Annotated in this window: 111 protein-coding genes, 2 tRNA genes and 1 pseudogene (2 of these 114 cut by a window edge); 64 read left to right on the top strand and 50 right to left on the bottom strand. The window is 72.6% G+C overall.

Annotated elements, in window-relative coordinates:
- The 3 genes from OG218_RS07530 to OG218_RS07520 all read left to right on the top strand — a co-directional run.
- Positions 1-2864, top strand: the 3' portion of a protein-coding gene (locus tag OG218_RS07530) for a UvrD-helicase domain-containing protein (RefSeq protein WP_328292589.1). Its footprint begins 490 nt before the window's first position; only the last 2864 of its 3354 coding nucleotides appear in the window; its start codon lies off the left edge, out of view; its stop codon occupies positions 2862-2864.
- Positions 2861-4705 (top strand): exodeoxyribonuclease V subunit alpha, encoded by a 1845-nt coding sequence (gene recD / locus OG218_RS07525; protein WP_328292588.1) that lies wholly within the window; start codon positions 2861-2863, stop codon positions 4703-4705. Before OG218_RS07530 ends, recD begins: the two co-directional genes overlap by 4 nt.
- Before the next feature lie 176 nt (positions 4706-4881).
- Positions 4882-5853 carry an Ltp family lipoprotein gene (locus tag OG218_RS07520; RefSeq protein ID WP_328292587.1) on the top strand — a complete coding sequence of 324 codons (972 nt, stop codon included), beginning with the start codon at positions 4882-4884 and terminating at the stop codon, positions 5851-5853.
- Between the two features lie 45 nt (positions 5854-5898).
- On the opposite strand, the gene OG218_RS07515 is transcribed toward OG218_RS07520, so the two are convergent.
- The 5 genes from OG218_RS07515 to OG218_RS07495 all read right to left on the bottom strand — a co-directional run bounded on the left by OG218_RS07515 (position 5899) and on the right by OG218_RS07495 (position 9318).
- Complete coding sequence (locus tag OG218_RS07515) at positions 5899-6276, bottom strand: VOC family protein (RefSeq protein WP_328292586.1); 378 nt, start codon at positions 6274-6276, stop codon at positions 5899-5901.
- A 5-nt stretch (positions 6277-6281) separates the two neighbouring features.
- Complete coding sequence (locus tag OG218_RS07510) at positions 6282-6794, bottom strand: hypothetical protein (protein WP_328292585.1); 513 nt, start codon at positions 6792-6794, stop codon at positions 6282-6284.
- 11 nt (positions 6795-6805) lie between these two features.
- Positions 6806-8188: an NAD(P)/FAD-dependent oxidoreductase gene (locus OG218_RS07505; RefSeq protein WP_328292584.1), complete on the bottom strand. Its 1383-nt coding sequence runs from the start codon at positions 8186-8188 to the stop codon at positions 6806-6808.
- A gap of 81 nt (positions 8189-8269) precedes the next feature.
- Complete coding sequence (locus OG218_RS07500) at positions 8270-8734, bottom strand: VOC family protein (protein WP_328292583.1); 465 nt, start codon at positions 8732-8734, stop codon at positions 8270-8272.
- On the bottom strand, positions 8731-9318 hold the full coding sequence (locus OG218_RS07495; protein ID WP_328292582.1) for a DNA-3-methyladenine glycosylase I: 588 nt from the start codon (positions 9316-9318) through the stop codon (positions 8731-8733). Before OG218_RS07495 ends, OG218_RS07500 begins: the two co-directional genes overlap by 4 nt.
- 50 nt (positions 9319-9368) lie before the next feature.
- Between OG218_RS07495 and aroQ the strand changes: the two genes are divergently transcribed.
- Both aroQ and OG218_RS07485 read left to right on the top strand, forming a co-directional pair.
- Positions 9369-9809, top strand: coding sequence for a type II 3-dehydroquinate dehydratase (gene aroQ, locus OG218_RS07490; RefSeq protein WP_328292581.1), 441 nt, complete (start codon positions 9369-9371; stop codon positions 9807-9809).
- Between the two features lie 47 nt (positions 9810-9856).
- On the top strand, positions 9857-11521 hold the full coding sequence (locus tag OG218_RS07485) for an FAD-binding oxidoreductase (RefSeq protein ID WP_328292580.1): 1665 nt from the start codon (positions 9857-9859) through the stop codon (positions 11519-11521).
- Positions 11522-11587: 66 nt separating this feature from the next.
- On the opposite strand, the gene OG218_RS07480 is transcribed toward OG218_RS07485, so the two are convergent.
- Complete coding sequence (locus OG218_RS07480) at positions 11588-13168, bottom strand: S53 family peptidase (RefSeq protein WP_328292579.1); 1581 nt, start codon at positions 13166-13168, stop codon at positions 11588-11590.
- A 59-nt stretch (positions 13169-13227) separates the two neighbouring features.
- Between OG218_RS07480 and OG218_RS07475 the strand changes: the two genes are divergently transcribed.
- The 4 genes from OG218_RS07475 (at position 13228) to OG218_RS07460 (ending at position 16175) form a co-directional block, all read left to right on the top strand.
- Positions 13228-14040, top strand: coding sequence for an aminoglycoside 6-adenylyltransferase (locus OG218_RS07475; RefSeq protein ID WP_328292578.1), 813 nt, complete (start codon positions 13228-13230; stop codon positions 14038-14040).
- A gap of 109 nt (positions 14041-14149) precedes the next feature.
- Positions 14150-14689, top strand: coding sequence for a hypothetical protein (locus OG218_RS07470; RefSeq protein WP_328292577.1), 540 nt, complete (start codon positions 14150-14152; stop codon positions 14687-14689).
- Between the two features lie 220 nt (positions 14690-14909).
- Positions 14910-15596, top strand: coding sequence for a phosphotransferase (locus OG218_RS07465; RefSeq protein WP_328292576.1), 687 nt, complete (start codon positions 14910-14912; stop codon positions 15594-15596).
- A gap of 123 nt (positions 15597-15719) precedes the next feature.
- Positions 15720-16175, top strand: coding sequence for a GNAT family N-acetyltransferase (locus OG218_RS07460; RefSeq protein WP_328292575.1), 456 nt, complete (start codon positions 15720-15722; stop codon positions 16173-16175).
- 178 nt (positions 16176-16353) lie between these two features.
- Here the strand turns inward: OG218_RS07460 and OG218_RS07455 are convergent, their stop codons facing one another.
- Positions 16354-16728 (bottom strand): hypothetical protein, encoded by a 375-nt coding sequence (locus tag OG218_RS07455; protein WP_328292574.1) that lies wholly within the window; start codon positions 16726-16728, stop codon positions 16354-16356.
- Between the two features lie 229 nt (positions 16729-16957).
- Positions 16958-18376 (bottom strand): MFS transporter, encoded by a 1419-nt coding sequence (locus tag OG218_RS07450; RefSeq protein ID WP_328292573.1) that lies wholly within the window; start codon positions 18374-18376, stop codon positions 16958-16960.
- Positions 18377-18584: 208 nt separating this feature from the next.
- Here OG218_RS07450 and OG218_RS07445 point away from each other — a divergent pair, with 208 nt between their 5' ends.
- Positions 18585-18953, top strand: a complete 369-nt coding sequence (locus OG218_RS07445; RefSeq protein WP_328292572.1) for a hypothetical protein — start codon at positions 18585-18587, stop codon at positions 18951-18953.
- A gap of 250 nt (positions 18954-19203) precedes the next feature.
- On the top strand, positions 19204-19854 hold the full coding sequence (locus OG218_RS07440) for a hypothetical protein (protein ID WP_328292571.1): 651 nt from the start codon (positions 19204-19206) through the stop codon (positions 19852-19854).
- A 748-nt stretch (positions 19855-20602) separates the two neighbouring features.
- On the opposite strand, the gene OG218_RS07435 is transcribed toward OG218_RS07440, so the two are convergent.
- The 8 genes from OG218_RS07435 to OG218_RS07400 all read right to left on the bottom strand — a co-directional run bounded on the left by OG218_RS07435 (position 20603) and on the right by OG218_RS07400 (position 28822).
- The gene (locus tag OG218_RS07435) at positions 20603-21271 is read right to left on the bottom strand and encodes a hypothetical protein (protein ID WP_328292570.1); all 669 of its coding nucleotides are present in this window, start codon (positions 21269-21271) and stop codon (positions 20603-20605) included.
- Positions 21272-21370: 99 nt separating this feature from the next.
- Complete coding sequence (locus OG218_RS07430; RefSeq protein WP_328292569.1) at positions 21371-21745, bottom strand: type II toxin-antitoxin system VapC family toxin; 375 nt, start codon at positions 21743-21745, stop codon at positions 21371-21373.
- Positions 21742-21990, bottom strand: a complete 249-nt coding sequence (locus tag OG218_RS07425; protein WP_328292568.1) for a type II toxin-antitoxin system Phd/YefM family antitoxin — start codon at positions 21988-21990, stop codon at positions 21742-21744. Before OG218_RS07425 ends, OG218_RS07430 begins: the two co-directional genes overlap by 4 nt.
- Before the next feature lie 225 nt (positions 21991-22215).
- Positions 22216-22890, bottom strand: a complete 675-nt coding sequence (locus tag OG218_RS07420) for a hypothetical protein (protein ID WP_328292567.1) — start codon at positions 22888-22890, stop codon at positions 22216-22218.
- Between the two features lie 456 nt (positions 22891-23346).
- Positions 23347-24996 carry an ATP-binding SpoIIE family protein phosphatase gene (locus tag OG218_RS07415; RefSeq protein ID WP_328292566.1) on the bottom strand — a complete coding sequence of 550 codons (1650 nt, stop codon included), beginning with the start codon at positions 24994-24996 and terminating at the stop codon, positions 23347-23349.
- Positions 24997-25045: 49 nt separating this feature from the next.
- Entirely contained in the window at positions 25046-25876 is an 831-nt protein-coding gene (locus OG218_RS07410) for an SDR family NAD(P)-dependent oxidoreductase (protein ID WP_328292565.1), read from the bottom strand.
- A gap of 11 nt (positions 25877-25887) precedes the next feature.
- On the bottom strand, positions 25888-27114 hold the full coding sequence (locus OG218_RS07405) for an MFS transporter (RefSeq protein WP_328292564.1): 1227 nt from the start codon (positions 27112-27114) through the stop codon (positions 25888-25890).
- 64 nt (positions 27115-27178) lie between these two features.
- Positions 27179-28822: an EAL domain-containing protein gene (locus OG218_RS07400; protein WP_328292563.1), complete on the bottom strand. Its 1644-nt coding sequence runs from the start codon at positions 28820-28822 to the stop codon at positions 27179-27181.
- 161 nt (positions 28823-28983) lie between these two features.
- On the opposite strand from OG218_RS07400, the gene OG218_RS07395 reads away from it, so the two are divergent.
- The 4 genes from OG218_RS07395 (at position 28984) to OG218_RS07380 (ending at position 34036) form a co-directional block, all read left to right on the top strand.
- Complete coding sequence (locus tag OG218_RS07395; protein WP_328292562.1) at positions 28984-29826, top strand: MIP/aquaporin family protein; 843 nt, start codon at positions 28984-28986, stop codon at positions 29824-29826.
- A gap of 35 nt (positions 29827-29861) precedes the next feature.
- On the top strand, positions 29862-31394 hold the full coding sequence (glpK, locus tag OG218_RS07390) for a glycerol kinase GlpK (protein WP_328292561.1): 1533 nt from the start codon (positions 29862-29864) through the stop codon (positions 31392-31394).
- A gap of 88 nt (positions 31395-31482) precedes the next feature.
- The gene (locus OG218_RS07385; protein ID WP_328292560.1) at positions 31483-33189 is read left to right on the top strand and encodes a glycerol-3-phosphate dehydrogenase/oxidase; all 1707 of its coding nucleotides are present in this window, start codon (positions 31483-31485) and stop codon (positions 33187-33189) included.
- Positions 33190-33280: 91 nt separating this feature from the next.
- Entirely contained in the window at positions 33281-34036 is a 756-nt protein-coding gene (locus OG218_RS07380) for a glutamine amidotransferase (RefSeq protein WP_328292559.1), read from the top strand.
- Here OG218_RS07380 and OG218_RS07375 read toward each other — a convergent pair.
- Both OG218_RS07375 and OG218_RS07370 read right to left on the bottom strand, forming a co-directional pair.
- Positions 34000-34794, bottom strand: a complete 795-nt coding sequence (locus tag OG218_RS07375; protein ID WP_328292558.1) for an SWIM zinc finger family protein — start codon at positions 34792-34794, stop codon at positions 34000-34002. The genes OG218_RS07380 and OG218_RS07375 overlap by 37 nt on opposite strands.
- Positions 34794-37856 carry a DEAD/DEAH box helicase gene (locus tag OG218_RS07370; RefSeq protein WP_328292557.1) on the bottom strand — a complete coding sequence of 1021 codons (3063 nt, stop codon included), beginning with the start codon at positions 37854-37856 and terminating at the stop codon, positions 34794-34796. The genes OG218_RS07375 and OG218_RS07370 overlap by 1 nt, the downstream gene beginning before the upstream one ends.
- 158 nt (positions 37857-38014) lie before the next feature.
- Between OG218_RS07370 and OG218_RS07365 the strand changes: the two genes are divergently transcribed.
- From OG218_RS07365 to OG218_RS07355, 3 genes are read left to right on the top strand one after another with little or no spacing between them, the layout of a single operon-like run.
- Entirely contained in the window at positions 38015-38617 is a 603-nt protein-coding gene (locus OG218_RS07365) for a hypothetical protein (RefSeq protein ID WP_328292556.1), read from the top strand.
- A 43-nt stretch (positions 38618-38660) separates the two neighbouring features.
- On the top strand, positions 38661-41174 hold the full coding sequence (locus OG218_RS07360; protein ID WP_328292555.1) for a DUF4118 domain-containing protein: 2514 nt from the start codon (positions 38661-38663) through the stop codon (positions 41172-41174).
- Entirely contained in the window at positions 41171-41854 is a 684-nt protein-coding gene (locus tag OG218_RS07355; protein WP_328292554.1) for a response regulator transcription factor, read from the top strand. The genes OG218_RS07360 and OG218_RS07355 overlap by 4 nt, the downstream gene beginning before the upstream one ends.
- Here the strand turns inward: OG218_RS07355 and OG218_RS07350 are convergent.
- On the bottom strand, positions 41836-43038 hold the full coding sequence (locus OG218_RS07350) for an MFS transporter (protein WP_328292553.1): 1203 nt from the start codon (positions 43036-43038) through the stop codon (positions 41836-41838). The two genes, OG218_RS07355 and OG218_RS07350, sit on opposite strands and share 19 nt — an antisense overlap.
- Positions 43039-43105: 67 nt before the next feature.
- On the opposite strand from OG218_RS07350, the gene OG218_RS07345 reads away from it, so the two are divergent.
- Together OG218_RS07345 and OG218_RS07340 are read left to right on the top strand one after the other, a co-directional pair.
- Positions 43106-43870, top strand: coding sequence for a DeoR/GlpR family DNA-binding transcription regulator (locus tag OG218_RS07345; protein WP_380161270.1), 765 nt, complete (start codon positions 43106-43108; stop codon positions 43868-43870).
- Between the two features lie 106 nt (positions 43871-43976).
- The gene (locus OG218_RS07340) at positions 43977-45848 is read left to right on the top strand and encodes an amino acid transporter (RefSeq protein WP_328292551.1); all 1872 of its coding nucleotides are present in this window, start codon (positions 43977-43979) and stop codon (positions 45846-45848) included.
- Between the two features lie 28 nt (positions 45849-45876).
- Here OG218_RS07340 and glpK (OG218_RS07335) read toward each other — a convergent pair whose 3' ends face one another.
- Genes glpK (OG218_RS07335) through OG218_RS07325 form a run of 3 tightly spaced genes read right to left on the bottom strand, consistent with a single transcriptional unit; the run spans position 45877 to position 49346 of the window.
- Positions 45877-47406: a glycerol kinase GlpK gene (gene glpK, locus OG218_RS07335; RefSeq protein ID WP_328292550.1), complete on the bottom strand. Its 1530-nt coding sequence runs from the start codon at positions 47404-47406 to the stop codon at positions 45877-45879.
- A 19-nt stretch (positions 47407-47425) separates the two neighbouring features.
- Complete coding sequence (locus tag OG218_RS07330; protein ID WP_328292549.1) at positions 47426-48178, bottom strand: IclR family transcriptional regulator; 753 nt, start codon at positions 48176-48178, stop codon at positions 47426-47428.
- Positions 48179-48182: 4 nt separating this feature from the next.
- Positions 48183-49346 (bottom strand): ROK family protein, encoded by a 1164-nt coding sequence (locus OG218_RS07325; RefSeq protein ID WP_328292548.1) that lies wholly within the window; start codon positions 49344-49346, stop codon positions 48183-48185.
- A gap of 39 nt (positions 49347-49385) precedes the next feature.
- Between OG218_RS07325 and OG218_RS07320 the strand changes: the two genes are divergently transcribed.
- From OG218_RS07320 to OG218_RS07310, 3 genes are read left to right on the top strand one after another with little or no spacing between them, the layout of a single operon-like run.
- Positions 49386-50546: an MFS transporter gene (locus OG218_RS07320; protein ID WP_328292547.1), complete on the top strand. Its 1161-nt coding sequence runs from the start codon at positions 49386-49388 to the stop codon at positions 50544-50546.
- Positions 50543-51364, top strand: coding sequence for an SDR family oxidoreductase (locus OG218_RS07315; protein ID WP_328292546.1), 822 nt, complete (start codon positions 50543-50545; stop codon positions 51362-51364). Before OG218_RS07320 ends, OG218_RS07315 begins: the two co-directional genes overlap by 4 nt.
- Positions 51361-52188, top strand: a complete 828-nt coding sequence (locus OG218_RS07310) for a shikimate dehydrogenase (protein ID WP_328292545.1) — start codon at positions 51361-51363, stop codon at positions 52186-52188. The genes OG218_RS07315 and OG218_RS07310 overlap by 4 nt, the downstream gene beginning before the upstream one ends.
- A gap of 116 nt (positions 52189-52304) precedes the next feature.
- On the opposite strand, the gene OG218_RS07305 is transcribed toward OG218_RS07310, so the two are convergent.
- Positions 52305-54071 carry a hypothetical protein gene (locus tag OG218_RS07305; RefSeq protein ID WP_328292544.1) on the bottom strand — a complete coding sequence of 589 codons (1767 nt, stop codon included), beginning with the start codon at positions 54069-54071 and terminating at the stop codon, positions 52305-52307.
- An 83-nt stretch (positions 54072-54154) separates the two neighbouring features.
- On the opposite strand from OG218_RS07305, the gene OG218_RS07300 reads away from it, so the two are divergent.
- Positions 54155-54775: a hypothetical protein gene (locus tag OG218_RS07300; RefSeq protein WP_328292543.1), complete on the top strand. Its 621-nt coding sequence runs from the start codon at positions 54155-54157 to the stop codon at positions 54773-54775.
- A 4-nt stretch (positions 54776-54779) separates the two neighbouring features.
- Here the strand turns inward: OG218_RS07300 and OG218_RS07295 are convergent, their stop codons facing one another.
- Genes OG218_RS07295 through OG218_RS07280 form a run of 4 tightly spaced genes read right to left on the bottom strand, consistent with a single transcriptional unit; the run spans position 54780 to position 59345 of the window.
- The gene (locus tag OG218_RS07295) at positions 54780-55316 is read right to left on the bottom strand and encodes a beta-class carbonic anhydrase (RefSeq protein WP_328292542.1); all 537 of its coding nucleotides are present in this window, start codon (positions 55314-55316) and stop codon (positions 54780-54782) included.
- A gap of 1 nt (position 55317) precedes the next feature.
- Positions 55318-57213, bottom strand: coding sequence for a DUF2264 domain-containing protein (locus OG218_RS07290; RefSeq protein WP_328292541.1), 1896 nt, complete (start codon positions 57211-57213; stop codon positions 55318-55320).
- Positions 57214-57226: 13 nt separating this feature from the next.
- Positions 57227-58219 carry a hydroxyacid dehydrogenase gene (locus OG218_RS07285; RefSeq protein WP_442906470.1) on the bottom strand — a complete coding sequence of 331 codons (993 nt, stop codon included), beginning with the start codon at positions 58217-58219 and terminating at the stop codon, positions 57227-57229.
- Between the two features lie 58 nt (positions 58220-58277).
- Positions 58278-59345 carry a substrate-binding domain-containing protein gene (locus OG218_RS07280; protein ID WP_328292539.1) on the bottom strand — a complete coding sequence of 356 codons (1068 nt, stop codon included), beginning with the start codon at positions 59343-59345 and terminating at the stop codon, positions 58278-58280.
- A 76-nt stretch (positions 59346-59421) separates the two neighbouring features.
- Here OG218_RS07280 and OG218_RS07275 point away from each other — a divergent pair, with 76 nt between their 5' ends.
- Positions 59422-60009 (top strand): histidine phosphatase family protein, encoded by a 588-nt coding sequence (locus OG218_RS07275; protein ID WP_328292538.1) that lies wholly within the window; start codon positions 59422-59424, stop codon positions 60007-60009.
- 44 nt (positions 60010-60053) lie between these two features.
- Positions 60054-61454 carry a putative bifunctional diguanylate cyclase/phosphodiesterase gene (locus tag OG218_RS07270; protein WP_328292537.1) on the top strand — a complete coding sequence of 467 codons (1401 nt, stop codon included), beginning with the start codon at positions 60054-60056 and terminating at the stop codon, positions 61452-61454.
- Positions 61455-61487: 33 nt separating this feature from the next.
- On the opposite strand, the gene OG218_RS07265 is transcribed toward OG218_RS07270, so the two are convergent.
- From OG218_RS07265 to OG218_RS07225, 9 genes are all read right to left on the bottom strand, one after another.
- A complete protein-coding gene (locus OG218_RS07265) occupies positions 61488-61820 on the bottom strand; it encodes a HepT-like ribonuclease domain-containing protein (protein ID WP_328292536.1) in 333 nt (110 codons plus the stop codon).
- Positions 61821-61860: 40 nt separating this feature from the next.
- Entirely contained in the window at positions 61861-62385 is a 525-nt protein-coding gene (locus OG218_RS07260) for a nucleotidyltransferase domain-containing protein (RefSeq protein ID WP_328292535.1), read from the bottom strand.
- Between the two features lie 143 nt (positions 62386-62528).
- The gene (locus OG218_RS07255; RefSeq protein ID WP_328292534.1) at positions 62529-63365 is read right to left on the bottom strand and encodes an alpha/beta fold hydrolase; all 837 of its coding nucleotides are present in this window, start codon (positions 63363-63365) and stop codon (positions 62529-62531) included.
- 11 nt (positions 63366-63376) lie between these two features.
- Entirely contained in the window at positions 63377-64306 is a 930-nt protein-coding gene (locus OG218_RS07250; protein ID WP_380161279.1) for a cutinase family protein, read from the bottom strand.
- 121 nt (positions 64307-64427) lie between these two features.
- Positions 64428-65192, bottom strand: a complete 765-nt coding sequence (locus tag OG218_RS07245; protein WP_328292533.1) for a GAF domain-containing protein — start codon at positions 65190-65192, stop codon at positions 64428-64430.
- Between the two features lie 69 nt (positions 65193-65261).
- Complete coding sequence (locus tag OG218_RS07240; protein ID WP_328292532.1) at positions 65262-65678, bottom strand: STAS domain-containing protein; 417 nt, start codon at positions 65676-65678, stop codon at positions 65262-65264.
- A gap of 83 nt (positions 65679-65761) precedes the next feature.
- Complete coding sequence (locus OG218_RS07235; RefSeq protein ID WP_328292531.1) at positions 65762-66169, bottom strand: RidA family protein; 408 nt, start codon at positions 66167-66169, stop codon at positions 65762-65764.
- Positions 66169-66939: an IclR family transcriptional regulator gene (locus tag OG218_RS07230; protein ID WP_328292530.1), complete on the bottom strand. Its 771-nt coding sequence runs from the start codon at positions 66937-66939 to the stop codon at positions 66169-66171. The genes OG218_RS07235 and OG218_RS07230 overlap by 1 nt, the downstream gene beginning before the upstream one ends.
- Complete coding sequence (locus tag OG218_RS07225) at positions 66936-67871, bottom strand: sugar kinase (RefSeq protein ID WP_328292529.1); 936 nt, start codon at positions 67869-67871, stop codon at positions 66936-66938. Before OG218_RS07225 ends, OG218_RS07230 begins: the two co-directional genes overlap by 4 nt.
- Positions 67872-67955: 84 nt before the next feature.
- On the opposite strand from OG218_RS07225, the gene OG218_RS07220 reads away from it, so the two are divergent.
- Genes OG218_RS07220 through OG218_RS07210 form a run of 3 tightly spaced genes read left to right on the top strand, consistent with a single transcriptional unit; the run spans position 67956 to position 71430 of the window.
- Positions 67956-69239, top strand: coding sequence for an amino acid deaminase (locus OG218_RS07220; protein WP_328292528.1), 1284 nt, complete (start codon positions 67956-67958; stop codon positions 69237-69239).
- Positions 69236-70819, top strand: coding sequence for an N-acyl-D-amino-acid deacylase family protein (locus tag OG218_RS07215; protein ID WP_328292527.1), 1584 nt, complete (start codon positions 69236-69238; stop codon positions 70817-70819). The genes OG218_RS07220 and OG218_RS07215 overlap by 4 nt, the downstream gene beginning before the upstream one ends.
- Complete coding sequence (locus tag OG218_RS07210; protein ID WP_328292526.1) at positions 70816-71430, top strand: bifunctional 4-hydroxy-2-oxoglutarate aldolase/2-dehydro-3-deoxy-phosphogluconate aldolase; 615 nt, start codon at positions 70816-70818, stop codon at positions 71428-71430. The genes OG218_RS07215 and OG218_RS07210 overlap by 4 nt, the downstream gene beginning before the upstream one ends.
- 26 nt (positions 71431-71456) lie before the next feature.
- Here the strand turns inward: OG218_RS07210 and OG218_RS07205 are convergent, their stop codons facing one another.
- Together OG218_RS07205 and OG218_RS26600 are read right to left on the bottom strand one after the other, a co-directional pair.
- Positions 71457-71648 (bottom strand): hypothetical protein, encoded by a 192-nt coding sequence (locus OG218_RS07205; RefSeq protein ID WP_328292525.1) that lies wholly within the window; start codon positions 71646-71648, stop codon positions 71457-71459.
- A gap of 1173 nt (positions 71649-72821) precedes the next feature.
- Positions 72822-72980, bottom strand: a pseudogene (locus tag OG218_RS26600) (DapH/DapD/GlmU-related protein); the annotation flags it as partial.
- 459 nt (positions 72981-73439) lie between these two features.
- Between OG218_RS26600 and OG218_RS07195 the strand changes: the two are divergent.
- The 3 genes from OG218_RS07195 to OG218_RS07185 all read left to right on the top strand — a co-directional run bounded on the left by OG218_RS07195 (position 73440) and on the right by OG218_RS07185 (position 74871).
- Complete coding sequence (locus OG218_RS07195) at positions 73440-73733, top strand: ArsR/SmtB family transcription factor (RefSeq protein ID WP_328292523.1); 294 nt, start codon at positions 73440-73442, stop codon at positions 73731-73733.
- Positions 73730-74119, top strand: coding sequence for a VOC family protein (locus OG218_RS07190; RefSeq protein ID WP_328292522.1), 390 nt, complete (start codon positions 73730-73732; stop codon positions 74117-74119). Before OG218_RS07195 ends, OG218_RS07190 begins: the two co-directional genes overlap by 4 nt.
- An 89-nt stretch (positions 74120-74208) precedes the next feature.
- Positions 74209-74871 (top strand): PadR family transcriptional regulator, encoded by a 663-nt coding sequence (locus tag OG218_RS07185; protein WP_328292521.1) that lies wholly within the window; start codon positions 74209-74211, stop codon positions 74869-74871.
- Here the strand turns inward: OG218_RS07185 and OG218_RS07180 are convergent.
- A complete protein-coding gene (locus OG218_RS07180) occupies positions 74849-75433 on the bottom strand; it encodes a hypothetical protein (protein WP_328292520.1) in 585 nt (194 codons plus the stop codon). The two genes, OG218_RS07185 and OG218_RS07180, sit on opposite strands and share 23 nt — an antisense overlap.
- A 122-nt stretch (positions 75434-75555) precedes the next feature.
- Between OG218_RS07180 and OG218_RS07175 the strand changes: the two genes are divergently transcribed.
- From OG218_RS07175 to OG218_RS07160, 4 genes are read left to right on the top strand one after another with little or no spacing between them, the layout of a single operon-like run.
- On the top strand, positions 75556-76056 hold the full coding sequence (locus OG218_RS07175) for a MerR family transcriptional regulator (protein WP_328292519.1): 501 nt from the start codon (positions 75556-75558) through the stop codon (positions 76054-76056).
- 15 nt (positions 76057-76071) lie between these two features.
- Positions 76072-76317, top strand: coding sequence for a TipAS antibiotic-recognition domain-containing protein (locus OG218_RS07170; protein WP_328296222.1), 246 nt, complete (start codon positions 76072-76074; stop codon positions 76315-76317).
- A 59-nt stretch (positions 76318-76376) separates the two neighbouring features.
- Positions 76377-77270, top strand: a complete 894-nt coding sequence (locus OG218_RS07165) for a DNA/RNA non-specific endonuclease (protein WP_328292518.1) — start codon at positions 76377-76379, stop codon at positions 77268-77270.
- 7 nt (positions 77271-77277) lie between these two features.
- The gene (locus tag OG218_RS07160) at positions 77278-77640 is read left to right on the top strand and encodes a hypothetical protein (protein WP_328292517.1); all 363 of its coding nucleotides are present in this window, start codon (positions 77278-77280) and stop codon (positions 77638-77640) included.
- Between the two features lies 1 nt (position 77641).
- On the opposite strand, the gene arfA is transcribed toward OG218_RS07160, so the two are convergent.
- Entirely contained in the window at positions 77642-79153 is a 1512-nt protein-coding gene (gene arfA / locus OG218_RS07155; protein WP_328292516.1) for an arabinosylfuranosidase ArfA, read from the bottom strand.
- A 140-nt stretch (positions 79154-79293) separates the two neighbouring features.
- On the opposite strand from arfA, the gene OG218_RS07150 reads away from it, so the two are divergent.
- Together OG218_RS07150 and OG218_RS07145 are read left to right on the top strand one after the other, a co-directional pair.
- The gene (locus tag OG218_RS07150; RefSeq protein WP_328292515.1) at positions 79294-80325 is read left to right on the top strand and encodes a LacI family DNA-binding transcriptional regulator; all 1032 of its coding nucleotides are present in this window, start codon (positions 79294-79296) and stop codon (positions 80323-80325) included.
- Between the two features lie 43 nt (positions 80326-80368).
- The gene (locus OG218_RS07145; RefSeq protein WP_328292514.1) at positions 80369-81331 is read left to right on the top strand and encodes a quinone oxidoreductase family protein; all 963 of its coding nucleotides are present in this window, start codon (positions 80369-80371) and stop codon (positions 81329-81331) included.
- On the opposite strand, the gene OG218_RS07140 is transcribed toward OG218_RS07145, so the two are convergent.
- Together OG218_RS07140 and OG218_RS07135 are read right to left on the bottom strand one after the other, a co-directional pair.
- Positions 81328-82062: a VOC family protein gene (locus tag OG218_RS07140; protein ID WP_328292513.1), complete on the bottom strand. Its 735-nt coding sequence runs from the start codon at positions 82060-82062 to the stop codon at positions 81328-81330. The genes OG218_RS07145 and OG218_RS07140 overlap by 4 nt on opposite strands.
- 18 nt (positions 82063-82080) lie before the next feature.
- Positions 82081-82290: a DUF3072 domain-containing protein gene (locus tag OG218_RS07135; RefSeq protein ID WP_328292512.1), complete on the bottom strand. Its 210-nt coding sequence runs from the start codon at positions 82288-82290 to the stop codon at positions 82081-82083.
- A 113-nt stretch (positions 82291-82403) separates the two neighbouring features.
- Between OG218_RS07135 and OG218_RS07130 the strand changes: the two genes are divergently transcribed.
- The 8 genes from OG218_RS07130 (at position 82404) to OG218_RS07095 (ending at position 93034) form a co-directional block, all read left to right on the top strand.
- On the top strand, positions 82404-83525 hold the full coding sequence (locus tag OG218_RS07130; protein WP_328292511.1) for an acyltransferase: 1122 nt from the start codon (positions 82404-82406) through the stop codon (positions 83523-83525).
- 10 nt (positions 83526-83535) lie between these two features.
- A complete protein-coding gene (metG, locus tag OG218_RS07125; RefSeq protein WP_328292510.1) occupies positions 83536-85338 on the top strand; it encodes a methionine--tRNA ligase in 1803 nt (600 codons plus the stop codon).
- Positions 85335-86156, top strand: coding sequence for a TatD family hydrolase (locus OG218_RS07120; RefSeq protein WP_328292509.1), 822 nt, complete (start codon positions 85335-85337; stop codon positions 86154-86156). Before metG ends, OG218_RS07120 begins: the two co-directional genes overlap by 4 nt.
- 191 nt (positions 86157-86347) lie before the next feature.
- Positions 86348-87541 (top strand): ubiquitin-like domain-containing protein, encoded by a 1194-nt coding sequence (locus tag OG218_RS07115; RefSeq protein WP_328292508.1) that lies wholly within the window; start codon positions 86348-86350, stop codon positions 87539-87541.
- The gene (gene rsmA / locus OG218_RS07110; RefSeq protein ID WP_328292507.1) at positions 87514-88380 is read left to right on the top strand and encodes a 16S rRNA (adenine(1518)-N(6)/adenine(1519)-N(6))-dimethyltransferase RsmA; all 867 of its coding nucleotides are present in this window, start codon (positions 87514-87516) and stop codon (positions 88378-88380) included. Before OG218_RS07115 ends, rsmA begins: the two co-directional genes overlap by 28 nt.
- A 51-nt stretch (positions 88381-88431) precedes the next feature.
- A complete protein-coding gene (locus OG218_RS07105; RefSeq protein WP_328292506.1) occupies positions 88432-89406 on the top strand; it encodes a 4-(cytidine 5'-diphospho)-2-C-methyl-D-erythritol kinase in 975 nt (324 codons plus the stop codon).
- A complete protein-coding gene (locus tag OG218_RS07100) occupies positions 89406-91208 on the top strand; it encodes an ABC-F family ATP-binding cassette domain-containing protein (RefSeq protein ID WP_328292505.1) in 1803 nt (600 codons plus the stop codon). The genes OG218_RS07105 and OG218_RS07100 overlap by 1 nt, the downstream gene beginning before the upstream one ends.
- Before the next feature lie 287 nt (positions 91209-91495).
- Complete coding sequence (locus tag OG218_RS07095; RefSeq protein ID WP_328292504.1) at positions 91496-93034, top strand: sugar transferase; 1539 nt, start codon at positions 91496-91498, stop codon at positions 93032-93034.
- Between the two features lie 36 nt (positions 93035-93070).
- On the opposite strand, the gene OG218_RS07090 is transcribed toward OG218_RS07095, so the two are convergent.
- The gene (locus OG218_RS07090) at positions 93071-93565 is read right to left on the bottom strand and encodes a MarR family winged helix-turn-helix transcriptional regulator (RefSeq protein WP_380162419.1); all 495 of its coding nucleotides are present in this window, start codon (positions 93563-93565) and stop codon (positions 93071-93073) included.
- A gap of 25 nt (positions 93566-93590) precedes the next feature.
- Positions 93591-94229, bottom strand: coding sequence for a TetR family transcriptional regulator (locus OG218_RS07085; protein WP_380162421.1), 639 nt, complete (start codon positions 94227-94229; stop codon positions 93591-93593).
- 128 nt (positions 94230-94357) lie between these two features.
- Between OG218_RS07085 and OG218_RS07080 the strand changes: the two genes are divergently transcribed.
- From OG218_RS07080 to pth, 5 genes are all read left to right on the top strand, one after another.
- A tRNA-Gln gene (locus OG218_RS07080) sits at positions 94358-94429 on the top strand.
- 89 nt (positions 94430-94518) lie between these two features.
- A complete protein-coding gene (gene glmU, locus OG218_RS07075) occupies positions 94519-95970 on the top strand; it encodes a bifunctional UDP-N-acetylglucosamine diphosphorylase/glucosamine-1-phosphate N-acetyltransferase GlmU (RefSeq protein ID WP_328292501.1) in 1452 nt (483 codons plus the stop codon).
- Positions 95967-96944: a ribose-phosphate diphosphokinase gene (locus OG218_RS07070; RefSeq protein WP_328292500.1), complete on the top strand. Its 978-nt coding sequence runs from the start codon at positions 95967-95969 to the stop codon at positions 96942-96944. The genes glmU and OG218_RS07070 overlap by 4 nt, the downstream gene beginning before the upstream one ends.
- A 225-nt stretch (positions 96945-97169) precedes the next feature.
- Positions 97170-97799, top strand: coding sequence for a 50S ribosomal protein L25/general stress protein Ctc (locus OG218_RS07065; RefSeq protein WP_328292499.1), 630 nt, complete (start codon positions 97170-97172; stop codon positions 97797-97799).
- Positions 97800-97825: 26 nt separating this feature from the next.
- Positions 97826-98422 (top strand): aminoacyl-tRNA hydrolase, encoded by a 597-nt coding sequence (gene pth / locus OG218_RS07060; RefSeq protein WP_328292498.1) that lies wholly within the window; start codon positions 97826-97828, stop codon positions 98420-98422.
- Between the two features lie 10 nt (positions 98423-98432).
- Here pth and OG218_RS07055 read toward each other — a convergent pair whose 3' ends face one another.
- Together OG218_RS07055 and OG218_RS07050 are read right to left on the bottom strand one after the other, a co-directional pair.
- Positions 98433-99239, bottom strand: a complete 807-nt coding sequence (locus OG218_RS07055; RefSeq protein WP_328292497.1) for a glycosyltransferase — start codon at positions 99237-99239, stop codon at positions 98433-98435.
- A gap of 74 nt (positions 99240-99313) precedes the next feature.
- Positions 99314-99586, bottom strand: a complete 273-nt coding sequence (locus OG218_RS07050) for a hypothetical protein (protein WP_328292496.1) — start codon at positions 99584-99586, stop codon at positions 99314-99316.
- A gap of 37 nt (positions 99587-99623) precedes the next feature.
- Here OG218_RS07050 and OG218_RS07045 point away from each other — a divergent pair, with 37 nt between their 5' ends.
- Entirely contained in the window at positions 99624-99785 is a 162-nt protein-coding gene (locus OG218_RS07045; protein ID WP_328292495.1) for a hypothetical protein, read from the top strand.
- A gap of 68 nt (positions 99786-99853) precedes the next feature.
- Here OG218_RS07045 and OG218_RS07040 read toward each other — a convergent pair whose 3' ends face one another.
- Positions 99854-100204 carry a hypothetical protein gene (locus tag OG218_RS07040; protein WP_328292494.1) on the bottom strand — a complete coding sequence of 117 codons (351 nt, stop codon included), beginning with the start codon at positions 100202-100204 and terminating at the stop codon, positions 99854-99856.
- A gap of 153 nt (positions 100205-100357) precedes the next feature.
- Positions 100358-102166 (bottom strand): DUF4012 domain-containing protein, encoded by a 1809-nt coding sequence (locus OG218_RS07035; protein WP_328292493.1) that lies wholly within the window; start codon positions 102164-102166, stop codon positions 100358-100360.
- A gap of 162 nt (positions 102167-102328) precedes the next feature.
- On the opposite strand from OG218_RS07035, the gene mfd reads away from it, so the two are divergent.
- Positions 102329-105913, top strand: a complete 3585-nt coding sequence (gene mfd / locus OG218_RS07030; RefSeq protein ID WP_328292492.1) for a transcription-repair coupling factor — start codon at positions 102329-102331, stop codon at positions 105911-105913.
- Positions 105914-105918: 5 nt separating this feature from the next.
- Here the strand turns inward: mfd and OG218_RS07025 are convergent, their stop codons facing one another.
- Positions 105919-106461: a Uma2 family endonuclease gene (locus OG218_RS07025; RefSeq protein ID WP_328292491.1), complete on the bottom strand. Its 543-nt coding sequence runs from the start codon at positions 106459-106461 to the stop codon at positions 105919-105921.
- An 81-nt stretch (positions 106462-106542) separates the two neighbouring features.
- Between OG218_RS07025 and OG218_RS07020 the strand changes: the two genes are divergently transcribed.
- The 6 genes from OG218_RS07020 to OG218_RS06995 all read left to right on the top strand — a co-directional run bounded on the left by OG218_RS07020 (position 106543) and on the right by OG218_RS06995 (position 111651).
- Entirely contained in the window at positions 106543-107193 is a 651-nt protein-coding gene (locus OG218_RS07020; protein WP_328292490.1) for a MazG family protein, read from the top strand.
- A 10-nt stretch (positions 107194-107203) separates the two neighbouring features.
- A complete protein-coding gene (locus OG218_RS07015; protein ID WP_328292489.1) occupies positions 107204-108151 on the top strand; it encodes an ROK family protein in 948 nt (315 codons plus the stop codon).
- A 79-nt stretch (positions 108152-108230) separates the two neighbouring features.
- Entirely contained in the window at positions 108231-109526 is a 1296-nt protein-coding gene (gene eno, locus OG218_RS07010; protein ID WP_328292488.1) for a phosphopyruvate hydratase, read from the top strand.
- A 35-nt stretch (positions 109527-109561) separates the two neighbouring features.
- Positions 109562-110188, top strand: coding sequence for an FtsB family cell division protein (locus OG218_RS07005; protein WP_328292487.1), 627 nt, complete (start codon positions 109562-109564; stop codon positions 110186-110188).
- 18 nt (positions 110189-110206) lie between these two features.
- Positions 110207-110725, top strand: a complete 519-nt coding sequence (locus OG218_RS07000; protein WP_328292486.1) for a DUF501 domain-containing protein — start codon at positions 110207-110209, stop codon at positions 110723-110725.
- Complete coding sequence (locus tag OG218_RS06995; protein ID WP_328292485.1) at positions 110722-111651, top strand: Ppx/GppA phosphatase family protein; 930 nt, start codon at positions 110722-110724, stop codon at positions 111649-111651. The genes OG218_RS07000 and OG218_RS06995 overlap by 4 nt, the downstream gene beginning before the upstream one ends.
- A gap of 6 nt (positions 111652-111657) precedes the next feature.
- Here OG218_RS06995 and OG218_RS06990 read toward each other — a convergent pair whose 3' ends face one another.
- A complete protein-coding gene (locus tag OG218_RS06990; protein ID WP_328292484.1) occupies positions 111658-112026 on the bottom strand; it encodes an MmcQ/YjbR family DNA-binding protein in 369 nt (122 codons plus the stop codon).
- A 38-nt stretch (positions 112027-112064) separates the two neighbouring features.
- Here OG218_RS06990 and OG218_RS06985 point away from each other — a divergent pair, with 38 nt between their 5' ends.
- The 5 genes from OG218_RS06985 to OG218_RS06965 form a co-directional block, all read left to right on the top strand.
- Positions 112065-112508 (top strand): SRPBCC family protein, encoded by a 444-nt coding sequence (locus OG218_RS06985; protein ID WP_328292483.1) that lies wholly within the window; start codon positions 112065-112067, stop codon positions 112506-112508.
- A complete protein-coding gene (locus tag OG218_RS06980) occupies positions 112468-113343 on the top strand; it encodes a uracil-DNA glycosylase (RefSeq protein ID WP_328292482.1) in 876 nt (291 codons plus the stop codon). Before OG218_RS06985 ends, OG218_RS06980 begins: the two co-directional genes overlap by 41 nt.
- 1 nt (position 113344) lies before the next feature.
- Positions 113345-114670, top strand: coding sequence for an NAD(P)/FAD-dependent oxidoreductase (locus OG218_RS06975; RefSeq protein ID WP_442906374.1), 1326 nt, complete (start codon positions 113345-113347; stop codon positions 114668-114670).
- Positions 114671-114712: 42 nt separating this feature from the next.
- Positions 114713-114796, top strand: a tRNA-Leu gene (locus OG218_RS06970).
- Between the two features lie 91 nt (positions 114797-114887).
- Positions 114888-114969, top strand: the start of a protein-coding gene (locus OG218_RS06965) for a Bax inhibitor-1/YccA family protein (RefSeq protein WP_328292480.1). The gene runs 737 nt beyond the window's last position; 82 of the gene's 819 nt are visible here — the first part of the coding sequence; the start codon lies at positions 114888-114890; its stop codon lies beyond the right edge, outside the window.

Here is a 114969-nt window from a genome sequence, read left to right as displayed (position 1 = left end):
CCGTGCGGCCGGGGGCCACCCCGCCGCCGTTCCCGCGCGCCGTCGCCCTGCGGATCGCCCGCGAGGCCGTGCACCGTCCCGACGCGCGGATCGAACCGCAGGGCACCGTCCCCGAGACGCCCGAGAACCTCCGGGTCCGCTTCGCCGAGGGGGTGCGCCGTGAGGTCGCGCAGCGCAAGCGCTCGCGCCGGATCATGGGCTTCGACGACCTGCTGACCCGGTTGAGGGACGCGCTGACCGCCGACGTCGCCGGTCCCGTCGCCTGCGAGCGGTTGCGGCGCAGGTACTCCGTCGTCCTGGTCGACGAGTTCCAGGACACCGACCAGGTGCAGTGGGACATCCTCCGGACCGCCTTCCACGGGCACTGCCCGCTGGTGCTCATCGGCGACCCGAAGCAGGCGATCTACGCCTTCCGCGGCGCCGACGTCCGCAGCTACCTCGAGGCCGCCGGCGTCGCGGGACGGACGGCGACGCTGGGCACGAACTTCCGCAGCGACCCCGCCGTGCTGCGGGGAACGGCGGCGCTGCTGCGGGGTGCCGCCCTCGGCGACGGGCGGATCGTCGTCCGACCGGTGAGCCCGCGGTGGGCGTCGGCGGCGCTCGTCGGTGCGGACGGCGCCGACGATCCCGCCCCCGTCCGGTTGCGCGTCGTGGCGCGCGACGGACTGCCCACGACGGCCCGGACGGGGGTCCCCGCCGTCGCCGACGTGCGGAAGGTCGTGGCCCGCGACGTCGCGGAACAGGTCGTCGCGGTGCTCTCGGAGGGGCTCGAGGTCCGAGCGCGCACGGGTGGGGCACCGCGACCGCTGGCGGCCGGCGACGTCGCCGTCCTCGTCCGGACCGGGGCGCAGGCGGTGCTGGTCCAGGAGGAACTGCGGCGTCGCAACGTGCCCTGCGTGCTCTCCCGCGGTCCCAGCGTCTTCGCCACCCCCGCCGCCCGGGAATGGGTCTCGCTCCTCGAGGCCGTCGAGCAGCCGCACCGCGCGCTGCGGGTGCGGCGCGTCGCCCTGTCCGCCTTCGTCGGCCTCGGCGCCGCCGAGCTCGACGAACAGGGGGACCGCGCGACGGACCGGTTGTCCGTCGACCTGCGCGCCTGGGGCGGCGTGCTCACCGAGCGCGGGGTGTCGGGGATGTTCGCCGTCCTCGGCGAGCAGCACCAGCTGGCCGGTCGACTCCTCGGGATCGAGGGCGGCGAGCGCCGCCTCACCGACCTGCGCCACATCGCCGAGGTCCTGCACGCCGAGTCCGCGCGGAACCCCGGCGGTGGGGTGTCGAGCCTGCTGTCGTGGCTGCGCGGCCGCGTCGACGAGGCCGCGGGCGACGTCGACCAGGAACGGTCGCGGCGGTTGGACACTGACCGCGCCTCGGTCCAGATCGCGACCGTCCACACCAGCAAGGGCCTGGAGTTCGAGGTCGTCTGCGTGCCCTTCGGCTGGGACTCCACCGGAGGTGGTTCCAAGGACCGGCTCCCCGTCGCGCACGCCCCGGACGGGCCGCGCGCCCTGCACGTGGGGGGCGCCTCCGCACCCGGCTACGACGCGGCCTGCCGCGCCGCCGACACCGAGGACCTCGGCGAGGAACTGCGGTTGTTCTACGTCGCGGTGACCCGGGCGATCTCCCGCCTCCTCGTGTGGTGGGCGCCCAGCACGAACACCCAGCGCGGTGCGCTGCACCGGTTGCTGGTGGCCGACGACGTCCTCGACGTGCCCGAGAAGGTGTCGCTGCCCACCGATCCGGTGCTGCGCGACCGGCTCGGCGTGCTCTTCCCGCCCGGTTCCGGGGTGGCCGTCGAGGACGTGCCCGCCCGCGGGGCGCTGACGCGGCTGGCGGGCGCGACGACAGCCCACGCCGACCTCTCGGTCGCCACGTTCCGTGCGGACGTCGACCTCGGCTGGCGGCGCACGTCGTACTCCGGCCTGACCCGGGGCGTGCACGACGACAACGGCAGCGGGCGGTCGGTGCTCTCCGAACCCGAGGTCGGGGCCACCACCGACGAGGTCGACGCCGAGTCCGCCGAACCGGTCGACGCCGGTGACCCGCTGGGCTGGAAGGAGGTCGGATCGCCCATGGCCGACCTCCCGGCGGGGACGGGGTTCGGGACCCTGGTCCACTCGGTGCTGGAGGGTTTCGACCCCTCCTCCCCGGACCGCCCGGCGCACCTCGCGGCGCTGGCCCGCGAGCAGTTCGCGCCGCACCTGGCGGAACCGTTGGCCCTCGCCCTCGACCCGGTGCTGCGCACGGGGATGGGACCGCTGGCCGGTGGGCGCGCCCTGGACGGTTTCGGCGTGGCGGACCGTCTCGCCGAACTCGACTTCGAACTCCCGCTGGCCGGGGGCGACGAGTCCACCGGCGGGGGTTCCCGCCTCGGTGACGTCGCCGGGTTGCTGCGCCGCCACCTGCCGGTCGGCGACCCCGTGCACCGCTACGCGGACCTGCTGGAGGACCCCGTCCTCGCGGCCGAGGGGTTGCGCGGCTACCTCACCGGGTCCATCGACGCCGTCCTGCGCGCCGACGGTCGGTTCCTCGTCGTCGACTACAAGACGAACCGCCTCGCCGGGCCGGGGGAGGTCCTGACCGCCTGGCACTACCGGCGCGAGGCCCTCGACGAGGCCGTCCTCGCCGCGCACTACCCGCTGCAGGCGCTGCTGTACTGCGTCGCGCTGCACCGCTTCCTGCGCTGGCGCCAGCCGGGGTACGACCCGGCCGTCCACCTCGGCGGGGTCCTGTACCTGTTCCTGCGGGGGATGTGCGGGGCGGACGTCCCCGTGGGGCCGGACGGCGTGCCGCCCGGCGTCTGGTCGTGGCGGCCACCGGCGGAGCTCGTCGTCGCCCTGTCCGAACTGCTCGCCGGGAGGCACGCGTGACCAGCCCCGCCGCGACCGAGGTGGAACCCGACCGTTCGGTCACGCTCGCCCGCAGCGCCACCGGCCTGCTGCGGGAGTTCAACGACCTCGGGCTCCTGCGCGCCGCCGACGTCCACGTCGCGCGCCGGCTCGGGGCGGTGACGGGGGAGGAGGACGAACGGGTCCTGCTCGCCGTCGCCCTCGCCGTCCGCGCCGTCCGGCACGGTTCCGTCGTCCTGCACCTGCGGACGGCCCCGGAGACCGTCGTCCCCGAGGACGTCGACGACTCCGGTGCCGTCGCCGCGGTCCCCGTGCAGTGGCCCGAACCGCAGGCGTGGCTGGAGGCGGTGCGGCGCAGCGTGTTGACCGTCGAGCACGCCGCCGGTGCCGACGAGGACACGGCCGCACCGCTGCACCTGGTCGGGGACGGGATCTGGCTGGACCGGTACTGGCGCCAGGAACTCACCGTCGCCCGCGACCTGCGCGACCGCAGCACCGCCGTCGCCCACTACGACCCGGCGCTGGTCGTCGAGGTGCTCGACCGGTTGTGGCCGGGGGACCCGGGCGACGACCAGCGGGTCGCGGCGGCGCTGTGCCTCTCGCACGGGGTCTCCGTGCTCGGCGGGGGGCCGGGGACGGGCAAGACGACGACCGTCGCCCGGTTGCTGGCCGCCGTCCACGCGCTCTCGCCCGGAACCCCGCGGGTCGCGCTGGCCGCGCCCACGGGCAAGGCCGCGGCACGCTTGACCGAGGCCGTCGTGCAGGCGGCCGGCACCGAGGTGTTCACCGCCGCCGAGCGGGAGTTCCTGCAGGGGTCCAGCGCCTCGACCCTGCACCGGCTGCTGGGGATCCGCCCCGGATCGGTGCGGGCCCGCTTCGACGCCGAGCACCGGTTGCCGCACGACGTGGTCATCGTCGACGAGGCGTCCATGGTCGGACTGGGGGTCATGGCGCGCCTGCTCGCGGCGTTGCGCCCCGGGGCCCGGCTGGTGCTCGTGGGGGACCCGCAGCAACTGGCCTCCGTCGAGGTCGGCGCCGTCCTCGCCGACCTCGTCGCCCCCGCGGGGTCCGGCGGCGCCCCGCACGGGGTCGCGATGCTGACCCGGACCCACCGCTTCGCCGACCGCGGCGGGATCGCGAACATCGCCGCGGCCGTCCGGGCCGGGGCCGCCGACGAGGTCGTCGACCTGCTGCGGGCCGGCGGGCCGGACGTGGAGTTCCTCGAGGTGCCCGACGAGGAACTCGTCTCCGGGGCCGCGCTGGAGACGATCCGCGCCGACGTGCTCCTGCGTTCCCGCGCCGTCGTCGAGGCTGCCCGGGCGGGCGACGCCCGGGCCGCGCTGATCGCCCTGGACACCCACCGGATGCTCTGCGCCCACCGGCGGGGAACCCGTGGGGTCTCGCACTGGAGTTGGCTGGCCCAGCGCTGGGCGGTCGAGGAACTCGGGGTGCAGCCCCGCACCGACGGCCGCTACGTCGGCCTCCCCGTCATCGTCACCGCCAACGACGCGGGCGTCGGCGTCTACAACGGCGACACCGGGGTGGTCCTGGAACGCGAGGAGACCCTCGTCGCCGCGATCGCCCGCGGCGAGGGACCGCTGATCGTCCCGCTCGCCCGGCTCGCGGCCGTCGAACCCGTCCACGCCATGACCGTCCACCGCAGCCAGGGCTCGCAGTTCGACACCGTCACCGTACTGGCAGCCCCGGAGCGTTCACCGCTGGCGACGCGGGAGATGTTCTACACCGCCCTGACCCGTGCGAAGGTCCGGGTCCGGGTGGTGGGGTCCGCGGAGGCTGTGGCCGCGGCCGTCAGTCGTCCGCTGGCGCGGGCGACGGGGTTGGCGGACCGGTTGCGGGGCTGAGAGTTTGCGTTTGTCGTTCTCATCCCCGAAACGCGAGTTGCGCGTTAGCATCCGGTATGAGATCTCTGTGCGGCGCTGCCGCTGTCGTCGGTGCTGCTGTGGCACTGACCGTCGCTGTGTCCGCTCCGGCGAACGCCGTTGAATTCCCGCAAGCTACCGCCATCTCCTCGGCAGCGATGGACATCCCTGTGACGGGTTCGTTCGCTGAACTCTGGTCCAGCCAGGGTGGCCAGTCCGGCTTCCTCGGGCAGCCCACGTCGGGTGAGGTGCCGATCAAGAACGGCGGAGTGTTCCAGAACTTCCAGGGCGGGACCCTCTACTGGTCGCCGTCGACGGGCCCGCACTCGGTGTCCGGCGACTTCTTCCGCTTCTACGGTGGCCAGGGCTACGAGAACGGTTTCCTCGGGTACCCGACCTCGCAGGAGGTGCTGATCCGAGCTGGTGGGGTGTTCCAGAACTACCAGGGCGGGACGTTGTACTGGTCTCCCGGCGCAGGGGCGCACAGCGTCTCGGGTTCCTTCCGGGCCCTCTACGGGGCTCGGGGTTACGAGAACGGCGTCTTCGGCTACCCGGTCTCGCAGGAAGTCCCCATCCGCGCCGGCGGCGTCTTCCAGAACTTCCAAGGTGGCACCTTCTACTGGTCGCCCTCGACGGGAGCACAGGCGCTCCAGGGGTCCATCCTGGACGCTTACCGCAGCACCGGTTCCGAAGGGGGGAAGCTCGGCTACCCCACGTCAAGCGAGTTCGACATCGCCGGTGGGAAGCGGACGAACTTCCAGGGCGGCTACATCGAGTGGAGCGCCGCGCGGGGAGCGCTGGTCAACCAGTCCATCGCGCGCCCGGTGGTGGAAGCGCCGCCCACGGTTTCCCAGCAGAATGCCGTCAAGAAGGCCAAGTCCTACCTCGACTTCACCTCGTTCTCCCGCTCCGGGTTGATCGGGCAGCTGGAGTACGAGGGCTTCTCGACCGCCGATGCCACCTACGGCGTGGACCACGTCACCGTGGACTGGTACGACCAGGCCAAGAAGAAGGCCGCCTCCTACCTGCAGTTCAGCTCCTTCTCCCGGCAGGGCTTGATCGATCAGCTCGAGTACGAGGGGTTCACCCACGATCAGGCCGTCTACGGGGTCAACTCGACCGGTCTGTGAACTGCTGACGCCGGGCCCCGGCACCTCGCAAGTGTCGGGGCCCGGTCACGGCTGGTCCAACCGCGTCCGCAGCAGGCAGAACTCGTTGCCCTCGGGGTCCTGCAGGACGTGCCAACCCTCGGTGCCGTCCTGGCCGACGTCGGCGGGGCGGGCGCCGAGCGAGAGCAGGCGCTGCAGTTCCTCGGCCTGGTCGCGGTCGGTGGCGTTGACGTCGAAGTGCAGGCGCGACTTCGCGGTCCGCGGCTCGGTCGTGGGGGACAGGACGATCGTCGGGGCCGGCCCCCCGAAACCGCTCGCCGGGCCGATCTCGATGGCGTCGACGTCGACGTCGAGTTCGACGTAGCCGAGGACGGCGCACCAGAACTCCGACAGCTTCGCCGGGTCGTGGCACTCCAGGACGAGTTCGCTCAGGTGGCAGGCCATGGCCCTCAGCCTAGGACGAGCGCCGCCGGCAGGTCATCGTGTCCAGCCTCCCCGACCGCGGCGGCGTAGGCCGCCGGATCCTTCGCTCCCAGTCCCGACCCGGTGCGGTGCAGGGCGGCCAGGAACGAGGGCCAGTCGCGCAGCGCCGCCTCGAGGTCGACGGGGAGCACGTGGACGACGGTCCCGGCGAGCAGGTCGAGCAACCGTTCGCTGCCGCGTTGAGCCCGGTAGTGGTGGGCGTCGGCGTCGAGCACGACGCGCGGTTCGCACCCGTGGGCGCGGGCCACGGCCACGGCCAGCGGCAGGACGTTCTTCCCGCCGACGGCGAGCACCGGGACGTCCACCAGCGCGGCGAACACCGCCACGTCGGTCGGGCCCTCGACGAGCAGAGCCTCGGAGGTCGCCGACACCGAATGCACGAAACCCGCCGGCAGCGCGGTGTGCGCCAGCCGACGGGCTCGGTTCGTGCTGATCCGCAGGGAGGCGGCGACGTGGGCCACCGCCTCCTCGCTGATCACGACAGCAGTGGTCAGCCGACCTTGGGCTTCTCGGCGGCCTTGGGGTAGATGTCCGTGTTCTGCGCCGGGGTGATGAGCGCGTCCTCCGGACGGGTCTGGTTCAGCGCCACGGCCTGCGGCGGCAGGACGAGGTGCAGCGCCCAGTCGGTGAGCACGCGGATGCGGTTGCTCATCGCGGGGAGGGCGTAGAGGTGGTACCCACGGGCGACGATCTTGGCCGGCAGGCCGGTCATCTCGATGCCCAGCGGCTTGGCGACGGCGGTGCCGCCACCGAGGTCGGCCACCAGACCGAGGTCCTTGTGGACGTAGTCGGCGGCCTGGCCGATGCCGAAGCTGGCGGCGATGTTCTTGCCGACCGCGGTGCCTTGGCGCTGCGCGTGCTGCGCGGTGGGCGGGGTGATCGGCTGCGGGCCGTCGGCCGGCTTCGGCTTGGCGAGGTCGGGAACAGCGGCGGCGTCGCCGGCGGCCCAGACGTCTTCGGCGTCGGCGACCTTCATCTTGGCGTCGACGATGAGGCGGCCACGGTCCAGCGGGAGACCCATGGTGCCCATGAGGGGGCTGGCCATGATGCCCGCGCCCCAGATGAGGGTGCGCGAGGGGACCGGGGTCCCGTCGGTGAGGTTGATGACGTTGCCCTCGACGGAGGCCACGGAGACCCCGAGGCGCACGTCGATGCCACGACCCTTGAGGGCGGACAGCGCGTACTGGCCCAGACGCGGCCCGAGCTCGGGCAGCACGGCGGGGGCGACGTCGATGAGCAACCAGCGGACGTCGCGCACGTCGATGCTCGACCAGCGGTCGGCGACGCGGGAGAGCCAGCGGTGGGTCTGGGCCACGATCTCGGTACCGGTGTAGCCGGCACCGACGGCGACGACGGTCATGCGCTCGGCGCGCTCGGCGTCGAAGCGGGGGTCGTCGGGCAGCGAGTCGGCCGCGTCGAGCTGGGAGAGCAGGTGGTCGCGCACGAACGCGGCCTCGCTGATCGTCTTGACCCCGCGGGCGCTCTCGGAGACGCCGGGGATCGGGAACCGGCGGGTCACGGAACCGGGGGCGAGCAGCAGCTTGTCGTAGGACAGCACCTGGGTGTCGTCGGTGACGACGCCGCGCTCGGAGCGGGAGATGGTGACCGTCTTGGCCTCGGGGTCCACCGAGGTGGCGTGGCCGATGACCAGCTTGTGACGGGGGAGGACCTGGCGCAGGGACACCGCGATGTGACGCGGTTCGATGACGGACGCGGTCACGTCCGGCAGCAGGGGCGAGTAGCTGAGGTGGTCAGTCGGGCTGACGATCACCAGCTCTGCCGTGGAGGCCGGAAGGAGCTTCTCGAGCTTCTTGCCGGCGTACAGGCCGGTGAAGCCACCCCCGACGATGACGACTCGCTGTCGATCGACCATGTGAACACCTCTTGTTCTTGGACTCGCCGGGACAGATTCCCGCTCAGGGTCCCAGTGTCCCACCCACAGGGTCGGGAGCGTTCACGCGGGTGCGTCGGCCGCTGACTCCAGCTCGGCGACGACGAGGCGCTTCATGCCCATCATGGCCGTCGTGGCCCGAGCCGCGCGTCCGGGGTCGGGATCGCCCAGCAGCTCGTACAGCCGGTTCGGGACGATCTGCCAGGAGACTCCCCAGGGGTCCTTCAGCCAGCCGCACTGGCCCTCCGTGCCGCCGTCGGCAACCAGCCCGTCCCAGTAGCGGTCGACCTCCGCCTGGTCGGCGCAGGCGACCTGGATCGAGAACGCTTCGGACTGCGGGTAGAGCGGTCCGCCGTTGATGATCGTGTAGGGCCGGCCGTCCAGGTCGAAGGACACCGTCAGCGGCGCCCCGTCGGGACCACCGGGCGAGGTCGACGTGATCGTCGAGCCCGCGAAGAGCGAGACGTAGAGCTGCGCGGCCGCGAGGCCGTCGTGGTCGAACCACAGGCAGGGGGTCGTGCTGCTCATCGTCGATCCGCCTCGATCTCGTTCCGGGCCGGGCACTGCGCCAGGTGGTCGTTCACGATCCCACAGGCCTGCATCGTGGCGTAGGCCGTCGTGGGGCCCACGAAGCGGAAACCCTCCGCCTTCAGCGCCTTCGACAGGGCGCTCGACTCCGCGGTGAGGGCCGGGACGTCGCCGGGGCTGCGCGGAGCCTCCGGACGCGGTCGCGGGGCGGAGGACCACACGAGGTCGGAGAGGCTCCGGCCCCGCTCGGCGAGCGCGAGCAGCGTCCGGGCGTTGGCGATCGTGGCCTCGACCTTGAGCCGGTTGCGGATGATCCCCGGGTCGGCCAGGAGCCGGGCGACGTCGTCCTCGCCGTAGGCCGCGACCACCTCGGGGTCGAACCCGGCGAAGGCCGTCCGGAAGGTGTCGCGGCGACGCAGGACGGTGATCCAGCTGAGCCCGGACTGGAACGCCTCGAGACTGATGCGTTCGTAGAGCTCCCGGTCGCCGTGGACGGGACGACCCCACTCCTCGTCGTGGTAGGCGGAGTAGAGGGGATCACCGTCACCGAAGCACCGGAACGGTCCGGAGGTCTGCGCGCTCACCCGCCGAGCGTGGCACCCGGCTCCGACACGGGGTCGCTACCGTCCACCGGGTGAAGATCCTCGTGCTCAACGGTCCCAACCTCGGCCGGCTCGGCAAGCGCCAGCCGGAGGTGTACGGGACGACGACCCTGGCCGACGTCGACGCCCGGCTGCAGCGCCTGGCCGCCGAGCTCGGGGTGGAGGTCGAACTGCGCCAGACCGACGCCGAGCACGAGATGCTCGCCTGGATCCACGACGCCGCCGACGCCCGCCTCCCGGTCGTGCTGAACCCGGCCGCGTGGACGCACACCTCGGTGGCCCTGCGCGACGCCTGCGCGGAGCTGTCGGGCGGACTGGTGGAGCTGCACATCTCCAACGTGCACGCGCGCGAGGACTTCCGGCGCCACTCCCACATCACGCCGATCGCGACGGGTGTGATCGCGGGACTCGGGACGCAGGGCTACGAGCTGGCGCTGCGGTTCCTGGCCACGCGTGTCGGAGGTGGCGCGTAGGCTCGCCCGCGACCGAGGTGCCGTGTGGACAGTTGGGGAGAGTCGTCGTGGTCGAGCACATGAAGTGGTGGGGTTGGGGCCAGGAGGGCGTGGCCTTCCACCACGAGGACAAGCCGAACCTGGCGCCGTTCGTGAAGCGCGTCTCGGGCATCGACTTCAACGCTCCGCCCGCGCAGGTCCCGGAGCTGTCCGAGCTGGACGTCCCCGGATCCCGTGCCCCGCAGGAGCTGCGCGACTCCTTCGTCGAGGCGCTCGGTGCCGAGCACGTCCACGACGACGACATGGACCGCGTCGTGCACTGCTACGGCAAGTCCATGCGCGACCTCGTCCGCATCCGTCGCGGGGACTTCGGCCGCGTGCCCGACCTGATCCTCTACCCCGGCACCGAGGCCGAGGTGGAGACCGCCCTGCGGATCGCCCTGGACGCCGACGCCGTCCTCATCCCCTTCGGTGGCGGCTCCAACATCGTGGGTTCGCTGGAGGCCCCGCGCGAGGAGACGCGTCCGGTGCTCTCCCTGGACATGGGCCGCATGCGCTCGGTGCTCTCCCTCGACGAGACGTCCCAGACCGCGCGCATCCAGGCCGGTGCCCTCGGCCCGGACCTGGAGGCGCAGCTCAACGCCCGCGGCTGGACGATCGGGCACTTCCCGGACAGCTTCAAGCACTCCACCCTCGGCGGCTGGATCGCCACCCGGTCCTCCGGCATGCAGTCCGACCGCTTCGGCGACATCGCGGACATCACCCGGGCCGTGCGGGCCGTGACCCCCAAGGGGATCGTCGCGACCTCCGAGGTGCCGGTGCAGTCCGTCGGGCCGTCGGTGCGGGAGATGATCCTCGGCAGCGAGGGTCGCCTCGGGATCATCACCGAGGCGACCGTGCAGGTGCACCGGATCGCCGAGGAACGGGTCATCCAGGCCTACTTCTTCCCCGACTACGCCAGCGGTCTGAAGGCGATGCACGACATCGCCGCCTCCGACGCGACGCCCAGCATCACCCGGGTCTCGGACGCGAACGAGACCCAGTTCACCCTGGCCACCTCCAAGAAGGGCAGTGCGCTCGGGCAGCTGCTCAACAAGGGCGTCCAGCTCTACGCGAGCAAGCGCAAGGGCATCGACCTCGAGCAGATGTGCCTGTCGTTCATCGGGTTCGAGGGGTCGGCCCTGTCGGTGCGCCGCAACAAGGCCCTCGTCGGCGACATCGTCAAGAAGCACGGCGGCTTCGGGGTCGGCTCGGGTCCGGGGAGCCTCTACGACCAGAAGAAGTTCGACACCCCCTACATCCGCGACTTCATCCTCGACCGCGGCGCCTACGGCGACGTGTCCGAGACCTCCTCGTCGTGGACGACGCTGAACACGTTGCACGACAACGTGGTCGCGGCGGCGAACAAGGCCTTCGCCGAGGTCGGCATCAACGGCTTCGTGTTCTGCCACCTCTCCCACAGCTACCACTCCGGGGCGTGCCAGTACTTCACGTTCGCCTTCCAGCCGCCGACGGACCGCGATGGTCTGGAGGCCTACGACGCCGTCAAGGGCGCCATCCAGCAGGCCTTCATGGACAACGGCGGAACCCTCTCTCACCACCACGCCGTCGGGCGTGAGCACAAGCGCTGGGTGAACGAGGACGTGTCGCCGGCGGGGGCCGAGATCATCGGTGCGCTGTTCACGGGAGTCGACCCCGGCCGCAACCTCAACCCGGGCGCCATCGTCGACTGAGGACCGAGCCACGTCCGCGGGGCGAGGACGCGACCCGAGCCGGTCGCGTCCTCGCCCCGCGCACGTTCAGGCGCTCGTCAGGCGCCGGGCCAGCGTCGTCCCGACGGGTACCCCGAGCCCGGTGCAGGCGTCCCACCCGGGACCGGCGGAGTAGTCGCCGTTGTCCCCGACGGTGATGTCGCGGAACCCTTCGGGGCTGTTCCCGGCCCTGGCCCCCGCGTACACCAGGGGTTGCAGCAGACCGAGTCCCGAGCCGCGGGCCTGGACGATCCGCGCGACCAGCGCCGCCCACAACGGGGCCACGGCGCTGGTCCCGCCGATGACCTGGCGCCGGCCGGCGACGAGGACCTCGTAGCCCGTCTCGGGATCGGCCACGGCCGCGACGTCGGGAACCCCCCGCCCGGCCCCGCCGCCGACCCGGTCGAGCACCCCGGCGTCCCGTTGCCAGTCGGGCAGTCCGAAGGCCGCGCTGACCCCGCCACCCGTGGCGCCGCGCCCGTTCCACACGACCTCGCGCTCGACGGCACCGTCCGCGCCGACGCGCAGACTCGTTCCCCCGCAGGCCAGCGCGTGCGGGCTCGAAGCCGGGAAGTCCGCGTGCGGGGCGCCGTCGTCGACCCCGTCGCCGCTGCCGTTGTCGCCGGCGGCGGCCGTCACCGTCACCCCGAGGGCCGCCGCGTCGGCGAGGACGTCGTCGAAGGCAGCCCGGGCCTGCTCGGTCCAGGAGTCCTCGGAGCCGCCCCAGCTGATGCTGACCGCGGCCGGGGTGGGGTCGGCGTGCACCGCCGTGGAGAGGGCGTCGAGGAACCCGCGGTCGGTGTTCGGGGCGAAGTAGACGGCCAGCCCGGCGCCGGGAGCCATCGCCCCGACGACCTCGATGTCCAGCGTGACCTCGCCGTCGGCGCCGTCGGCCGCGCCGGGGGAGTTCGACCCTCCGTCGACACCGATGGCACGGATCGCGGGTGTCGCGAGGCCCAGGCCCCGGAAGTAGGTGTCGAGGTCCTCCGGGCGGAACCCACCGCCCAGCTCGAGGATCGCGACCTCCGTCCCCGAACCGTCGGAGTCGGTGGGGAACTCGTAGACCTCGGCCAGGCGGAGCGGGGTGAAGCTGCTCGTCACGGCCTCGGCCCGGGCCACGCGGAACTGGGCCCGCGCCTGCGGCCGGTCGTCGAGGCCGAGCACCGCGGTCACGATCCCGTCCAGCCCCTCCGGCAGACTGACCGAACCCTCCCGCTGCCGGTGGCGGACGTCCTCTCCCGCAAGGTTTTGCGAGACCACCTCGTGCAGGTCGACGTCGAAGAGGGCCGTGACGGCGGTGACCGGACCGCTCACCGACACCCGCCGCCCGGCCTCGTCGACGGCGTCCACGCGCAGCCCCGCGTCCTCGACGACCGAGCGCACCGTCGCGACGTCGGCGGGGTCCGCCCCGAACCCGGCCCGGAGTTCGTCGCGGGAGAGGACCCGCGGGGTGTTCACGACCTCCGCGGGCAGCGGTGCCCGCCGGCGCAGGACCAGCGTCACGTCGATCGACGCGTCGGGGGCGAGGGGGACCGCGTCGCGCGCACGGGGCGCGGCGGCCCGGGAGCTGCCCGAGAGGGGGCGGCGAGGGTTCTGCGACTGACTCTGCCGGGGCGTCTGGTCCGTCATGGCGTGGACTGTGCCACCCGGCCCTGACACCTGCCCGTGGGACCTGGCACGGTCGGTGCGTGGACTACGACGACGTGCTCGACCGGCTGACGCGGTGGGCCGGTGACGACCCGAACGTGCGGGCGCTCCTCCTCACCGGTTCGGCCGCGGTCGGAGCCACGCACCCGCTCTCCGACCGCGACCTCGAGGTGTACGTGGACGACCCGACCCCGTTGCTGGCCGACGACGCGTGGTGGTCGGAGCTGGGGGAGGTCCTCGTCGTCGAGAGGTTGCACGCACCCGGCTGGTACCCGTCCCGGATCGTCTACTACGCCGGCGGCAAGCTGGACCTCACGGTCCTGCCCGTGGGGGAGCTGACGGCCGTCGTGCGCGACCGCCCGTTCACGGTCCTGGTCGACGCCGACGGGCTGGCGGCCGGTCTCGAACCGTCGCCGCCGCTCCTGGAGCCGCCGAGCGCCGCCGACGTCGAACAGGCCCTGAACTGGGGCTACGCAGCGGCGCTGATGTGCGCGAAGGCGGTCGTGCGCGACGAACCGTGGTCGGCCAAGATCCGGGACCGGGACCTGAAGGAGCAGCTGCTGCGGCTCGTCGAGTGGGACCACCGGGCGAGGTACGGGGCGGCGGTCGACGTCCGCTTCCTCGGGTCCCGGATGCGGGAGTGGATGGACCCCGGCGTCCAACGCGAGCTCGAGGACTGCTGGGGCCGCTTCGACGGTGCGGACACTGCGCGGGCGCTGCGGGCCTGCGTGCGGTTGTTCGCGCGGCTCGCGCAGCGCCTCGCGGCGCGGTGGGACCTCGAACCCTTCGACCACCAGCGGCTGCACGCCGAGATCGAGGCGATCCTTGACCAGGGTCTGTCCTGCGGATCGTGACGAGTGCTTGCAACGCCCTCTCATGACGATGGCCGGACGTCAGTCGGTGACGTCGATGCTCCTGAAACCTCCTTGATCGCGCCACGCCGGGGTCGGTACACAGGGCCGCATGTCCACGCTGCTTGTCATCGCCGGGCCACCCGGAGCCGGGAAGACGACTGTCAGCTCCCTGGTGTCGGCCCGCCTCTCACCGAGCGTCCTGCTCCGAGGGGATGCCTTCTTCCGGTTCCTAGATCAGGGGGCGCAGACGCCGCGGCTACCTGAGGCAGAGGAGCAGAACCGCACGGTCATCCGAGCCTCGGGCGCCGCGGCTGGCCAGTACACGCACGGCGGCTTCGAGACCGTCTTCGACGGAGTGATGAGGCCCTGGTTCCTGCCGACCTTCTTCGAGGCCACTGGGCTGGACGAGTTGCACTACGCCGTCCTGCTGCCTCTGGTGGAACGGTGCGTGCACAACGTCACGACCCGGGAGGGCAACCGCGATGGCGAGCCTGGTACGCGGTACATGCATGAGCAGTTCACGCGAGCGGGCATCACGGATCGGCACTTGGTCGACGGGCCGAAAGGGACCCCGGAGCAGGTGGCGGCGGACATCTTGGGTCGGTACCGACGCGGGGACTTCGCCTACGGCGCTCAGGGCATCGCCTAGCACATCGTCGACTGACCTTCCGGTCACATCGCGGAGCTTGACGTCACGGTCATCCCGCGTTGTGAGCGCTGCCCCGGCGGCCGGCGACTTCACGGACATGACGAAAGTCGGAAGATCGCCGAGCACCGCAAAGCAGTCGCCTCGCCAGCCGGGCATCGCGTAGACAAGTCCTAGTTCGGCGACCACGGTGGCCGCACGACGAGCCGTCGCAAGGAGCTCCATGACCGAGGAACGACTACCGCACGGCTACACCAACGCCACCCGCAACGACGCCGGCATCATCACCAAGCGCTACCTCGGGCCTGATGCCCCCACCCGCCAGCACGCCGAGGTCACCGCCCTGCACTACCTCGCCGGCATCCTGCCCGTACCGGGTCTGGTCCACGAGGAAGCCGGCCAGATCGGCACTGCCTTCATGCCCGGCCGCCCCGGCCAGGAACTACTGGAGATGGCCCCCGACGCCGTGCTGCACAGCGTCGGGCGCACCGCCGCCCTCCTCCACCGCCTCGACGTCAGCGCGCTGGACAGGCCAGAACTGCTCGGCCCCGCTGAGGACGGCGCGGTCCTAGTCCACGGCGACTTCGGTCCCCAGAACCTGCTCCTGGACCCGGACACGTTCAAGGTGAGTGCGATCGTGGACTGGGAGTTCGCGCACCTCGGCGACGGTGTCCTCGACCTCGCGTGGGCGGAGTGGATCGTCCGCACCCATCACCCGCACCTCGTCGACGCCTTGGCGAGCCTGTTCGAGGGCTACGGCACGGAGCCGGACTGGGGACGGCGTCAGGCCGCGATGGTCGCCAAGTGCGAGTGGGCCTTGGACTTCGTCATCCGCTGGGCGCCGGACGGTGAGGCCGCGCGGGTGCAGTGGCGGGGCCGGCTCGAAGCCACCCTCACCTTCACACCATGACCCAGCGGTGTCCTCAGAAGGCGGAAGATCACGCACACATTGACTCGAGCCGCCGGCTCCTAGGATGAGCGCATGACGTCGGGGGTCACCGTTCGCCAGGCACGACCCAGCGACGCGCCACAGATGGCGCAGGTTCACGTCACCTCCTGGCAGCAGACCTACCGCGGCCTGATGCCCGACTCCGTCCTGGACGACCCGAACCTCCTGCCAGCCCGCGAACGCTTCTGGACCAGCGCCCTCACCGATGAGCGGTGGAGCAGCAACCGCACCGCCGTCGCCGAAGTGGACGACACCATCGTCGGCATCGCCATGTCCGGCCCCACGCAGGATCCCGACGCTACCGAGGAGTTCCAGTTGCACCTCATCTACCTCGACGCAGCCCACCACGGCTGCGGAGCAGGACCAGCACTGCTCAACGCCGTCCTCGACCCCGACGAGTCGGCTGCCCTGTGGGTCACAGACCCCAACCCCCGCGCCCAGGCCTTCTACCGCACGCACCGCTTCGCCCCCGACGGACGGAGCAAGATCGAGGACGGGGTGCGCGAGGTCCGATGGGTGCGCCCCACCGGCACGTCGTAGCGACCGCAGTCCTGCTCCGCCCTCGACATCACGGTCATCCCGCGGTGCGCGCGCTGTCGCTAGCGGCCGGCGACGTCACGGTCATGGCGATGTCCGGATGCAAGCTGAGTACGACGATCACCCGCATATCGCCGAACTTCGGGTGATCGACCCAGACCGTCTTGGCCGCCAGTAGCGGCTACTGCGCGGTACCCGCCTCCGGATCCCTGGACAGGTGCAGACGCCTCAGGTGTCGGATCTGGGCCACGCAAGCAAGAGGCAGCGCGACAGCTGGCGCTACTCCCACGAGCCACCACGGCGAGCTCACGACGGTGGCGGCGATCATCACGCCGGCGAAGACGACGCTCAAGATCGAGATGTAAGGCAGCAAGGCACGGTTCAAACGCAGCCGGTTCTCCACCTCTCCTGCGCTCGTCTCATGACTGCGCACCGTGATGCGGACGATGACAACAGCGCTGATCAACGCGCCAAGCGCTCCAACCACCGTCTGCACGACCCGTCCCTCGGCCAGCCCCCAGATGGCGAAGGCGAGGAGGAGCAGCTCTGCAGCCAACAACGCACCCAGTGGGAGGCGGTGCGCGCCTGACTGCGGTCTGTCCCTGCTGAGCATCCAGACAGCCTCCCGTAGCGCATCGCCCTACGCATGGCTGCCGCCCCGGATGGACGAGGGCCGCCACGTACGGTCATCCCGCGATTCGGGTGGTCCTGAGTACCGGCGACGTCGCGCTCGTGGCGATGTCCGGCATCGCTCTGGCCAGCCACGGCGCGTCTCCGACAGGCGCCTACTGCGCCCTGACGGCGTGCGTGGGCAGTCGTCGGGCCAGCCACGGCAACAGCACCAACGCCCCCACGCCGCCCAGCGCGACCGCCGCCCACGGCAACCACAACGCCACCGCGAACAGACCAACCAGCAGGGGCGCCAGCAGGGCGGTGGCGTTGAAGCCGTACTGCACCGTCGCCATGTACCGCCCGTGCGCCTGCACCGGCGCCGACGCCTCGGCCATCGCCATCACCCGGACACCGATCAACATGGCCGAAACCGCCAGCACGACCGTAGAAGCCAACAGCCACACCGGCTGCCACCCCCCACCGATGGACGGAGCCACCGCACACATCACGCACCAGAGGAGGATCAGCACTGTCCCGGCGGCCACGGTGCGGGTGCGCGTCCACCCACTCGTCCAGCGCACCACCAGGGCGGTGCTGGTGGAGGTGATGCCGGTCAGCAGCGCGATGGAGGCTCCCGGCACCCACGCCGGTGCGTGCAGCCGCTCCAGGGCCCACACCGAGAAGCCCACGAGGTGGACGTCGGTGGCCAAGCCGGTCAGAGCGATCACCACCAGCAGGACCAGGAAGGGACGGTCGCGCCACGGCCTCGGCGCAGCAGACGCCGAGGTGCCCGCTGACGTGTCCGTCGACGCGGTCGCCGTGAAGGCATCGGTCATGGCGGCGCTGTGAGCCGGGTCGGTGGCGTGCGGGCCGGCCTCATCGGAGATGGCGGGGTGCGCCGGAGCCTGCACTGCAGGGGAAGCCTGGCGGTCGCGGGCGGTCCCGACGTGGACCAGGCGCCACAGCAGGCCGGCGGCCAGCACGAAGGTGAGCGCATCCACGGCGACCGCGATGCGCAAGGCCGGGGTGTCCAGCCAGGTCAGCAGGACGGCGGCGAGCAGTGCGCCGAGGCCGAAAGCGGCGGATCGGATCATGTCGACGTGGGCGAAGGGCCCGTCCTTGGGCCCATCGCCTGCGACGGCGGAAATGAGGGAGAACAGGGAGCTGTAGAAGGTCTGCGTCCCGGCCGCGACCAGCACCGCCCCACCGACCGCCAAAGCCACCGCGGCCCCTTGCCCAGACCCAGCCCCGCTTCCTGCCCCGCTGCCTGCGCTGCTGCCGGCGGTGCCGGCCAGGAGGTAGAGGGTCATGCCGACGGCCTGGATGAGCTGGGAGGTGATGACGACGCGGCGGGGCCCGAAGCGGTCCACCACGGTGCCCACGACCAGCGGTGCGCCCAGGCCGATGAAGGTGCCGAGGAACAGCAGCGTCCCAGCTAGACCGACGGAGAGGCCGACGACCTGGACGCTGTAGACCAGCACCAGGGGCAGGAACAGGCCGGAGCCAAAGTTGTCGATGGCCAAGGCCAGCAGCAGACCCCAGCGGGAGCGGCCGTTCTCGCGCGACCAGGTTGGGGCCCTCTCGGTGCCCACGGCGGCGTGTGTCACAGATCTTGAACGTAGGGCAGAACTGTCTCCGGAGGAACCGCGGGTATCGGCGTGGCGAAAAGCTCCGGCCGACTTCACGGTCATCCCGCGATACGGACGGTCGTGAGCGGCCGGCGACTTCACGCTTCTGCAGCAGACCCCTACGTGTGAAGTCGGTGATCGATTGCGGAGACGTTGCGGACCATCACTATCCGTGTTCGACAACTGCCATTGTGAGCAGATGCGCTCTCAAAGCCTGCAGCGACTCAAGGTGGCTGCACTGATCGTGGTGGGCATCGTCGCCCTCGGCCTCGGCGTGCGGGTGTTCCAGGTGCACGATCAGACCTGGGAGTGGCGGCTGCGAGCTTCTGCCACGCCTCCCAAGATTCGCTTCGACGACCGCGACTACCGCCGCGATGAAGGTCCCCCTTCGCCTGCATCTGCTTCAGGTGCCACCGAGCTGGGGGTGACCAGCGCCGGCACCCACCTGTACGGGGTGAGCAACGGCTCGTACGCCCCCGTGGGCGTCTACGCCAAAACAGCGCGCGGTTTCGTCAGCTACTCGCTACTCGGCGGCCCATAGGGACCCCAGTCGACTTACCGGTCATCCCGCTGGTCGCGCGAATGCGTTCATCAGCGAAGCGGTGAGTTGAGGCGTCATCAACTGGGCGGGACGTCGTCACTACCCCGTCTCACCGCTGACTGGCCAACCACGCCGTCGCACGCTTTAGCGTGCCGGGCAGCAAGTAGCCCGAGGGACGTGACTGATTCCCGGTACGTCAGCCCGCGTCGATCGTTCCCGACTCCTCGAGAACTGCAGGATCATCAAAGACGTGGAGCCCGTACTCGCTCGGCTGGACCTCATAGAAGTCGAACGTTCTCGCCCCGGCAGCCGCGGCCTGCAGAAGCGCGCTCGGTTCATCCCCCGACTGCAGGAACCATTGACACAACTGGACTTCATCGTCGACGGCACGTCTGTGCTGCAACGAGTCCTCTCGGTGGACCTTCCACTGCCCTACGGCCTGAACGGGTCCCAGTTCGTCAGCGTCGCGGACCTCGCCTGGCCCGAGCCCTCCGCGCTGAGCCTCCAGCAGCTGCTCGGCGCGCTAGAGCGTGGCGCGGACTGGGACCTACTCGAACCGGGCCGGCTGCCCCTTTACGGCTGCCCCGAGTGCGGTGACCTCTACTGCGGCGCACTCACCGTCGCTGTCACACGCGAAGTCGACCCAGCCGATGGGCGAGAGCTTGTGCGCTGGACAGACCTACGGTGCGAAGACGCTCACACTCCGGCTGAGGAGATGCCGGACCTCTCCTCAGCTGGGTCCTTCACCTTCGACGCTGCTCAGTACGACTCCACGTTGCGCTCGGCGCTGCGCCTGATGGAGGACCTGACGCAGGACGAGCAGCAGGCTGAGGCGGCCTGGAAAGCACGACGCAGGTCTCGCGGCCGACTGCGGCGGCTCCTGGCCCCCAGGAGCAGATGACATTGGCGGGGGCATACCCCGCAGCGCACGGTCACCCCGCAATCAGCGCGACGTTCGGTCATACGCGGCGTGTTGACCTCCGTCGTGCGTCGCCGAGAAGTCGAGGGCATCTCAGGATTCGAGCTCGTCCAGTCCCGTCTCAGAAAATACGTATCGCCTTGCGCAAGCGGGACAGTGGACGAGTGGTCGCTGTTGCGGCCCCCAACGCACCTCGACGACCTTCACCTGCTCTTGGTCGTAAGGGCACACCAGGTAGTCCATGCACCGAGGCTAGAACGCGAGCCATCCGATCTACCGATCATCCCGCGGTGCGCGCGTCTGGCGATGGACGCACTGCCACGGGTAGACCGCAGTCCGGCCGGTGGACTCCTCAATGTCCGAGCATGGTGACGCCGATGGCGCGATGCTCCTGCCATGGAACGAGACATCGACAAGCTGGTCGACGACATCACTCGCAACCGAAACGCGCACTGGCCAACACCCGGGAACAGATGGCCCTACGAACCTGCCGCCGGCGATGCGCCCGATGACGGAAGCAGCGCGGGGACCCCCATCGTCCCCGCGGGGCCGAAGCCGGTCCTTCCTGCCGTCGTCGTGCCAGAGCGTGGTGAGCAGGACTGATCGACGGTCGGACGGACCTCAGCGACTTCACGGTCATCCCGCGGTGCGCGGCGGTTACCGGTGGCCAGCTACGTGGCGCTCTTGTCGAGGATCGAGAGGCTCGCGCGTGGGTTGCCCGTACTGATCGTCACCAGGTCGGTTCGTCCTCACCTGCGCCAAAGAGGTCGCACGCAGCGAGAGTGCCCACGGCCTGCATCGGAGTACAGCTCAGGGACACGGCAACGTCGTAGGAAGCCTCAGGACGCACCAGCCGCCAGGACAAGCGGGTCCGGTCCTGCAGCAAATGCTGCACCCCGACGAGCTGGCCCCCGACGTCGACCACCGTGTAGTCACCCGTCGCGGTGAGGCGCACCGTTCTGGGCTGCTCCACTGGCAAAGAGGCCCTGTAGCCGTAGGTCATCGTCAAGGTGGCCGCGACGCCGCGCGCGGCCTCTTCCAGCGGAAGGCCCAGCGTCTGCTCCGCAGGCACGTAGAGCACACGCACAGCAGCGCTCTCACCTCGCCTCAGCTCCGCCAGTCGCTTCACCTGCTGATCACCTGCGATCGTGGCGAAGCGCTCGCGCAAGCCCTGCTCACGCAACACCGAAAGCGTCGGCATCGTGAAGCCCAACCGTTCGCGAACGACGTCGGACTCGTGCCAGATGTACCTGCGCGATGCCGCCGTGCGACTGGATCCACTGCCATGGCGGGCAGCGCGCTGCGGCTGCAGGGACGTCAGCAGCTCCTGCAGGCCCGGGGGCCATGACGTGGCTGTCACCACACCCAGTTCGCTGCCGGCCAGCTCGTCTGCGATCACCTCACCACGATGGAGCAGCCCTGAGCACGTGTCACGCCTCGCCACGAGCGAGACCAGGAGAACGCACGGTCATCCCGCTGTCGTGGAAGTTCATACCGGTCACAGGAGCCGGACGTCGTAGTCGCTGAAACGTCGATCGACGCTGAGCAGTTGCAGCCCCCGCCGGGTGGCCTGCGCGATGAGCATGCGGTCAAAGGGGTCATCGTGGTGGCGCGGCAGGGCGCCAGCGGCCAGGCCGTCGTCCACGGTGACCGGCAACTCGGTGAAGCCTTGACGCTCGATCTCCTCGCGCAGATCATCGGGGGCGGTCAGCTTGCCCAGCGAAGCCTTGATCGACATCTCCCACGCCGAGGCTGCGGAGACGAGGACCTCGTTCTCGCCGTCGGCGACCGCGGTCCGCATGCGCTCGGGCAGGCGTTCGTCGTCGCTCAGCCACCACAGCAGGACGTGGGTGTCCAGGAGGAGAGTCGTCACAGGTGCGGGTCGACGTCGTCGTGGAAAGCGGCCACCAGGTCATCGGGGGTCTGGTCGAAATCGGCGGCGATGACCACTCTCCCCTTCCAGGCCCCGGGACGACGCGTACCACGCGAGTGAGCGGGCACCAGGCGGGCCACGGGCTTGCCGGCGCGGGCGATCACCACGTCCTCGCCCCGCTCGACCGCTTCGAGCAGGCGGGACAGGTGCGTCTTCGCCTCGTGCACGTTGACCGTCTGCGACATGACCACACGATAAAGACTAAGTCTGACTAAGTCCATGGCGGAGACACGGGTTCGCCAGCTGCCCCGACGTCACGGTCGTCCCGCGGTGTGCGCGGTCCTGAGCTGCCGGCGACGTCCGCTCGTGACGATGAGCGAGGTCGAGCTGAGCGCGACGATCGCCTGCACCTGGCCGCGATCCGAGCGTTTCCCCGACCGGTGACCTGATGGGCAAGCCATCCCCTCGACTCAGGTCAACAGCCCGGCCTCGTGAACCAACCGGAGCGCTTCCTCAGGCTCACGTCGCAGGTGCAGCTCCACGTCCCAGCGACGGTCAGCCCCCCGGACCTCCCGGCGCAGGGACCACCCCAAGGCCACGGCTCCACTGGTGTCGACCTGGACACCCACCGCGGTACCGGCGACCTCCACGATCGTGAAGTCCGACGCCGCTGGCAGGGGAAGCAGCGAACCGTCAGCGGCGAACTCCTGCCACCGCCGTCCCATGTCCCTCGGCCACTGCTGCTCATCAGCCTCACGGACGTAGAGAGCCATGGTGTCGCTGCTCAACACCGAGGACCTCATCGCGTTGCGCCACGTCGAGGACTCCGGCAGGTAGAAGACCGCGAACGACGAGGTGAAGGACCTACCCGACTTCTCGCGTTGGAGGCGAGGTTCGCCATCGCGTCCGGACACGGCGAACACCTCACACGAGCCCCCGACCACCGCCGCCGGTACCCGCGGTGGGAGGAAACCCGCCACCGCGGCCAACTCCTCCTCGCTCACCACCGCCCACGCCCACGCCAGGTGGCCCGGGGAGCGCGACATTGGCCGCAACGCCCAGGTGAGGGCGTCGGTCGGCGTCAAGGCGCGCAGGACGGCGCTGACCTTCTCCGGCACCGTGCCGGGCCCTGGTTGCTCAGACATGCGCCCTCCTGTACGTCGACGACCACATCCCCACCGACACGCTGCGGCGGGCGACCGCCGCCACCCGAGGACCTCGTGATCCCACTATGGGCCGGAGACGACGTCACGGTCATCCCGCCGTCCGTGCGCACTGCAGCCGGTGAGCTCCCTCGGGATGAGCTGGTGCCGGCGGTCTCCGTCCCGAACGAGCACCCTGCTGACACGCCCGAGTCCAGCGGTCCGCCCCACCACGACCACCTGCCGCCGGAGCTGCGCGCTCAGACCGTCGAGGGCCGTGTCCGGCTGCTGGAGCAGGCCCGTCAGCCCAAGACCCACCCGCCCCAACGGCCTGGTCACGGCACCGTGGGGGTCATGCCACCCCCTGACGATCCCGCAGGCGAGTCCGCGACTGGGCCGAGAACCAAGCGGCAGCGATCCGGGCAGGATCACGGCTGATCGTGATCCGCAGGACAGGCCCTAGGCGACCAGCAGGTCGGCCCAGACCGTCTTGCCGTCCCCGCGCGGCGCCACCCACCAGCGCTCCGCGACCATCTGGACGATGAGCATCCCGCGCCCGCCCGTCGCGTCGTCGGTGGTCTCGCGGGGTTGGGGGTGCTGGGTGGAGGTGTCCTCGACGCCGACGCAGAGCAGGGATTCGGCCAGGTCGTGACGCAGGGTCAGGGTGGCGGGGGAGCCGGTGTGCAGCAACGCGTTCGTCACCAGTTCCGAGACCACGAGCTCGGCCTCGTCGGCCCGGTCCACGAGGTCCCACGCCTGCAGCGTCGACCGCAGGTAGTCGCGGGCGGTGCGCACGGCGCGGCCGTCCGCGGGCAGCACCAGGCTCGTCTCCCGGGTCCCCGGGGCCGGGCCGGCGTAGTCGACGACGAGCAGGGCGGCGTCGTCGTTCTTGGTGCGCCGTGCCGGGGCCAGGACGTGGTCGGCGAGCAGTTCCGCGGGAGCCCCGGCCATCTCGGCCAGCGCCAGTTCGAGGGTCTCCTCGCCGGCGTCGCCGTCACGCGGCCACTCCACGAGACCGTCGGTGTAGAGCAGCAACCGGCTGCGGGCGGCGAGCCGGTGGCGGGCCTGCGGGAACGTCGCGTCGGGCAGGACCCCCAGCGGCGGACCCGGCTCGACGTCGAGCTCACGGACCGGCCCGGGGGCGAAGAGCAGCGGGACGGGGTGACCGGCGCTGGCGACGACGACCTCACCGGTGCCTTCGTCCAGCGACACCAGGCAGCACGTCGCGAACAGGTCGCCGTCGAAGCTCTGCATCAACCGGTTCGTCCGCTCGAGCACGGCGGCGGGGTCGTGGCCTTCGCTGACGTAGGCCCGCACGGCCGTGCGGACGCGGCCCATCAGCGCCGCGGCGGCCGCGTTGTGGCCCTGCACGTCGCCCATCGACAGCACGAACGCACGGTCCGTGGGGATCGCGTCGAAGAAGTCCCCACCCACCTCGGCCCCGTCGGTCCCGGGCAGGTAGCGCGAGGTCAGGCGCACCGCCGCGGTCTCCGGCAGCCGGTGCGGCAGCAGGGCGAGCTGGATGGCCCGGGCCGTCTCGGCGGCCTGGTTGGCGTGCAGCAGCTGCTCCTCGCGCGAGGCCGTCTGGCGGGCCCGGCGCTCGCGGTCGAAGATCGACACGACGAGCTGCGCGAGGTCGGCGAGATCGGCGCGCTGGTGGTCGCTCAGTTCCGCGGACACCTCGTCGAAGACGCAGAGCGTGCCCAGGGCCAGGCCCTCGGGGGTGAGCAGCGGGGCGGCGGCGTAGCTGCGGATCCGACCGAGGCGACCGTCGACCCACGGGTTGGCCGCGAACCGGATGTCGCGGCGGGCGTCGGGTGCGTGGACGAGCCCGCCGTAGCCGAGGGAGTAGTAGCACATCGAGTCCTCGCGGGCGCAGTCCGCGCGGTCGAACCCCTCCGTGGCTAACTGCCGCTGGAGCTGGTCGTCGATGATGTTCACGACGGCGTTGGGCATCCCCGTGACCTTCCGGGCCAACCGCACGACCGCCTGCAGTTCGTGCGGGGGCGCCGCCGCCACGTCCACGTACTCGCGCAGCGCCGCGAGGCGCGCACTCTCGTCGTCGACCGGGGCCACCTCGGTGGACCGTGCCGAGGAAGCACCGTTCATGCCATTTACGTTACTACCGGACTACCCTCCGTGTTCTAGAAACCCGCAGTCACTGCTGGCCGGGGTGGCGGCGCTTCGCCCCGGACGGCATGGCGTTCCAGACCCGGCTGACGAGCCGACGCGGGACGACGTCGAGAGCCGTCGAGACGAGCTTCCAGCGACGCGTCGGGATGCTCACCGTGCGGCCGGCGAAGAGGTCGTCCAGCGCGGAGTCGACGACGTCGTCGATGTCCAGCCAGATCCGGTTCGTCAGGCCCGACCCCCCACCCGAACGCATCCCCGAACGGGCGTGGAACTCGGTGCGCACGTAGCCCGGCTCCACGACCGTCGCACTGACGCCGCTGCCCTTCAGCTCACCCGCCAGGGTCTCGGTCAGCACGATCACGTACGCCTTGGCGGCGGAGTAGTGCCCACCCCCGGGGACCAGGCCGGCGACGGAGCCGACGTTGAGGATCCGACCGCGACCGCGGGGGACCATCGCCCCCGTCGCCGCCCGGGACAGGACCATCACCGCCCGGCAGAGCACGTCGAACATGCGCTCGTGGTCGCCCGGCACGCCGTCGAAGAACCGCTGCTTCAACCCGAAGCCGGCGTTGTTCACGAGGACGTCCACGGGGGCCCCGGGGCTGGTGACCCGCTCGGCGACTCGCTGCAGGTCCGCGCGCACGGACAGGTCGGCGGCGATGACCTCGACGTCGACCCCGTGCTCGGCCCGCAGCGCGGCCGCGGTCGACTCCAATCGGGTCTCGTCGCGCGCGACGATCACCAGGTCGTGACCACGGCGGGCCAGCGAGTGCGCGAACCCCGCCCCCAGACCGGCGGTCGCCCCCGTGACGAGGGCGGTCGGACGCGGCGCGCGGGCAGGCGTGGAGCTGGTCACGAGGGGGGAGCCTACGGGGCGACGGCGACCGGGCGCCGACCCCACACGCGTTGCGCCGCCAGGCAGACCACCGCCGCCGTGAGCACCGCGCAGGAGGCCGTGGTGAGCGCCTCCCGCGGGCCCGCGGCGTCCAGGATCAGGCCGGCGGCGGCGTTGCCCAGCGCCGCGCCCGCGGTGATCGCCGTGGACAGCCACGCCTGCGCCTCCCCGAGCCGGTGGGCCGGTGCCAGCTGGTCCACCAACCCCTGGGCGGCGATGAGGTTCGGGGAGATGAAGAGCCCGGCGAAGAAGAGGACCACCATCAGGACGGCGAGCGGCACGTCCGCCCCGGCGCTCGTCGCGACGGCCAGGAGCAGGACCCCGAACAGGGCCAGCGTCACCAGCAGCCGACGCCGGTCCGGACTGCGCCAGTCCCGGCTGCCGTAGAGCAGACCGCCGATGGCCGAGCCGCCGGCGATCGGCGCGAACAGCACCCCCAGCCGGTCCGCCGACCCCAGCAGGTGCTCGGCCAGCCCGGCGATCGAGACGTCGAGGATGCCGAAGCCGATGCTCATGACGGCCATGACGACCAGCAGCAGGACGAACCCCGGGCTGTGCAGCAGCGCCGCTCCCGCACCGTGCGACCCGCCCTCCTCGAGGGTGGCCGGTGGCCGCCGCGCGCCGGGGGAGCGGACGTAGGCCATCGTCCCGCCGAACAGCAGCAGCACCGTCACCAGCAGGGGCAGCGCGGCGACCCCGAGCAGCAGCAACCCGCTGAGCAGCAGGGGGCCACCGACGAAGATCGTCTCCACCGCGGCCGCGTCGAGGGCGTACCCGCGCCGACGCGGTCGTTCCTCCAGGACCACCACCCGCCAGGTCGTCCGCATCGCCGGACTCAGGGGCGGGAACGCGGTCCCGGCGAGCAGGGCCAGCACGGGCAGGACCGGCTCCGGGACCGCCTGCCACACCGTCGCGCCCGTCAGCAGCAGCAGCAGCCCACCACTCGCCGCCGCGGTGGGAACCAGGACGCGCGGTTGCCCCAGCCGGTCCAGCGCCCGGCCCCAGAACGGCGAACCGAGCGCCAGCCCGACCGCGAACAGCCCCGTGACGATCCCGGCGAGGGAGTAGGAGTCGCGTTGGTCGCGCACCAGCAGCACCAGCCCCAGCGGGGCCGTGGCGATGGGGATGCGGGCCACCACCGAGGAGATGAACGGACGTGCCACCAACGGATCGCGCAACAGCGCGAAGTACCCCGACATCCCCACCAAGTTCCTTCTCGGCGTCCGCTGCACCGCGACCGCACCAGCCTGGGGGTCGAGCTTGTCAGACGGGCCAGATGCGCGCGCAGTGCCCACCGGCACGTCGGGCCGCGTCCAGCGCCGCGACGGCTTGCCGCTGCGCCTCCGCACCCGTGGCCGCCCGCGTCGGGGCGAGGCTCGCGCCGATGCTCACCGACACGTCGGGATGGGTGTCCATCGACGTCTCCACCGCCATGAGCAGGGCGTCGGCGACGCGTTCGACGACACCCTCGCTGCCCGCCCGCGGCAACCCGGTCAGGAGGACGGCGAAGAGGTCGGGGCCGACCGGGATCCACCGGTCGACCGAGCGCACCGCCCGGCGCATCCGGGCCACGACCGTGGCGCGCGACGCCGTCGAGGAGCCCTCGGAGCCGTCGACGCCGACCACCAGCAGACCCGTCCCGGTGCCGACCCGCCGGTCGTCGTCGATCGCCTGCGACACCGTGGCCACCAGGTCCCGCTGCCCGGCCGGGGCCAGGTCCACGACCGCGGGGGACGCCTCGCGGGTGCGTTCCGGGGTCCGCTCCGGTGCCTGCTCCAGCAGCCCCGCCAGGACCGAGACCACCAGCTCCCGGTCGTGGGAGACGACGAGGTCGAACTCGGCGCCCACGGGCCGGGCCAGCACGATCGAGGCGAAGTGCGGCCCCAGCACGACCGCGCCCACCTCGTCGGCGCCGGGCAGGGACAGCGAGAACCCGGCGCGCCGGGCCAGTTGCTCGTGCCGGGCGACGCGCTCGGCCGACGCCGTCCCGAGGCTGACGACCGCGGTGGGTTCGACGCTGCGCAGCGCGTGCCGCTCCAGGTGCCGGAGGGTGTCCTCCACGACGTCCGCGTCGACGCGTCGCGCGTCCCGTCGGCACGCGACCGCCGCGAAGGGCGACCCGGTCAGGGGCGCCGGTCGCGCGACCGGGCGCAGCGGCTCGCGGGTCGCAGCCGTGGCGTCCTCCCTCGGTCGACCGAAGAACCACCCCTGCCCCAGCGTGGCGCCCAGGGCGCGGGCGGTCCGCAGGTCCGCGGCGTTCTCGATCCGCTCGGCGAGCACGACCGAGCCGTCCCGTTCGGCCTGGGCGCCGACGGCCTGGACGATCGTGGCGACCTCGGCCTCGGGTCGGGCGGCCAGCAGGCGCAGGTCCAGCTTGAGGACGTCGGGACGCAGCGCGGGCAGCAGGGCCAGCGCCGCCGGGTCCGCACCCAGGTCGTCCAGGGCGATCCCCCACCCGCGCTCGCGCAGGCGGGCCGCGAGCCGGAAGACGTCGCCCGGCCGCGTGGTGAGGGCCCGCTCGGTGAGGTCCGCCACGACGTGGACGTGGCCTCCGGACGGGACGTCCACCAGGTCCGTGGAGACGTTGACGAAGACGGTGCCCGCACCCGCCCCCGTCCGCTGCGACGTGCTCAGCGCCGTGCGCAGGCAGGCGGCGTCCAGGTCGGCGAGCCGGCCGGCGTCCGCGGCCGCCGTGAACAACTGCCCCGGGGAGGCGAGGGCGGAACCGTGCAGACCGCGGACCAGGGCCTCCACGGCGACGGGTTCGCCGGTGGCCAGGTCGACCACGGTCTGGAACACCGAGCGGAGGGCGTTCTCGCGCAGCACCTGCCCGAGCGCAGGGCCGGGCGCGCTCGTGGGGTCGGTGCGCAGCGGGGTCACCCGGTCGACGTCGGCACGCTGGGCCACGAGCTTGAGCCCGAACGGGTGAACGGTGACGCACCGTCCGGTGCACACGAGAAGCGTTCGACATGGTCGAACGAGACGCGTTGACGCCGGTCCTGACCCCTCCTACCTTCCAGACCACGGCAACTTCGCCGTCTGCACGCCCGACTCAACGTGGAGTTCCCATGTCCCACAGCTCGTCGACGGAGTCCGCCGCGCCCGCGGCCACGGTCCGTCGCAAACCCACGCTCGCCGGTGAGCTCCTCGCGGAGTTCGCCGGTACCGCGATCCTCATCCTCTTCGGCGTCGGTGTCGTCGCCCAGGTCGTGGCCGGCAAGAACGGCGGGGACGACTCGATCCACTGGGCCTGGGGCCTCGGGGTCACCTTCGGCATCTACGTCGCCGGCCGCACGACCGGCGCCCACCTGAACCCCGCGGTCACCATCGCGCTCGCCGCCTTCCAGGGCTTCTCCTGGAAGAAGGTCCTGCCCTACAGCGTGGCGCAGTTCCTCGGGGCGTTCGTGGCCGCACTGCTCGTCCGCTGGGTCTACGCCGGCCCGATCGACGCGCTCGACCCGGGGCACACGTACACCAGCCAGGGGATCTTCTCCACGCTGCCCGGCGCGAACGTCAGCGTCGGCGGCGCGTTCCTCGACCAGGTCCTCGGCACCGCGATCCTCGTGTTCCTGATCTTCGCGGTCTCCCAGGCGAAGGCCATGCCCCCGGGCGCGAACCTCGCGCCGTTCATCGTCGGCCTCATCGTGGTCGGCATCGGGATGGCGTGGGGCAGCAACGCCGGCTACGCCATCAACCCGGCCCGCGACTTCGGCCCCCGGCTCGCCTCGTTCGTGACCGGGTACTCCACCGCCATGCGCGAACCCGGTGGGGCGTTCTACTTCTGGGTCCCGATCGTCGCCCCGATCCTGGGTGGTCTCATCGGCGGTGCGCTGTACAAGGTGCTCGTCGAGCGCCACCTGCCCGACGAGGACGCCCCGGAGCCCGAGGGCCGCGTCCTCACCGAAGACTGACCGACCACTCAACGCAGAGAGACGGACGAGAAGACATGGCAGACACCAGCGGACCCCAGTACGTCGGCGCCGTCGACCAGGGCACCACCTCCAGCCGCTTCATGGTCTTCGACCACGGCGGCAACGAGATCGCCAAGTACCAGCTCGAGCACACCCAGATCATGTCCAAGCCCGGCTGGGTCGAGCACGACCCGATCGAGATCTGGGAGCGCACCAGCTCGGTCATCCAGTCCGGTCTGCGCCAGGCCAACCTGACCTACAAGGACCTCGCCGCCCTGGGCATCACCAACCAGCGCGAGACCGCCGTCGTCTGGAACAAGACCACCGGTCGCCCGTACTACAACGCGATCGTCTGGCAGGACACCCGCACCGACCGGATCGCCTCGGCCCTGGACCGCGACGAGCGCGGCCAGAAGATCCGCCAGAAGACCGGTCTGCCGCCCGCCACGTACTTCTCCGGCGGCAAGATCCAGTGGATCCTCGAGAACGTCGACGGGGTGCGCGAGGCCGCGGAGAAGGGTGACGCCATCTTCGGCAACACCGACTCCTGGCTGATCTGGAACCTCACCGGCGGCCCGCGCGGCGGCGCCCACGTCACCGACGTCACCAACGCCAGCCGCACGATGCTGATGGACCTCGAGACCCTCGACTGGGACGACGAGCTGCTCGCGATCTTCGGCATCCCCCGCCAGATGCTGCCCGAGATCAAGCCGTCCTCCTACACCGAGGGCTACGGCGAGACCCTGGAGACCGGCCCCCTGGGCGGCAAGGTCAAGCTGACCGGGATCCTCGGCGACCAGCAGGCCGCCATGGTCGGGCAGGTCTGCTTCGACCCCGGCATGGCCAAGAACACCTACGGCACCGGCAACTTCATGCTGCTGAACACCGGTGAGGAGCTCGTGCGCTCCAAGGCCGGGCTGCTGACCACGGTCTGCTACCAGTTCAACGACGACAAGCCGGTCTACGCCCTCGAGGGCTCGATCGCCGTCACCGGTTCGGCCATCCAGTGGCTGCGCGACCAGCTCGGCATCATCTCCGGTGCCGGGGAGTCGGAGTCGCTGGCCCGCCAGGTGGAGGACTCCGGCGGCTGCTACTTCGTGCCGGCCTTCTCCGGGTTGTTCGCGCCGTACTGGCGCTCCGACGCCCGCGGCGCCATCGTCGGGCTCTCGCGCTACAACACCAACGCGCACATCGCCCGGGCCGCGCTGGAGGCGATCTGCTACCAGAGCCGCGACGTCACCGAGGCCATGACCGCCGACTCCGGCGTCGAGGTCGAGGTGCTCAAGGTCGACGGCGGCATCACCGCCAACCAGCTCTGCATGCAGCTGCAGGCCGACATCCTCGGCGTCCCCGTCTCCAAGCCCGTCGTGGCCGAGACGACGGCGCTGGGCGCGGCCTACGCCGCCGGCCTGGCCGTCGGGTTCTGGAAGAACCTCGACGAGCTGCGCGAGAACTGGAACGAGGGCGCGCGCTGGGAGCCGACCTGGAACGAGGAGCAGCGCAAGGACGGTTACACCGGCTGGAAGAAGGCCGTGGAGCGCACGCTGAACTGGGTCGACGTCGACTGACCCACCCCTGAACGCGTCGGGCGCGCGCGATGCGCGCCCGGCGCACACCATGGAGCAGGACCCGCACGAAGAGGTTGAGGAGCAGGACGTGGAGATCAAGGCACTGTCACCGCAGGCACGGGAAGACGCGCTGCGCGAGATGGCAGAAGGTGAACTCGACGTCCTCGTCATCGGTGGCGGCGTCGTCGGGACGGGAGCCGCGCTCGACGCGGTGACCCGCGGTCTGCGCACCGCGATGGTCGAGGCACGGGACTGGGCGTCGGGTACCTCGAGCCGGTCCTCGAAGCTGATCCACGGTGGCCTGCGCTACCTGGAGATGCTGGACTTCGCGCTGGTGCACGAGGCGCTGAGCGAGCGCGGTCTGCTGCGCAACAAGCTCGCCCCGCACCTGGTGAAGCCGGTGCCGTTCCTCTACCCGCTGTCCAAGCGCCTCGTGGAGCGTCCCTACATCGGCTCGGGCATCGCGCTCTACGACGGCATGGCGATCTCGGGGGGCAACAACAAGGGCTTCCCGCTGCACCGCCACCTCACGCGGCGCGGTGTCGCCAAGGAGGCCCCCGGTCTGCGCAAGGACGCCATGGTCGGCGCGATCCAGTACTACGACGGCCAGGTCGACGACGCCCGCCACACCATGATGATCGCCCGCACCGCGGCGACCTACGGGGCCATGATCGCCAACCGCACCCGGGTGAAGGAGTTCATCCGCGAGGGTGAGCGCGTCATCGGTGCGGTCCTCGTGGACCTCGAGACCGGGGCCGAGATCAAGGTCCGCTCCAAGCAGGTCATCAACGCGACGGGTGTCTGGACCGACGAGACGCAGGAACTGGTGAACGCCCGCGGGCAGTTCAAGGTCCGGGCGTCCAAGGGCATCCACCTCGTCGTCCCGCGCGACCGCATCCAGTCCAAGACCGGTGTGATCCTGCGGACCGAGAAGTCCGTCCTCTTCATCATCCCCTGGGGCCGGCACTGGATCATCGGGACGACCGACACCGACTGGACGATGGACAAGGCCCACCCGGCCGCGACCAGCGCCGACATCGACTACGTCCTCGAGCACGCCAACTCGGTGCTGAAGTCCCCGCTGACCCGCAAGGACGTCCAGGGCGTCTTCGCGGGCCTCCGTCCGCTGCTGTCGGGGGAGTCGGAGTCGACCTCCAAGCTCTCCCGCGAGCACGTCGTCGGCCACCCCGTCCCGGGTCTCGTCGTCGTCGCGGGCGGGAAGTACACGACCTACCGCGTCATGGCCAAGGACGCCGTGGACGTGGCCGTCGACGGTCTCGACGGGAAGATCCCGGTCTCCACGACCGAGAACGTCCCGCTGGTCGGGGCCGAGGGGTACCACGCGATGTGGAACCGTCGTCACGCCCTGGCGGCGCAGGCCGGCATCCACGTCGACCACGTCGAGCACCTGCTGAACCGCTACGGCTCGGCGATCGACGAGGTCCTCGCGCTCGTCGCGGCGGACCCGACGCTGGGTGAGGCCCTGCCGCACGCGGACGACTACCTGAAGGCCGAGGTCGTCTACGCGGTGACCCACGAGGGTGCCCGTCACCTCGACGACGTCCTCGCCCGCCGCACCCGGATCTCGATCGAGACCTACGACCGCGGCACCGAGACCGCGGAACTCGCGGCCGACCTGATGGCCGGGCCGCTGGGCTGGGACGACGAACGTCGTTCCACCGAGGTCAAGACCTACCAGCAGCGCGTGGCCGCCGAACGCGCCTCGCAGGAACAGCCGGACGACGCCTCCGCCGACGCCGTGCGGCTGCAGGCGCCGGAGATCGTCCCCGTCTGATCCGCTGAGCCCGCAGGCCCTCACCCCGACGGGGTGGGGGCCTGCGGCGTTCACCCTGCGCCGGGCGGGAGCGCGATCTAGGGTCACGTCCGTGAGACCGTTCCTGCTGCTGGCGACCCGTGCCGACGACGCCGTCGCGGCGTCGGAGTACGAGGCGTTCCTGCGCTACGGGGAGTTCGGGCCGGGGGAGCTGCGGCGGGTCCGGTTGGAGCGCGACCCGCTGCCGGAGCTGGACCTGGCGGAGTTCTCCGGGATCCTCCTCGGCGGCAGCCCGTTCTGCACGAGCGACCCGGAGGAGACGAAGTCCCCGGTCCAGCGGCGGGTGGAGCGCGAACTCTCCGGGCTGATGGACCGGGTCATCGAGGAGGACGTGCCGTTCCTCGGCGCCTGCTACGGGGTGGGGACCCTGGGGGTGCACCAGGGTGGGACCGTCGACCACACCCACGGCGAACCCATCGGCACGGTCCCGGTGACGCTCACCGCGGCCGGCCGGGCCGACCCCCTCTTCGGTTCCCTGCCCTCGACGTTCGACGCCTTCGTCGGTCACAAGGAGGCGGTCCGGGACCTCCCCCCGCACGCCGTCGTCCTGGCGTCCTCCCCGACGTGCCCCGTGCAGGCCTTCCGCGTCGGGGACCACCAGTACGCCACCCAGTTCCACCCCGAACTCGACGTCGAGGGCATCCTGGAGCGGGTCGCGGTCTACCGGCACGAGGGGTACTTCGACCCGGCGGAGTACGACGAGGTCGTCGCGCAGTTGCGCCGCTCCGAGGCCACGGCGGCGACGGCGCTGCTCCGGGGTTTCGTGCGGCGCTACCGGCGCGACGAGCGGGAGCTCAAGGCCACGTAGCAGGGCCGCAGGACGTCGGCGATCCCTGCGGCGCCGGGACCGAGGACGAGGTCGTCGAGGTCGTCGACCACGGTCCGGCCCGGGATCCGGCGTGCGACCCCCAGCTCGGGCAGCGGCCCGCCGCTGCGGTGGAACGTCGCGACGTGGCGGGACAGATCCTCCACGGGTTCGGAGGGTCCGGAGGCGGCGGTGGTGATGCGACGCACGAGGTCCCCGAGTTCCACCCCGCGCAGGGTCAGCGTCGTGGCGGGTTCGGCGTCGAGCCGTTCGGCGAGGGCGTAGACGACGGCCGCGGCGTGCTTGCAGGGTTCCCCGTCGTCGGGGCAGCTGCAGTCGTACTCGACCTCGGCGTCCTCGGGCAGGAGTTCGATCCCGATGCCGGACAGCAGGTCCACCAGTCCCGGCGGGACGTCACCCTCGAACAGCGGGGCCAGCAGCAACGGGTTCTCGACGACGGTCGCGACGACGGCCTCGACCTCGGAGGCCGACCACCGGCGGACGAGGATCTCGACCAGGTAGGGCCGGGGCCGGGACCCCTGCACCCGGGCGCCGACCGCCCCCGGTCGCGGGGTCAGTTCGACGACCTGCCCCGCCCGCGCGTACGTCCGGCCCCGGGCCAGCCTCCCGGCGTCACCGGTGCGTTCGAGCGCGGCGGTGAACCGCTGGGACCACCAGTTCTGCGCGATCCGGCCGCGTTGCGACCGCAGCTTCGGGCCCCCGCCCGCGCGCCGCCGGCCGTACTGCTCCCAGTCGGGCATCAGTCGCCCACCGCGTCGTCGCCGAGGCTGATGAGTTCGCGCAGGGCGTCCCCGTCGAGTTCGGTGATCCAGCCCTCCCCGCTGCCGACGACGGAGTCGGCCAGGTCCCGTTTCCGCGTGATGATGGCGTCCACCCGTTCCTCCACCGTTCCGACGCTGACGAGCTTGCGGACCTGGACCTGGCGGTGCTGCCCGATCCGGTAGGCCCGGTCGGTGGCCTGGTCCTCGACGGCGGGGTTCCACCAGCGGTCGACGTGCACGACGTGGTTGGCCGCCGTGAGGTTCAGCCCGGTGCCGCCCGCCTTGAGGGAGAGCAGCATGACCCCCGGTCCGTCGGACTCGGAGAACTCCGCGACCATCCGGTCGCGGCCCCGTCGCGAGACGCCGCCGTGCAGGAACGGCACGGGTTCCCCGGTGCGATCGGCGAGGTGCGGACCGAGCATGTGGCCGAACTCGGCGAACTGGGTGAAGCAGAGGACCTTCTCACCCTCGGACCGCGCCGACGTGACGATGTCGTCGAGGAGTTCCAGCTTCCCCGACCGGTGCCGCCCGCGGTGCAGAACCCCGGAGGAGTCGCCGAGGTAGTGCGCGGGGTGGTTGCAGATCTGCTTCAACCGGGTCAGCGTGGCGAGGATCAGGCCGCGACGGGACATCCCGCCCGGGTCGGAGTCCTTGTCCGCCAGCCGTTTCACGAGCTCGTCGACGACCCTGCGGTAGAGCGCCGCCTGCTCCGGGGTGAGGTTGGCCCGGACGGTCATCTCGATCTTCTCGGGCAGGTCGCCGGCGACGGTGGGGTCGGTCTTGACCCGGCGCAGCACGAAGGGTCGGGTGACGACGGCGAGGCGACGGGCGGGTTCCTCGTGGCCGAGCTTCTCGATGGGGACGGCGAAGGTGTCCCGGAAGCTCGCGGCGCTGCCCAGGAGTCCGGGGTTCGTCGCGTCGAGCACGGCCCGCAGGTCCTCCAGCCGGTTCTCCACGGGCGTCCCGGTCAGGGCGACCCGGTGCGCGGCCGGGATCGCCCGCACGGCGCGGGCCTGTCGGGTGTTGGCGTTCTTCACGTACTGGGCCTCGTCGAGGGCGACCCGGTGCCATGTCGCCGCGGCGAGGTCGGCCACGTCGCGGACCAGCAGCCCGTACGTCGTGACGACCAGGTCGTGCTGCGCCGCGACCGCCGCGAACTCCGCGCCCCGGGGCCGTCCCGTCCCGTGCTGGACGTGCACCCGCAGCCCCGGCGCGAACCGGGACGCCTCCGCGGCCCAGTTCCCGACGACCGACATCGGGCAGACCAGCAGGGTCGGGCCCGGTTCGCGGGGTTTCTCGTGCAGCAGCAACGCGATCAACTGCAACGTCTTGCCGAGCCCCATGTCGTCGGCGAGGACGGCACCGAGGCCGAGGTCGGACATCGTCGCGAGCCAGGTCAGACCGCGGCGCTGGTAGGGCCGCAGGACGGCCTGCAGCCCCGGCGGGTCGGGGAGTTCCGGCAACCGCTGGGCGGCGTCACCCGACAGCACGTCCCCGAGGATCCCGCGCGCGTCGACCCCCGTGACCGGGGCCGGCAGGTCGCGGCCGGCGCCGACCATCGAGAGGACGTCCAGCACCGAGGCCTTGCCGTTGCCCCGGGTGCGGAGGAAGTTCGCGCTGCGCCGCAACGTGTCGAGGTCGACCTGGACCCACTCCCCGCGGAACTGGACCAGCGAGGCCTTGGAGGCGGCCAGGGCCAGGAGTTCGGCCTCGGTGATCGGGGAGTCGCCGAGGGCGACCTGCCACTGGAAGGCGATGAGGTCGTCCTTGCGCACCTGCGGATCGGTGATCATCCCGGGTTGGGTGGCGGAGGCGTTGAGGGACAGCGACAGCGCCTTCTTCGTCCAGTGCCGGGGGAGCTGCAGCGGGATCCCCGCGGCGGCGAGCTTCGGACCGCCGTTCTCGACGAGGTCGAGCAGTTCCTCGATCGAGAGTTCCACCCCGGCCTCGGCGGCCGCGTCCCCGCGTCGTGCCGTCCCGCCGAGGATGCGCCGCAACGGCGGGTGGACGGCACCGGCGCGGGCGGTCCCCGTGAGCATCAGCAGCAACGGGTCCTCACCGTCGGGGGAACTCGCCCCCTCGGCCCGCGCCTGGTCCAGGGTGAGGGTCAGACTCGGGTCGTCCAAGGGGCGCAGCCGGGTCTGGATCCGCCAGTTCAGGTCCGCGACCTGGTCGGACTCGCGGGTGTCGAGCTTCCCGTCGGCCAGTTCCTCGGGAACGTCCTCCCACGGTTCGGGTTCCACGACGCGCAGGACGACGTCGTAACCGGCGTCGTCACCGCTGCGGTGCCACTCGCGGACCCGCCGTGACAGTGCCCGCAGGTTCCCGGCGTCCGGGACGGGTTCCCCCCGCTGCAGTGCCCCGATCCAGCCCTGCACGCTCGGGCCCTCCGGCACGTCGTGCAGCCGGACCCGCTCGGTGCGCTCGGCGGTGAGGACGTCGACGACGAGCGTGCAGACGTCGTCGAGGACCGCGGTGGCCGCCGGCGGTCCGTCGTGGCGTCCCGGTCCGGGCTCGGCGCGCAGCACCGGTGGGCAGGCTTCGGCGACGGCGGCGCGCCAGCGGTGGAACGCGCGGTCCGGGAAGGGGATCCAGCGGGCGGTGAACCGCTCACCGTCGCCGACGAGGTTGGGGACGACGTGCCCCGCGTCGACGGCCGCCCGGGCGCCCGCCGCGACGTGCGCGATCCAGCGCAACCCGTCGGAGACGGGCGGCTGCTGCGCGCTGACCTCGGCGAGGACCTCGACGGCCCGGGCCCCCGGGAGCTCCACGACGTCCACCTCCACCGGGGCGAGCCGCAGGTCCTCGCGCGGCCGCCCCGTGGAGGCGGCCGGACGCCCCGCCGGGGTGCACGGGAGCAGCAGCGTCACCGTCCGGCCGGCCGGGCGGGAGAGGGCGTCGGCCAGCGCCGTGGCGCGGGGTGCGAGGGAGGCCAGGGCCGTCAGGTCGGCGGGCCGGGCGGTGCCGGGACGCCGGCGCGGCACCTCGACCCAGAGGACGAGCGTCTGCGCGCGGGTCCAGAGCCCGTGGACGACCAGCACCGGGGCAGCCTACGGGCACGACAGGTCCGCGACGCCTGGACGAGTTCCGGGGAAGTCACCCGTTCGGCCTAGTGGACGTGGCAGGGTGATGGCCACGGCCACCGCCGGGGGGAGTGGTCGCCTGTCGTCCGCACGTCTCTGGTTCCGGGGGGAATCCCATGTACCGCAAGGTCTTCGCCGCGCTCGCGGCCACGTTCGTCCTGCTCGTCGGGGTGGCGCCGGTGGCGTCCGCCGGCCCGCGGTCCGGTCTCACGCTGTCGGCCGTGGACGTCGGCGTCTACGGTCCCGCTACCAACCCGGTCTTCTTCGGCTGCCAGTCGATCCACCCGCCGTCCTCGGACTGCGGCTACGTCTACGTCACCGCGACGGTCTCCGGCTTCGACGCCTACGGCGGCCTCAGCGACGACCCGTCGAGCCAGAACCAGCTCGGCGGCTTCGGCGGTCCCGGTTCCTCGGCCCGCCTGACCGAGCGCTACACGTGCGGGACGAGCACGCGGGTCCGGTGGCTGAGCACCACCCTCGCCCCGTCCGGGATCTGGGGCGGCTACGGCGGCACCACGAACCGCTACACCCGGCAGGGCACGAACGCCGCCAGGCTGAACGCCGGCTTCCAGTTCCCGAACCCCCGCAGCACCTGCGACGACCTGAAGATCCGCGCCGCCTGGGTGAGCGACGTCCGCCTCGGCTTCGACGGGATCGACGGCGCCCCCGACCGGGTGTTCCGCCTGCGCGGGACGCACCGGGTTCCGCTGCCCGCCTGACCGACCGCCCCGGTGCGGGACCGGGGTCGGCGACACTGTGGGAGTGGACGAGAACCGCCGGGGACGACTCCGGGTCTTCCTCGGCGCGGCACCGGGCGTGGGCAAGACCTACGCCGCGCTCGACGAGGCGCACCGTCGTGCCGCGCGCGGGACGGACGTCGTCGTCGCCCTCGTCGAGAGCCACGGCCGCGAGCACACCGCGGCGGCGGTGCGCGGCCTGGAGGTCCTGCCCCGCCGGGCCGTCGTGCACCGCGGTGTCGAGTTCGCCGAACTCGACGTCGACGCCGTCCTGCGCCGCGACCCGCAGGTGGCGGTCGTGGACGAACTGGCCCACACGAACGCCCCCGGCTCGCGGAACCCCAAGCGGTGGCAGGACGTCCAGGAACTCCTCGCGGCGGGGATCGACGTCGTCTCCACCGTGAACATCCAGCACCTCGAGTCCCTCAACGACGTCGTGGAGAACATCACGGGGATCCAGCAGCGCGAGACCCTGCCCGACGCGGTCCTGCGCGCGGCGGAGCAGGTCCAGCTGGTCGACATGACCCCTGAGGCGTTGCAGCGCAGGCTCTCGCACGGCAACGTCTACGCCCCGGCCCGGGTCGACGCGGCGCTGTCGAACTACTTCCGCACGGGGAACCTCACCGCGCTGCGCGAGCTCGCGCTGCTGTGGCTGGCCGACCGGGTCGACGAGGGGCTGGAACGCTACCGGGCCCAGCAGGGGATCGAGGCGACGTGGTCCGCCCGGGAACGGGTCGTCGTGGCCCTCACGGGCGGGGCCGAGGGGGCGACGCTGGTGCGGCGGGCCGCACGGATCGCAGGCCGGGGCGCCGGTGGGGAACTGCACGCCGTCCACGTCGCGAGCGGTGACGGGCTCGTGCGGACCTCGCCGGCGCGCCTCGCCGACCAGCGGACCCTCGTCGAGAGCCTCGGCGGGACCTACCACCAGGTCGTCGGGGACGACGTCGCCGCGTCCCTGCTGGAGTTCGCCCGCGGCGTCAACGCGTCCCAGCTCGTCGTGGGGGCCAGTCGCCACCGGCCCATCGCCTCGCTGGTCCGCCGCGGGGTCGGGGACGCCGTCGTGCGCGGCTCGGGGGCGATCGACGTTCTCGTCGTGACCCACGAGGCGCAGGCCCGGCCGCTGCGGTTGCCCGGACGCCCCCGGGCGACACTGCCCGCGCCCCGGCGGGCGTGGGGGTGGGTGCTCGCCGTGGCCGGGCCCGCGGTGGTCACCGGGTTGCTGCTCGCCGTCCCCCCGCAGGACCTCGCGACGGACCTGCTGGGTTTCCTGGTCGTCGTGGTCGCCGCGGCCCTGGTCGGCGGGTTGCTGCCCGCGCTGGCCGCGGCCCTGCTGGGGAGCTTCGCGGTGAACTGGTTCTTCACCCCGCCCTACCACCAGCTCGCGATCGCCCAGCCCACGAACGCGGTGGCCCTCGTCGTCTTCCTGCTGGTCGCCGTCGCCGTGTCCAGCACGGTCGACACGGCCGCGCGCCGCACGCGGGACGCGACCCGCAGCCGGGCGGAGTCGGAGGCGTTGTCCGTGCTCACCCGCACCGCGCTGCTCGCGGCCGACCCGTTGGCGCAGGCCCTGCGCCACACCCGGGAGACGTTCGCCGTGGACTCGGTGTCGCTGCTCGAACGCGAGGAACCGACGGCGCCCTGGCACCTCGTCGCCTCCGAGGGGGACCCGGTCTGCCTGCGCCCCAGCGACTCCGACGCCGAGGTCGTCGTCGACGACCTGACGTGCCTGGCGTTGCGAGGGCGCTTGCTCTCCGCCGACGACCGCCGGGTGCTGGAGGGTTTCGCCACCCAGGTCGCGGCCGTCCGCCAACGGCAGCGGTTGCGGGCCGAGGCCGCCCAGGTGCGGCGCCTGGAGGAGGGGGACGCCGTCCGGGGGGCGTTGCTGACCGCGGTCTCGCACGACCTGCGGACCCCGCTGGCCACGTTGAAGGCGTCGCTGGACAGCCTGCGGGCCACCGACATCGACCTCTCGCAGGACCTGCGGGACGAGCTCCTCGCCGAGGTGGGGAACTCCGCGGACCGGTTGCAGGCGCTGATCGACGACCTGCTGGACCTGACCCGGGTCCGCAGCGGGGTCGTCGAGGCCCTGGTCGTGGACGTGGACCTCGAGGAGCTGGTGGGTGCGGCGCTGCGCGACGTCGAACCCGGCCGGGTCCGCCTCGACCTGCCCGCGGACCTGCCGCCGATCGCGACGGACCCCGGGCTGCTGCAGCGGGTCGTGGCGAACCTGGTGCAGAACGCGGTGCGTCACGGCGGGGGCGTGGTCGCCCTCGGCGCGGCCGTGGCCACCGAGGACGCCCGCAGCGTGGTGCGGTTGCTCGTGGTCGACCACGGTCCGGGGTTGCCGGGCGCGGCGAAGGAACGGGCGTTCACCCCGTTCCAGCGGCTGGGCGACCGCTCGGGAGCCGGCCTCGGTCTGGGACTCGCCGTGGCCCGGGGACTGACCGAGGCGGTCGGGGGCCGGTTGGAGGCGGTCGACACCCCCGGGGGTGGCCTGACGATGGTCCTCGACCTCCCCCTGGCAGGATCGCCGTCGTGAGCAGGGTGCTGGTGGTCGACGACGAACCGGGTCTGCGGCGGGCGTTGTCGATCAACCTGACCGCCCGCGGCTGGGACGTCACGGTCGCCGCCGACGGTGGGTCGGCGCTGGAGGCCGCCGCGAGCACCCACCCCGACGTGGTGCTGCTCGACCTCGGTCTGCCCGACCTCGACGGCCTCGAGGTCATCGCCGGGATCCGGGGCTGGAGCCGGGTCCCGATCATCGTCCTCACCGCGCGGACCGCGGCCGCGGACGCGGTGGACGCCCTCGACGCGGGGGCCGACGACTACGTGACGAAACCCTTCGCGATGGACGTGCTGCTGGCCCGGTTGCGCGCGGCGGTCCGGCGCGGAGAGGTGCCCGGTGGTGGTGGTGCGGAGGAGGTGGTCGACGTCGACGACCTGCACATCGACCTGGCCCGGCGCACCGTGACCCGCGACGGTGCCCCGGTGAAGCTGACCCCGACCGAGTGGCACCTGCTGCAGGTCCTGGTCGGCAACGCCGGCCGGCTGGTCACCCAGACCCAGCTGCTGAAGGAGGTGTGGGGACCGGCCTACGGGCGCGAGACGAACTACCTGCGGGTCTACGTCGGGCAGTTGCGCCGCAAGCTGGAGAAGGTGCCCGGTTCGCCCGTGCACCTCATCACCGAACCGGGGATGGGCTACCGGTTCGAGGTCTGAACAGACTCACCGGTGCGCGTTCCGAACGAGCCCGCGGCCCCGAAGGCGACAAGCATCAGCACGGCGATGAGCCACAGCGCGGGGAGCAGACCCGTCGACTGGGCCAGGAAACCGACCCCCGGAGGGCCGGCGAGGTTCGCGAAGTAGCCGATCGCGGCGACGACGCTGACCCGCGCCGCCGGGTTCGGGCCGCTCTGGGCCGCGGCGGTCATGCCGAGCGGGAACCCCATCGACACCCCGACCGCCCACAGCAGCACGCCGACGAGGACGACGACCGGGTTGTCGACCAGGATGAACAGCACGACACCGACGACGCCGAGCGCGATGGTCGCGCGGGTGGTGGTGACCCTGCCGAACCGGTCGACGAGCGGGCCGCCCGCGATGCGGGTCAGCATCTCGGAGACGGCGAAGACGGTGAAGAACAACGCGGCCAGCGCGGGGTCGAGACCGTGCCCGTCCTCCGCGGCGAGCGTCAGCCAGTTGTTCGCCGACCCCTCGCCGAGCTCCGCACCCAGCATGACGACGCCGATCATCAGCAGACGCACGTCCGTCCAGCCCCGCAGCCAGGCGCGGAGGCGTTGCGACGCAGGTCCTTGCGGTGCCTCCTGCCCGGCGCGGACGCCGTCGGGGAGGTTGCGGGCGACGAAGACCGCGGCGGCGGCGATCAGGACGGCCTCGCCGAGGAACTGCTTCGACGGGGAGACGTCGAGGGCGGCGCAGGCGGCCCCGATCCCGGAACCGACCGCCGCCCCACCGGACCAGGCGGCGTGCATCAGCGGCATGAGGGTGCGCCCGGCGGCCTCCTCGGCCGCCGCTCCGTCGATGTTGATCATCACGTCGAGCGAACCGATGCAGAACCCGGCCACGACGAAACCCACGCCGACGACGGGGACCGAGGGCAGGGCCGCGCCGAGGCCGATGAAGGCGATGCTCGCCGCCACGAGGACGATGACCGCGGGGATCGCGCGGCGGGCCCCGAACCGGGTGATCACCGGTGCGGCGCAGAGCAGGCCGGCGACGGAGCCGACCGTGACCCCGGCGAGCAGGACCCCCAGTCCGCCGGTGTCCAGCTGCAGGTCGGCCTTCAGGGCGGGCAGTCGTGGTCCCCAGGTGGAGAGGGCGATGCCACCGAGGCCGAAGGAGACGGTGATGGCGTTGCGCCACCGGGAGATCGAGCTGGGCATCGCGTCCTGAACCTCGTTGTGATCGTGGTGGATGACCATTCGATCATAGATGAGGTACTTTGTGAACATGGATGTGAGCGCGAGACACCGCGTGATCCTCGACCTGCTCCGCGCCCGCGGCCGGGTCGAGGTGCCCGAACTGGCCGTGCGGCTCGAGACCTCCACCATCACGGTGCGCCGCGACCTCGACGTCCTCGCTGGTCTCGGTGCCCTGCGCCGGGTCCGTGGCGGGGCGGTGCCCTCGACGTTGCGCGGTGAGGGGTTGCCCTTCGAGGTCCGCGCGGTCGACGAGGCGCCGCTCAAGGCACGCCTCGCAGCCGTCGTCGCCGGACTGATCGGCGACGGGGAGGCCGTGGTGCTCGACAGCGGGACGACGGGCGCGGCCACCGCGCAGGCCCTGGCCGGTCGTCGGCTGACGGTGATGCCGTTGTCCGTGCAGGGGATCGCCGCCCTCGCCGGCAGCCCGAGCGTCTCCCTCCTGCTGCCCGGGGGAACCGTGCGCCACCCCGAGGGCAGCATCGTGGGCCCGCTCGCCGAACGGGCGCTGGCCGAGCTCCGCTTCGACACCGCCGTGCTGACCTGCTGCGCGGCCGACCCCGACGCGGGGGTCACAGCGCACGACCTGGCCGACGCGGCGGTCAAGAAGGCCCTGCGCCGCAGCGCGCAGCGGACCGTCCTCGTCGCCGAGGGGGCCAAGTTCCACCGGACCGCGCTGGCCGTGGTCTGCGGTCTCGTCGAGGTCGACGTGCTGGTGACGGACTCCTCCGCGCCGGCCGAGGTCGTCGCGGGACTGGTGGCGGCCGGGGTCCGGGTGGAGGTCGTCCCGGCGTAAGGATCGCGTCAAGATCAGTGGCGGGAGGTGCGTCCCGGTTGCTCTCGCCGGCGCCGCCTGCGCTGATGGAGACGTGCGTGCCACTGAGGTCTGTCGTTCGTGGTTGATGTCGGGATCGGAGGAACGGGCCAGCCGCCACCCCGGGCCGCACGGCAAGGGGCGCGTCGAGCACCCGGGCCACCCGTGGTGGAAGGTCGTCTGCCTCACCGGGGTCGACTACTTCTCCACCCTCGGGTACCAGCCGGCCATCGCCTTCCTCGCCGCCGGCGTCATCTCCCCGATCGCGACCCTCGTCCTCGTGGTCGTGACCCTCCTCGGTGCGCTCCCGGTGTACCGGCGCGTGGCGGAGGAGAGCCCGAACGGCGAGGGGTCCATCGCCATGCTGGAGAAGGTCCTGCCCTGGTGGGGCGGCAAGTTGTTCGTGCTCGTGCTCCTGGGTTTCGCGGCCACCGACTTCCTCATCACCATGACGCTGAGCGCCGCCGACGCGACGAAGCACGCCCTGCAGAACCCCTACGTCCCCCAGTTCCTCGAGGGGCACCAGGTGCTGGTGACCCTGGTGCTGCTCGCCGCGCTGGGGGCGGTGTTCCTGCGGGGCTTCTCCGAGGCCATCGGGGTCGCGATGGTGCTCGTCGTCGTGTTCCTGGCGCTGAACGCCGTCGTCGTGGTCGACGCCCTCATGCACGTCGCGGGACACCCGGTGTCGGTGCACGACTGGTGGAACGCCGTGCTGCACCAGGGGTCGTCGCCGTGGGCGGTGATCGGCGCGGCCCTCATCGTCTTCCCGCAGCTCGCGCTCGGGTTGTCGGGTTTCGAGACCGGGGTCCTGGTGATGCCGCAGATCAGCGGTGACCGGATCGCCGGGGCGAAACGCCTGCTGACCGTCGCGGCCATCGTCATGAGCGTGTTCCTGCTCGCGTCCAGCTTCGCGACGAGCGTGCTCATCCCGGCCGCGGAGTTCCAGCCCGGCGGCGAGGCGAACGGCCGCGCCCTGGCCTACCTCGCCCACGAGTACCTCGGCGGAGCCTTCGGCACGGCCTACGACGTCAGCACCATCGCCATCCTCTGGTTCGCGGGCGCCTCGGCCATGGCCGGTCTGCTGAACCTCGTCCCGCGCTACCTGCCCCGCTACGGGATGGCCCCGCAGTGGGCCCGCGCGGTGCGCCCCCTCGTCCTCGTGTTCACGGCGATCGCCTTCCTGGTGACCTGGTTGTTCGACGCCGACGTCGACGCCCAGGGTGGTGCCTACGCCACCGGCGTCCTCGTCCTCATCACCTCCGCCACCGTGGCGGTGACGCTGTCCGCCCACCGCCGGGGCCGACGCGGGGCGACGGTGGCGTTCTCGGCCATCACCGTGGTCTTCCTCTACACCACCGTGGCCAACGTCATCGAACGTCCCGAGGGGGTGCAGATCGCCGGCTGCTTCATCACGGCGATCATCGTGGTCTCGCTGGTCTCCCGGGCCCGTCGCGCTTTCGAGCTGCGGGCCACCGGGGTCGAGTTCGACGAGGTGGCCCGGAGGTTCCTGGACGAGGCCGCGGCCCGGGGCGCGCTCAACATCATCGCCAACGAACCCGACGCCCGGGACGAGGCCGAGTACGCCGAGAAGATGTACGACGAACGCCGCGACCAGCACATCCCCGCCGACGAGCCCGCCGTGTTCCTCGAGGTCACCGTCACCGACGCCTCGGAGTTCGAGACCGAACTGGAGGTCCACGGGGAGGAACGCTTCGGCCACCGCGTCCTGACCGTCCGCAGTTCGGCCGTCGCGAACTCCGTCGCCGCGATCTCGCTCGCCGTCCGCGACCGGACCGGGGTGCTGCCCGACGTCTGGTTCGAGTGGTCGGAGGGGAACCCGCTGGTCAACTTCGCGCGCTTCCTGCTGCTGGGCCTCGGCGAGGTCGCACCCGTCACCCGCGAGGTCGTGCGCCGGGCCGTCCCGGAACCCGCGCAGCGTCCCCGGATCCACGCGGGCTGAGCAGGGTGCCGGACGTCAGCGCCGGACGTCAGTGCCGGATCCAGTCGAACGTCCGCTGGACGGCCTGCTGCCAGTACTCCCAGCCGAGTTCACGTTCCTCCGGCGCCATCGACGGTGACCACTGCCCGGCCCGGTGCCAGCGTCGGCGCAGGGCGTCGAGGTCGGGCCAGAAACCCACGGCCAGCCCGGCCGCGTAGGCCGCACCCAGCGACACCGTCTCGCTGACCATCGGCCGGACCACGGGGGCGTCCAGGACGTCGGCCACGGTCTGCATCAGCAGGTTGTTCGACGTCATGCCCCCGTCCACCCGCAGCGACGCCAGCCGCAGCCCCGAGTCCGCGTCCATCGCCTCGACGACCTCGCGGGTCTGCCAGGCCGTGGACTCCAGCGCCGCGCGGGCGATGTGGCCCTTGGTCACGAACGAGGTGAGACCGATGACCAGACCCCGCGCCTCCGAGCGCCAGTGCGGTGCGAACAACCCCGAGAACGCCGGCACGAAGTAGCACCCGCCGTTGTCCTCGACGGTCCGGGCGAGGGTCTCGATCTCCGGTGCGGTCGAGATGAGACCGAGGTTGTCGCGCAACCACTGCACCAGGGCACCGGTGATCGCGATGGAACCCTCCAGCGCGTAGACCGGGGGTTCGTCGCCGATCCGGTGCGCGACGGTCGTCAGCAACCCGTGGGTCGACCGGGTGATCTCCGTGCCGGTGTTCATCAGCAGGAAGCTGCCCGTCCCGTACGTGCACTTCGCCTCCCCGGGGGAGAAGCAGGTCTGCCCGAACAGGGCGGCCTGCTGGTCGCCCAGGGCCGCGCCGATGAGGGCACCCGGCACGACCGTGGTCGCCTTCCCGTAGACCTGCGAACTCGACACGATGTCCGGCAGCGCCCGGCGCGGGACGTCGAAGACCGCCAGCATCTGCGGTGAGTAGTCGAGCGTCTCCAGGTCCATCAGCATCGTGCGGCTCGCGTTGGTCACGTCGGTGACGTGGCGCCCACCGTCGGGACCGCCGGTCAGGTTCCAGACCAGCCAGGAGTCGATCGTCCCGAACAGCACCTCACCGTGCTCGGCGCGGCGCCGCAGGGCCGGGTCGTGGGCGAGCATCCACCCGATGCGCGGCCCGGCGAAGTACGTCGTCAGCGGGAGACCGCAGACGTCGGTGTAGCGGTCGGCGCCGCCGTCGGCCGCCAGACCCTCGACGAGTTCCGTGGTCCGGGTGTCCTGCCACACGATCGCCGGGCTCACCGGATCACCCGTGCGCCGGTCCCACGCGACGACCGTCTCGCGCTGGTTCGCGATCCCGATCGCCACCACGTCGGCCGCGGTGGCCTCCACCTGGGCCATGGCCTGCGGGACCAGTCGCGCCACGTTGCGCCAGATCTCCGCTGCGTCGTGCTCCACCCAGCCGGGTCTCGGGTAGTGCTGACGGTGTTCCCGCTGGGCGATCGCCACCAGCCGGCCGGCGTGGTCGAAGAGGATGCAGCGGGTCGAGGTCGTGCCCTGGTCGATCGCGATGACGTAACCGCGGTGTTCCGGGCGCTGTTCGGTCACTCCGGTCATCCTGCCCGACGCGGACCGTTCAGCGGTCACGCGCGCCGAGCCCCCGCGAGATGGACCGCGCGGCGTGCCGGACGGCCGGTACCAGCCCAGCCCGGGGTCGCCCGTGGGAGTCCACGAGGCGCTCGGCGTCGCCGTCGATGCCGATCGCCCCCACGACCAGCCCGCCGAGGTCGCGGACCGGGGCGGCGATGCCCGCGCCGCCGACCTCGAGCTCCTCCACGTCCAGCGCCCAGCCCTGTTCCCGGACCGCGGCCAGGGTGCGGCGCAGCGCCGCCGGGTCCACCGTCGTCCGCGCCGTCATCGCCGTGAGCCGTCCCCGGGGACGGACCGGGGCCGAGGCCAGCAGCACCTTGCCGAGCGCGCACGCGTGGGCCGGCAACGAGGCGCCCGTGCTGAGTTCCTGCGCGCTGTCGTCGGGCCGGAACACGTGGTGCACGACGAGCGCGCGCCCCTCCGCCAGCATCGCCAACCGCACCGATTCCCCCGTCCGGCTGGCCAGGGAGTCGGCCCAGTTCACCGCCCGGGCGCGCAGGTCGTTGGCGTCGATGCGGGGTCGGCCCAGGTCCGCCAGCCCGGGGGAGGCGCGGTAGTCGCCCGACTCGTCCTGCTCGACGAAACCCACGTCGACGAGGGTGCGCACGATCCCGTGCGCCGTCGTCTTCGCCAGGCCCAGCGCGTTGCCGATGTCGACGACCCCGAGACCTTGCCCCGCGCTCGCCAGCAACCGCAGCACGGCCGCTGCGCGTTCGATGGACTGGATGGGCCCCGGCACGGGCTCATCCTGCACCCCGGGAGCGTTCCAGCCGCTTCCACGACCGCGACCAGACCAGTTCCGCGGCCCCCACGAGCGGACCGTCCGCGCCGAAGGCCCCGCTGGTGAGCACGGGAGGTGTGCTGCGACGCAGGGTCATCGACCCCTCCTCGAGCGCGGCGCGCACGGTGTCGGGTGCCGCGTCGTGCAGGCGTGCGGCCAACCCGCCGACGGTGACCAGGTCCGCGTCGAGCGCGTTGACCAGACCCGCGATGCCGCGGCCGAGGTTCGTCGCGATCTCCGCGACCGCGCGCAGCGCCTCGACGTCACCGCGCCGGGCGCGGTCCAGGACGCGGTGGCTGAAGGCGACCGGGTCGTGGGGTTCGTCCTGCTGCAGCGACCGCGCGAAGGCGGCTCCGTCCAGGGCCGTGCCCCAGCAACCCCGGGCACCGCAACCGCAGGAACGGGCGGGATCCCCGAAGGGCAGGTGACCGAACTCCCCGGCGCTGCCGTGGGCGCCGTCGACGAGTTCCCCGTCGGTGGTCAGGGCGCCGCCGAGACCGGCGTCGAGGTGCAGGTGGAGGGCGAGCCGGGCCCCGACGGCCCGCCCGCGGACGGACTCCGCCGTTGCGGCGCAGCGGGCGTCGTTGCCCGCGAGCACGGCCTCGGCGGGCAGGTCCGGGGAGCGCGGCCAGGCGGTCCGCAGGTCGACGTCGCGCCAGCCCAGCAGGGGCGCCTCGAGGAGGTGGCCGTCGCGGACGACGCCCGGAGCGGCCAGTCCCGCGCCGCGCACCCGACGGGGGAAGCGGCGCAGCATCGTGCGCGCCGCCGCCCGGACCGCGGTGAGCACGGGATCGGGGGAGTGCGAGGGGTGCGGGGCACCCACCTCGGCCAGGGTCGCGCCGCCGAGTTCGACGACCCGCAGCCGCCAGTCCTCGTGGGTGATCTCCGCGGCCAGCACGAGCGGACCGTCGGGGTGGGGGAGCAGGGGGCGGGTCGGTCGCCCGCGCCGGCCCTCCGAGGAGGCCTCGCCCTCGGACAGGAGGTGGTCGGCCAGCAACCGGACGACGATCTCCGCGGTCGTCCCCGTCCCGGTGCCGAGTTCCCGGGCGGCGTCGGCGCGGGTGAGGCCCGGACGCAGGTGGGTCAGCCGCAGCAGTTCGCTGCCCAGGTTCCGCCGGTTCGACATCCCACTCCTTTTGCTCGACGCACGAGTATATTAGCGGTCGTGCCGTCCCCGCAGCGACTCCCCGTCGCACCGCTCGCCCTCCTGACGGCCGCGTCGTTCGGTGCCGTCACCACCGAGGTCCTGCCCGTCGGGCTGCTGCCCCAACTCGCGACCGCCTTCGACGTGGACGCCTCGGCCATCGGGTGGTGGGTCTCCGCCTACGCGATCGTGGTGGCCGCCGCGGCCGTCCCGCTCACGGCGTGGCTGGCCCGGTTCCCGCGCCGCAGCGTGCTCTTCGGCCTGCTCTCGCTCTACGCCCTCAGCAACGCCGCCGTCCTCGTCGCGCCCGGGTACGGCTGGGCGGTCGCGGCCCGCCTCCTCGGCGGGGTGGCCCACGCCGGGATCTTCTCCGTCGTCGTCGGGACGACCGTCGACCTCGTCCCGCCGCCCCGCCGCGGACGGGCGCTCGCCATCACGAACGCGGGGGTGACCCTGGCGCTCGCCGTCGGCGTTCCCCTCGGCACCGCGGTGGGGACGGCGGTGGGGTGGCGGTGGGCGTTCGGAACGACGTCCCTGCTGCTCGCGGGGTTCGCCGTCGCGGCGCTCCTCGTGATCCCCCGCGGCGCCACCCGGGTCGACGCGGAGCCGCCGCCCGCGGTCCTGGCCGCGTTGCGCGGGCGACGGTTGCTCGTCGTCGCCGCCGGAACCGCGGTCATCACCCTCGGTCAGTACACCGCCTACACCTACGTCACGCCGATCGTGCTGAGCGCCGGAGTTCCCGCGGGCGGCGTCAGCCTGGTGCTGTTCGGCTACGGCGCAGCCAGTCTCGCCGGACTCGTGGTGGCCGGAACCCTCGTCGACCGCCACCCCGGACGCTCCCTCGCCGGAGCCGTGCTCGTGGTCGCCGCGTGCCTGCTGACCGCGGCTGCGGTGCTCGGGTCGAGCGGCGTGGCCGCGGCGGTGGTCGTGGTGGTCGTCGTCTGGGGCGCCGGGTTCGGTGGGTTGCCCACGGTGCTGCAGACCGCGGCCCTGCGGGCGAGCAGCGGCAGCGACGCGGCCCCCGCCGTGGTCAACGCGACGTTCAACGTCGGGATCGCCGGCGGGGCCTGGCTCGGCGGCGTCCTGCTCGCGGTCGACCTCCGGATCCCGCTGCTGGTCGGCGGGATCCTCGCGGTCCTGGGGTTGTCGGCCTTCCGGCAGCGGCGCATGATGCCCGCATGATCAGGACGTGGTTCATCACCGGGACGTCGCGCGGTTTCGGACGGGAGTGGACGATCGCGGCCCTCGAACGCGGTGACCAGGTCGTCGCCACCGCCCGCGACGCCGCCAGCCTCGACGACCTGGTCTCGCGCTACCCCGACCACCTGCTCGCGCTGACCCTCGACGTCGACGACAAGGCGGCGGTCGAAGCGGCCGTGACCCGGGCCGTGGAACGGTTCGGGCGGATCGACGTCGCCGTGAACAACGCCGGGTACGGCCAGTTCGGGATGGTCGAGGAGATCACCGAGGCCGAGGCCCGCGCGCAGTTCGAGACCAACGTGTTCGGGGCGCTCTGGGTGACCCAGGCCGTGCTGCCCGTCATGCGGACCCAGGGCGGCGGGCACGTCCTCCAGGTCTCCTCCATCGGGGGGATCTCGGCGTTCCCGAACATCGGCATCTACAACGCCTCCAAGTGGGCGCTCGAAGGTTTCAGCCAGGCGCTGGCGGCCGAGGTCGCCGACTTCGGCATCACGGTGACGCTCGTCGAACCCGGTGGTTTCTCCACCGACTGGGGCGGGTCCTCCGCCAAGCACTCCGCACCGCTCCCGGCCTACGACGAGTTCCGGGTCAAGGCGGCGGAGGCCCGCGAGCGCCGGGTCTCCTCGCCGGGTGACCCCGCCGCCAGTGCTGCCGCCGTCCTCGCCCTCGTCGACGACCCGAACCCGCCGCTGCGGGTGTTCTTCGGCACCGCCCCGATCGGGATCGCCACCGCCGACTACGAGTCGCGGCTGGCGGAGTGGAAGCGGTGGCAGCACCTCTCGGAGCTCTCGCAGGGGTGAGGTACCTCGTCGGGCTGATCGGCAGCGGCATCGGGCCGTCCCTCACCCCGGCCCTGCACGAACGCGAGGCGGCTGAACTCGGGATGCACTGCGAGTACCGGCGTCTCGACCTCGACGTCCTCCGGGTGCCCGCCCGGGACGTCGGGCGGCTGCTGGACCGGGTCCGCTCGCAGGGGTGGGCCGGGGTCAACGTCACCCACCCGTGCAAGCAGCTCGTCCTCGCCCACCTCGACGAGCTCGACCCCGACGCCCGGGAACTCGGCGCGGTGAACACCGTGGTCTTCGACGGGACGCGGGCGGTCGGGCACAACACCGACACCTCGGGGTTCGGCCGGTCGCTGGCCCGGTTCCTGCCCGACGCGGACCTCGACCGGGTGGTGCTCGTCGGGGCCGGCGGCGCCGGTGCTGCGGTGGCGCACGCGCTGGGACGTGCCGGGGTCCGGTCGGTGGCCGTCGTCGACGTGGACCCCTCACGCGCTGCGGCCGTCGCCGCGGTGGTCGGTGGTTCCGCCCACGGCCCGGCCGACCTGCCGGAACTCCTGGCCGACGCCACCGGGATGGTGCACGCGACACCGACCGGGATGGCCGCGCACCCGGGAGTCCCGTTCGACGTGTCGCTGCTGCGCCCCGCGCAGTGGGTCGCGGAGGTCGTGTACCGACCGCTCGAGACGACCCTGGTCACCGCGGCCCGGTCCCGCCGGTGCCGGGTGCTGACCGGGGGCGGGATGGCGGTGTTCCAGGCCGTCGACGCGTTCCGCTGGTTCACCGGGGTGGAACCCGACGCGGAGCGGATGCTCCGCCACTTCGAGGAGCTGGTGCGCTGACGATGGAGCCGATGCCGGCGGGACAGGGAGGGTGATCGAGAGACACCCACGGCGTGGCGGATCCGAGGCAGAGGAGGATCCAGGGCGCTGCCCCCTCTGCCCGGTCCTTTCGTCCCTCAGCCGAGCGTTGCGTTGCCCGTCGCGTCGGCCGGTTTCGCGGCGGCGCGCCAGGAGGTCAGCGAGCCCTTCTGGGCGGCTGGGGCGTTAGCGACGACGTGGTCGGCCAGCAGGTCGTAGAACTCCCGGGTCGTCCAGGGTTCCCAGCCGTGGGGCTGGTTGCGGCCGAACCGGTACGTGACGTTGGATCCGGCGAGCTTGTCGACGCGTTCCTTGAACAGGTTGACGCCATCGTTGAGGAAGTAGGTGTCGGCGTCGCCCACGTAGATGGTCAGCTGGCCGTCGAGCTTCTCGCGCAGGTCGTCCCAGTGCTTCTCGACGTAGGTCGCGAGGTCGAAGTGGTCCTGCCAGTAGGCGGCGACGGCGTGGTCGATCTTCCCCGTCGTCTTGTCCCAGATCGGCTTCGGGTAGCCGTCCGCACCGCGGGGGGAGAACACCGCCTGCCAGACGTCCCACTGCCCGAGTCCGGAGCGGCCGCGGCTGCCGAGGGCGCGCTCCCAGCCGTTCTCCTGCCCCATCGTGTACTGCGACTTGCCGCTGACCTCGCGCGCCGACGGCACGGGCACGTCGAGGTAGGCGTGGTGCGTGACGTAGGCGTTGTCGTCGCCGTAGACGTCGACGAGCTGGTGGGCGTGGAAGTCCAGCGGGTCGGGGTAGCCGGCCCAGGCGCCCTGGTAGAGGTCGGGGTAGAAGATCTGCGTGGCCGCGGCTTCCCAGCCGCCCGTCGAGCCGCCGGAGAGCACCCGGGCCCACGGCGCGCCGATGGTGCGGAAGCGACGGTCGACCTCCGGCAGCAGTTCCCGGTTCAGCGCGGTGCCGTAGGGGCCGATGTTCGCGGTGTCGACGGCGTAGGAGTCGTCGTAGTAGGGGTTCTCGTGGCGGAAGGTCACGGTGATGAACTTCGGTGCGGTGCCGGAGAGCCAGTACGCGCTGAACGCGTTGCTGCCGTCCTCGGTGAACCTCCGCGGTGCGTCACCGGGGAAGTGACCGTGGTTCAGCTCCATCGGGTAGCGCACGATCCGGTTCGCCGCCTCGTCGTAACCCAGCGGCAGCAGGACGTCGGCGGCCACGTACATGTCGCGGCCCCAGAACTCCGAGAGCACCGCGCTGCGGATCTTCACGTGCTTGACGTGCTGCGACTCCGCGGGGTTGCCCTGCTGCGACGTGCCGCCCGCGGGGACCGGTTCGGAGGGTTGCACGACCGTGTCCAGCGTGAGGTGCACGGTTCCCCGGCCCCCGGTCGCGGGGACGGTGACCTCCACGACGGGGCCGTAGAGGTTTCCGGTGGAGGCGAAGACGTCGTGGCCGTCGCCGCCGGGCAGGTGCAGGTCGATCTCCGCACCGTCGGAGCGGGAGAAGTGCGTGTAGACGTTGAAGAACGCCTGTGCGCGGTAGGTGCCGGGGGGCAGCGACGAGGCGTCGGCGAGGGGGAACCCGACGGCCGGGGCCGCCAGGGGGACGGTGGTGCTGCGGCCCGGGGCGAGGCCGGTGACGTCGAGGCCCCAGAACGGCACCCCGTCGGCGACGTCGCCGGCCTGCTCGCGCGGCTCGCTGTCGGCGTCCGTGGTGAGGATGACGTGGACGCGGCCGGTGACGGCCTTCGGCGTCAGCCCCGGCGCGAGGGTGACGGACGCGGTCAGGGCCGGCCGGCGGCGCGAGGTGGTCTCCTCGGCTGCCGAGGCGGCGGGTGCGCCGCCCACCGCGGCGGCGGCGGCACCCACCCCCGCGACCGCGGCGACGAACGAACGACGGGACGGTGCGGTCACGACGGCTCCAGGTTGTGGTGGGGCGAGCACGTGCAGTCGTGCGGAACGTAGCAGCGGTGCTGGGACGGCACCAGGGTCGGCCCGTGACCGCGGGGTTCCTCCTCCGACGTGCGCTCGCCGCCGACGCGCGGGCCCTGGCGCGGGTCCACGTCGACTCTCGGCGGCAGACCTACCGGGGTCTTGTGGCGGACGCGGTGCTCGACGACCCGGGGCTGCTGAGTTCTCGGGAACGGTTCTGGATCGGCGCCCTCACCGACGAACGGTGGAGCGTGAACCGGATCGCCGTCGCCGAGGTCGACGGCGTGCTGCCGGCCGAACCCGCGGTGCTGAAGGTCGCAGAGCCGAACCGCCGGGCGCAGGCGTTCTACCGCGAACGGGGTTTCGCACCCACCGGGTGCAGTCGACGAGAGTCGATGAAGCGCGGGTCTCCCCGGGGTCGCGGGGTTCTCGCCGGTTTCGACGACTCCGCCGACCTCGGTGGACTGCCGCTGCCGGACGGGTCCAGCGTGCCCGACCGGCGGGTCGTCCGAGCGAACACCCCGCCGGACCTCAGCCCGGGCGACCGAACGGCCCCGGACGCGCGGAACATCGTCGCGATGCTCGACCGCGTCCGGGACGTGCACGGGTCCAGCGCGGGGTACCTGCGCTCGATCGGGCTCGACGGCGAGGAGGTGTCCGCCCTCCGGCGATGGGTGTCGCCCTGACCCGTCAGGTGCGGGGCGGTTCCTCGGCGGTGGCGTCGGCGTCCACGACGAGGTTGATCGCACCGGTCCGCACGTCGTAGATCCCGCCGGCGACGGGCATCTTCGGCGGCAGGAACGGCCACGACCGGATGCGCTGCACGTCGTGGACGAGCGTCGTGCGCTGGTCGGAGATCGTGCGGAAGTCGATGCTGCGCGAGTCCACGCCCTGGGCGAGGACCTTCGCGTGCACGTCGCCGTCGGTGTTCTTCGTCATGCCGCAGTCGGTGTGGGCGAGGACGAGCACGCGGTCCACGCCGAGCAGGTAGTGCGCGAGGACGAGGGTGCGCAGCACGTCCTCGGTCACCCGGGCGCCGGCGTTGCGGAGGATCTTCGCGTCCCCCTTGGCCAGACCGAGCATCTCCAGCGGGGAGATGCGCGAGTCCATGCACGTCAGCACGGCGAGGCCGGAGCCGGCCACGCCGGGGCGGCCGTCGTCGACGAAGGTCTTCGCGTACTCGGCGTTGGCGGTCAGGACGTCGGTGAAGGGATCCACACCGCACATCTCACCATCCCGGCTCGACCTGCGGAACGGGCCCGTCCACGTCGGCCTGCGAGCGGGTGCCGTCGGCCCACGTCACCCGCACCCGGGCGCCGTCGAGGACGACCTCCGGGGCCGGGCCGGGGTCGACCCCGGAGAGCGAGACCGCGACCACGACCAGGCCGTCACCGGCGCGGCCGCGCGCCCGGGGGACGAGGGCCCAGGCGCCGAAGGCGTTGCCCGCGGGCGCGCGGACGACGTCGAGGTCGGGAACGCCGTGGACGGCGAGCAACCGGCTGCTCGGACCGGGTGCGGTGAGGGTGATCGACGTCGTGTCCAGTCGCTGCTCCAGCAGGCCGGGGTGGTCCGCGGCCACCGCCCAGCCCGTGACCGTCACGACGGTCCCGGCGGGGACGGCGCCGAGGCGGAAGACCCGGACCTCCCACGCCCCGTGGGCGAGGACGAGGGAGAGGACCTCCGCCTGGGGGAGTGCCGTGCCGACGAACTCCGGGTGGTGCCGGCTCGCGGCCCAGCCGGGGCCGGTCCCGGCGGGGGTGAAGGCGTACCGGACCCCCTCGACCCCGCGCGCGCCGAGGACGACGGTGTTGTCGGCGACGTTGTGGGCCGACGTCGGACCGGTCCTCGTGGAGTAGGCGAGCCGGGCGTAGAACGGGTCGGGGCGCCCGTCGGGGCCGCCCGGCCGGTGGTGGTCGGACCCGTGGTTGTGCACGCGGACCAGGCCGTCGGCGGTGTTCTGGACGAGCCAGCCGGCGGGGGCGATCGGGGTCGTCCGCGACGGGGCGAGCGCGGGAACGGGTTCTTCGGTGGCCGTCCACAGCGGGTGGTCGGGACCGGCGAGGAGCGCGGAGAACGCCTTGGACGACCAGTACGGGGAACCGGGTCCGGAGTAGCCCTGGACGCTCGCGGGGTGCGGGCCGTGGAACCCGCGGGTCAGGAGCCCGTCGGTGGTGGCGCCGCGGTCCAGGAAGTAGCGGACCCCGGAACTCAGCAGCGTCCGGCTGACGCCGGGCGTCCACGGGGTGTTCCCGGTGACCGCCCCGAGGGCCACCGAACTGACGGTGGCGAACCGGTAGGTGAGCGACCGGCCCTGGTGCAGCGGTGCGCCGTTGCCGTCGAAGGTCAGGGCGAACGTCGTGAGGAACTCCCGCAGTCGCGCGCCGAACCGCTTCCCGAGCTCCTCGTCGCGGCGCAGGTGGGAGTACAGCACCGGGTAGAGGTGCATGGCCCAGCCGACGTAGTGGTCGAACATCCGCCCGTCGCCGTCGGTGTACCACCCGTCCCCGCGGTACCAGCCCTCCAGCAGGTCGAGGGCGCGCGAGATCGCTGCCTCCGTCTCGGCGTCCCCACGTCCGGCACCGGTCAGGAACGAGGCGACGGCCATCGGGAACAGGTACCAGTTGTTGGGCGCGGGTTCGTGGCGCAGACTGCCTCGCAGCCACGCCTCGACCCGGTCCTGCTCCTCGCCGGACAGCCTGTCCCACAACCACTCGCGGGTGAGGTCGAGCGCGAGGGCGATGGAGGCGGACTCCACCATCGGCTGCCCGCCGGACCGGACGGAGCCGATCACCGGCCAGGACTCGGCGTCGTCGGAACCGGGGTCCCGGGTTCCGGCGAGGAGTCCTCGGCGGTAGTTCCCGAGGTGTCCGTGCGGATCTGCGCCCCCCTCGCCGGCGACCCGGAACGCCGCGGTCAGGAACGTCCGGGCGAAGCCCTCCAGGCCGTCGGAGACCCACCCCGCACGGGCGGGTTCCCCCGGTAGGTCGATGCGCCCGAACTCCGGGGTCGCCCACGGCCGGACGGCCAGCAGCAGGTCGTCGGCCACGGCGAGCCAGTGGGCGCGGGTCCAGCCGGTGAGCGGGGAGAGGACGCGGTCCTCGGGGACGTTCTCGAGGAGGGACACCAGCGGAACTCCTTCAGGCGGTGCGGGACAGGGCGGGGTGGGCGACGGGGTGGGCCAGCGGCAGACCGTCCGCGAGACGTTCGACCTCGTCGGCGGCGGCGGCGGTGAGCCGGCGCATCTCGTTGCCCAGCGACCCGGCGACGTGCGGGGTCAGCAGGACGTTCGGGCACGACCACAGGGGCGAACCCGGCGGCAGGGGTTCCGGATCGGTGACGTCGAGGACGGCGCGGAGCCGGCCGCTGAGGAGCTCGCGGGTCAACGCCTCGGGGTCCACGACGGCACCCCGCGCGGTGTTGACCAGGGTCGCGCCGTCCCGCAGCGACGCGAGGACCCGGGCGTCCACGAGACCGCGGGTCTCGGGCAGCAGGGGGGTGTGGACGCTGAACACGTCGCTGCGCCGGGCGAGTTCCCCCAGGCCCACGGGCTCGGCACCCAGTGCCCTCAGTTCGGAGTCCGGGACGAACGGGTCGTGGACGAGGACCTCGAGGTCGTGCGGGCGCAGAAGTTCGAGCACCCGGCGACCGACGAGGGAGGCGGAGAGGATCCCGACGGTCGAGCGGTAGTTCCCGGCCGACTCGCTGAACCGCATCGCGGTCCGGGTGCGCTCGACGCGGAAGGCGTCGGCGGCGGGCAGGACGGCTTTGCCGGCGAGCAGGACCATGGCGAGGGTGTACTCCGCGACGGGGACGGCGTTCGCGGCCGCGGCCGAGGACACCTGGATCCCGCGGTCCCAGCAGGCCGCGCTCACGTGGTGACGCACCGATCCCGCCGCGTGCACGACGGCGCGCAACCGGGGCGCGGCGTCGAGCACGTCGGCGTCCAGGACCGGGCACCCCCACCCGGTGACGAGGACGTCCACCCCGGCGAGGACCCCGAGCGCCCGCGGGCTGGTGAACTCGCTCAGCAGGGTCTCGTCGAGGTCCACGACCGCGCGCAGCCGGTCGAGGAAGGTCCGGTCCACGACCCGGTCGCGACTGGCGGCGCTCATGGCGAGCGCGGCCCGCATCTTCGCTGGCACGGGGTCACCGTCCCGGCGGTGGGCCGGACAGGTCAAGACCGTTCGATCAACGGTGATCGATCGCTCGGACGCTGTGCCGTTCCACGAGTCGGGGTGCGATCTCCAGGTGGCGGCAGGGGGCGTCGGGGGCCGTCGTGCGCCACCCCAGCAGGTCCACGGCGGCCCGGCCGACCTCGCGCTTGGGCGGTGCGACGGCGGTGAGGCGCACCTCGCCGAGCCCCGCCACGACGTCGTCGTAGGTCACGATGCTGAGGTCGTCCGGCACCCGGATCCCCGCGCCGGCGAACCGCGGGAGCATGGACAGGGCGTCCGGGTCGGCGTGCACGAGGATCGCCGTCGCCCCGTGGCGGCGCACCGCCTCGACCGGGTCGGGAGCCGTCAGCCGGTGCTGCTGGTCGGCGTGGTCGGCCGACAGCAGCGGCTCGGCGAGCACCGGCAGACCGAGGGAGCGCAGGGCGTCGGGCAGGCAGGCGCGCACGGTGCGCGAGGTCGGGGAGTCGTCGCGGCAGAAGGTCAGGATCCGCCGGTGGCCGTGCGCGCGCAGGTGCGAGAGGGCCAGGTGGACCCCGGTGGCGTGGTCGCTGCGGACGGCGTCCCGTTGCGCGAGTGCGGATCCACGGGGAGCGAAGCGTTCGAGCAGGACGAGCGGGGGTGACGTCGGCCAGGACGGGACGCTCACGTCCTCGCTCACCTCCTCGGGGGAGTGCCACCGCGGGGCGTAGAGGATGCCGGACACCCCGCGGGTGCTCGCCGCCCGTTCGATGGCCGCCCGCGTCGCCACCGGCCCGCGGGCGACCTCGAGGACGTAGCGGCCGCCGTGCGCGGCGACGGCTTCGCGCGCGCCGTGCAGGATCTCGCCGAGGTAGGCCCCCGAGGAGCACGACACCGCCACGACCGTGCCCAGGACCGGGCCACCGGGCAACGCGGCGGTCACGATCCCGTGCCGCCGGGTGAGTCGACCCTGCTCGGCGAGCGCCTCGACGTCGCGACGGACGGTGACCGCCGCCATCCCCAGTTCGAGGGCGAGGTCGCTGACCCTGGCGCTGCCGCGGGACGTGACCAGGGCGGTGATCCGTTCACGCCTGGCCACCGGGCCGTCGACCGTCATGGGCATCTCCCGCCTCGTCGCGATGATCGAACGATCCTCACCCGTCGGACCCGGCGGCACAAGGGGCGCGTATCGTCACCGTGTGTCGATCCTCGTCGTCCGTCACGGCCAGACCGAGTGGAGCCTCTCGGGGCAGCACACCGGCAGCACCGACGTCCCGCTCACCGCAGCGGGCGAGGTGCAGGCCCGTGGACTCGCCCCCGTCTTCGCCGACCGCACCGTCTCGGCCGTCTTCGTCAGCCCCCGCCAGCGGGCCCGGCGCACCGCCGAACTCGCCGGACTGAGCGACGTGACGATCGACGACGACCTCGTCGAGTGGGACTACGGCGGCTACGAGGGCCGCACCACGGCCGAGATCTCGGCCGAGCTCGGACGCGAGTGGTCGGTCTGGCACGACGGTGTCGTCCCCGGGCAGACGCCGGGGGAGACCGTGCACGCGGTCTCCGCCCGCGCCCGCGCGGTCCTGGACCGGGCGCAGGCCGCCGAGGGCGAGGGTGACGTGGTGCTCGTCGCGCACGGGCACTTCCTGCGCATCCTGCTCGCGACCTGGCTGGGGCTCTCGCCCACCGCCGGGGCGTTGTTCGCCCTCGAGGCGGGCACCTGGGGAGAACTCGGCCGCGAGCACGGCCGTCCCGTGCTGGTCCGCTGGAGCGTTCCACCGCTCGGCTGAACCGGACGGCTCAAGTCGTCACCCAGTGTGCCGATGGGGCTCGTGTGACAGCCGCCTCGATCGCCTGGACCACCTCGGTGCTCGTGATCGTGGTGGCCTCCGTCCTCCTGACCGTCCTCGTCCGCCAACGCGACCGGGCCCGTGACGAACTCGCCCGCACCGATCCGCTCACCGGGCTCGGCAACCGTCGCGCGCTCGTCGAGTCGGGTGAACCGCTGCTGGCCTCGGGGCGCGGTCTGGGGCTGCTGCTCCTCGACCTCGACGGGTTCAAGGACGTCAACGACACCCTCGGGCACGCGGCCGGGGACGAGGTCCTCGTCCAGGTCGCCCGGGTCCTCACCGCCACCGTCGGCGACCGGGGTCCGGTGACCCGCCTCGGTGGGGACGAGTTCGCCGTCCTCGTTCCCGCGCCCGGCCCGGGCGACGACCTCGAGGTCGTCGCGAAACGCCTCCTCGCCGCCCTCTCCGTCGGGAGCTTCCACGCCGGGGTCGTCCCGATCGACCTCCAGGGCAGCATCGGCATCGCCGTCGCGGGGGTCGACGGGAACTCCCTCGGGGAACTCCTGCAGCACGCCGACATCGCCATGTACGCGGCCAAGCGGAGCCGGGTCGGGGTCCTGCGCTACGACGCCGCGAGCGACCCGCACTCGGCCGGGGGCCTGGAACTCCTCGGGCAGCTGCGCGGGGCGATGGACGCCGACCAGCTCGAACTGCACTACCAGCCCAAGGTCTCCGGTGACGGTTCCCGGTTGGTGGGTTTCGAGGCGCTGGTGCGCTGGAACCACCCGACGCGGGGTTTCCTGCTGCCCGCCGACTTCCTGCCGTTCGTCGAACGCACCAACCTCATCCACCCGCTGACGCGCTGGGTGCTCATCACGGCGTTGCGCCAGGCCGCGACCTGGCGGGCCCAGGGCGTCGACGTCTCGATGTCGGTGAACATCTCCGCGGTCACCCTCGACGCGGGCCTGCTGGGCGTGGTCGAGGAGGCCCTGGCCCTCACCCGGTGGACCCCGTCCGCGCTGGTGCTCGAGATCACCGAGACGGCCGTCATCAACGACCCCGAGGGGGCGCGGGTCACGGTCGCGAAGCTGCGCGAGCGCGGGATCCGCGTCTCCGTCGACGACTTCGGGGCGGGCTCGACGAGCCTCGGCCACCTGCGCGGTCTCGCCGTCCACGAACTCAAGATCGACCGGCAGTTCGTCTCCGAGATGGTGGCGCACCCGGAGGACGAGGTCATCGTGTCCTCGGTCATCGCCCTGGCCCACCAGCTCGGACTCGTCGTCGTCGCCGAGGGCGTGGAGACCCTCGCCTCCGCGGACCGGTTGTGCGCGTTGGGCTGTGACGAACTCCAGGGGTTCTTCTTCGCCCGTCCGCTGCCAGCCGAGAAGGCGCTGGCCTGGGCCCGCACCGAGGGGATGACCGGCGCCGCCGTCGAACTGCGGTAGGTCGCGGTCGGCGGATGACCGAGCGTTCCGAGGTCAGTCGCCGAGGTTCTCGAGGAGCCGTTCGACAGCTCGCCGAAGTTCGGGCAGGTCCTGGGTGACGGTGGCGGCGACGATGGCGTGGGTGGTGTCGAAGTAGCGGTGGGCGAGATGATCGCGCATGCGGGCGATCTCCGACCACGGCAGGTCCGGCTCCCCGGCCAGCACCTCGTCCGAGACGGCTTTGACGGCCTCGCCGATCTCGATCAGTCGCACCCGGACGGCGTCGAAGACGAGACCGTCGGAGAGGTCCCCGCGGCGGGTGTGAGCGTCGATGGCGTCCAGGGCCGCCTGCACGTCCAACAGTCGCTGGCGGGCGTGCCGGCTCACGTGAACACCACGGCCCTGCCCATCGTCGCTGTCGTCGCACTCACAGGGGCACCAGGTCCGCTTCGACGTTGGCGCGCACTTCGGGTTTGAGTCCGTCCTCCGGGACCAGGTCGACCGGTGCGTGCAGGAGGTCCTCCAGGTCCCGTCGCAGACGCCCCAGCGCGAACAGCCCCGTCCCGGCAGGTAGGTCAACGAGCAGGTCGACGTCGGAGTCGGGACGTTCGGTGCCGCGGGCGGTGCTGCCGAAGACACGGACGTGGTGCACGCCGTGAGCGGCGGCGATCGTCTTGACCTTGCGCCGGTGCCGGCGCAGGCGCTGTCCCAGGGGGCCGGAGAGCGCGGTGGTGGGTGGGGAGTCGATGGTGATCAGTGAGGCATCGAGCAGGTGACCGCTGGCGCGCAGCAGGTGCAGCAGCGTCGGCAGGGAGGGCTGGCGCTGCCCGGACTCGTAGGCGCTGATCACGCTCTGGGTCACTCCGGCGCGCTGGCCCAGCTGGGCCTGCGTCAGTCCGGCGCGCCGGCGCGCGTCCTTCAGCAGCACCTCGGCGGACTCGATGACGGGCACGTCGTCACCATAGCGAATCGTCGATGCGACGTCGCCGATGAGCCGGCACCGGAGGGTGCTGGTCGTGAACGTCGAGGCACGGACAGCCGGTCCTCGACGGGGCTGACGCCGGTCGGCGACGGCGCGCCTCGCACCGAGCAGGCCTAGGCCCGCCGGCCCGCGGCGGACAGGACCGCGTCCGCGACGGCCTGCGGGGCCAGTTCGGGCACCCAGTGGCCGGTGTCGAGCTCGACGTGGCGGTAGGGACCGCGGACGTGGTCGGCGGTCCGGTCCACGGCGGCGCGGGCGTAGAACGGGTCCCGTCGACCGTGGAGGTAGGTCGTGGCCACCTCGACGTCGCCGACGGGACGGGCGAACGGCAGGGCCCGGTACCAGCCCAGCGCCGCGCGCAGACTTCCCGGCGCGCTGTGCCGGCGGGCGTACCCGGCGGCGAGGTCCGCGGGCAACCCGCTGCGCCGCAGGGAAGCTGAGAGCAGCTCACCACCCCGGGCCCGCAGCAGCCGCTCGGGCAGCAGCGGCAGCTGGAAGAACCCGACGTAGGTCGAGCGCAGCCCCTGCGTCGAGGACGTCACCGCGCGCCGGTAGGCGGCCGGGTGGGCCTGCGAGAGGACGGTCAGGGACGCGAGCCGTTCCGGGTGCGTCGCGGCCAGGGCCCAGGCGACCACCCCGCCCCAGTCGTGGCCGACGAGGTGCACCGGCCGGGCCGGCCGGGTCGGCGTGGCCGCGTCCAGCAACGCGACGACGTCGGCGACGAGCTCGGGCAGCGCGTAGTCGCGGCGGCGCGGGGGCCGGGCGCGCGCGCCGTAACCCCGCTGTTCGGGCACGAGGACCCGCAGCCCGCCCGCCACGAGCCGGGGCACGACGGCGTCGTAGGCTTCCGGGCCCTGCGGGAACCCGTGCAGGCAGACGACCACGTCCCCGTCGGCGGGGCCGTGGTCGCCGGTGGAGAAGTCCAGGCCGGCCCGGGTGAAGGAGTCCACCGACGTGCCGCTCAGCAGGCGGCGACGCGGGTCCAGCCGCCGTCGACCTGGCGCAGCGAGACGATGGTGTAGCTGCTGGTCAGGCCCAGGGCGTCGCGGGAACCGCGGGCGTAGGCGTAGCCGTACAGGCTCACGGCGCGGTCGGCGGCGACGTGGGCCCGGGTGCTGTCGCGCACGCAACTCGTCGGGGTGGGGGTCGGGGTGGGCGTGGTGGGTCCGCCCCCGGCGCGCACCAGACCCGCCGCGAACCGGGCGCCCTCCGTCGTGGCTCCGTTGCTGGGGTAGCTGAGGTGGCTGCCCGTCCCGGTCTTGGGGGCGCTGCCGCAGACGGTGTCGCTGCTGTTGCAGTAGTCCTTCGACTTCGTCCCGTAGGTGGTGCTGGCGGTGGCGATGGTGCGTCCGCTCAGCCCCAGCGGGTTGCCGAACACGACGACCGCGGCGACGCGACCGGACAGCTCGGCGGGGACGGGCGTGCCGGTGGTGGTACCCGTGCGGATGCCCACCGCGATGTCGGTGACGGTCGCGCCCTGGGAGTAGCCCCCGAGGACGAACCGGGTCGAGGGGCAGGCCGCGGCCACCTCGCGCACGTGGGCGCTCATGTCGGTGGCACCGGGGCCGGCGCTGGTCTGGGAGGTGTTGGCGGCGTAGTCCACGGCGTAGGAGGTGACGGTCCGGTCCGACAGCTCGCTCGTGAGGGCCCGCACGAAGGGCGAGCCGACGATGCCGAGGCCGGGCGTCTCGCCGGTGCCGCGCGCGAAGACGACCTCGACGTCGGAACAGGTGGCGGCGGTGGCCGGTGCGGCGGCGCTCAGCAGGGCGCCACCGGTGGCGGCGAGCGCGGCGAGGGTGGCGACCAGCCGGCGGGACGAGGGGATGCGCAGCACGGGTTCTTCCTCCACGACGTCGGAGTACGGCGGCGGGTCGCCGCTCAGCCGGTGCACAGCGTGCCCGGCCCCGCGGTCACCGGCAAGCGCCTACCGCCGGGTGGCGAGCTCGGGTTCGGAAGGGTTTCCCCGAGTCCGGTGACACCATCCGGGTCGAGCTGTCGGCGGTCTCCGGGGGTCAGGAGTGCGGCCGGTCCCCGAGGTCGGCGACCGGCGTCCGGCCGCTGACGACGTCCTCGGCCACCTGCTCCAGCGTCTGGTCGCGGGAGTGGGCGTGGGCGCGCAGCAACGCGAAGGCACTCGAGGTGTCGGTCTGGAGCGTCGAGGTGAGGATCCCGACGGCCAGCCACACCCGGTAGCGCCGGCTCGCCGCGTGCGTGTCCAGCCACTCGGTGGGGAGGGTGAGTTCGACCTCTCCGCCCTCGCCGTCGGCGGTTTCCGCACGGGTGTGACCGTGCAGGGTGGCCTGCAGCAGCACCGAACAGGCCATGCCCGCCACGGCCTGGGCGGAATCGACGTCGAAACCCGGGCGCACCTGGGCATCCGTGAAGTAGAGGTCGATCGCACCGATGCCGCCGCCGCTCCCCAGCACCAGGGGCACGGCGACCACGGAGCGGTAGGGACTGTGCCGACGGACCCGCTGGTGCAGAGTCGGCCAGCGGCGGGCGAAGGACGGTTCGTCGGCCACGACCGGCGCGGAGTGCTGGAACGCGGTGATGCAGGGTCCTTCGCCGAGGGCGTACTGCCACTGCTCCGGGGCGGTGGCCTCGGAGGTGCTGGCCCCCAGCAGGACCCGGTGGTCACCGCCGAAGAAGCTGATGCTCGCGGCGTCGACCTCCAGCACGCTGGCGACGGTCCGGGCCGGGGTCGTGGGCACCAGGTCGGCGTCGTCCCAGCCGGCGTGGAAGACGTAGGCCTCGCGGAAGTGGTCGGCGAGGGTCATGCGGGCCCGCGATCGCCGTGGTGGTGACGGTCACCGTCGAGGCCCGCCGGGACCGCGGGGCGGAAGTAGTCACGGGCCGCGTCGCGGGCGTGGAGACGTCGCACCTCCGTCCGGGCTGTGTCGGCCTCCGAGGCTGTGCCAGGCGTCGAACTCCTCGAACACGTCCTCGACGGCGCCGTGGACCCCGGCCGCTCGCACGGCGCCACCTCGACGACGTGCCCGGCGTCCCGCGTCGAGCCGCACCGAGAGACCCTCTTCGTCCAGCGCGGTGGTGCGGCTGAGGTCGACGACCAGGGACCGGGTCGTGGGCACCGTGGTGTCGAGGCACGCGGAGAGCCGGTCCGTAGTTTCGGTGGTCAGGCTGCCCTGCAACGAGATGACCGCGAGGTCACTCTCGCGGTGCTGGTCGACGGAGAAGTCCGTACGTGCCCTCGGAGTGGGGGTGACGGCGCGCCCGCTGTTGGACCGGTGACTGCGGCCGGCCACCCGACAGGTGGCAAGGCCCTACCCCCACCCGAGGTCCTGAACCACGAGGGTGTGCGGCGACTCCGCCGAGGTGGCCCTGGACCCTAGTCGTCCAGGACGGCGAGCGCGTCGATCTCGACGAGCATCTCCTCGCGGGGCAGGCCGGTCATGACGGTCGTGCGGGCGGGCAGGACACCGGAGGTGCAGTGCGCGCCGACGTACTCGCCGTAGGCCTCGTTCATCGCGGCGAAGTCGTCGCGTGTGGTGAGGTAGACGCGGAGCATGACGACGTCGTCGAAGCTCGCGCCACCCGCGCGGAGGATCGCGTCGACGTTGCGCAGGGTCCGCAGGGTCTGCGCCTTCACATCGCCGGGGTGCAGGTACTCGTTGGTCACCGGGTCCACCGGGCCCTGGCCGGAGACCTGCAGCAGCGGTCCCTTGCGGACGCCCTGCGAGAACGTGTGCGCCGGGGCGGGGGCGTCGGTCGTGGTGACGGCGGTGCGGGTGGTCATCAGGAGTTCTCCTTCTCGTCGGGGTGGTCGAGGAACCCGCAGGAGCGGGAGATGTCCGCGGTCGCGGACAACAGGGCGGGCACGAGGTCGAGGACGGCCTCGTGGGGGAGCAGCACGTCGGGCACCGAGATCGAGACCGCGGCGAGGACGCGTCCGTCGGCGCCGCGGACCGGGGCGCCGACGCAGTTGACGAAGGTCTCGTTCTCCGCGTGGTCCTGCGCCCAGCCCGCCGCGGCGACGGTCGCGACCTCGGCGAGCAGTTCCTCGGGGCCGGTGAGGGTCCTCGTCGTCAGCCGGGGGAACTCCAGGGTCGCCACGAGTTCCGCCCGGTCGGGAGGCCGCAGGTCGGCGAGGAACACCTTCCCGACGGCGGTGCAGTGCAGCGCGGCGGTGTTCCCGATGCGTGAGGCCATCCGGACGGCGGCGCTGCGAGGTTCGAGCTTGTCCACGTAGGTGGCGACGGAACCGTCGAAGGCCGCCAGGTGGACGGTCTGGCCCACGTCGTCGCGCAGGCGCCGCAACCGGGGGGCGGCCACGGCCCGGACGTCGAAGGAGTCCAGGGCCTGCTGGGCGAGGCGGAACAGGTGGGAGCCGAGGGCGTAGCGGTGCTGCTCGTCGTGGTGGACGTAGCCCGCGTCCTCGAGGACCCGCAGCAACCGCAGGACGGTGCTCTTGTGGGCCCCCGCCGCCTCGGCGAGTTCCCCCAGGGTCGCCGTACCGCCGGCGACGAGGTCGAGCAGCCCGAGGGCGCGCAGCAGCGACTGGCTCACCCCGTCAACGCCGGGACCTCGGCGGGGCGGTCGCCCCGGGTCACGAGAGCGGCGGCGGCGCAGCGGTGACCGAACCCGACGGCGGCGTCGACGGCGAACCCGTGGGCGCGCCCGGCGAGGTAGCCGGCGGCGAAGGCGTCACCGGCGCCGACGGGCTCGACGACGTCGACCGTCAGGGCGGGGACGTGACGGTCGGGGTTCCCCGGTTCGAGCACGAGCACGCCGTGCTCCTCCTGCTTCAGCAGGATCCGCCGGGCGCCCGGCAGGGCCGCGCGCAGCGCGGCCGGGTCGTCGGTCCCGAACACCACCCGCGCCTCGTCGGCGCCGAGCAGGACCTCGTCGGCCGCGGCGGCCAACCGGCGCAGCGGTTCCTCGCTACGTCCGCGCCACAGCGCGGGGCGGTGGTTCAGGTCCACCGACAGCGTCGTGGCGCTGCCCCGCGCCCGGTCGGCGAGTTCGACGCAGAACGCGGCCGCGGAGTCGGAGAGGCCGGGTGTGATCCCGCTGACGTGGACGGTGTCGGCCTCGGCCAGGGCCGCGCGCGCGGCGGGTCGGTCGAGGAACTCGGGGGAGAGGGCCGAGGCCGCGGACCCGCTGCGGTAGTAGTGCATGCGCGAACGCCGGGACCCGTCGGCGGCGACCCCCGGAGCCTTGACGTAGAGGCCGGTCGGCCGGTACGGGTCGAGTTCGACGGCGCCGACGTCCACGCCGACCCCGTCGGCGAGGGCCAGGACGTGCTCACCGAACCCGTCGTCGCCCAGGCGCGAGAGCCAGCTCACGTCCACGTCGAGGCGGGCGAGGGTCAGGGCCACGTTGAGTTCCGCGCCGCCGACGGTGCGGACGAAGAGGTCCGCCTCGGCGAGGGGGACGTCCCGGGCGGGCGTCAGCACGACCATCGCCTCGCCGACGCACAGGACCTTTGACCGGGACACGGCGCGATGCTAGAACGGCGTCGACCGCTGCTGCAACGTCCGTTGCGCAGCGCGCAACGCAGTCACGACGCAGTGGAGGTCGGTGTGGTGTACGACGCCCCGGAGATCGGCGCGCTCCCGGCCGGGGGCAAGGCGGTGCCGGTCGACGCCTGGGGGGTTCCGGCCGACGAGTTCGTGGCGACCCGCCCCGGCCTGGCCGACCTCCCCACCCCGCTCGTCACCCTCGACGCCACCGCCCTGACCCGCAACGTCGCGACGATGGCCGCCTGGGCCGCCGCGGCCGGTGTCGACCTCGCCCCGCACGGCAAGACGACGATGGCCCCCTCGATCTGGCGGGCCCAGCTCGAGGCCGGCGCGATCGGGATCACCGTCGCGACCGGGTGGCAGCTCACCGTGGCCCTGCGCGAGGGGCTGGACTGGGTCCTGGCGGCCTACCCCGTCCTCGACCCGCAGGTGCTGCGGTTCCTCGGCAAACCCCGCACCGCCCGCGTCCTCACCTGGGTGGACGGGGTCGACGTCGTCGAGGCGATGGCCCCGCACGTCGCCGACGCCGTCGCACCCGTCGACGTCCTCGTCGAACTCGGGGCTACCGGGGGCCGGACCGGAGCCCGCTCCCGCAGTGCCGCGGCGGAGGTCGCCCGGGCCGTCGCCGCGACCCCCGGCCTGCGGTTGGCGGGGGTCGCGGGCTACGAGGGAGCGCTGGCTCACGACGCGAGCCCCGCGAGCCTCGTCGTGGTCCGCACCTACCTCTCCGACCTCGCCGCGCTGCACTGGACGCTGCTGGACCAGGGTCTGTACGGAGACGTCCCCGGTGGACTCGTCGTCAGCGCCGGTGGCAGCGCCTACTTCGACGCCGTGGCCGACGTGCTCGCCGGGGCGCACGACCCCGACGGGACGCGGGGAGCCCCGACGCGCGTCGTCGTGCGGGCCGGCGCCTACGTCGCCCACGACGACGGGTTCTACCGCGGGATCACCCCGATGAACCGCGGCAGCGAGGGGGAGTTGCGCGCCGCCCTCCACGGGTGGGTCCGCATCGTCTCCCGCCCCGAACCGGGTCTCGCGCTCGGCGACGCGGGCAAGCGCGACCTCGCCTTCGACGAAGGGCTCCCCGAGGTGCAGGCGGTGCGCCGCGCGGCCACGGGCGACACCGAACCCCTCGAGGGAGCCACCGTCACCGCGATGAACGACCAGCACACGTTCCTGTCCCTGACCGGCGACGCCCGGGAACTGCGGGTCGGTGACGTCGTCCGCCTCGGTCTGTCCCACCCCTGCACGACGTTCGACAAGTGGCAGCTCCTGCCCGTCGTCGACGACGCCCTCGCCCCGCAACCCGTGCTCGTCGACTGGGTGCGCACGGTGTTCGGGTGAACCTCGTCGTCCGCGGGGCCACCATCGTCGACGGCACGGGGAGACCCGGCCGCCGCGGTGACGCCCTCGTCGTCGACGGCCGGATCGCGGAACTCGGGGACGTCGGGACGACCGCCGGGGCGCGGGAGCTGCGGGCCGACGGGCTCGTGCTGTCGCCGGGTTTCATCGACATGCACGCCCACTCCGACCTCGCGGTCGTCACCGACCCGCAGCACCTCGCGAAGACCACCCAGGGGGTCACCACCGAGGTCGTCGGCCAGGACGGGCTGAGCTACGCCCCCGTCGACGCCGCCGCCCTCGCCGTCCTGCGCGACCAGCTCGCGGGGTGGAACGGGATCCCCGACGACGACCTCGGGTGGCCCGGGGTCGGGGCCTACCTCGACCGCGTCGACCGCGGCGCCGCCGTCAACGTCTGCTACCTCGTCCCCCAGGGCACGGTACGGATGGTCGTGGTCGGAACCACCGACCGCCCCGCCACCGCGGCGGAACTCCAGCGCATGCGGGAACTCGTGGGACTCGGCCTGGCCGAAGGTGCCGTCGGGATGTCGAGCGGGCTCACCTACACGCCCGGCATGTACGCCGACACCGCGGAACTCGTGGCGTTGTGCCAGGTCGTCGGTGCGGCCGGAGGTTTCTACGCCCCCCACCAGCGTTCCTACGGCAAGGGCGCCCTCGAGGCCTACGCCGAGGTCGTCGACGTCGCCCGCCGCGCCGGCTGCGCCCTGCACCTCACCCACGCCACGATGAACTTCGGCGTCAACGCCGGCCGCGGCGGGGAACTCCTCGACCTCGTCGACGCGGCGCTCGCCGACGGTGTCGACGTGACCCTGGACTCCTACCCCTACCTGCCCGGGTCCACCACCCTCGCGGCGGTGCTGCCGAGCTGGGCGAGCGAGGGTGGCCCGGAGGCGACCCTGCTCCGCCTCGGGGACCCGGAGGCGTTGCGGCGCATCCGGTACGCCCTCGAGGTCGAGGGGTCCGACGGCTGCCACGGCGTCACGGTCGACTGGGACACGGTGCAGGTCTCCGGGGTCCGCCACCCGGAGATCGCGGAACTCGCGGACCTCGTGGGGCGCAGGATCACCGGGTTCGAGATGTTCGTCGACGTCCTGCGTCGCGACCGCCTCGGCACGACGATCCTGCAGCACGTCGGCCACGAGGAGAACGTCCGCGCCATCATGGCCCACCCGCGCCACACCGTCGGCAGCGACGGCCTCCTCGTCGGTGCCCGCCCGCACCCCCGGGCCTGGGGGACCTTCCCGCACTACCTCGGGCACTACGTGCGGGAGGAGGGGGTCCTCGGGCTGGAGGACTGCATCGCCCACATGACCTCCCGTCCGGCCCGGCGGCTGGGGCTGCGGGACCGCGGAGTCCTGCGGCCGGGCGCGGTCGCCGACCTCGTCCTCTTCGACCCGACGACGGTGGCCGCCGGGGCCACCTTCGAGCACCCCCGACGCCAGGCCGTCGGCATCCCGCACGTCCTCCTCGGCGGCGAGCCCGTCGTCGCCGACGGCCGGCGCACCGACGCGCTGCCCGGTCGGGCGCTGCGCCACCACCCCTCGACAGGAGTCACCGCATGAGCCTCGAGCAGTTGTTCACCGACCGGGTGGTGGCCGTCGTCCGCGCGCCGGAGATCCCCGACGCCCGGGCCCTGTGCGCGGCGCTCGCCGCGGGCGGGATCCGCACCGTCGAACTGACGTTCACGACCCCCGACGTCCTGCGCCACCTGCGGGACGCCGCCGGTGCCGAGGGGATCTCCCTCGGCGTCGGCACGGTCCTGGACGACGACGACGCGCGGGCCGCGATCGACGCCGGAGCCCGGTTCCTCGTCACCCCGGGCCTGCGGCCCGCGGTGGCGGCGGCCGCGGTGGCGGCGGGGATCCCGTTTCTCATGGGCGCGTTCACCCCCAGCGAGGTCCTGGTCGCGCACGAGTCCGGTGCGGCTGCGGTCAAGGTGTTCCCCGCGGGTCGTCTCGGACCCGGCTACCTGACCGATCTGCACGGCCCCTACCCCGACGTCCGGCTCGTCCCCTCCGGCGGGGTCAGCGCGGGCAACGCCGCCGAGTACCTCGCCGCCGGGGCGGCGGCGGTCACCGCGGGTACCGGAGTCGTTCCGCCGCAACTGGTCGCCGCCGCGGACTGGACGGGCATCACCGAGCGGGCCGCCGCCTTCGTCGCCGCGATGGGTTAGCGGGGGGCCCGCACCGCGTCCCCGGGTCAGTCCGAACGGCTCCGGCGGTGCCGGGCGAGGAGGGCGAACCCGGCGATGCACGCCGCGAGCCCGACGCCCCGCACCCACCACGGCCAGCGGTAGTAGCCGGCGAAGGCGGCGAAGGCGTAGTACGCGGCGAACGCGAGGACCGCCCAGACCCAGAGAGGCAGACGGCGGCGTCCGCTGGGGGAGGGCATGTCGTCAGGCTACCGCCGGGAAGTGGAACGTTCCGCGGCTCGTGCGGCCTCCCGAGCCGCGGAACGTTCCCCTCGACGGTCGGATCAGCGCGGGACGGCGGAGATCGCCGCTTCGGGGCGGTGCACGCCGCGGGGGCGGTAGCGCAGGACGTCGGAACAGCCGGCGAGGTCGGCCAGCAACCACACGATGGCCAGCCACATCTCGGTCCCCTGCAGGCCCGGTTCGCGGCCGACCAGGAACGAGAAACCCCTGCCGTCCTGCCAGGTGCGCAGCGCGTCGGCGAGCAGCCCCCGGGCGGCCGTGACCACCTCCTCGCGGCGGTGGTGGGTCTGCTTGCCGGCGAGCCAGAGGGGGTGCGCCACGTCGAGGACGTTGCAGGCGTTGCGGCGTTCGGGGGCGAACAGCCTCTGGTCGCCGAGGTGGGTCAGGACGGTGTCGACGACGCGTTCGGGGTGGGGGAGCGGAACCCCGAACTGGGCGAAGGTCCCGCGGCTCGCGCGGTAGAAACCGTTGACGACCTGCAGCACCCCCTCGCCCGGGGCGGGGGTCCCCCACATGCCGGTACCGGGCGCGGCGCGCGCCGTGAGCCAGCCGAAGAGCGCCTCCAGGGTTCCGGGGACCCCGCGCTCCCCGCGGGCCAGGTTCCAGCGGAACGCGGTCCCCGCCGCGTCCACCCAGGCCCCGGAACCCCACGCCCGGCCGTCCCACGGGAGGCCGTCGAGGTTCTCCAGGAGTTCTGGTGCGGTCATCCGGGCGAAGTACCCGATCGGGCGCGAGAACCGCTCACCGAACACGTCGAGGGCGTAGCCCACGGAGAGTGCGTGGTAGAGCACGTTGCCGTCGCCGGCGTCCGGGGTTCCCGGGACGGGGAGGCCGTCGGCGCCGAACAACGGCACCAACCCCGTCTCCGGGTCCTGGAGCGCCGTGAGCCGGGCCAACTGCTCGTCGCGGGGGAGTTGCGGCGGGGCGTCGTCGAGCAGGTAGGCGGCGATCTCGAGGGCGTCGGCCTGGGCGCGGACGGTGGGGCCGGCGCCGGGGGAGTCGGTGAACTGGCCACCGGGTAGCGACGGGTTCCAGCACCTCGCCAGGACGTCGCCGGCCTGGGACCGGGCCCGTTCCTCGAACTGCCCGAGCGCGGTCGCCAGGTCGTCGCCTGCCCCGGCCGGCGGAACCCGCCAGCGGATCCGACGGGCCGGGTTCCCGCCGACGATCGCCCCGGCGGCGACGTCCCGGGTGACGACCGCGCCCGCGGCGAGGACGGCGTGGTCCCCGACGTGGACGCCGTCGAGCACGACGACGTTCGACCCGATCCAGACGTCGTCGCCGATGACGATCCCGCGCGAACTCAGCGGCTGCCGGAACACCGGCGTCCCGGGTTCGATGCCGTGGTTGAACCCGAGGATCGACGTGTGGGCCCCGATGCGGACACCGTCCCCGCAGCGCACGTCGCCGCGGACCACGGCGAAGACGTTCACGGTGCAGTCGGCGCCGAAGCGGACGTCGTGGCTGAGGTAGGCGTTCGCCGCGACGTAGGAACGGTCGCCCAGGACCAGGGAGTCGGTCTCGACGGCGGCCAGCCGGCTGACGAACGTGTCGACGCCGAGCGACCACTTCGGGTGCTCGTCGTGGAAGGCCTGCTGCTCCTCCCGCTCGGCCGCGGTCGCCTCGCGGCGGAATCCCCAGGGTTCGACGTCGAACCTGCTCACCGGTCGTCCTCCCGTCACTGGAAAGCGCTTGCTCACACGCTAGCACCGCCGCCGCTCCCTTGACAGGCAAGTGTGAACTTGCCAATGTCAGGACGTGTGGACGACGTGTTCAAGGCGCTGGCGGATCCGACCCGGCGCGCGATCCTCGACGAGCTGACCCGGCGCAGCGGTCAGACCCTCTTCGAGCTGCGGGTGCGCCTGATCGAACGGCACGGCTCGGGTTCGACCCGCCAGGCCGTCTCGCAGCACCTCGCGGTCCTCGAGGGGGTCGGGCTCGTCGTGCTCCGCCGGGAGGGGCGCTACACGTTCCTGGACCTGGACCCGTCTCCACTGCGCAGGTTCCTGACCGAGATCGAGGAGAGGTGGCGACCAGCATGAGGATCGCGTACACGAGCGTGTTCGTCGACGACCAGGACAAGGCCCTGGCCTTCTACACGGAGGTGCTCGGCTTCGTGAAGAAGGTCGACGTGCCGCTCGGCGAGCACCGCTGGCTGACCGTGGTCTCACCCGAGGACCCGGACGGCGTCGAGCTGGTCCTCGAGCCGCGGGAGCATCCCGTCGCCATCGCCTACACCGAGGGGCTCGTGGCCGACGGCATCCCGAGCGCGGCCTTCGTCGTCGAGGACGCCGCCGCGGAGGCCGAGCGCCTCGCCGCCCTCGGGGTCGTCTTCACCCAGCCGGCGACGGTGATGGGTCCGGTCACCACGGCGGTGCTCGACGACACGTGCGGGAACCTGCTGCAGATCCAGTCCCTGGACTCCTGACCACTCACCTCTTCACTTCCGAGCCATAGCGATATATCGTTGAGGCATCGCGACAGCACGAGGCTGCGCGATGACCCGGAGGTGCAGACATGAGAGGCAACCGATTCGCCGGCCCGTGGGGCGGCGCGTGGGAAGGACGTCAGGACGGCCGGGGGCACCACCCCGGCGGTGGCGGCCCGTTCGGCGGACCCGGACGGGGTTTCGGCCCCGGGTTCGCCGCGTTCGGCGAGATGTTCGAGGGGCGGGGCCCCGGACGCGGTTTCGGGGGGTTCGGCCGGGGTGGCGGCCGTCGCCCGCGCGGTGACGTGCGGGCCGCGGTCCTCGTGCTCCTGGCCGAGGGGCCGAGCAACGGCTACCGCATCATCGGGGAGGTCACCCGCCGCAGCGACGGTGAGTGGAAGCCGAGCCCGGGGTCGGTCTACCCGATCCTGCAGCAGTTGCAGGACGAGGGGCTCGTCGCGGCGGACCCCGCGGACGCCAAGCAGTTCACCCTGACCGACGAGGGTCGCGCCTACGTCGAGCAGGAGTACTCCGAGACCCCGCCGCCGTGGGAGAACCTCGACGGCGGACCCGACCGGGAGCGCGCGCACCAGGTGCGCAGGCAGCTCGGCTCGATCGCGATGACCTACCAGCAGATCGCGCTGTCCGGTCGTCCCGGCGACCTCCAGCGGGCCGGCGACGTGCTCGAGAAGGCGCGCCGGGAACTGCTGGGGATCCTCGCCGAGGACCTCAGGGAAACGCCCGGAGGATGACCTGCGGGGTCGCCACGACAGGGGTCACCGCGTGGACGAGGTGGACCTGCCGCCAGCCGTCGGGCGCGAGCGCGCCGGTGGACAGCAGGTCCGCCCGGACGGCGAGGTTGGCGCCCGGTTCGTGCGGACCCTCGGACCCGCGGACCGGACCGGTGCTGGCCTTCGCGCCCGCCCGGTGGTGACGGACGTGCTCGGTGATCCACCCGACGCTCACGCCGACGTCGCAGGTGGTGGTGAGGACGACGACCTCTGCCGGGTCCACGACGAGGGCGGCCAGGGTGTGGGCCGTCAGCTCGCGCAGTTCCCCGCGGGAGCGCGTGTCGTCGGGGTGGTGGTCGACGGTCAGCTCCACGTCGTCCAGCAGGTCGACCAACGGGCCCCAGTCGCCGAGGAGCGGGGCCAACGCAGGGGCGTCGCAGGACGTCGCGAGCACGAGGGTCGTGGGGATGCCGGCCGCGGAGGCCTCGTCGGCCGCGGCCGCCAGGTGCTCCAGGCAGGCATCCAGCGCAGGCAGGTCGCCCGCAGGGACCGGGAGCAGCACGACAGCCCGCGTGACACGCACGAGAAATCCTCCTCCGTCGGCCTGGACGTTCCTGTCCACTGAGCGTTCGTGTCGTCACGAGACGGCGATCCCTTGAGTCCCGGGCTTGCAGTTGTCGTGGCGTCAACTCCTACCGTCGTCCCGTGCACGCGAGAACACGGGAGTGGACGATCCACGAGGTCGCCACGGCCACGGGAGCGACGGCCCGCACCCTGCGCCACTACGACGACGTCGGACTGCTGACCCCCAGCCGCACCGGGGCCAACGGCTACCGCTACTACGACGCCGTCGCCCTGCGCCGGTTGCAGCGGATCCTGCTGCTGCGCGAGCTGGGTCTGGGCCTGGCGGCCATCGCCGACGTCCTCGAGGCCCGGGTCGACGAGGTCGCCGCCCTGCGGACGCACCTCGCCCTGCTGGAGGAGCAGGCGGACCGGATCGCCCGGCTCACCACGAGCGTGCGCACCACGTTGTCCCAGGGTGGCGACGGGGCCGACGGGAAGGAGATCGAGGTGTCTCGGATGTTCGACGGTTTCGACGCAGGACGGTACGAGGAGGAGGTCGTCGAGCGCTGGGGGCGCCTCGCCCACGACGACGCCGGCCGGACGTGGTCCGAGCTCGGGCCGCAGGGCCGCGCGGAGCACTAGCGCGAGCACGAGGCGATCGCCGCCGGCCTGGCCGCCGCCGTGGGGGAGGATCCGGGTGCCCCGGCCGTCCAGGACCTCGTGCGGCGCCACCGCGCCTGGGTCTCGGTGTTCTGGACCCCCGACGCGGCCGCGTACCGCGGGTTGGTGCGGATGTACGTCGAGGATGGGCGGTTCCGCGCGGCCTACGACGCCGCCGGACCGGGCACGGCCGACTTCCTGGCCCGGGCGGCGGACGTGTTCGCGGACCGTGCGTTGAGCTGACACCCTCCCGTCACCCGCAGGACGGCCCTCGTGTCGGAGGTCGGGTGCACCCTCGGAGGATGAGCGAGACGCAGACGGCGCAGGGACTGCAACTTCTCGGCCGGGCGGGGTTCGACCCCCGGTTCCTGGCGCCTGGTCCGCTGGTCCCGTTGCCCGAACCCCTCGACGGGGCCGAGGTCGTCGTCCTGCCGTACACGCACTTCTCCATCGTGCAGCGGCCGGACCGGCGCCTCGCGGCCGCGACGGTCGTCGCCGTCGACGGCGCCTCCCTGGTGGACGTCGAACGGTCGGGGGACCAGTGGTTCCTCGACCCGCGGCTGGGCCCCGACGACCAGGCCGGTGCCGAGCTCTACGCGCGCAACGACTTCGACCGCGGACACCTGGTGCGCCGCCGCGACCCCGGCTGGGGGGTCGACGCGGTGCGGGCCAACGCCGACACGTTCTCCTACGCCAACGCGGCCCCGCAGGCCTCGACGTTCAACCAGTCGCTGGAGCTGTGGCTCGGGCTGGAGGACCACGTCCTGGCCTACGCCAGGCAGTGGGACCAGCGCCTCGTCGTGGTGAGCGGACCGGTGTTCGCGGACGACGACCCCGAGTACCGCGGTGTGCGGATCCCGCGTCGCTTCTACAAGATCGCGGCGTACCTGCTGCCGCAACCCCTCGACCTCGACCCCTCCGAGGAGGTGTCGGTGCTCGCCAGCGCCGGTTTCGTCCTCGACCAGACCCCGCTGGTGGAGGAGATCGTCGGGTCGCCGCGTTCCCGGGAGGTCCCCGAACTGGGCGGGTTCCGGACGTTCCAGGTTCCCGTCGCGGACGTCACCGACCTCACCCGGCTCGACTTCGGGCCGCTCGTCGCGGCGGACCGGATGCCGGGGCTGGTCCCGGTCTCCAGCGCCGAGGGCGAGGTCCCGCTCTGGCGCCCCGTTGGCCGGGCCGCGGACCTGCTGCTGTAGTGGCCGGGTGACGGCGGAGTGGTGGGAGCGCGCCCGGGCGGCCGAGACCGTCCGGGCGCAGGAGCTGCTGCGCGACTTCGTCGGCGAACTGCGCCGTCGGGGGATCGCACCGGAGGCGCTGCGGGCCCGCGCCGGCTCGGCGCGGTACCGGACCGACCTCGTGGGGTGGTACCTGCGCGCCAACGGTTCCCTCGCGGTCGGGCCCGCGGGGGAGTACTACGTCCTCGACGTGGCGCCGAGCCTGGCCGGACGGTTCCGGGGGGTCGTGATCAGCCCCTCGGAACCGCCCCTGCAGGTCGGTCGCGGCGCCCGCGACGGCGAGTCCGTGGAACTCAGCGAACTGCTGCGCCTGCGGTTGGACGAGCTGTAGGTCAGCCCTTGCGGAGCTGGACGACGGCCCAGGACAGCGGGGGCAGCACGATCGTCGCCTGCTCGGCGGTCACGGTGACCTCGTCGAGGGTGCGCAGACCGACGGCCTGGTGGTCGCCCTCGAGGTTGGTGGTGTGGCGGTCCTGCCCCTCGGTGGCCGCGAGGACCTTCGCCGACACGAGGCGGTCCACGTCGAACCCCCGCAGCGGGACCTCGACCGAGGCTGGTTCGGTCTGGTCGCGGTTGGCCAGGAACAGCGTGAGGAACTCGTCGTCGTAGGTCGCCGCGGCGTCCACGACGTCGACGTCGCCGAACTTGTCGGTCTCGTACTTCTCGCTGGTCGTGACGACCTGAAGCACGTTGCCCGTCGCGAGGCGGCGCATCTGCTCGAAGGGGTGGGCGATGGACTGCTTCCACGCCTCCTTGCCGGGTTCGCTGCGCAGCAGGCCGATGACGTTCACGAGCTGCGCCTGCGCGCCGATGTGCACGCGGTCGGAGTGGCGGAGGAGGGAGTTCAGCAGGGTTCCGACGACGACGGCGTCGGTGATCGAGTACTCGTCCTCGATGACGCGCGGGGCGACGTCCCAGGGTTCGACACCCTCGGCGTGGTGGGGCTTCGACTGGTACCAGACGTTCCACTCGTCGAAGCTCAGGTTGATGCGCTTGGAGTGCTTGCCCTTGGCGCGCACCGCGTCCGCCGTCGCGACGACCTGGTCGATGAAGAGGTCCATGTCGACCGCGGAGGCCAGGAAGCTGGCGGCGTCGCCGTCGTGCTCCTGGTAGTAGGCGTGCAGCGAGACGTAGTCGACCGCGTGGTAGGAGAGTTCCAGGACGGTCTGCTCCCACTCGCCGAACGTCGGCATCGCACGGCTGGAGGAACCCACGGCGACGAGTTCGATGTCGGGGTCGATCGAGCGCATCGCCATGCCGGTCTCGGCGGCGAGCCGGCCGTACTCCGCGGCCGTCTTGTGGCCGGTCTGCCAGGGACCGTCGAGCTCGTTGCCGAGGCACCAGAGCTTGATGTCGAAGGGGTCCTTGCTGCCGTGCGCCTTGCGCAGGTCCGCGAACTTCGTCCCGGAGTTCAGGTTCGCGTACTCCAGCAGGTCGCAGGCCTCCTGCAGCCCACGGGTGCCGAGGTTCACCGCCATCATCGTCTCGGTCTCGACCTTGCGGGCCCAGGCGTCGAACTCCGCGAGACCGAACTGGTTGGTCTCGACGGAACGCCAGGCGCGGTCGATGCGGCGCGGACGGTCCTCGCGGGGGCCGACGGAGTCCTCCCAGTCGAAACCGGAGACGAAGTTCCCGCCGGGGTAGCGGACGACGGTCGGGCCGATCTCCTTGGTGAGTTCGAGCACGTCGGTCCGCAGGCCGTCCTCGTCCGCGCTCGGGTGGTCGGGTTCGAAGATGCCGGTGTAGACGCAGCGGCCCATGTGCTCGACGAACGAGCCGAACAGCCTCCGCGGGACGGGACCCACGGTGAAGGCGGGGTCGAGGGCGAGACGAGCGGTGCGCACGGTTGGTCTCCTGTTTTGACGGTCACGACTGTGTGATGGCCACGGCGGTGTGAAGGGTCGGTCAGCACGATTGCAACGTTGGAAGGCAGTCAACGCGAAAGCTGCAGCGCCGTCAAGGTGCGCGGTGCAAGAATGCGCCGGTGCCTCCCCGAACCGGTTCGCGACCCACGACGCTGCGGGACGTGGCCGAGGCGGCCGGCGTGTCCATCAAGACGGTGTCCAACGTCGTCAACGACCACCCGCACGTGCGGCCGGAGATGCGCGAGCGCGTCAAGGTCGTCATCGAGCGGCTCGACTACCGCCCCAACGGGATCGGGCGTCAACTGCGGCAGGGCCGGACGGGACTGGTCGCGCTCGCGCTGCCCAACGTGACGAGTCCCTACTACGGCGAGCTGACCTCCGCCCTGGTGACCGCGGCCCGGGCCCGCGGGATCACGCTGCTCGTGGAGCAGACCGACGGGGACCTCGAACGCGAGCGCGAGGTCGCCAACGGCTTCCCCGTGCGACTGGTCGACGGCCTGGTCTTCGTCCCGTTGACCATGCCCGGGGGGGAGCTGGCGCAGCGCCGCGACTCGACGCCGGCCGTCCTGATCGGCGAGCACGGCGAGGGGTCGGGCTACGACCGCGTCACCATCGACTCCGTCGACCTCGGGGACATCGCCGTCCGCCACCTGACCGAGGTCGGCCGCCACACCATCGCCTTCCTCGGGGACAAGCTCCAGACGTCGACGCGGCCCCCGGTGGTGGCCCAGCGCATCGAGGGCTACCGCAGGGCCCTGCGCCGGGCGAAGCTCAAGTTCGACCCGTCGCTGCTGTGGCCGCTGCCCGAGTGGGACCGCGCGTACGGCTACGAGGGGACCCTGGCGCTGATGGCCGCCCGCCCCGACGTCGACGCGATCTTCGCGGCCAACGACCTGCTGGCCTTCGGGGCGATGCACGCGTTGCGCGGGCTGGGACTGCGGGTGCCGCAGGACGTCGCCGTCATGGGGGTCGACGACGTCGAGCAGGCCCGCTACAGCGCGCCCACCCTGACCACGATCACGCTGGACCGTTCCGAGATGGCCGACCTGGCCATGGGCCTGCTGGCCGACCGCCTCGCGGGGCACGACGGCCCGGAACGGCTGCTCACGGTGACCGGCCGGCTCGTGGTCCGGGAGAGCTCCGGCGGCTGACGCCGGCCGGGCCGCCACCGGGGCGGGGTGGCAGCATCGGCCCGTGCGAGCCGTGCAGATCGAAGCGACCGGGGGACCCGAGGTCCTCACCGTCACCGAGCTGACCACCCCGGAACCCGGGTCCGGCCAGGTCCTCGTCGACGTGGAGGCGGCGGGTGTGAACTTCATCGACACCTACCGCCGGAGCGGGGTGTACCCGCTGCAGCTGCCGACGGTGCTCGGCAGCGAGGGCGCGGGGCGGGTGGCCCGGCTCGGCCCGGGGGTCGAGGGGTTCACCGTCGGGCAGCTCGTCGCCTGGAAGGAGGCGCCCGGGAGCTACGCGGAACAGGTCCTCGTGGCCCAGGAGGAACTCGTCCCGGTGCCCGAGGGGGTCGAGGCCGCCACGGCGGCCGCGGTGATGCTCCAGGGCCTGACCGCGCACTACCTCTGCACCGACACCTTCGCCGTCACCGAGGGCACCTGGGCGTTGCTGCACGCCGGGGCCGGCGGGGTGGGGTTGCTGCTGACGCAGATGCTGAAGCTGCGCGGGGCGAAGGTCCTCACCACGGTGTCGACGCCGGAGAAGGCCGAGTTGTCGCGCGCGGCGGGCGCGGACGACGTCGTCGGCTACGACGGGGCGAGCGCGCGGGCCCGCGAACTGACCGGCGGGCGCGGAGTCGACGTCGTCTACGACAGCGTGGGCAAGGACACCTTCGACGCGAGCCTGGACGCCCTGCGCCCCAGGGGGTTGATGGTGCTCTTCGGTGGTTCGAGCGGTCAGGTCCCGCCCTTCGACGTCCAACGGCTCAACACCGGCGGATCGCTGTTCCTGACCCGTCCGACGCTGGGTTCCTACACCCGGGACCGGGCGGAGCTGGTGTCGCGGACCGAGGAGGTCTTCGGCTGGATCGCGGCCGGGGACCTCGTCGTGCGGATCGGACACACCTACCCGCTAGCCGACGCCCGCCGGGCCCACGAGGACCTCGAAGCGCGCCGCACCACGGGCAAGCTCCTGGTGATCCCCTAGTCGACGGTGCCGCTCAGGACGCAGAACTCGTTGCCCTCGGGATCGGCCAGGACGGTCCAGCCGGCACCGTCGCCCTGACCGACGTCGGCGTGGCGGGCCCCGGCCGCGAGGGCGTCGGCGATGACGCGTTCCCGGCCGGGGCCGGTCCGGGTGGCGCGGACGTCGAGGTGCCAGCGGTTCTTCACCGTGTGCGGGGTGGGGGAGGAGACGAACTCCAGGAACGGGCCGCGGTTCCCGGCCCGCAGCGCGGACACCTGCGGGCTGGAACGGGCCACGCTGAAACCGGCGACGGGGGCCCAGAAGTCGGCGAGGCCCTGCGGGTCGCGGGCCTGGCAGACGACGGCGGCGATGGTGCCGGTCCTGTCGTACTCCGGTCTCGGGTCGAGGACGCAGAACTCGTTCCCCTCGGGGTCGGCCAGGACCACCCAGGGAGCCTCCCCCTGGCCCACGTCCGCGCGACGGGCTCCGAGGTCGAGCAGGAACTCCACGGTCTCCCGCTGTTCGGCGGTCGAGGAGGTGTCCAGGTCGAGGTGCACGCGGTTGGGAGCGACCTTCTCGTCCTGCACCTGCAGGAACACGAGTTCCAGACCGGGTTCGCCCGCCGGTGGGACCACGTCGATCTCGTCCGCGTCGGAGTACCCGACGCGCCACGAGAGGGCCTGCGCCCACCAGCGGGAGAGGTGGCCGGGGTCGACGGCGTTCACGACCACGTTCACCAAGCGGCTGTCCACGTCCGCGAGGCTAGCCGTTCAGGAGTTCCCGCGGCCGGTCTCCTGCTGCAGTTCGTCGATCATCTCGGAGGCGCGGGCCTTGTCGAGGTCCTCGGGGACCTCGCGTCCGGCTTCGCGGGCCAGGGTCTGCAGGTAGCTCTTCTGCGGACCGGTCATGGGCTCGTCGCCGGTGACCCAGGTCTCGGGGTCCTTCTCGGCGTTCTGGGTGGGGTCGGGGGTTTCGCTCACCGGCTGACCGTACGACGCCTGTACGAAGTGCGCGCGCCGACGGGTGACGCGAGTTCCCGGCCCCGCCACCGGCCGATACCGTGTGCCCACTGAACTGTCGTGGAGGGGGAACCGTGGCGTACGACGCCGCGGCGGAACGGGCCGTGAGGTCCCTGGTCGCTGCACCGCCACCGCGCGTGGCCTGGCCCGACGCCGCCAAGGCCGTCTGCATCCTGCTGGTCGTCCTGGGGCACGTGACCTACCTCCACGTGGAGGAGTCGCGCTGGTACGCGGCGGCCGGCGCCCCGCCGCTCTGGGACCTCCTCGACGTCGTCCTGCGACCCGTGCGCATGCCGCTGTTCTTCGCGGTGTCGGGGTTCTTCGCCGCCCGGGCGCTGACGCGGCCCTGGCGCGCGTCGGTCCGAGGCCGGGTCGGGCAGAACCTCTACCTGCACGTCCTGTGGATGCTGGTGGGCTTCGGGGTCGCGCTCGCGGTCGGGATCCCGACCTTCATGGCCCCCGAGCACGCCTCCGGTCTGCCGGGTGCGGCGCTGACCGCCTCGACGGGACTCTGGTACCTCTACGCCCTCGCCGTGTACTTCGTGCTCGCGCGGGCCACCCGGTCGTGGCCGGCGCCCGTCCCCGTCGCGCTGGCCGCGGCGCTGGCCGTCGCCTCCTTCTCGGGCGTCCTGCCCGGGGCGGGCGACACCCACTCCGTCCTGGAGAACCTCGTCTGGTTCCTGGCCGGGGCGCGGTTCCCCGAGCAGGTCCGGCGACTGTCGCGACGTCCCCGGCCGCTGGCCCTGCTCGCGGTCGTCGTCGTCCTGGTGGCGGTGCTCGGCGCCGTCCGCGTCCTCGACCTGCCGCGGGTGCCGGCTGCGGTCCTGGAGATCCCGACCCGGGCCGGGGCCGTGGTCGCCGGGATGCTGCTGGCCGTCCTGTTCGTCACGTGGTTCCCGCGGGCGGCGTCCCCGCTGCTGCGGCTGGGGCGACGGACCCTGCCGGTCTACGCCCTGCACGGACTCGTCCTCATCGTGGTGCAGCGACCGCTGGCCGCCGTCACCGAACCCCTGTTCGGGGCGTTGCCGCACCCGGCGCAGCTGCTGCTGGTGCTGGTGTACCCGCTCGTGCTGACCCTCGCGATCGCGTGGTGCTGCCTGGCGGCGCAGACGCTGGCGCAGCGGGTCGGGGCCGGCTGGCTCTTCGCCCTGCCGACGCGGAGGAGGTCGCCCGCCCTGCTCGTCCCGCCCGCCTAGACTCCTGACCATGACCCACGTCCTCTCCGCGGTGGCCTGGCCCTACGCCAACGGGCCCCGGCACATCGGCCACGTCGCCGGCTTCGGCGTCCCCTCCGACGTGTTCAGCCGCTACATGCGGATGGCGGGTCACGACGTCCTCATGGTGTCGGGCACCGACGAGCACGGGACGCCGATCCTCGTCCAGGCCGAGCAGGAGGGCGTGACCCCGCAGCAGCTCGCCGACCGCTACAACCGCGTCATCGCCGAGGACCTGCACGGCCTCGGCCTCTCCTACGACCTGTTCACCCGGACCACCACCGCGAACCACTACTCCGTCGTGCAGGAGATGTTCCGCACGGTCCACCAGAACGGCTACATGGTCGCGCGGAAGGGGATGGGGGCCATCTCCCCGTCCACGGGCCGCACCCTGCCCGACCGCTACGTCGAGGGCACCTGCCCGATCTGCGGCTACGACGGCGCCCGCGGCGACCAGTGCGACAACTGCGGCAACCAGCTCGACGCGATCGAGCTGAAGAACCCGCGCAGCCGGATCAACGGCGAGACGCCCGTCTTCGTCGAGACCGAGCACTTCTACCTCGACCTGCCCGCGCTGGCCGAGGTCCTCGGCTCGTGGTTGCAGACGCGCGCCGACACGGGGCGCTGGCGCCCCAACGTCCTGAAGTTCTCGCAGAACCTGCTCGCGGACATGAAGCCCCGGGCCATGACCCGCGACATCGACTGGGGCATCCCGATCCCGCTCGAGGGCTGGGAGGACAACCCCGCCAAGCGGCTCTACGTGTGGTTCGACGCCGTCATCGGCTACCTGTCCGCCTCGGTGGAGTGGGCCCGGCGCAGCGGTGACCCGGACGCGTGGAAGGCCTGGTGGACCGACCCGTCCGCGGAGTCGTACTACTTCATGGGCAAGGACAACATCACCTTCCACTCCCAGATCTGGCCGGCCGAGCTGCTGGCCTACGACGGGCGGGGGGCGAAGGGTGGGGCCCCGGGCAAGTTCGGGAACCTCAACCTGCCCACCGAGGTCGTGGCGAGCGAGTTCCTCACGATGGAGGGCAAGCAGTTCTCCTCCAGCCGGGGGGTCGTCATCTACGTCCGCGACGTGCTGGCCCGCTACCAGCCGGACGCGTTGCGCTACTTCATCTCCGCGGCCGGTCCGGAGAACAACGACTCCGACTTCACCTGGCAGGAGTTCGCCACCCGGACGAACTCCGAGCTCGTCGCGGGCTGGGGCAACCTGGTGAACCGGACGGCCTCGCTCATCGCCAAGAACGTGGGGGAGATCCCCGCCGCCGGTGAGCTCACCGACGCCGACCGCACCCTGCTCACCACCACCCGCGCCGGGTTCGGGACGGTCGGGGACCTCATCTCCCACCACCGCCAGCGCGCCGGGATCGGCGAGGCCATGCGCGTCGTCGGCGAGGTCAACAAGTACCTGACCGAGCAGGAACCCTGGAAGATCAAGAACTCCGACCCCGAGCGGATGAAGTCGGTGCTGCACGTCACGGCGCAGGCCGTCTCCGACTGCCGGACGTTGCTCTCGCCCTTCCTGCCGCACTCGGCGCAGAAGGTGCACGAGGCCTTCGGCGGCACCGGCACCGTCTCGCCGATGCCGGAGCTGCGCGAGGTCACCGACCTCGACGACGGCCGCGACTACCCGATCCTCACGGGCGACTACCGCCGCGGGGAGACGCTGCCGGAGTGGGCCTCGCACCCGGTCGTCCCCGGGACGCCGGTGGCCACCCCGACGCCGGTCTTCACCAAGCTCGACGTCGCGGCCGTCGTCGAGGAGGAACTGGCCCGGTTGCAGAAGTGAGGGGCGAACGCCCGCCCGCGCCGCAACCGCTGGCCGTCGCGGTGATCGACAACCACACCCACCTCGACTCGGAGACCCCCGAGGACGTCGCGGTGCTGTTGTCCGCCGCCGCGGCGGCCGGGGTGCCGCGCAGCGTCCAGATCGGCTGCGACCTCCCCGCGGCCCGCTGGACGGTGGCGGCCCTCGACCGCCACCCGGAGCTGCTCGGGGGAATCGCGTTGCACCCCAACGAGATCCCCGACCTCGTGGCCGCGGGGGAGTACGAGGCCGCCCTCGAGGAGATCCGCACCCTCGCCGCGCACCCGCGCGTCCGGGTCATCGGCGAGACGGGTCTGGACCACTTCCGCACGGGCCCCGAGGGCGTCGAGGTCCAGCAGGAGTCCTTCCGCGCCCACATCCGCCTCGCCAAGGAACTCGGCCTCGCGCTGCAGATCCACGACCGCGACGCCCACGACGACGTCCTGCGCGTCCTGCGCGAGGAGGGTGCCCCGGAGAGGACGGTGTTCCACTGCTTCTCCGGGGACGCCGCGATGGCGCGGGTCTGCGGCGACGCCGGGTACTACCTGTCGTTCGCGGGGACGGTCACGTTCAAGAACGCCGACCCGTTGCGGGAGGCTCTGCGGGTCGCCCCGCGGGACAGGATCATGGTCGAGACCGACGCCCCGTACCTGACCCCGACGCCCCACCGCGGCCGGCCCAACGCCGGCTACCTGGTGCCCCTGACGGTCCGCTCGATGGCCGCGACGCTGGACTGCGACCTCGACGAGCTGTGCGCCGCGATCACCGCCACGACGGAGGCGGTCTACGGCCCCTGGTGAGGGGCCGAAGGGGTTCCGGCGGCTCAAGCGGTCACGGGGACTTGTCGAGAAGGTCTCGGAGCGGTTACGGTCCGCTCCTGTCGGCCGGATCGAGGTGGCCGGACCGAACGGTTCGACGTGGGGACGGGGGTCCCTCCGCGCGGGCCTGCGTCCGGGAACTCGTGCCCGGGCACATCGTCGAAGGATCCCTCGTGCCGTTCCCCCTCGCCTCCGCGGTCCGCCGCTCCTCCCGCACCGTGCGCATCGCCGCGGGAGGCACCTGCCTCGCCGCCGTGGTCGGTGGCACCGTGGCCTTCACGGCCTTCGACAAGGACGTCGTCATCGACGCCGACGGAGCGCGGACGCAGGCGAGCGCCTTCGGCGGCACCGTCGCCGACGTGCTCGAGAAGCAGGGCATCACCGTCGGGGAGCACGACCTCGTCGCCCCCGCCGCGACCACCGACGTCTCCGACGGCCAGACCATCGTGGTCCGCTACGGCCGTCAGCTGACCCTCACCGTCGACGGTCAGACCAAGACCTACTGGACCACCGCGCAGACCGTCGACGCGGCGCTGTCCGACCTCGACGTCCGCGCCGACGGGGCCAAGCTCTCCGCCTCCCGCTCCGAACCGCTGGGCCGTGCGGGCCTCGCCCTCGACGTCACCACCCCCAAGGCCGTGACCGTCCTCGCCGACGGTCAGACCAGGAACCTCACCAGCACCGCCGCCGACGTCAACGGCCTGCTCGCCGAGGCCGGCGTCACGATGCGCCCGGGCGACGAGATGTCCAACGCCGGCGCCGACGCGCTGAGCGCCGGCATGGTCGTCACCGTCGTCCGCGTCGACCGCTCCGCCAGCACCGAGACCGTGGCCATCGCCCACGGCAGCCGCACCGAGAACACCGACACCCTCTTCACAGGCGAGAAGAAGGTCGTCACGCCCGGCGTCGACGGGTCCAAGACCCTCAGCTACGCCGACGTCTTCCGCGACGGCGTCCGCAGCCAGCACGACGTGACCGGTGAGGTCGTCGACGACGCTCCCGTCGAGGAGGTCGTGCAGGTCGGGACGAAGGCCAAGCCCAAGCCCGTCCCGCTCGCCGCGCCGGCCGCGGCCCCCAGCTCCTCCGGCGCCTCCAGCTCCTCGGGCGGCGGCGGGTCCGTGGGCGGCAGCGCCGACGGCCTCAACTGGGGCGCGCTGGCCCGCTGCGAGTCGGGCGGGAACCCCTCGATCGTCTCCAGCAACGGCAAGTACCACGGCCTCTACCAGTTCAGCGTCTCCACCTGGAAGGCCGTCGGCGGCAGCGGGCTGCCGAGCCAGGCCTCCGCCGGCGAGCAGACCTACCGCGCCAAGCTGCTCTACCAGCGCGCCGGTGCCGGACAATGGCCCGTGTGCGGCAAGAACCTCTGAGTTCCCTCTTGTCGGCCAGGGACGTTCGCGACCTGGCCGACAAGCTCGACATCCGTCCGACGAAGACCCTCGGTCAGAACTTCGTCGTCGACGCCAACACCGTCCGCAAGATCGTGCGGGTCGCGGACCTGAGGTCCGAGGACGTCGTCGTGGAGGTCGGTCCGGGGCTCGGTTCCCTGACCCTCGCCCTGCTCGAGGCCGTCGACCGCGTCGTCGCCGTCGAGATCGACCCGGTCCTCGCCGCCGAACTCCCGGCCACCGTCGCGGCCCGCGGCCGCGCGGGCGCCGAGTTCGAGGTCGTCCTCGCCGACGCGCTCCAGGTCGAGGAACTGCCCGGCCCCGCGCCCACCGCGCTCGTCGCGAACCTGCCCTACAACGTCGCCGTCCCCGTCCTGCTGACGATGCTCGCGCGCTTCCCGAGCCTGCGCAGCGGCCTCGTCATGGTCCAGTCCGAGGTCGCCGACCGGCTCGTCGCCCCACCCGGCAGCCGCACCTACGGCGTGCCCAGCGTCAAGACGGCCTGGTACGCCGCGGCCCGGCGCGCCGGGTCCGTCCCCCCGCCGGTGTTCTGGCCCGTGCCCCGCGTCGACTCCGGTCTCGTCGCCTTCACCGGGCGCCCTGCCCCGGAGACGACCGCCACCCGCGAAGAGGTCTTCGCCGTCGTCGACGCCGCCTTCGCCCAGCGCCGCAAGACGTTGCGCGCGGCGCTCGCCGGCTGGGCCGGATCGCCCGCGCTGGCCGAGGAGGCGCTGCGGGCGGCGGGGATCGAGCCGTCCGTGCGGGGCGAGCAGCTCCGCGTGGAGGACTTCGCCCGGATCGCCGCGCACCGCGTGGGCTGAGGGCACCGTCGCGGCGGGGGAGCGGTCCCGGACACCGTAGGGTCGGACCTCGTGTCCGGCAGTCCCCGCAACGCACCCCCCGAGCTCCCCTCGGTCACCGTGCGTGCCCCCGCGAAGGTCAACCTGCTCCTGCAGGTCGGCCCCCGACGCGACGACGGCTTCCACGACCTCGTGACGGTCTTCCAGGCCGTCTCGCTGCACGAGGAGGTGACCGTCACCCCCGCCGAGGAGTTCACCGTCACCGTCGAGGGCGTGGGCGGCACCGACGTCGGCGGCGTGCCGCTGGACGACACCAACCTCGCGGTGCGGGCCGCGCGACTGCTGGCCGAGCGGGCCGGTGTCACCGAGGCGGTCCACCTGCACGTGCGCAAGGAGGTCCCGGTCGCCGGCGGCATGGCCGGCGGCTCCGCCGACGCCGCCGCGGCCCTGGTGGCCTGCGACGCGCTGTGGCGCTTGCGTTCCGGCCTCGACGCGCTCGCCGAACTCGGCGCCGAACTCGGGTCCGACGTCCCCTTCGGCCTGCACGGTCGCACCGCCGTCGGCACCGGCCGGGGCGAACACCTCGTCCCCGTCCTGACCAACGCCTCCTTCGCGTGGGTCTTCGTCCTCGGCGAGGAGGGGTTGTCCACCCCCACCGTCTTCGCCGAGTGCGACCGGCAGCGCGCGAGCGGGTACGAACCCCGCCCCGGCCGGCTCGAGGCCGTCGAGACGGCGCTGCGCAGCGGCGACGCCGACGCCCTCGGGGCGGCGCTGTCCAACGACCTGCAGGACGCCGCCTTCGCCCTGGCCCCCGGTCTCGCCGCGACGATCGCCGTCGGCCGTCGCGCCGGGGCGCTCGCCGGGATCGTCTCCGGCTCCGGCCCCACCGTCGCCCTCCTCGCCCCCTCGGCCCCCGCCGCCCGTCGGCTCGCGCTCGACCTCGCCCCCGTCTTCGGGACCGAGCGTCTGCGCACCGCCACCGGACCGGTCCCCGGCGCCCAGGTCCTCGAAGCCGTCTCCACACCCACTCCCGGAGGGAGGTCCTGATGGCCAACCTCATCAGCGCCGAACAACTCACCGTCGTCCACGGCTCGCGCACCCTGCTGGACGGGGTGTCGCTGGGGGTCTCCGACGGGGACCGCATCGGCGTCGTCGGCCGCAACGGCGACGGCAAGTCGACCCTGCTGCGCCTGCTCGCGAAGTCCCAGGAGGCCGACGGCGGTCGCGTCACCCACACCGGGGGGCTGCGGATGGGGATGCTGTCCCAGACCGACACCCTGGCGCCGGGCGCCACAGTCCGCGAGGCCGTCCTGGGCGACCAGCCGGCCCACGCCTGGGCCTCGCAGTCGCGCATCCGCGACGTCGTCGCGGGGCTGCTGGGCGACCTCGAGGCCTCCGACGTCGGAGGCCTGGAGGCCGTCGTCTCCACGCTGTCGGGGGGGCAGCGCCGTCGCGTCGCGCTCGCCGCGCTGCTCGCCGACGACCACGACATCGTCGTCCTCGACGAACCGACCAACCACCTCGACGTCGAGGGCGTGGCCTGGCTGGCCGAGCACCTGCGCACCCGCTGGCCGCTCGGGTCCGGCGCGCTGCTGGTCGTCACCCACGACCGGTGGTTCCTCGACGCCGTCTGCGAGCGCGTCTGGGAGGTCCACGACGGGGTCGTCGACCCCTACGAGGGTGGGTACGCCGCCTACGTCCTGACCCGGGCCGAACGCTCCCGCGTCGCCGCCGTGACGGAGGAGCGCCGGCAGAACCTGCTGCGCAAGGAGCTCGCGTGGCTGCGCCGCGGGGCGCCGGCCCGCACGAGCAAACCGCGCTTCCGCATCGACGCCGCCAACGCCCTCATCGAGGACGTCCCACCGCTGCGCGACACCGTCGAGCTCGCGAAGATGGCCACCACCCGCCTCGGCAAGGACGTCGTCGACCTCGAGGACGTCACGCTCGCCTTCCGCGGGAAGACGCTGCTCGACAAGGTGACCTGGCGGTTGGGGCCGGGGGACCGGATCGGGATCGTCGGCGTCAACGGCGCCGGGAAGTCCTCGCTGCTGCGCCTGGTCAACGACACGCTGGAACCGGACTCCGGGCGGGTGAAGCGCGGGTCGACCGTCGTCGTCGCCACGCTCACCCAGGAGGTGCTCGAGCTCGACGAGGTCGGCGAGCTGCGGGCCCTGGAGGCCGTGGACAAGGTCGCCAGCCACGTCCGGCTCGGGGACCGCGACGTGCCGGCGGGACAGCTGCTGGAGCGGCTCGGGTTCACGGCCCAGCGGGCCTGGACCCGCGTCGACGACCTCTCCGGCGGTGAACGTCGTCGGCTGCAGCTGCTGCGGCTGCTGATGGCCGAGCCGAACGTGCTGCTGCTGGACGAGCCGACGAACGACCTCGACACCGACACCCTGGCCGCCGTCGAGGACCTCCTCGACGGGTGGCCGGGCACGCTCGTCGTCGTCAGCCACGACCGGTACCTGCTCGAGCGGATCACCGACCGCCAGGTGGCGCTGCTGGGCGACGGGGCCGTGCGCGACCTGCCGAACGGGGTGGAGGAGTACCTGCAGCGCCGTGCGGTGCTGAAGGCCGCGGGCCAGGCTCGACCTGCACCTCAGACCCAGGGTGCGGCGGTGACCGTCGTCGACGGGGCCGCCGTGCGGGCCGCGCGCAAGGAGATGGGCCGCATCGAACGGCAGCTGCAGAAGCTCGACCAGCGCGAGGTGGAGTTGCACGCGCAGATGGTCGAGAAGGCCACCGACGTGGCCGCGGTGACCACGCTGGACGCCGAGCTGCGCTCCCTGAGCGCGGAGCGGGAGCACCTCGAGGAGAGCTGGCTGGAGGCCTCCGAGCTGGCGGAGTGACGCGTTGCGGGGCCGGCGAGCGTTTCGATCACCGACAGTTGCGTCTGGTGACCATTGCGTCGAACGGGTGACGCCAACCGGACGATTCCTGCACCAGGACGGTGACGCGACCTGCCACGCCTTGCGTCGTTCGGGTGGCTCTCCCCTACTCTGTGCCACGTACCGGTGGTCCACACGTGGGGGCGTCGACCGCCGGTGACGCGCCTGGTGATCAGGTGCGACGTACCAGTCCAGGGGGGACTTTGAGCATCAGCGACGTACCCGGCACCAGAACGTCACCAGGGGAGTTGGACGACCAGCTCCTCGGGACCTCGCCGGCGGACGACCTGTCCGACCCCGTCCGGCGTGAACGTCTGCTCGTCCCTCGTCAGCGGAACACCTTCGGCTTCGCCGAACGCACGCCCGCCTGGCAGCGCACCTACGTCCAGAAGATCATCGCCGTCGACGCGCTGGCCGCCGCGTTCGCCGCCTTCGTCGGCTTCTTCGCCCGGTTCAACGACAGCCCCGCCAACCTCGCCACCACCTCCGGTCGGGCCGTCGTGGCCTGCGCGGTCCTGCTGCCCGTCCTCTGGGTCGTGGCCATGGGCGCCCTGCGCACCTACGAACCCCGCTTCCTGGGGGTCGGCTCCGAGGAGTTCCACCGCGTCCTGACGGCCGCGCTCGCCTTCGTCGCCCTCGTCGGGACGAGCTCGTGGGCCTTCGGCCTCGAGATCGCCCGCGGCTACGTCGTCGTCGCCTTCCCCATCGCGACGCTCCTCACGCTCATCGGCCGCTACGCGCTGCGCCAGCAGCTGCACGCCGCGCGCACCCGCGGTGAGGCCGGTCAGACCGTCGTCGCCGTCGGCCACCGCGCCGGTGTCGCGGCGATGGCCCGCCAGCTGCACCGCGCCAGCTACCACGGCATGCGGATCGTCGGGGCCTGCGTCCCCGGTGGCCAGGGCAGCGCCGCCGACGACGCCGAGCTCACCGAGCTGGGCATCCCGGTCATCGGCAGCCTCGACGACGTCCGGCACGCCGTCACCAGCGTGGACGCCGACGTCGTCCTCGTCACCGCCTCGCCCGAGCTCGACGGCCCGGGCCTGCGCCGCCTCGGCTGGGAGCTGGAGGCCACCCGCGCCGACCTCGTCGTGGCTCCCGCCCTGACCGAGGTCATCGGCCCGCGCGTCGCCATCCGGCCCGTCTGCGGCCTGCCGCTGCTGCACGTGGAGCGCCCCGAGCTCGAGGGTGTGCGCCGACTGGCGAAGACCACCGTGGACCGCGTCTCGGCCGCCACCGCGCTCGTCGTGCTCAGCCCGCTGATCCTGGTCCTCGCCCTGGCCATCAAGCTCGACAGCCGTGGCCCGGTGTTCTTCAAGCAGCAGCGCGTCGGCAAGGACGGCAAGACCTTCCCGATGATGAAGTTCCGCTCGATGGTCACCGACGCGGAGAAGCTGCTCATCGACCTGCGGGAGTCCACCGACGGCAACGGCGTGCTCTTCAAGATGAAGGTCGACCCGCGGATCACCCGCATCGGCCGCGTCCTGCGCCGCTACTCCATCGACGAGCTCCCGCAGCTCATCAACGTCGTCCGCGGCGAGATGTCCCTGGTGGGCCCGCGCCCGCCGCTGCAGAAGGAGGTCGACGAGTACGGCTACGACATGCGTCGCCGCCTGCTCGTCAAGCCCGGTCTGACCGGCCTGTGGCAGATCAACGGCCGCTCCGACCTGGACTGGGACGAGTCGGTGCGCCTCGACGTCCGCTACGTCGAGAACTGGTCCTTCACGTTCGACTTCATGATCCTGTGGAAGACCGCCGGGGCCGTGCTTCGGGGACGCGGAGCGTACTGATGTCGCGCCGCGGGGCCTACTGAGCGCTCCGCTCCTTCATTCGAAGGGCGCCGACACCCGCCGCAGCAACGTGGCGAGTGCCCGGCGCTCTTCACGTGGCAGCACGTCCAGCATGTGGTGCTCGGCGTCGACGAGGTCGGCCAGCGCGGCGTCGACGACGGCCGAACCGGCCGGGGTGAGCCGGACCCGGACGCTGCGCCGGTCGTCGGGGTCCGGTCGGCGCTCGACGAGGCCGCGTGAGGTCAGCCGGTCGACGCGGTTGGTCATCGTGCCGCTCGTCACCAGGGTCTCCACCAGCAGCTGACCCGGGGACAGCTCGTGCGGGTGGCCGGCCCGGCGCAGGGCCGCGAGGACGTCGAACTCCCACGTTTCGAGCTCGTGGGCGCTGAAGGCGTTGCGACGCAACCTGTCCAGGTGGCGGGCCAGGCGCGCGACCCGGGAGAGGACCTCCAGGGGCTCGACGTCCAGCTGCGGGGCCTCACGCCGCCAGGCGGCGACGATCAGGTCGACCTCGTCCGAGCTCCGCGTCAGGTCCTGCGTCGCGTCCGCACCCCGGTCAGGCGAGGTCACGGGGCGCCTCCTCCGGCTCGGCCGGTCGCGAGCGGGACGCGAGCCGCGGTTCGGCCTCCAGGCCGGTCAGTCCGTTCCAGGCGAGGTTCACCAGGTGCGCGGCGACCTCCTCCTTGTCCGGCTCCCGGGTGTCCAGCCACCACTGGCCGGTCATCGCGACCATCCCCACCAGCATCTGGGCGTACATCCCGGAGCGCTCCGGGGAGTACCCGCGCGCCGCGAACGCGTCGACCAGCAGGTGCTCGACCTGGCGGGCGATGTCGGAGATGAGGCTGGCGAAGCTCCCCGTCGCCTGGGTGACGGGGGAGTCGCGGACCAGGATGCGGAAGCCGTCGGTGGAGCCCTCGATGTAGTCGAGCAGCGCGATCGTCGCCCGTTCCAGCAACGTGCGCGGACTGCCGCGGCCGGACAGGGACCGGGTGATCGCACCGAGCAGAGCGGCGATCTCACGGTCCACGACGACCGCGTACAGGCCTTCCTTGCCTCCGAAGTGCTCGTAGACCACCGGCTTCGACACGCCCGCCGCGGCCGCGATCTCCTCCACCGAGGTCCCCTCGACGCCCTTGGCGGCGAAGAGCGCCCGACCGACCCCGATGAGCTGCTCGCGACGCTCGCCACCGGTCATGCGGGACCGGGATCGTCCGCTGGGGGCTGGCGTCACGGGCCCATCCTGCCCTGCTGGGCCGAAGGGGTGGTCGCACGGGTGCGGACCGCGAGCCCGTGGAGGACTGGCATCATGGTCCGCGACAGCTGTCCCGGGTGGTGTAACGGCAGCACGGCGGGTTTTGGTCTCGTCCAGTAGGGGTTCGAATCCTCTCCCGGGAGCTCGTGCGGGTGTCCGTCGCAACCTGCAGGGGCCGATACCCTCGGCACCGTCCGCCGACGTCACCCCAGCCGCGAGGAGCGCGCCCCGCGTGACCACCCAGCCCGCCGCCGTCATCGTCCTCGCCGCGGGTGAGGGCACCCGGATGAAGTCGGCCACCCCGAAGGTCCTGCACCCCCTCGGTGGACGTCCCCTCGTCGGGCACGCCCTGCGCGCCGCGCGGTCCACCGGCCCCGGGCACCTCGTGCTCGTGCTGCGCCACCAGGCCGAACGGGTCCGTGCGGCGCTCGCCGCCGACTTCCCCGAGGCGCGGGTCGCGCTGCAGGACGAGGTCCCCGGCACCGGCCGCGCCGTCCAGTGCGGGCTCGACGCCCTCCCCGACGACCTCACCGGCACCGTCCTGGTCACCTACGGCGACGTGCCGCTGCTGTCGGGGGAGACCCTGGAGCGGCTCACCCGGGTCCACACCGAGGGCGCCAACGCCATGACCGTCCTCACCGCCCGGCTGGACGACCCCACCGGCTACGGCCGGGTGCTGCGCGACGAGAACGGCGTCAGCGCCATCGTCGAGCAGAAGGACGCCACCGAGGACCAGCGGGCCGTGCGCGAGGTGAACTCCGGCGTCTACGCCTTCGAGGTCACCGCGCTGCGGACCGCGCTCGCCGGGGTCGGCCGCGACAACGCCGCCGGCGAGGTCTACCTGACCGACGTCCTCGCGCTCGTCCGCTCCGCCGGCGGCCGCGTCGAGGCTCTCGCCCTCGAGGACGAGTGGGAGATCCGCGGGGTCAACGACCGCGTCCAGCTCGCCGACCTCGCCGCCGAGGCCAACCGCCGGACGCTGCGGCACTGGATGCTCGCCGGCGTCACGATCGTGGACCCGTCGACCACCTGGATCGACGCCGACGTCACCCTCGAACCCGACGTGACGATCCGCCCCGGCGTGCAGCTGCACGGGAGCACCCGCGTCGCCACGGGCGCCGTCGTCGGCCCCGACTGCACCCTCACCGACGTCGAGGTCGGCGCCGACGCGGTGCTCGAACGCACCCACGGCTCCTCGGCCGTCATCGGTGCGGGCGCCCAGGTCGGTCCCTTCGCCTACCTCCGCCCGGGCACGCGTCTGGGTGCGGACGGCAAGATCGGCACCTTCGTCGAGACGAAGAACGCCACCATCGGCCGGGGCTCGAAGGTGCCGCACCTGTCCTACGTCGGCGACGCGACGATCGGCGAGCACTCCAACATCGGTGCCGCGTCCGTCTTCGTGAACTACGACGGGGTCCGCAAGTCCCACACCACCGTCGGCGACCACGTGCGGATGGGCTCGGACAACATGTACGTCGCTCCCGTCACCGTCGGCGACGGCGCCTACTCCGGGGCCGGCACCGTGATCCGCAAGGACGTCCCCGCCGGGGCGCTCGCGATCAACGTGGCTCCCCAGCGCAACATGGAGGGTTGGACCCTCTCCAGGCGCCCAGGAACTCCCGCGGCCGAAGCGGCGCAGCGGGCGAACGAGCAGAGCAGCACGGACAGGGAGAGCCAGTCATGACCGGTATCACCACCACGGGCGAGAAGCGGATGGTGCTCATCTCCGGGCGAGCGCACCCGGAACTCGCGGAGGAGGTGTCGGCCGCACTCGGTGCCGAACTCGTCCCGACCAGCGCCTACGACTTCGCCAACTCCGAGATCTACGTCCGCTTCGAGGAGAGCGTCCGCGGCTCCGACGCGTTCGTCATCCAGAGCCACACCTCGAACGTCAACCAGTGGATCATGGAACACCTGATCATGGTCGACGCGCTGAAGCGGGCCTCCGCCAAGCGGATCACCGTCGTCGCGCCGTTCTACGGCTACGCCCGCCAGGACAAGAAGGGCCGTGGCCGCGAGCCGATCTCGGCCCGCCTCATCGCCGACATGTTCAAGACCGCCGGGGCGGACCGCCTCATGTCCGTCGACCTGCACACCGCGCAGATCCAGGGCTTCTTCGACGGTCCCGTCGACCACCTGTGGGCGCTGCCGCTGCTCGCCGACCACGTCGGCAAGCGCGTCGACCGCTCCAACATCACCATCGTGTCCCCGGACGCGGGCCGGGTGCGCGTCGCCGACCTGTGGTCGGACCGCCTGGGCGCCCCGCTGGCGATCATCCACAAGCGTCGCGACCCGAACGTCCCGAACCAGGTGAAGGTGCACGAGGTCGTCGGTGACGTCGAGGGCCGCACCTGCGTGCTCGTCGACGACCTCATCGACACCGCCGGCACCATCGTCCAGGCCGCCGAGGCGCTCATGGCCAACGGCGCCGCCGACGTCATCGCGACCGCGACGCACGCCGTGCTCTCCGGTCCGGCGATCGACCGGCTGAAGAACTCGCCGATCTCCGAGCTGGTCGTGACCAACACGCTGCCGATCTCGGAGTCCCAGCAGTTCCCGCAGCTGACCGTGCTGAGCATCGCCCCGCTGCTGGCCCGCGCGATCCGCGAGGTCTTCGACGACGGGTCGGTCACGTCGCTCTTCGACGGCCACAGCTGACGTCCGCGGGGTGGGATCGTTGCCTCCACGGTGTCGTACAGCGGGACCGTGGAGGCAACGATCCCACCGCCGCGCGCCGAGGCCGCCGTCGACCGGTTAGACTGGTCGGCGGTTGCCTCGGCGAGGGTGACGCGTGAGCGTCACCGTGATCGACGCGGTGGATGAGTCGCTGTTCTCTCCCGGGGCCTGTGCACGCACCAGACCCTGAGATCGAGGAGCCCCACCATGGCCGAGACCAAGCTCACCGCCGAGACCCGCACCAGCTTCGGCAAGGGCGCCGCCCGCACCATCCGCCGCGCCAACCGCATCCCCGCGGTCGTCTACGGCCACGGCGAAGCGCCGATCCACGTGTCCCTGCCGGGCCACGACACCATGATCGCGCTGCGCAGCGCCAACGTGCTGCTCGACATCGACCTCGACGGCACCTCGCACCTGACCCTGCCGAAGGACGTCCAGCGCGACCCGATCAAGGGCTTCATCGAGCACGTCGACCTCCTCGTCGTGCGTCGTGGCGAGAAGGTCACCGTCGACGTCCCCCTGCACGTCGAGGGCGAAGCCGCGCCGGAGACCGTCGTCCAGCAGGAGCTCACGACCCTCTCCGTCGAGGCGGACGCCGCGAACATCCCGACCGCCGTGGTCGCCAACGTCGAGGGCCTCACCGCCGGCTCGCACGTCGCCGCCTCCCAGGTCACGCTGCCCGAGGGCACGACCCTCGCCGGTGACCCCGAGCAGCTCGTGGTGGTCATCACCGCCGTCGCGACCGCCGCGCAGGCCGAGGCCGAGCTGGAGGCCCTCGAGGCCGAGGCCGGCATCGTCAAGGAGGAGCACACCCCGGTCGAGGGCGAAGAGGCCTGAGACCCGACTGCTGAAGGATCGCTCCCGTGAGTGACGTCTGGCTCGTCGTCGGCCTGGGCAACCCCGGAGCCGAGTACGAGCGCACCCGGCACAACGTCGGCCAGATGGTGCTCGACGAGCTGGCGTCACGCACGCGGGTGTCCTTCAAGAAGCACCGTTCCGGAGCCAGGGTCGCCGAGGCCCGCCTCGGCGTCCTGCCCGGCGGTGCGCCGGGACCGCGGGTCGTCCTCGCGGCCCCGACCTCCTACATGAACGTCTCCGGCGGCCCCGTCGCCGGACTGGCGAAGTACTTCGACGTCGACGTCGAGCACCTCGTCATCGTGCACGACGAGCTCGACGTCCCCTTCGGCTCCGTCCGCCTCAAGCGCGGCGGGGGAGAGGGCGGCCACAACGGGTTGCGCTCGGTCTCGAAGTCGTTGGCGGACAAGGACTACGCCCGGGTGCGCGTCGGCATCGGCCGCCCGCCCGGTCGCCAGGACCCGGCCGACTTCGTGCTGAAGGAGTTCGCCACCACGGAGAAGAAGGACCTGCCGTTCCTGGTGATGGACGCCGCCGACGCGGTCGAGAAGCTCGTCGCCGAAGGACTCGAGGCGGCGCAGCAGAAGTTCCACGCCCCCGCCTGAGCGGGCGGGGTCAGCCGTGGCTCGGCCGTGGACGGTCGAAACGGTCCCTGACCATCCGGTAGTGGTCGTGCAGGCGGACCTTCAGACCTTCCGGCGGTTCGGGGTTCTCGTAGACCTCGGTCCGCCAGTTCGCCCCGTACTTGCGGCGCAGTCCGGTGCGCATCTCGGAGGCGGCGTACCACCTGTAGTTCGACATCGTCGCCTTGGCCGTCGTGCCCCGCGCGTGGGTGAGGTACGCCCGCCGGGTGACGACGTTCTTGCCCCCCGCTCGGGTGTTCCGGATGACGTAGTCGGTCATCCCACCCCAGCCGCGACGCGCGAAGTTGCGTTCGTCCAGCGGGCCGAGTTCACGCCACCGGGACGCCGTCACCGCGAAGCAGGTGCCGTCGATGATGCCGGCCTCCACCTCTTCGGACGCAGGCGTGAAGTCCTGCGGGGGTCCCTTGAAGTAGCTGTTCTGCGGGCTGTAGACGTCGTCGTACGACGGGGCGACCAAGTCGCCGGGACGGGTTTCCAGGGCGGTGAGGAGCCCGGAGAAGAAGTTCTCGCTCAGTCGGATGTCGTTGTTGAGCGCGACCAGGCTCGTGCTCCCCCGCTCGAGGGCGTGCTCCATGCCGAGGTTCGTCCCGCGCAACCAGCCGAGGTTCTCGCCCGGCGTCAGCACGACGCAGTCGGGGAACTCCGCGGGATCCAGGTCACCTCCGTTGTCGACGATCACCACCTCGACGAGCTCGGATTCACGGCGGCAATCAGCGACAGCTTGTCTGGTGACGTCCTGCTTGTGGAAGACGGGCATGACAACTGCGGCTCGCTGCATGTTCGAGTCCTTCAAGTCACTTGAGGCAAGATCTGATGACCCAACGTGGTCATGCTAGGTGGCGGCCCTCAAGATCAGCAAGAATCCTCCCGCAGCGGGGTGGCGGCCCAGGAGAACGTGCGGGCCGGCAGGGAACCGCGCTGCTGGCAGAGTCGCAGAGCGCCGGCGACGTCGGTGACGTCGGTGACGTCGGTGGTGTTCCCCTCGCCGGCGGCCACCCCGGAGGTGGTGGTGAGCTGGGCGAGGGGAACCGGGTCCCGTCGGCGGTGCTGAGCTCCGTGCCGTCCAGCCCCGTCGAGTACGCGACGGTCCCCGCGCGGCAGGTCACGCGGCAGGTCACGAGGCATTGGAAGTCCAGACTCTTCTCTGGCTAGAGGTAGCGGGTTGAGTGGCAGGACAGCGCCGCGCCCGCGGCGCCCGCCGGTCAGCGGTCCGGACCCTGTCGGGTGGATCCTCGTCGTCGCCTGCCTGGGAGGCATCGCCCGCGACCGCAACCAGGTCGACTGGCTGTTCCCGCAGGGTGTGGCCGCCCTGCCGGTCGGTTGAGCGCCCGAGAACGCCGAAGGGGCCGCCAGGATCTCCTGGCGGCCCCTTCGGCGTTGCTGCGGGTCAGCTCAGTGCGAGCGACCCGGCTTGCGACGGCTCGCGACGACCATCGCGGCGCCCCCCAGCACCAGGACGGTGCCGGCGGCGGCCCAGGGCAGGACGTCGGCGCCGGTGTAGGCCAGCTCGTCGTTGGAGTTGCCCACGGCGGCCGGGGTGGTGGAACGCGACGGGGTGGTGGAGCGCGACGGGGTCGTGGAACCCCCGGTGGTCGGGCTCGCCGAAGGCGTCACGACGTCCGACACGGTCGGCGTCGGGGTCGCCGGGGCGTAGTTGTCGGCGAAGGCCGCCCCGGAGGTGGCGCCGAGAGCGGCGACGGTCAGAACGCCGGCAGCAGCCAGCCGGGCGGTGGTCTTGCGCACGTGGTCCCCCCACTTTCGAATGCCCCGCAGAACCCAGTGATCGCGGAGCAGACTCCAGGATGACGGAACGTCACCCCTGTAGTCCAGTCAATCGGTCCATTCTCGGTCCGTGTTGCGACGAGAGTGACCACTTCTACACGTTCGGGTGAACCCTCACGGAGTACAGCTACCGGTAGTGAGGGTCGGCGCGGTTGCGGTGCTGGGTCCCGTGACCGTCCGCGGGAGGGCGTCGGCCGCACCGCTCAGCTCCCACCTCACGACCACCGGCGCACCCGGGGGGACGTCGACGGTCAGGCGCACCAGCCGCCAGCCCTCCTCGCCGTCCACCGCGGTCCCGACCACCTGGCCGTCCACCGTCACCCGGTCCAGACCGACCCACGGCGCGACCCAGAACGACACCGTGTCCTGCGCGGTGCGCTTGCCGATCGCCGAGCGGGCCGTCGCGTTGGCGACGTAGGCCGGGATCGTCTCGGGCACCGTGTTCGTCAGGGTCAGCTGCACCGAGGAGGTCGCCGAGCCGACCTTCGCGCACGGCGCGGAGACCTCGACCGCCGGCTGCAACCAGAAGTCCAGCTTGGACGGTTCGGTGTTCGTCAGCCCGATCCGGGCCACCGGTCCGGCGCTCGCCGGGTCGCCCAGCACCCCGGCGACCCCCGCCGCGACGAGCGCGTCCTGTTCCTGCGCCCGGGAGGACCACACCGCGAGGTGTCCGGAGTCGATCGCGGTGCGGGCCCCGTCCAGGGCCGTCGTCGACAGTCCGTCGGAGAGCACGGCCTCGAACGCGGCGGCCGAGGTCGCCGCCAGGAACGCCTTGCGGGCGTCGTTGTCGGCGCCGTACGTGACGTAGGCGTCGTACATCAGGGTCTTGGAGATGTCCGCGGTGGCGACGTCCCCGAACGGGCCGAGCCCCAGCGCGGCGTGGTCGGGGCCCAGCAGCTGGCCGAGCCCGACCGGGTCCACGAAGACGACGACGTCGGGGGTGGGGAGCCCGCCGTCGGTGAAGAGCGACGAGGTGAGGACACCCGCCTCGTCGGCGCTGCCCCCCGCGGTGACGTTCTGGATGATCGCCGCGTCCTGCCCGTAGAGGGCCGCGAACTCCGTACCGACCGCGGAGACGTCCGCGCGGGCGTCGTAGAGCTCGGCGTCGGTACCGGTCCGGGTGAGCGAGATCTTGCCGTGGTCCACGGTGAGGTAGGCGTAGGCGCCCACGATGCCCTGCACCGGCCGGATCTCCGCGGGGTTGGTGAAGGCCACGAGGAAGGTCCGCGCGCCGTCCGCCCCCAGCAGGGAGGGCAGCTGCGGCAGCACCTCCGCCGCGGTGTCCAAGGGGCCGGCGACGTCGTCGAGCTGCCGGGAGACCGGTTCGAGGCGGTCCGCGATGACGCCCAGCACCGCGGCGCTGTCGCCTTCGGCCAGCGCCGTCCGCGCGGCGGCGACCCGAGCCTGGTAGTCGGTGACGATCGGCGTCAGCTCCGCGATCGCGGCGACGTTCACCGTCTGGTCCGCCGAGACGAGACCGTCGCCGACGACCGCCTCGGCGCTCCCGAGGGCGTCCGGCAGCGGCTCGGTGAGCAGGGCCGCGGCGTGCGCGCCGCCGCGGACGGCCGCCAGCTGGGCTCCGAGCCAGGGGAGGTGCTCGGCGAGGCGGTAGGGGAGCTGACCGGTGGCCCGGTCCGCGGCGGCCGCGTCGTCCTTGACCCCCTCCGCGCGCTCCTGCGCGCCGGCGAAGTCCTTGTCGCGCACCTGCCGCTCCAGGGCGGGGGCGGCGTCGGCGACCTTCTGCAGGGACCGGCCGGCCTGCACACCGGCGACGGCGACCGCGACGGCCCAGGCCAGGAGGAGCAGGACCAGGACGCCGAGCACGATCCGCAGCGGGCGCCGCCGCCGGCCGCGGCCCTCCCGGGGCAGTGCGCGGCGGGTCGGCGACGGCTCGTCGGGGGACTGCTCGGAGTAGCCGGACACGCCGCGACAGTAGCGAGTGCGGCTGCGCGGCCGGTCCGGCGACGCTCACGGAGGGCTCGTGTCGGAGGGCGGACGTAGGCTGGCCGCACCCCTCCCACCCCGAACTTCCCCGCGAAGACCTCCCCGCACAACCCCCCCCGCACCTGAAGACACGGAGTGTTCGTGAGCCTCAACGGCCTGCTCGACGTCCTGCGCACCGAATCCGCTGTCCGCGCCGCCGTCGAGACCGCGCACGAGGGCGGGAGTTCCGCGCTCGACGTCGTCGCCCCCCTCGGGGTCCGCCCCGCGCTGATCGCGGCCTTCGCCGCCGAACGCCCGCTCCTCGTCGTCACCGCGACGGGCCGCGAGTGCGAGGACATGGTCACCTGGCTGCGGTGCTACCTGCCGGCCGACCAGGTCGCGGAGTTCCCGGCCTGGGAGACGCTGCCGCACGAACGGCTCTCCCCGCGCAGCGACACGGTCGCCCAGCGCCTCGCCGTGCTCCGCCGCCTCGCCCACCCCTCCCCGGACGACCCGACGACGGGGGAGGTCCGTGTCGTCGTCGCCCCCGTGCGCGCCGTGCTGCAGCCGCTGGTCAAGGGCCTCGCCGACCTCGAACCCGTCCGGCTGCGGGCCGGTGACGACGCCGGCCTGGACGCCTCCGTCGCGGCGCTCGCGGCCGCCGCCTACGCGCGCGTGGACATGGTGGAGCGGCGCGGCGAGTTCGCCGTGCGCGGTGGCATCCTCGACGTCTTCCCCCCCACGCGGCCGCACCCGCTGCGCGTGGAGTTCTTCGGCGACGAGGTCGAGGAGGTCCGCTCCTTCTCCGTGGCCGACCAGCGAACCCTCGAGGTCGAACCCGACGGGGTGTGGGCCCCGCCGTGCCGGGAGCTCCTCCTGACGCCCCTGGTCCGCGAACGCGCCCGGGCCCTGATGGAGACCCTGCCCGGCGCGGCTGACGTCCTGGCCAAGATCGCCGAGGGGATCGCGGTCGAGGGCATGGAGTCGCTGGCCCCGGCCCTGGTCGACGGGATGGAACCGCTGCTCGACGTGCTGCCCGCGGGCACCCACGTCGTGCTGGCCGACCCCGAGAAGGTCCGCTCCCGCGCCCACGACCTCGTGGCGACCGGGGCGGAGTTCCTCGACGCCGCCTGGATGAACGCCGCCGCCGGTGGGGCGACCCCGGTCGACCTGGGCTCCTCTTCCTTCGCGACGCTGGCCGAGGTCCGCGGCCACGCCGAGCTCACCGGCCGTCCCTGGTGGTCGATCACCTCGCTGGACTCCGACGGGGACCTGCGCGACCTCGAGGACGTCCGGATCCTGCGCGTCGCCGCCCGCGACGTCACCGGCTACCGCGGCGAGACGGAGAAGGCGCTCGGGGAACTGCGTGACCTCGCCTCCGCGGGCTGGCGCATCGTCGTGACGACGGAGGGACACGGCCCCGCGAAGCGTCTCGTCGAGATGCTCTCCGGCGAGGACGTCCCGGCCCGCCTCGTCGACGACCTCCTCGAGGAACCCGCGCCGTCGATCGTGACGGTCACGACCGCCACCGTCGAGCACGGGTTCGTCGCGGAGACGTTGAAGACCGCACTGGTCACCGAAGCCGACATCACCGGCGTGGGCGGGCAGTCCACCAAGGACATGCGGCGGATGGCCCCGCGTCGTCGCCGCAACGCCGTCGACCCGCTCGCCCTGCGTCCCGGCGACTTCGTCGTGCACGAACAGCACGGCGTCGGCCGGTTCATCGAGATGGTGCAGCGGACGATCCAGGGCGCGACGCGGGAGTACCTCGTCCTCGAGTACGCGCCGAGCAAGCGCGGCCAGCCCGGGGACCGCCTGTTCGTCCCCTCCGACACCCTCGACCAGGTCACCAAGTACACCGGTGGTGAGGCGCCGACGCTGTCCAAGATGGGCGGTTCGGACTGGTCGAAGACGAAGAACAACGCCCGCCGGGCGGTCAAGCAGATCGCCGGCGACCTCATCAAGCTGTACTCGGCCCGGATGGCGACCAAGGGCTACCAGTTCGGCCCCGACACCCCGTGGCAGCGCGAGCTCGAGGACGCCTTCCCCTACGTCGAGACGCCGGACCAGCTGGCCAGCATCGACGAGGTCAAGGCCGACATGATGAAACCGGTGCCGATGGACCGCCTCATCTGCGGTGACGTCGGGTACGGCAAGACGGAGATCGCGCTGCGCGCCGCGTTCAAGGCCGTGCAGGACGGCAAGCAGGTCGCCGTCCTGGTGCCGACGACGCTGCTGGTGCAGCAGCACTTCAAGACCTTCGCCGAGCGCTTCGCCCAGTTCCCCGTCGTTGCGAAGCCGTTGTCGCGCTTCACCCCGGGCAAGGAGGCGAAGGAGACGATCGCCGGCCTGGCCGACGGTTCCGTCGACATCGTCATCGGTACCCACCGCCTGCTCAGCGGCGAGATCCAGTTCAAGGACCTCGGCCTCGTGGTGGTCGACGAGGAACAGCGCTTCGGCGTCGAGCACAAGGAGGCGTTGAAGACGTTGCGCACCAACGTCGACGTGCTGGCGATGAGCGCGACGCCGATCCCGCGCACGCTCGAGATGGCCGTGACGGGCATCCGCGAGATGTCGACGCTGGCGACCCCGCCGGAGGAACGCCACCCGGTCCTGACCTACGTCGGGGGCCAGGAGGAGAAGCAGATCACCGCGGCCATCAAGCGGGAACTCCTGCGCGAGGGCCAGGTGTTCTACGTCCACAACCGGGTGCAGTCCATCGAGCGCACCGCGGCCCGGCTGAAGGAGCTCGTCCCCGAGGCGCGGATCGCGACCGCGCACGGGCAGATGGGCGAGCACCGCCTCGAACAGGTCGTCGTCGACTTCTGGGAGAAGCGCTTCGACGTCCTGGTCTGCACGACGATCGTCGAGACCGGTCTCGACATCTCCAACGCGAACACGCTCATCGTGGAACGCGCGGACGCCATGGGTCTCTCCCAGCTGCACCAGCTGCGCGGCCGGGTCGGGCGCGGCCGGGAACGGGCCTACGCCTACTTCCTGTTCCCGCCGGAGAAGCCCCTCACCGAGACCGCGCACGACCGGCTCGCGACGATCGCCCAGCACACCGACCTCGGGTCGGGGATGGCGGTGGCGATGAAGGACCTCGAGATCCGCGGGGCCGGGAACATGCTCGGCGGTGAGCAGTCCGGGCACATCGCGGGGGTCGGTTTCGACCTCTACATGCGGATGGTGGCCGACGCCGTCGCCGACGCGCGCAACCAGGTGTCGGGGGCCGGGAGCGACGAGGAACCGGAACCCACCGAGGTCAAGATCGAGCTGCCCGTGGACGCACACGTGCCGCACGACTACGTGCCCTCGGAGCGGCTGCGTCTCGACGCCTACCGGCGGATGGCCGCGGCGAACTCCGACACCGACCTCGTCGAACTGCACGCGGAACTCGTCGACCGCTACGGCAACCCGCCGCAGCCGGTCCTCAACCTGTTCGAGGTGGCGAAGTTCCGCATCGCCGCCCGCAAGGCCGGGCTGCGCGAGGTGTCCCTGCAGGGCAAGCAGGTCCGGTTCGCGCCGATCGACCTGCCGGAGTCGCGCGAACTGCGCCTGAAGCGGCTCTACCCGGGGACGCTGCTCAAGCCCGCGTTGTCGGTGGCGCTGGTGCCGGCGCCGATGACCGCGCGGATCGGGGGCAAGCCGTTGCGCGACGCGGAGATGCTGACCTGGGCGACGGAGTTCGTGAACTCCGTGCTGCTGGACCAGCCGGCGGCGGTGGCGGCGGCCAACGCGCGCTGACCGGTCTAGGGCAGGAGGGCGGTCACGTCGATCGTCAACGAGGCGGGTCCGAAGGACAGCGGGACGGCGGCATCGCCGTCCCGCAGGACGCGATCGGCCCGGAAGACCCCGCTGTCGTCGAGGACGTGGACGCTGAGCGTGCGCTCCCGCGGGTCGACGATCCAGTAGTTCGGCAGCCCGGCCGCGGCGTACTTGGCCATCTTCAGCAGCAGGTCGTCGCTGCGGTTGGTCGAGAGCACCTCGACGACGAGTGCCGGAATATTGGTGAAGCGCTTCGTGCCCGTCTCGTCCTCACGAGCCCAGACCATGACGTCGGGGATGAATTCATCCCTCGCCGGCTTCCATGCCCAGGCGAAGATGGCGCGGTGGGTTGGCGGCAGCACCGCTCGCAGCATCACCACCAAGGCGAGGGAGATGTCCTGGTGGTCCAGGTCAGGGCTGGGCGTCACGATGGCGACTCCGTCGATGTACTCACGGCAGGGATCTTCCGGCAGGGCGTCGAACTGCTCCCACGACATGGGCTCGCCAGCAGGGAGTGGTGTGGCCACGGTCATCACGCTCGCCTCCTCAGGCCGTCGACACGAGTGTAGGTCGGCCACCTACCTCGGTGCACTCGTATCGTGCAGCCCATGAGCGAGACCCCGGCCGGATCCCGACTCCTCGACCTCGTCGCCGTCATGGACCGCCTCCGCTCGCCCGGCGGCTGCCCGTGGGACGCGCAGCAGACCCACGTGAGCCTGCTGAAGTACCTCGTCGAGGAGAGCTACGAGGTCGTCGACGCCGTCGAGAACGGGACGCGGGAGGAACTGCGGGACGAACTGGGGGACCTGCTGCTGCAGGTCGTCTTCCACGCCCGCGTCGCGCAGGAGTCCACCGACGAGCCGTTCGACATCGACGACGTCGCGGCGGCCATCGTCAGCAAGCTCGAACGCCGCCACCCGCACGTCTTCGCCGGCGAGGCCGTCGCCGAGGACCTGCAGGCGGGGTGGGACGCGATCAAGGCGACCGAGAAGGCGCGCGAGAGCGTGCTGGACGGCATCCCGTCGTCGCTGCCGGCGCTGGCCCGCGCCGACAAGGTCCTGGGGCGGCTCCAGCGCAACGGGCTGGACGAGACGGTCCCCGACGAGGGTGGGGACGAGGAGTCGTTCGGCCGGGAACTGCTGGACCTGGTCCGCCGCGCCCACGCGTCCGGGGTGGACCCGGAGGCGGCGCTGCGCACGGCCACCCGGCGGCTGGAGACGGCCGCACGGGCGGCCGAGCGCGCGCCGGCCTCTCGGTAGGGTCCCCGACGTGACGAACGTGCTGGCCATCGACATCGGCGGGACGAAGATCGCCGCAGGCCTCGTCGGGGACGACGGGACCGTGCGGCTGGATCGTGAGGTGCCCACCGACCAGACGAGCGCGAGCGCCGTCGCGTCGGCGCTGGAGGGCCTGGTCACCGACGTCCTGCGCTCGGCCCGGGAGCAGGGCCTCGAGGTGGCCGACGTCGTCGGCGTCGGGTCCGCCGGTCCCGTCGACACCGTGAGCGGCACCGTGCACCCCGTGAACATCGTCTCGTTGCGGGGTTTCCCGCTCGTCGAGCACGTCGCCCGGACCGCGTCGGACGTGCTGGGCCGCAGCGTCTCCGCCGCGCTGGCGCAGGACGGGCAGTGCTTCGCCGCGGCCGAGCAGTGGATCGGTGCCGCCGAGGGGTCGCGCTCGATGATGGGTGTCGTCGTGTCCACGGGCATCGGCGGCGGGATCGTCCTGGACGGCCGCATCCTGTCCGGCAAGACCGGCAACGCCGGGTTCATCAGCCACGTCGGGGTCGTCTTGGACGGGGAACTGCTGCCCGGCTCGGGCGCCCACGGGGTCGTGGAGTCCTACGCCAGCGGACCCGCGATGGTCCGCGCCGCCCTGGCCCGGGGCTGGCGCGCGGGCGAGCAGGTCGACGCGAAGGTCCTCACCACCGACGCCCGGGCCGGCGACCCGATCGCCGTCGACGTCATCGCCCGCGGGACCCGCGCCCTGGCGTCGGCGTTCCTGTCCACCGCGGCGCTCTTCGACCTCGAGGACGTCGTCGTCGGCGGGGGAGTGGCCTCGGCCGGTGACGTCCTGATGGAGCCGCTGCGCCGCGCCTACGCCGAGCTCGCCGTCTACCCGCACCTCGCCGACGTGCGGATCAGCGCGTCCGCGTTGCCCCGGATGTCCGGTCTCGTCGGGGCGGGTCGGCTGGGGTGGCAGACGCTCTCGCGGTGATCACCGTCCGAGCCACTAGGCTCGGACCGCAAAGCCCTGAACACGTCGTCGAGCATGTCGAGCATTACGAGGAGTGCGTGTGGCCACCATCGAGGCCGTCGGAGCCCGCGAGATCCTGGATTCGCGCGGAAACCCCACCGTCGAGGTCGAGGTCCTCCTCGACGACGGCACGTTCGCCCGGGCGGCGGTGCCGTCGGGCGCCTCCACCGGCGCCTACGAAGCCAACGAACGTCGGGACGGCGACAAGGGTCGCTACCTGGGCAAGGGCGTCGAGCAGGCCGTCGAAGCCGTCATCGAGGAGATCGGGCCGGCGCTCGTCGGTCACGACGCCCACGAGCAGCGGATCATCGACCGGGTCATGCTCGACCTGGACGGCACCCCCACCAAGAGCCGCCTCGGCGCGAACGCCATCCTCGGTGTCTCCCTCGCCGTCGCGAAGGCCGCCGCCTCGGCCGCGGACCTGCCGCTGTTCCGCTACCTCGGTGGCCCGAACGCGCACGTCCTGCCCGTGCCGATGATGAACATCGTCAACGGTGGTGCGCACGCCGACACCGGCGTCGCCATCCAGGAGTTCATGATCGCCCCGATCGGTGCGTCGTCCTTCCGCGAGGCGCTGCGCTGGGGTGCGGAGACCTACCACGCGCTCAAGGCCGTCCTCAAGGAGCGCGGTCTTTCGACCGGCCTGGGTGACGAGGGCGGCTTCGCCCCCGACCTGCCCAGCAACAAGGACGCCCTCGACCTGATCGTCGAGGCCATCGGCAAGGCCGGCTACACCGCCGGTTCCGACATCGCGCTCGCGCTCGACGTCGCCGCGACCGAGTTCTACGGCACGGACGGCTACGACTTCGAGGGCTCGAAGCGTTCCGCGGAGTGGATGACCGGCTACTACGAGGGCCTCGTGTCCGAGTACCCGCTGGTCTCCATCGAGGACCCGCTCTCCGAGGACGACTGGGACGGCTGGGTGCACATCAACAACGCCCTCGGCGGCAAGATCCAGCTCGTGGGCGACGACCTGTTCGTCACCAACCCGGAGCGTCTGCAGAAGGGCATCGACCTCGGCGCGGGGAACTCGATGCTGGTCAAGGTGAACCAGATCGGTTCGCTCACCGAGACCCTCGACGCCGTGGACCTGGCCCACCGCAACGGTTTCAGCACCATGATGAGCCACCGTTCGGGCGAGACCGAGGACACCACGATCGCCGACCTGGCCGTCGCCGTGGGCTCGGGTCAGATCAAGACCGGCGCCCCGGCCCGTTCCGAGCGCGTCGCCAAGTACAACCAGCTCCTGCGCATCGAGGAGGAGCTCGACGACGCCGCGGTCTACGCCGGCGCCAAGGCCTTCCCGCGCTCGGCCGCCTTCACCGGGCGCGCCTGACCGGATACCGGCAGGACACGGGAGAAGCTGGACCCATGGGTTCGCGACGACCGACTGCGCCTCGCGGCCCCCGCTCGGGCGGGACCGCGGGGCGCAGTGCTGCCTCCCGCCCCGGTCGGGGTCCGGGCAGCACCCGCCGCGCGGCCGGCGCCGCACCGGCCACCCGTCCCGCCGCCGCCGCCCGCGGTCGCAGCGGGGCCACGATGTCGGCGGCCGAGCGGCGGCGCACCCGCGGTCCGCGCGTCCTCGTGCTCTCCGTCGTCGCGCTGCTGCTCGCGATCTTCCTCGTGCCCAGCCTGCAGAAGTGGCTCGAGCAGCGGTCCGAGATCGGCCGGCTGAACGCGCAGATCTCCCAGCAGCAGACCGACCTCAGCGCCGCGCAGGCCCAGGAGCAGCGCTGGAAGGACGACGCCTACGTCATCACCCAGGCGCGCGAGCGGCTGCGGTTCGTGATGCCCGGCGAGGTCCCCTACGCCGTCGACGGTTCGACCGACGCCGACGAGGTACCACCGCAGCAGGCCGCGACGACGGTGCCGAAACCCTCCGCCGCCTGGTACGAGAACATCTGGGAGTCGTTGCGCCTGGCGGGCAACCCCGACAACGCCGCCCCGGTCAAGACGCCGGGACTCTCCGGCAGTTCCAGCTCCACCACCTCGAAGTGAGCCCGAAGTGAGATCGTCGTGACCGGTTCCACCCCCGCCACCCAGGCCGACCTGGACAGCATCGCCGAACGCCTGGGCCGGGTCCCGCGGGGAGTGGTCGCCATCGCCCACCGCTGCCGGTGCGGCCGCCCCGACGTCGTCGAGACCGCTCCGCGACTGCCCGACGGCACCCCGTTCCCCACGACGTACTACCTCGTCGACCCGACCGCCGCGGGTGCCATCAGCACCCTGGAGGCGGAGGGCGTCATGCGCGAGATGAGCGAGCAGCTCGCCGCCGACCCCGACCTCGCCACCGCCTACGCCGCCGCCCACGAGGACTACCTGCGCCGCCGTGCCGCTCTCGGCGACGCCGACGTCCCGGAGATCGAGGGCATCTCCGCCGGGGGGATGCCCTCGCGGGTGAAGTGCCTGCACGCCCTCGTCGGGCACGCCCTGGCCGCCGGCCCGGGGGTGAACCCGTTCGGGGACCAGACCCTGCAACGCCTCGCCGCCGACGGTGGCTGGCCCGCCGTCTGCCCGCACGGGCCGATCGCGTGAGCCGCCGCGTCGCCGCGATCGACTGCGGGACGAACTCGTTGCGCCTGCTCATCGCGGACATCGCCGAGCAGGGGTCCAGCGTGGAGCTCGAGCGCACGATGGAGGTCGTCCGCCTCGGCCAGGGCGTCGACCGGACCGGCGCGTTCGCCCCGGAAGCGTTGCAGCGCACGTTCTCCGCCGTCGACCGCGCCGCGGCGCTGATCGCGCGGCACCGGCCGGGGGCGATCCGCTTCGTCGCGACGTCCGCGTCGAGGGACGTCTCCAACCGCGACGAGTTCTTCGCCGGGATCCACGCCCGCCTGGGTGTCGAGCCCGACGTCGTCACCGGGGACGAGGAGGCCGCGCTGAGCTTCGCCGGGGCCACCCGTGAACTCGGCGACGACGGCGCTCCCTTCCTCGTCGTCGACCTCGGCGGGGGGTCGACGGAACTCGTCCTCGGGGCCCGTGACGTCGAGGCGGCCCGCTCGCTCGACATCGGCTCGGTCCGGATGACCGAGCGGCACCTGCACGACGACCCGGCCTCGCCCGGGCAGATCGCCGCGGCCCGCGCGGACGTCGACGCGGCCCTCGCCGCCTGCGACGTCCCGCTGGCCCGGGCCCGCACCCTCGTCGGCGTGGCCGGCTCGATCACCACGATCACCGCCGCCGCGATGGAGCTCGCCGAGTACGTTCCCGGTGTCCTGCACGGGGTCCGGCTCCCGCTCGACCAGGTCCGTGCGGCCTGCGACCGGCTGCTGCACGCGACCCGCGCCGAACGCGCCGCGATGCCCTTCGTCCACCCCGGTCGCGTCGACGTCATCGGCGCCGGCGCGCTGGTCTGGCGCACGGTCCTCGACCGTGTCGAGGCCGAGGCCGGGATCACCGAGGTCGTCACCTCCGAGCACGACATCCTCGACGGGATCGCCGTCGCCCTCGCAGGCCCCTAGCCGTACTCAGCCGGGAGGGGTCGGCAGCAACTCCCTCAGCTCGTCGGGGAGCGCGCTCTGCAGGCGCCGCGGCGCGGTGCGGCGCCAGGCCTCCAGCACGACGGAGTGCAGCTCGGTCGGGTCCGCGCTCGCCAGCGTCACCTCCACCCAGCCGAAGCGGCCGACGTGCGAGGCGACCCGGTAGGTCTCCGCGTCACCGGCGATGAGCTCGGCCTGGTCGGGTTTCGAGGCCTTGACGGAGGCGACGCCGTCCTCGGCGCGGAGGATGACGAAGATCTTCGTCCGCACCCGGAACGTCGCCGCGCCCCACGTCTCCTCCTCGACGGCCTCGGGCAGCTCCAAAGCCCAGCCGCGCAGGGTGTCGCTCGTCACCACGCGCAACAGCCAATCGCAGATCTGGCAGGGTGGGAAGCATGAGCACCGTGAGCGCAACGACCACCCGACGGATCGACGCGCCCGCCGAGCGCGTCCTCGCCGCGCTGGCCGACTACCGCGGTACGCGTCCCCGGTTGCTGCCCGAGCAGTTCACCGACTACGAGGTCGTCGAGGGCGGGGAGGGACCGGGCACCCAGGTCCGCTGGAAGCTGCACGCGACCAAGAAGCGCGTCCGCGACGTCCTGGCCGTCGTCTCCTCCACCGACCGCCACGCCCTCGTCGAGAGCGACGAGAACTCCTCGATGGTCACGACGTGGCGCGTGGAGACCGACGGTCCCGACGCCTCCGAGGTCGTCGTGACCAGTGAGTGGCGCGGGGCGAGCGGCATCGGTGGATTCTTCGAGCGTACCTTCGCGCCGCGCGGACTGGACCGGATCTACGGTGAACTCCTCGACAACCTCGCCGACGCCGTCGCCCGCTGAGCACCCCGCGACGGGTCGCCCCTTCCCCTCGCCCGTCCCGCCGGGGAGCGGCTGGCCGGGGGACCCCTCGGCCCCCGACACCCCGGTCGCGCACGACGCGGCGCAGGTGCGGGCGCTCGCCGTCACCGACCTCGCCGTCACCGACCTCACCGTCGCCGACCTCGTGGGGCGGGCCTGCGTCTGCCGGGCCTGCCCGCGGCTGGTGACCTGGCGCGAGGACGTCGCCCGGGAGAAGCGCCGCGCCTACCGCGACCAGCCGTACTGGGGTCGACCCGTCCCCAGCCTCGGCGTGGACGACCCCCGGGTGCTCGTCGTCGGCCTGGCCCCGGCGGCGCACGGCGGGAACCGCACCGGCCGGATGTTCACCGGTGACCGTTCGGGGGACTGGATCATCGCCGCGCTGCACCGCGCGGGTCTCGCGAACCAGCCCACGTCCGTGGACGCCGCGGACGGACTCGCACTGCAGCGCACCCGGATCGTCGCGCCCGTGCGGTGCGCCCCACCGGACAACAAGCCCACCACGACGGAACGCAACACCTGCGCGGGCTGGCTGGACGCGGAGCTGGACCTCGTGACCCCGAGCGTGCGGGTGCTGCTCGTGCTGGGCGCGTTCGCGTGGGCGTCCGCGCTCGGGTCGGCCCGCCGCAACGGGTGGGTGGTGCCCCGGCCGCAGCCGAGGTTCGGGCACGGCGCCGAGGCCGTCCTGCAGGGCCCGCACGGTCCGGTGCACCTCCTCGCCAGCTACCACGTGAGCCAGCAGAACACCTCGACGGGGCGCCTCACCGTCGCGATGCTCGACGACGTCGTCGGACGCGCGGCGCAGCTGGGAGGTTAGGGTGCACTCCGTGCCGAAGTCCCCGACCCGCGTCCTCGTCGTGGGGGGTGGCTACGTCGGGCTCAACGCGACGCTGCGGCTGCTGCACCGGCTGCGCCCGGGCGAGGCGGAGATCACCCTCGTCGACCCGCGCGGCTACATGACCTACCACCCGTTCCTGCCGGAGGCCGCGGCCGGCTCCATCGACGCCCGCAACGTCGTGGTCTCGTTGCGCCGCACGTTGTCGCACGTCGGGGGCGGGGCCGAGGTGGTCGCCGCCGACGTCGTGAAGATCGCCCACGGCGACCGCACCGCCCGCATCCGCTGCGCCGACGGCGCCGAACGCGACCTCGACTACGACGTGCTGGTCATGGCCCCGGGATCGGTCTCGCGCACCCTGCCGATCCCGGGCCTCGCCGAGCAGGCGATCGGGTTCAAGACCGTCGAGGAGGCCGTCCACCTGCGCAACCGGGTGCTCGCGCAGCTCGACCTCGCGGAGGCGAGCACCGAGGCGGACGGGCGACGTCGCGCGTTGACGTTCGTGTTCGTCGGGGGTGGCTACGCGGGGATCGAGGCCATCGCCGAGCTCGAGGACATGGCCCGCTACGCGACCCGCCTGCACCGCACGATCCGCCCCGCCGACCTGCGGTTCGTCCTCGTCGAGGCCACCGACCGGATCCTGCCCGAGGTCGGGTCGCGCCTGGGCCGCTACGCCGTCGACGTGCTGCGCTCGCGGGGCATCGACGTCGCGCTGGGCACCACGATGACGAGCTGCGTCGACGGCCGGGTCGTCCTCTCCGACGGCCGCGAGCTCGACGCCGCCACGATCGTCTGGACCGCGGGGGTGAAGGCGCACCCGCTGCTGGAGGCGACCGACCTCCCCCTCGACGAGCGGCGGCGTCTCGTCGTGGACGCCGACCTGCGGGTGCGGGGCGTGGAGGGGGCCTGGGGTGCGGGGGACAGCTGCGCCGTCCCCGACCTCACCCGGCCGGGTGGGTTCTGCGCCCCCAACGCCCAGCACGCCGTCCGACAGGCCCGCCGCCTCGCCGACAACCTCCTCGCCGACCTGCGGGGCAGGCCCACCACCGACTACCGGCACACCTACGCCGGGTCCGTGGCCTCCCTCGGCCTGCACAAGGGCGTCGCGCAGATCTACGGGGTGCGCGTGCGGGGCTACCCCGCGTGGCTGGCGCACCGCGTCTACCACCTGTCCAAGATGCCGACCCGCTCGCGCAAGGCCGGTGTGCTGCTCGGCTGGGTGCAGGCGGCGCTCTTCCACCGCGAGGCCGTGGCGATGGCGGCGTTGTCCGACCCCTTCGCCGAATTCGAACGGGCGGCGCGTTCCTGAGAGGATGACCCCGCGCAGGCTGCGACACCGTGGCCTGTCCAGGCCCGGGTGGCGTAACTGGTAGGCGCACGGGGCTTAAACCCCCGGGCCGTTCGCGGCGTGCGGGTTCGATCCCCGTCCCGGGTACTTTCGTGACTGATCCGTGATCGGTGCAGGGAACCACGGCAGCTGCTCGGCCGTTGCCACCATCACTGAAGGTCTGCTCCGGAGGGGAGCCATGGAGAGCAAGAACCCGGTCTTCGCACGCAGCAAGGAATGGAAGAACAACGGCTACGCCACGTTCGACGCGCCCAGCAGCG

It is taken from the genome of Kineococcus sp. NBC_00420, from assembly GCF_036021035.1.
Taxonomy (GTDB): domain Bacteria; phylum Actinomycetota; class Actinomycetes; order Actinomycetales; family Kineococcaceae; genus Kineococcus.
This window is presented reverse-complemented; position numbering and strand designations above follow the sequence as displayed.

Excerpts from the sequence above, each read along its gene's own strand:
- OG218_RS07520 (WP_328292587.1), top strand. The coding sequence starts at position 4,882 with ATGGACATCCCTGTGACGGGTTCGTTCGCTGAACTCTGGTCCAGCCAG.
- OG218_RS07515 (WP_328292586.1), bottom strand. The coding sequence starts at position 6,276 with ATGGCCTGCCACCTGAGCGAACTCGTCCTGGAGTGCCACGACCCGGCG.
- OG218_RS07505 (WP_328292584.1), bottom strand. The coding sequence starts at position 8,188 with ATGGTCGATCGACAGCGAGTCGTCATCGTCGGGGGTGGCTTCACCGGC.
- OG218_RS07500 (WP_328292583.1), bottom strand. The coding sequence starts at position 8,734 with ATGAGCAGCACGACCCCCTGCCTGTGGTTCGACCACGACGGCCTCGCG.
- OG218_RS07480 (WP_328292579.1), bottom strand. The coding sequence starts at position 13,168 with ATGACGGACCAGACGCCCCGGCAGAGTCAGTCGCAGAACCCTCGCCGC.
- OG218_RS07470 (WP_328292577.1), top strand. The coding sequence starts at position 14,150 with ATGTCCACGCTGCTTGTCATCGCCGGGCCACCCGGAGCCGGGAAGACG.
- OG218_RS07465 (WP_328292576.1), top strand. The coding sequence starts at position 14,910 with ATGACCGAGGAACGACTACCGCACGGCTACACCAACGCCACCCGCAAC.
- OG218_RS07460 (WP_328292575.1), top strand. The coding sequence starts at position 15,720 with ATGGCGCAGGTTCACGTCACCTCCTGGCAGCAGACCTACCGCGGCCTG.
- OG218_RS07425 (WP_328292568.1), bottom strand. The coding sequence starts at position 21,990 with ATGTCGCAGACGGTCAACGTGCACGAGGCGAAGACGCACCTGTCCCGC.
- OG218_RS07420 (WP_328292567.1), bottom strand. The coding sequence starts at position 22,890 with ATGTCTGAGCAACCAGGGCCCGGCACGGTGCCGGAGAAGGTCAGCGCC.
- OG218_RS07415 (WP_328292566.1), bottom strand. The coding sequence starts at position 24,996 with ATGAACGGTGCTTCCTCGGCACGGTCCACCGAGGTGGCCCCGGTCGAC.
- OG218_RS07405 (WP_328292564.1), bottom strand. The coding sequence starts at position 27,114 with ATGTCGGGGTACTTCGCGCTGTTGCGCGATCCGTTGGTGGCACGTCCG.
- OG218_RS07395 (WP_328292562.1), top strand. The coding sequence starts at position 28,984 with ATGTCCCACAGCTCGTCGACGGAGTCCGCCGCGCCCGCGGCCACGGTC.
- glpK (WP_328292561.1), top strand. The coding sequence starts at position 29,862 with ATGGCAGACACCAGCGGACCCCAGTACGTCGGCGCCGTCGACCAGGGC.
- OG218_RS07375 (WP_328292558.1), bottom strand. The coding sequence starts at position 34,794 with ATGCCCGACTGGGAGCAGTACGGCCGGCGGCGCGCGGGCGGGGGCCCG.
- OG218_RS07365 (WP_328292556.1), top strand. The coding sequence starts at position 38,015 with ATGTACCGCAAGGTCTTCGCCGCGCTCGCGGCCACGTTCGTCCTGCTC.
- OG218_RS07350 (WP_328292553.1), bottom strand. The coding sequence starts at position 43,038 with ATGCCCAGCTCGATCTCCCGGTGGCGCAACGCCATCACCGTCTCCTTC.
- OG218_RS07345 (WP_380161270.1), top strand. The coding sequence starts at position 43,106 with ATGGATGTGAGCGCGAGACACCGCGTGATCCTCGACCTGCTCCGCGCC.
- OG218_RS07340 (WP_328292551.1), top strand. The coding sequence starts at position 43,977 with ATGTCGGGATCGGAGGAACGGGCCAGCCGCCACCCCGGGCCGCACGGC.
- glpK (WP_328292550.1), bottom strand. The coding sequence starts at position 47,406 with ATGACCGGAGTGACCGAACAGCGCCCGGAACACCGCGGTTACGTCATC.
- OG218_RS07325 (WP_328292548.1), bottom strand. The coding sequence starts at position 49,346 with ATGTCGAACCGGCGGAACCTGGGCAGCGAACTGCTGCGGCTGACCCAC.
- OG218_RS07315 (WP_328292546.1), top strand. The coding sequence starts at position 50,543 with ATGATCAGGACGTGGTTCATCACCGGGACGTCGCGCGGTTTCGGACGG.
- OG218_RS07295 (WP_328292542.1), bottom strand. The coding sequence starts at position 55,316 with ATGTGCGGTGTGGATCCCTTCACCGACGTCCTGACCGCCAACGCCGAG.
- OG218_RS07285 (WP_442906470.1), bottom strand. The coding sequence starts at position 58,219 with ATGCGGGCCGCGCTCGCCATGAGCGCCGCCAGTCGCGACCGGGTCGTG.
- OG218_RS07280 (WP_328292539.1), bottom strand. The coding sequence starts at position 59,345 with ATGCCCATGACGGTCGACGGCCCGGTGGCCAGGCGTGAACGGATCACC.
- OG218_RS07245 (WP_328292533.1), bottom strand. The coding sequence starts at position 65,192 with ATGACCCTCGCCGACCACTTCCGCGAGGCCTACGTCTTCCACGCCGGC.
- OG218_RS07235 (WP_328292531.1), bottom strand. The coding sequence starts at position 66,169 with ATGACCACCCGCACCGCCGTCACCACGACCGACGCCCCCGCCCCGGCG.
- OG218_RS07210 (WP_328292526.1), top strand. The coding sequence starts at position 70,816 with ATGAGCCTCGAGCAGTTGTTCACCGACCGGGTGGTGGCCGTCGTCCGC.
- OG218_RS07205 (WP_328292525.1), bottom strand. The coding sequence starts at position 71,648 with ATGCCCTCCCCCAGCGGACGCCGCCGTCTGCCTCTCTGGGTCTGGGCG.
- OG218_RS07195 (WP_328292523.1), top strand. The coding sequence starts at position 73,440 with ATGTCAGGACGTGTGGACGACGTGTTCAAGGCGCTGGCGGATCCGACC.
- OG218_RS07190 (WP_328292522.1), top strand. The coding sequence starts at position 73,730 with ATGAGGATCGCGTACACGAGCGTGTTCGTCGACGACCAGGACAAGGCC.
- OG218_RS07185 (WP_328292521.1), top strand. The coding sequence starts at position 74,209 with ATGAGAGGCAACCGATTCGCCGGCCCGTGGGGCGGCGCGTGGGAAGGA.
- OG218_RS07165 (WP_328292518.1), top strand. The coding sequence starts at position 76,377 with ATGAGCGAGACGCAGACGGCGCAGGGACTGCAACTTCTCGGCCGGGCG.
- metG (WP_328292510.1), top strand. The coding sequence starts at position 83,536 with ATGACCCACGTCCTCTCCGCGGTGGCCTGGCCCTACGCCAACGGGCCC.
- rsmA (WP_328292507.1), top strand. The coding sequence starts at position 87,514 with ATGGCCCGTGTGCGGCAAGAACCTCTGAGTTCCCTCTTGTCGGCCAGG.
- OG218_RS07100 (WP_328292505.1), top strand. The coding sequence starts at position 89,406 with ATGGCCAACCTCATCAGCGCCGAACAACTCACCGTCGTCCACGGCTCG.
- OG218_RS07085 (WP_380162421.1), bottom strand. The coding sequence starts at position 94,229 with ATGACCGGTGGCGAGCGTCGCGAGCAGCTCATCGGGGTCGGTCGGGCG.
- OG218_RS07070 (WP_328292500.1), top strand. The coding sequence starts at position 95,967 with ATGACCGGTATCACCACCACGGGCGAGAAGCGGATGGTGCTCATCTCC.
- OG218_RS07065 (WP_328292499.1), top strand. The coding sequence starts at position 97,170 with ATGGCCGAGACCAAGCTCACCGCCGAGACCCGCACCAGCTTCGGCAAG.
- OG218_RS07055 (WP_328292497.1), bottom strand. The coding sequence starts at position 99,239 with ATGCAGCGAGCCGCAGTTGTCATGCCCGTCTTCCACAAGCAGGACGTC.
- OG218_RS07050 (WP_328292496.1), bottom strand. The coding sequence starts at position 99,586 with ATGCCTCGTGACCTGCCGCGTGACCTGCCGCGCGGGGACCGTCGCGTA.
- OG218_RS07020 (WP_328292490.1), top strand. The coding sequence starts at position 106,543 with ATGAGCGAGACCCCGGCCGGATCCCGACTCCTCGACCTCGTCGCCGTC.
- OG218_RS07005 (WP_328292487.1), top strand. The coding sequence starts at position 109,562 with ATGGGTTCGCGACGACCGACTGCGCCTCGCGGCCCCCGCTCGGGCGGG.
- OG218_RS06985 (WP_328292483.1), top strand. The coding sequence starts at position 112,065 with ATGAGCACCGTGAGCGCAACGACCACCCGACGGATCGACGCGCCCGCC.